We start from the raw sequence: 110,983 nt of genomic DNA on the forward strand, positions 1-110,983 counted from the left end.
TCCACATGTGAAAGCCGGATTCTCGGTAAGCTCCGCCTAACCTGCAATGCTTAAGTGAACAGCATTACGCCGTGGCGGGCCGTTCTTAGCTATTGGTCGCAGATTCGAGGCAAATCAAAGCAGGCCAATGGTTACATTCGTTACCGCGAATGATGCGGTGGCCGGATTTTTACGGCCGGCCACCTGCGACGCCGCGCCTTACGTGGCGCGACGCGCAGGCACGGACTCTGGCAGGCCTAGATCAACAGCAACGCCCCAATCGCCACACCGGTAACCAGCATGATCACGACACAGAAGCCCATGATGTCCCGGGCCTTGAGGCCGGCGATGGCGAGTGCGGGCAGGGCCCAGAAGGGCTGGATCATGTTGGTCCAGGCGTCGCCCCAGGCGAAGCCGGTGATGACGTTGCCGATATCGGCGTTGAGCGACTGCGCGGCTTCGATGAGGATCGGCCCCTGCACGGCCCACTGGCCGCCGCCGGAGGGGATAAAGATGTTGATGAAGCCGGCCGACAGGAAGCTGATGAACGGCAGGGTGTGGGCGGTGGAAATGCTCACGAAGCCGTTGGCCAGCTCGGCCGCGAGGCCGGAGGCGCTCATCATGCCCATGATCCCGGCATAGAACGGGAACTGGATGAGCACGCCGGCCACGCCGCGCACGGCTTCGTCCAGCGTTTCCAGAAAGGCCTTGGGGCTGCCGTGCAGGGCCAGGCCCAGAAAGATCAGCACGAAGATGACGATGTTGAGGTTGAGCCCGCCGCCGGTGAAGGCATAGGCGAGCACCGCGGCGAAGCCGAGTGCGGCGCTGATCCAGGCCAGCCATTTGGACTGTTCCAGGCGTTCGGCCGGGCGCGTCTGCTCGTCGTGGGCACGCTCGGCGGCCGGGGCGTCCTCGAGCTGGTCGGCCTTGACGGTAACGGGGTCCTTGATGCCGCGCATCATCAGCCCGCAGACGATCGGCATGCCAGATGATGAAGCCGGCATAGGCACTGGCGACCAGCAGGCGGTAATCCACGCCCTCGACACGGCGGGCGAGTTCACGCGCGAGAATCGCGCCCACGACCAGGCCGATGCCCCAGTTGAACCAGGTGACCACCAGCGACACGAAGCTGACCGTGACCACCGCGCGTACCGGCGTGCGGGCGACGGTGGCGATACGCGAGACCAGGCTCATGAACAGCGGCGTCTTGGCGACGGTGAAGCCGGTGACCAGCATCAGCGCCATCTGCATGGCAAAGCTGAGCAGGTTCCAGAAGCCGTCCTGCCAGAAGCCGAGCATCGCGACCGGGCCGTGGCCCTGAAAGATCATGCCCGCGGCGAACACCACCAGCGTGATGATGAGTACCAGGATCAGTGGATCGGGCAGATAGCGGTCGAATACGCGGACACAGCCGCGGGTGAGTGCACTGAACATGGTGGAATCCCCCTTCCTGAGCCGTCGGGCTCGTTATCGATAGAAAATCAGGTCTGGTGTGCTTCGTAGATGAGCGTCGCGCTGGCCAGATCTTCCAGCGCGGTGCCCACCGCCTTGAATACGGTGATTTCGTTATCGTGTTCGCGCCCGGGGCGTTCGCCGCGGCACAGGCTGGCCAGATCGGCCTGGATATCGGTTTCGGCGAGCGCGCCGCTGCGGATCGGCTCGATCAGATCGCCGCTTTCATGCAGGGCGCCGAATACGTCCACGAACACACGGGCGCGCTCGAACACCTCGTCGTCGGCTTCGCGCATGGCGGGCGAAAAGCTGCCGATGAGATCGACATGCACGCCCGGCTGCAGCCAGGCGCCGCGAATGAGCGGCGCGGTAGACAACGTGGCCCCCACCACGCAATCCGCCGCGCGGACCGCGGCTTCGAGATCGGTGACGACGTCGGCCTCGAAGCCCTGCGCGTTCAGATCGCGCACCAGGCGTTCAGCGTTGGCGGCGGTCGGGTTCCAGACACGCACGCGTTCGATCGGGCGCACGCTGGCATAGGCCTCGGCCATGAGCGAGCCGATACGCCCGGCGCCGAGCACGAGCAGTTCGCGGGCGTCCTCGCGGGCGAGATAGGACGCCCCGAGTGCAGAAGCCGCCGCGGTACGGCGTGCAGTGATCTGGTCGCCGTCGATCATGGCCAGATGCTTGCCGGTATCGGCATCGCACAGCAGATAGCTGGCATGCAGGCCCGGCATGCCGCGCTTGCCGTTGCCGGGAAACACGCTCACCACCTTGATGCCCATATAGCGTTCGGACCATGCCGGCATGAGCAGCAGCGTGCTGTCGTCGGCGTTGCCCACGCCGTGGTGATGATGGCGTTCGGGCGCTTCACAGCCGGCCACGAAGGCGTCGCGCAACGTGGGCACGAGACGATCGAAGGCCAGGCAGGCACGGGCGGTTTCGGCATCCAGGGTCAACATCACGGCGTCCAGGGCAATAAGAAGGAAAAAGAACGGATCAGGCGCGGCATCGGCCGCGCGAAAGCTTCGAGCGCGCTCATGCGTCCAGCTCGATCGCGGTTAAGGGCACCGCCTGACAGGTCAGGCAGATATCATCGTCCAGCGCGCCGGTATCCACCGCGGTGTGTACACGCCCGGCCACGAGCTTGAGCGCGCAGCTCTCGCACTGGCCCGCCCGGCAGCCGCTGGGCAGCTCGATGCCTTCGGCGTCGGCGCTGTCGAGAATCGAGGCGCTGTCCGGCGTCCAGGTGAAACTCTTACCCGAGCGCTTGAGCGTGACCGTCTGCGCGGCCAGCCCGGCGCGGTTCACCGGCGCGGGCGAGGTGAACGCTTCCGAAAAGATCTCGAAACCGAACACGCCGCGCGCGGTGAGCATATCCCGCACCTGGCTCATCATCGGCGTGGGCCCGCATAGATAGAAACGCGCCCGGCGATCGATCCAGTCTGCGGGGATGATGCGCCCATCGACATAGCCGTCGGCGTCGTAGTCGCGCCCGCGTTCGTCGCCGGGCAGCGGCTCGCTATAGATATCGACCACGTCGAGACGCGCCAGCGCGCCTTTGAGCTCTCGCAGACGCTCTGCGAACGCATGCGTCGCGCTGTTGCGGTTGGCGTAGATCAGATGAATTTCCGGCATGTCGGTCGTGTTCGTCGCCGCCAGCGTTTCCAGCAACGACAGAAACGGCGTGATACCGATACCGCCAGCGATGAGCACGATCGGCGCGTCATGGCGGGTGGGCAGCGTAAAACGCCCGGCCGGCATCCGCGCGCGCACGAAATCGCCTTCGCGCAGCGTGTCGTTGATATGCGTGGAGACCTGGCCGGCGGCCGTATCCGGCGTGGCCGCGAGGCGTTTCACGCTGATGCGATAACGCGCGGGCGTATCGAGCGCGGCATCCGAGAGCGAATAAAAACGCTCGACCTCGCTGCCATCGGCCAGCACGAAGCGCAGCGGCAGATGCTGGCCCGGGCGAAAACCCGCCAGCGGCGCGCCGTCGACAGGCTGCAGATAGACGCTGGCCACCGAATCGCCTTCGCGTTCGATCGCGGCGACCCGAAAACTACGATAACCCGGCCAGAACGCGCGGCGTGCCAACGGGCGCACATCGCAGCGCGCGCTGCGCAGCGCGATCGCCCCGCTGATCGGGTCGCGCGTATCGCCGTCCATCGCCGCATTGAGGCTAAAACTCGCGCTACCCACGATCGGCGCGCCGGGCAGGCCGAGATCGTCGCAGGCCTGCCACCAGCCGTAGTCGGCCACCACCACATCGGCGGCGAGCGTGTCGTCCACGCGGGCTTTCAGGCGGATGGGCCCGGTCTGCCCGTCGAGCGCGACCCACTGGCCGTCCACGATGCCGCGATCGGCCGCGGCTTCGGTGGATAGCGCCACCCGCGGGTCGGGCGAGCGTTTGCGCAAGGAGCTGATCTGGCGATGCTGGGAATGGCAGTAATAGCCGTCCTTGGCCGTGGTCAGGCGCAGCGGCCGGCGCGTATCGGGTGCGAGCGGCGCCCGTGCCTGCGGCACCGCCGAATAGCCGTGCGTATGCAGGCGCTCGGAATAAAATTCGACCCGGCGCGTGGGCGTGGCAAAACCCGCGGCTTCGCCCTTGGCGTTCGTTCGGGCGTATTTGCACTCGCCCGTATCGATATCGACCGCGCGCCCGCCCGGCTCGGCGCGCAGCGTGGCCACGTCGAGGCCCAGCGGCGCGAGGATATGGTTCCAGCCGGCTTCGATATCGCCGCCGAAGAAGTCGTCGGCCATGCCCAGCCGGCAGGCCAAATCCATCGCCACGTCGTAATCCGCGCGCGCTTCGCCGCGCGGCGCGACCATGCGCGGGCGCAGCTGGACATGCCCGGCCGCGCGCGCGTCGATCTCGAAACCCGGGCGCAGGCCTTCGCGCTCCCAGGGCGTGCTGATCGGCAACAGGATGTCGGCGTAGGCATTGGTCGGCGTATGAAACAGATCGCAATGCACATGAAAATTCAGCGCCTCGAGCGCGCGCTGGCCGCGTTCCACGTCCGGCTGCGAAACAAGAAAATTCCCGCCGAAACCGAACAGCGCCTTCACCGCATAGGGCTGGGCCTCGAGCACTGCGTCGTAGACATCGGCCGCGGTGACCCAGCCAGAGGCCGGCGGGCCCAGCGGGCGCTCGTCGATGCCCAGGGCCTTGGCACGCTGGGCGTCTTCGAGCAGCGTAATGTCGTTGACGCGATTGATCGGCAGCGGCCCGTAGATACGATTGCCGCCGATACGATCGAAACTGCCGGTGAGCGCATAAAGCGTGGCGATCGCGCGGTCGGTCTGGCTGGCGTTGGCGTGCTGGCCGATGCCGGTCCAGCCGTGATAGCTCACCGCCGCGCCGGCCTCGGCGATCATTTCGGCCGCGCGCAGGATATCGGCCGGCGCCAGACCCGTGGCCGCGGCCGTACGGTCCAGCGTCCAGCGTTCACAGGCGCGGCGATAGTGTGCGAACGCCGGGCGTGCCCATACCGTCTGGCCATCGGCCAGGACGATATCGTGCTCGCCGCACAGGTCGACGTCCGCGGCCTGCGTATCGGCCATGGGTTCGCGCGTATCCACGCACACCGGCTCGTCATCGGCCTGCGACCAGACCACGAAGCCGTCACCCGTGGCGTCGAGTTGTTCCGCGCGCAGAAAACGCCCGCTCGCCTCGTCCACGAGAAACGGCGCGTTGCTCCAGCGGCGTACGAAATCGTCATCGAAACGCGCGCCGGTCAACAGCAAACGAGAAAGCCCGAGCGCGAGCGCGTCGTCCGTGCCCGGTCTGATCCGTAGCCAGAGATCGGCGGCTTTGGCATGCGCCGTGGCGCGCGGGTCGACGACCAGCAGCGCGCGCCGCACCTGCTCAGTCTGGCCGTCGGCAATCCGCGAGGCCTCGGCGAGCCAGACGCTCGAGGGGTTGTGCCCCCAAAGGATATTCAGGCGCGCCTGGGCATAGTCGGCCACCGGCATGCCGCAGCCGAAGGTGAACTGGTGGGCCACGTCCTTGTGCCAGTTGCACAGCTCGGTGGCATAGATCGTGTTCGGGCTGCCATAGCGACGGATGAAGCGCTCGACCCAGTCGATGCTGTCCGACATCGGCGTGCCGCTGGGCGTGGTGACCGAAAACGCCACGCTTTCGGCGCCGTGGCGATCACGATAGCCGGCCAGCTTCTCCGCGATTTCCGCGAGCGCTTCGTCCCAGCCGATACGCTGCCAGCCCGGGTCGGCATCACCCTTGGGGCGGGTGCGTTTGAGCGGGTAGAGAATGCGTTCGCGGCTGTGGACCAGTTCCGGCGCGGCCCGGCCTTTGGCACAGGTCGCCTGGCCGGTGGGATGGTCCGGATCGGCCGTAACCGCGACCAGCCGATCGCCGTCGACGCTATTGAGCGTGCCGCAACGCGAGCGGCACAGCGTGCAAAAGCCCGGCACGTGGTGGGTCACGGCCGATATGTCCAGGAGGCGATCATGCTTGAACCCTACCGGCGCGGCTTCGAAACAATCTAATATGTATTTTCGAGGCCTTCGTATAGACAAAAGCTATAAATGAAATTCCAGCAGCTGCGCCATTTCCTGGCGGTCGTGGAAACGGGGTCATTGTCCGAGGCGGCCCAGCGCTGTCATATCTCGCAGCCCTCGATGTCGGCCTCGCTGCAGCGCCTGGAAGAGGATGTCGACAAGCAGTTGTTCATCCGCCATGCGCGCGGGCTCACGCCGACCGAAAGCGGGCGCCGCCTGCAGCAATACGCCACGCGCATTCTGCAGACGGTCGACGAAGCACGGCTGCATCTGGACGACGAACCCGCGGCCCTGGACGGCGAACTCACCGTCGGCGTGACCGAAACGATCTCGGCCTATCTGTTGCCGCGGCTTTTGCGCTGGCAGCAGACCATGCTGCCCGGCCTGGCCGTGACCTATATCGAAGACGATATCGCCGGCATGCAGCGCCGGGTGAAAAACGGCGAGCTCGATCTGGGGGTGATGGTCACCGACAACATCGCCCCCGATCACGCCTTGCGCTGCGACGTGCTGTTTTCTTCGCCGCGCCGGCTCTGGCTGAGCCCGGGCCATCCCTTGCTGCAGAAAGAGCGGATCACGCTGTCCGATGTGGCGGCCTATCCGTTCGTGCTGCTGGAAATGGACGAACACGTGAGCACCTGGTCGCGCTACTGGCGCCCCAGCCCGGTGCGCCCGAAGATCGTGTTCCAGAGCCACTCGATCGAAGCCGTGCGCAGCATGGTGGGCCGCAACGTGGGCGTGACGATCCTCTCGGACCTGGTGTTTCGCCCTTGGACGCTCGACGGCGAGCATCTGTCACGGCGCACCCTCGACGCCGACGTGCCCGGCATGGATATCGGCGTGATCCGGGTCGATGCCAGCGACAGCGCCCCGCTCCAAGCGTTCGTGGACATGCTCCACCACAACCTGCGGCGCGACGCGCTGCTCGAGCAGCAGCGCTAGGGCGTGTTGACGTCTCGTCCGAGCACCGCGTTGGAGACCGATCAGGTCAGGCAAGGCGCGAGCCGCGGGTCGTGGCGGGCCACGATCAAGGCACGCAACGCCGCATAGCGGCCATGGTCGATTTTTATGGGCTGCCCAACCCATCGCGACAAGCGCTGTTTTGCGGCAAAACAGCGCTTGTCGCGCACGCGTATGGAACCTCAACGCGACACGCCCTGGAACCCGGCATGCCTTCGACGAATTGTATGTTAGTACAGGCCTTCCCAGATCGTTGCCATGACCTGTAGTTTTCCTCGCAGGCCATCACCGTCAGCGGTAACAATATGGTCATGGCCATACTTATTAACCCGGCACCAAAACAGTTGAACTGCCAGCTATTTTCAACGCGCTCGGAAATAGAGGTCGGCGCATGCCTGTCCTTTATTTTCAAGCCCTTCGCGGCCGATGGCCGCGGCGAGCACGCTAGCGCATGTTCGCTTCATCAACCCGGCATGAAGGTATTTTCATGCCGGGTTAATAGCGCCAGCTTCAGCCGGCTATGCGAGTCGCTTATCAGTGATGACATTAAACAGCGCGGCCGGGGGCGAAATGCATGAATCAACCTGAACACATACGCGAAACCGCCGATCTGTTTCGTCATGTCAGCGCCGAGCGGGCGACGGCGTACCGCGCGGTGCTGGATGCGTTTGCCACGGCCAAGCGTCAGTTCCGGCTGCATCTGCGCCCCGACGAAGTGCGCAGCGAAGCGCACTGGCCGGACGCAAACACGCCAGCGTTGGAAGAGGTCCAGAGCTTGCTGGCCCAACTCGTGGAATGGGGCAATCTGCGGGGCCATGCCGATACCGCCCGGGTCGCAACCATCGAGGATTTCTATCGCGCGAAGTTTCTCTATCAGCTCTCGCGCGAGGGCGAGGCGGTGGAAACCGGGCTGGCGGCGTTCGCGCAGGCGTTGCAACGCCGCGCCGAACTACAAACGGTGGCCTTGGAGGATATTCAGACCCAGCTCGCCGCATTGGCCCGCCTGGCCGGCGAAGAGCCGTTCGACGACGCGCGCATTCACCAGACCCTGCGTGAGCTCGTCCATGTGTTCGAAGGCCTGGCCGATAACGCCGAGGATTTCATGGCCGGGCTGGCGCGTACGGTCGAGTTGCAGGCCGCCGATGCAGCCACCATCGTGGCCTACAAGGATCGACTGATCGATTATCTTGAGCGCTTCATCGGCGATCTGGTGGCGGCTTCCGGGCGCATTGCCGAAACCATTGCCGCGCTCGAACCGGCCGACGAGCTGCTGCGCCTGGCGGCGGCTCGTGAAGCCCGGGACGCCGCGCCCGGCGACGATCAGGCCAGCGAAGCGGCCATCGAACGCGCGCTGGCGGCCTGGCGCGAACGCTGGGCCGGCCTACACGGCTGGTTTCTACGCAGCGAATCCGGCCCGTCCCAGGCCCAGCGCCTGCGCGCACGGGCCCGCTCGGCGATCCCGCGGCTGTTGTCGGCCATCGCACGGGTCAACGAGCGCCGGACGGGGCGCAGTGACCGCACGGCTGATTACCGCGAATTGGCCCGCTGGTTTGCCGATACCGAAGACGAGGCCGATGCCCATCGCCTATGGCGCGCTGCGTTTGGCCTGGCCCCGGCGCGTCATCTGGTGCTCACGGTGGAAGAAGAGGTCGCGGCCACCACGCCCTGGGTCGCCTCGCCCGCGATCGCCATCGAGCCGACGCTGCGCGAACGCGGGCGACTGCCCAGCGCCGGCGGCGCGCCCAAGATGCGCGACCGGTCGGCCGAAAAAGCCTGGCTGGCCGAAAAGATCGCCGCCGAGGATGCGCAACTCGCCGCGGCTCGCCAGCGTCTGGCGACCGACCGGATCACGCGCCTGTCCGAAATCGGCCGGCTGGATCGGCATGCCTTCAAACTGTTTCTCAACGTGCTCGGCGAAGCGCTGGCGGCCATGCAGGAACCGGATGCGCGGATCGAACGGCTGACCTCGGACGGCAGCCTGGCTCTGACGCTGGAGCCTATCGACGAGGCGCCGATTGTGACGATCGAAACCGATGACGGCACTTTTGCCGGGCGCGATCACTGGATTCATGTGCGGGAAGTGGAATGAGCGTCTCGATGACGACTTCTGAGTCTCACATAGTGTCTGCCAAAAGGCACACAACGTGCTAGATTTTCCTGATGAAGCCCATATCATGGAGCCGAGAAAAGAACGCGCTTCTAAAAGCCGAACGAGGCGTTTCATTCGAAGACGCGATTTTTCATATCATGGCCGGCGACGTGCTCGACACGATCGATCACCCGAATCAAGCGCGTTATCCCCGCCAACAGATTCATGTGCTGGCGATCGAGGACTATGTCTATCTGGTCCCGTTCGTCGAGACGGAAGATGAGGTTTTTCTAAAAACGATCATTCCGAGCCGCAAGGCGACACGAACCTACCGAGGTGGCAGAAAATGAACCAGCTGGATCCTGAAGAAAAAGAGATTCTGGAGGCATTCGAGGGCGGCCAGACCCGGCGCGCCGAGGATGCGACGGCAACGAAGAAGCGCCATCAGGCCTACGCCGAGGCGTTATTCAAGAAGGACGCGCGAATCAATGTACGAATTGCCTCGAAAGACCTGCGCGGACTGCAGAAGAAAGCGCTGGCCGAAGGCATTCCGTATCAGACGCTGGTCGCCAGCATCCTGCATAAATACGTGGAAGGTCGCCTGCACGAGCGCGGCGATTGAAGACGCGGTGATGTCGGCAGGAAATCGAGCCGAACTGAGTACCTGATGGCCGAAGCTGCCGTCGTCGATGCCAAGACCCGCGAGATCGACGAGCAGCGTCAGCGCGCGCTGCGGGCATTGCTGGCCCGGCCTCTGATGACCGCGGACGATCGGGCGTTTTCGCTGGTGCGCGCACACGCCGATTATCTGCGGACCTGGTTCGCCCGCGAATGCGGTTGGGTGCTGCGCATCGAGCGTGGCCATGCGCGTCTGGCCAAACGCACAGCCGATGCGACTGACGCCACCCGCGGGGCGCGCGAATTCAACCGCAATCGCTATATCCTGCTGTGTCTGGCGCTGGCTGTGCTGGAACGCGAGGACGTCCAGATCACGCTGGCGCGGCTGGGCGAGCGGCTGATGGTCGAAGCGCTGGATGACCAACTCGTGGCCAGCGGCTTCGTCTTTGCGCTGGATCGCCAGAGTCAGCGCCGTGACCTGGTGGCGGTCTGCCGGTTGCTGCTGGAACTAGGAATCATCGCCCGGGTGGCCGGCGACGAGGCGGCTTATATCAACCAGTCAGGCGATGCGCTCTACGATATCCACCGGCCGATGCTGGCGGCCGTACTCGCCGGCGATCGCGGCCCGTCGGCCTTGGTGGATGCCCGCACCCTCGAAGCTCGGTTGGAAGCGCTTACCGCTGATAATCCGGCCGAAGGCGAGGACGCTCGGCGCACCGCGCTGCGCCATCGGCTGACGCGCCGGTTGCTGGATGACCCGTTGCTTTATCTCGACGATCTGGACGCCGACGAGCGCGAGTATTTCGTCAACCAGCGCGGGCCGATGGGCCGTCGGCTGGCCGAGGCCACGGGCTTGGTCGCCGAACACCGCGCCGAAGGCAGCGCCCTGGCCGATGCGCGCGGCGAGCTCACCGACGTTTCTCTGCCGCAGCAGGGCACCGACGCCCACGCGACGCTGCTGCTGGCCGAGTTTCTCGCCGAGCGTCTTCGATCCGGCCCAAACAATCATAAGGCCGGCCCGGTGCCGGAAGCCGAGATCCTGGCCTTCATGCGCGATGCCGCTCGTGAGCATCGTAAATACTGGCGCAAGGCGACCCAGGAGGCCGGCGCCGAGCGCGTGCTCGCCGCGGCCGCGCTGGATCGCCTGGAAGCGCTGCGCCTGATCCGCCGCGCCGAGCAGACGATTGAGCCGCTGCCCGCCATCTGTCGATTCCGACTCGGTGAAGCGCGCGTGACCACACAGACCGATTTATTGTCCGGCCTATGACCGATATCCAATCCGTGGCTGATGCGCCGCAGCCGACAACCGACCGCTGGCAGCCGCTGCGGCTGGGTCTGGTCGAGTTGTACCACTACGACGCCGAGGAATTCTGGTTCGAGGACGGTCATCTGCTGCTGCGCGGCAATAACGGCACCGGCAAATCCAAGGTGTTGTCGCTGACGCTGCCGTTTCTGCTGGACGCCAGCCTGTCCTCGGCGCGACTCGAGCCGGATGCCGACCCCGGCAAGCGCATGGAGTGGAACCTGCTCATGGGCGGCCGCTTCGATCGGCGTACCGGCTATGCCTGGATCGAGTTCGGCCGTCTCGGCAACGACGGCACGCCGTATTTCGTTACGCTCGGCTGCGGCCTGCGCGCCACCGCCGGCCGGTCCGGCGTGGATTCCTGGTTTTTCTGTACCGAGCAGCGCGTCGGCCACGAGCTGGCGCTGGTCACGGAACAACAGACCGTGCTCACCCGCGACCGTCTGATCGAGGCCATCGGCAGCCACAGCGTGTATGCCACGGCCCGCGATTATCGGCGCGCGGTCGACGAGCGTCTGTTCCAGCTCGGGCCGGAACGCTATCGCGCGCTCATCGATACGCTGATCCAGCTGCGCCAGCCGCAATTGTCCAAGCAGCCCAACGAGAACAATCTCTCGGCCGCGCTGTCGCAGGCGTTTCCGCCGATTCGGCGGGAAGTGCTGGAGGACGTGGCCGAGGCCATGACCCAGCTCGATGAATACCGCGACGAACTGGATGATTATTGCGCCATGGCCGCCGCGGTCGGCCAGTTCAATGCCACTTACGGCCGCTATGCACAAATCCTCGCGCGCCGACGCGCCCGCGATCTGCGCCAGGCCCAGACGGCGTTCGACAACGCCAGCGGCGAGGCCCGCCAGGCTCGAGAAGCGCTCGCCGCCGCCCAGGCCGCGCTCGAAGCCGGCCAGGAAGAGGTCGACACCACCGAGAACCGGTATGCGGAAACCGGCGGTCAGATCGAGGTCTTGAAGGACAGCCCGGAAATGCGCAGCGCCCGCGAACTGCATCGCGCGGGGAGTGCGGCCGAGGCCGCCGAGCGCCATGCCGTGGATGCCACACGCCACCACGAACAGGTACAACGCCGCCACGAAGAAGACCGGGCCGCGCTGGCCCGCCGCGAGCAGACCTGTCACGGCTCGCGCGACGCGCTGACGGCCGCTGTGGACGCCAGCGACGCCTGCGCCGACAAAACGGGTATTCTTGCCGCGCATCGACAAAGCTGGGGTGACACGCGCGACGCCGACGCGCTGGGCCAGTTGCCTGCGTCGCAGCAAGCCGAGATCGCCAGCGCGCAGAATCTCCTCGCGAGCCAGCGCGAAGGCCGGATCGCCCAGATCCGGCGCGATCTGGCCGCGGTCGATTCTGCCGGGCAGCAGCACGCCCAGGCCCAGCACGAACGCGATGCGCGATTGGCCGACAGCGAAGCCGCCGAGGGCGCCGTGAATGATGCCCGGCGTGCCCAGCAGGACGCGGGTACAAACCATATCGCCGATTGGCAGCAATTCGGCGAGCGCGTGACGACCACGCTAGGCACGGGGGCCGCGCGCGACTGGCCGGATGCCGACGATGCGCTGGCGGACTGGGTCAACAGCCTCGACGGCGAATCGCCGCTGGAACGCCATACCCAGGCTGTCGCGGAGCGTGAGCGCCAGCGTCTGGCCGAGCGCGCGAGCGAAACCAAGCAGCAGCGCGCCGCCATCCAGGCCGAGCGCGAACCGCTGCTCGAAGAGCAGGCCCGGCTGCGCGAAGGCGGCCAGCCGGCACCACCGGCGCCGGCCACCCGCGAAGCTGATCGCAGCGACCGCCCCGGCGCGCCGTTGTGGCGGCTGGTGGATTTCAAGCCGGGGATCGACGACGCCGCACGCGCCGGCGTCGAGGCCGCACTCCAGGCCTCTGGCGTGCTCGATGCCTGGGTCAGTCCGGCCGGCGAACTGCTGGCGCCGGATACCCGCGATCAGTGGCTGGTGGCGCGCGCGGCACAGCCCGACAATCTCGGCGCGCTGCTGGACGTCGTCATCGACGCCGACGACCCGGCGGCCGCCGAGGTCGATGCGCGCCACGTCGACACGATTCTGGCCGCCATCGCGGTGACTGACGAGGACGCCTCGGCCGCCGAGTTCTGGCTTGCCGGCGACGGGCGTTATCGCCTGGGCCCGACGCGCGGCGCCTGGGCCAAGCCGGCGGCCGAGTATATCGGCGGGGCCGCGCGCGAAGCCGCCCGTCGCCGGCGTCTGGCGGCCATCGAAACCGAGTTGGCCGCGCTGGCCGCGCGCGCCGAGCAAATCGCGGCCGAACTCGTGGCAATCGATCGCGAACGCGCCACGCTCAACACACTTATCGTCGAGCGTCCGAGCGCCGAGGCCCTGCGTTCGGCGCATGCCGGGCTTTCCGCCGCCGAGCGCAGCGCGGCCGGGGCGCGTGAGCGTCTGGCCGAGGCCGAAGACCGGCTGCAACGCGCTCGCAGTGCCTTTGATCGCGCTCGCGAAGCATTGCAGCTGGATGCCGACGATGCGCACTTGCCTGCCGAGCGCGAGGCGCTGGAGGCCGTGGCCGCCCATCTGGCGGAGTACAAGCTCGCGGTTCGCGATGCCGGGTCCGCGCTGCGCGAGCATGCCCGCGCGCTGACGGAGTTGCGCGAGCAGACCGAGCGCGAGCAGGCCAGCCACGCCGATCTCGAACACGCCGCCGCCCGCGCTCGCGAGGCCCGGCAGGCCGCCGAACAGGCCGCCGCACGCCATCGCGAGCTCAAGGAAACGGTGGGTGCGAGCGCCGAGGACGTGCTGGCCCGGCTGAACGCGCTGGAACGCGAGCGCCAGACGCTGGATGAGACCCTCAAGGCCGCACGTACCCGGCTCACCCAGGCCCACAAACAACTCGGTGGCGCCGAAAAGGCGGTCACCGATACTCAGAGCCAACTCGAAGCACGCCAGGGTGAGCGCGCCGATGCGGTGACGGCATTTCAGGCATTCGCCGAAACCGGCCTGTTGCGCGCGGCCGTCCCCGATCTCGAGCAGCCGGATACCGCCCACGACTGGACGATCGATCCGGCGCTGGCGGCCGCGCGCACCGCCGAGACCGCGCTGGCCGATGTCGCCGATAGCGATGCCGATTGGCAGCGGGTGCAAAACCGGATCGGGTCGGAGTTCACGGAGTTGCAGCGCGCGCTCTCGGCACGCGGTTATCACAGCTCCGGCGAGCCCACCGATCACGGTTTCGTGGTGCGGGTAACGTTCAACCAGCGCGTTGAAGCGCCGGACCGGCTGCAGGCCATGCTCGACCACGAGATTGCCGAGCGGCGTAATCTGCTGACCGCCAAGGAAAGCGAGATCATCGAAAATCATCTGCAGGCAGAAGTCGCCGCGCAGTTGCAGGGTCTGATGCGCGACGCCGATGCGCGGGTGCGCGCGATCAACGCTGAACTGGCCCAGCGCCCGACCTCGACCGGGGTCAAGTTCAAGCTGGTCTGGCAGCCGGTGGCCGACGACGACGGCGCGTTCACCAACTTGGCCGATGTGCGCGATCGGTTGCTCAACAAGATCAGCGACGCCTGGTCGGCCGAAGACCGGGCCGCGGTTGGCGCGTTCTTGCAGCAGCGCATCGCCGCCGAGCGCGAGCGCGATGACGGCGCGGCGCGCATCGATCAGCTGGCCCGCGCGCTGGATTATCGCGCCTGGCATCGTTTTCGCGTACGCCGTTGGCAGGACGGCCAGTGGAAACCGCTGTCCGGGCCGGCTTCCAGCGGTGAGCGCGCGCTGGGGCTGACCGTGCCGTTGTTCGCGGCTGCGGCCAGCCATTACGAGAGCGCCAGCGAGTATGCGCCCCGGCTGGTGCTGCTTGACGAAGCCTTCGCCGGCATCGACGACGGCGCCCGTGCCCATTGCATGGATCTGATCCGCGAGTTCGATCTGGATTTCGTGATGACCAGCGAGCGCGAGTGGGGCTGCTACGCGGCCCTGCCGGGGGTGGCGATCAGTCATCTGGTGCGTCGCGCCGATGTTGACGCCGTGTTCGTCTCGCGCTGGCGTTGGAACGGGCGAACGCGCGAGCGTGCCGAATCGCCGACGAACATCGCGTATGCCGGCGCCTGACCGGCAGCGGCTGAACCGCCTGATCGGCGGGGAGGCGCTGGCGGCACTGCGCCGCCGGCTGCGCAAGCGCTTTGCTGCCAGCCAAGCCCCGTCCGACGGCTTTACGCTGAGCAATCTGAACGCGGCCGAATCACGGGCGCTGGCCGGCTTGCTGGGCCGTACGCCGCGCCAACGTGCGTCCATGCGCCTGTCGCACACGGAACTCGACGGCGCGCTGGCGGACGCCGATCTGGCCGATGATCTGCGCGCCGCGCTCGAATGCCTGGACGGGCCGATCGCCGATACCGCTGCGGCACGTGCGCGCATATGCCGAGCCTGGGATCGGGTATGCAACCAAGCTACCGACCCGCGCTTGGCGCGGGTACTGACCGAGCCGGCTGGGCAGGGTCTGCTCAAAAGACTCGCCGGTCGCGACGTCGACGCTGCCGCGCGTCTCGTGGGCCAGACCGAGCGCGTGTTGGCGCGTCTGCCGGGCGCAGCCGTTGCGCGTGCCCGTCTGGCCGCGGATTCGCTGGGCGATGCCCATGCGCTGGATGCCGGGCGGCCGGTCGCCACGCTTGTTCGTCGGGCGCTCGCGGAAGGCGATGTGAGCCTGCGCCCGCGCGAGCTATGGGCCAGCCAGGGCGTGCTGGTCAACGAACTGGCCAAGCCGGTCGCCGTACTCAATCTGGCGGTTGACGGCGACGACCCGGGCACACGCCTCATCGCGATGGCGGCAGCAGCCGGGGAGCCGTTGCATCTATCGCTGCGGTTGCTCACCCGCCGCATGCCGGCGTGGCGGCCCGGGCAAGCTGTTTTTGTCTGCGAAAATCCGGAAGTGCTGGCGGCCGCGGCCGATGCGCTCGGCCCGAACTGCCCGCCCATGGTCAGCCTCGACGGCCAGCTCTCGGCGGCGCCGCGAACACTGCTCGACCAGCTCGCCATGGCCGGCGCACATTTTTACTACCACGGTGATTTCGATTGGCCGGGTATCCGCATCGGTAACCATGTCATCGCCCGCTATAACGGCACGCCGTGGTGCTACGCGGCACTCGACTATGTTCCCGGCGACCATGGCTCGCCGCTGGCGGGCGAACCGGTCGAAGCCCACTGGGACGCCGCGCTCGCCGCGCGTATGCAGGCCGCCGGCATGGCGGTTCATGAAGAAAGCCAGCTCGATGACTTGATTGCCGATCTTTCGCGTGCAGCATCATGAAGGACACTAAAAATTTTCCTGTTTTGATGGGGCCGGGATTGGCCAAGAGCGAGTTGCCAACGAATGTGGATCGGGACAAAAAAAACAAGATTTACCTTGCATCTGCGTCGATCTGCGTCGATCTTCGGATACAATGCCTTAAGAAAAGGGGAAAATGCTCTAGGGCGCGTGATAGCCTGCTGAACCCTAAAACTCACCGCATTCAGCGCTCATGGCATCCAGGAAAACGCTCAACGCCAACAACCTCGAAGCTTTGGGCGCACCGCGCCTCGCCGAACTGTTGCTGGAGATCATCGCGGGCGACGCCGTGGCCAAGCGGCATCTGCGGCTGGCGCTGGCCGATTCGGTCGGTCCGGCGGAACTCGCCCAGGAAGTCCGCAAGCGACTGACGACGATCGGTAAATCGCGCTCGTTCGTGGGCTGGGAGAAAAAAGGGGCGCTGATCAAGGATCTGGAAGCCCAGCTTGATGCGATCGTCGAGCGTATCGCGCCCGTCGATCCGGGGCTGGGGCTGGATCTGTTATGGCGATTCATGAGTCTGGCCCGCTCGATCTTCGAGCGCTGCGATGACAGCAGCGGCCGGATCGGCGATCTCTTTCACTATGCGCTCGGCAAGCTCGGCCCGATCGCGAAATCTGCGAACCCAGCGCCCGATAAACTGGCTGACCAGGCCTACGACGCGCTGGTCGCCAACGACTATGGCCAGTATGACGGCTTGATCGAGATTCTGGCGCCCGCGCTCGGTGAACACGGTTTGTCGCATCTGAAAGAGCGAATGATCGAGTTGTCCAACACGCGGGTGCAGCGGTCGCCTGAAGGCCAACGCGAAGTCATCGCCTACGGCATGGGCGGGCCGATCTACGCCGATGATATGGCCGAGCGCTCGCGCGTCATGACGGTACAACTTGCCTTGCAGGCCATTGCCGACGCCCAGGGCGATGTGGATGCCTTCATCGCGCAATACGATGAGACTACACGCCGCGTGCCCAAGATCGCCGCCGATATCGCCCAGCGCTTGATCGCGGCCGATCGCGCGCAAGATGCTCTGGACACGATCGAGGCTGCCGAGCATCGCCGGCGCGGGTGGCCGGATTTCGACTGGGAGGATGCGCGTATTGCGGCGCTTGAAGCCGTCGGCCGCAGTGAAGACGCTCAGGCGGCGCGTTGGTCCATCTTCGAACGTGCTTTATCCGCGTCACATCTCAAGGCTTATCTCAAGCACCTGGACGACGATCTCGACGCCGAAGAGCAAGCGCTCGACCAGGCCCGGCGTCATCCGGATGTGCTCCAGGCTTTGGCGTTTCTGAAAAACTGGCCCGATCTGGACCGGGCCGCGCGGTTCGTCATTGAGCGCGCGGACGAAATAGACGGCGATTTCTACGAAATCCTGTCGCCGGCGGCCGAAGCGTTGGCCAGCCGCAGCCCCTTGGCGGCCACGCTGCTGCTACGTGCCATGATCGACTTCACGCTCGTCAATGCCCGATCCAAGCGCTACAAGCACGCGGCCCGGCATCTCGAGGAATGCGCACGCCTGGCCTCTACGATCGACGATTACCAGGGGTTCGAGACGCATGCCGACTACGATTCGCGTATCCGCGACAAGCATCGCCGCAAGACTTCATTCTATCGGCTGATTGAGTGAATGGACCGATGCTGGACGGCGGATTATTGTCCGTGTCGAGCCTCCAGCATCAAGCGTTTGCAGCTGCATGCTCCGCCGCCGCATGTCAGGCATGAACAGCGCATCGGCGGCGTCCAACTTGTGCAGTGTGCCGAGCCGCGACGCCGGCGCCTGTTGAAGGCCTGCTGTAGCCGTCGACGACGTGTTGTCCCCTTGGGCTCGAACAGCTGTCTGAAAACGGCCGAGATCGAGACGCTGGACCCGATCGGATACCAGGCGACCGTGGCCGCCTGACGTGTGCAACGAAGTCGGCCGCCGGCAGCGTCATGCTCGGCGAGATCGTGATCGCCGCGCACACGCTGGTGCTGAACTTCAGCTCCGTGCCGTTCATCCTGCCGCTGTCTCTCGGCATGGCGCTGACCGTGCAGGCAGGCCGGGTGCTGAGCCGGAGAAGGACACGCGCATCATCATGATCGTCACGATGCTCTCCTACTGGGGGCGTCGGCTTAGGCATGGGCAACCTGCTCGGCCGGCGGCTGGTGTGGATGTCGCAGCTGCGGCGCCTGTCGGCGTCCGGGCCGTAGGCGCCCGGCGCCCCGGCACGGGCGTTTCGTGACGCATGCCGGCACGCCCGTGGGGCGCGCGTCTTCGTCCACGACAACGACGGCCGGCCGGGCCGTGATGGGCCGCACGCCTAATACGCCGAACGGCCTGTGTTCGCGCTCCAACGCACAGCCCGGCCTCGAGACCACCGCAGCAAGCCAGTGCCCCGAGCGCCCGCATACGTGCGCGGCTTACAAACTTTCACAGCTCGATCGCTAAGGTAATCCGGGCGTTCTGACGACCTTGAACGAAACACCGACCGCGCACTCGCTCGGCGGACAGTCCGACGCCACGCTGTCGCGGCTCGGATGACTGGACCGGGCCTCCACACCGGCTGTCGATATAATTTACATAACTCAGCGGAGAACAACCCGAATGCCGACATAAAAATCAATATTTCTTAGCAAATTTAATCGTTTGCCCTGAGCGGCTCGGGTCTTGCTTATACCCGTGAGTCGGCGACCTGCCGAATCAGTGGAGGATGGGCCGTGCCACGTATACCAACGACTGCACTCGGGGCATCACGTCCCTTGCAGCCACTTCAGGCGGTGTCGCCCTTCGGGCCGGTTCACCCCGTGTTCCAAGACTTCCGTTAAGTCGTGATCCCTTAAGTCGAACTGACCGCTGCCGTACACGAAAGCGCGTCGGCACGGATCGAATCACCGCGGTTCCGTCGCAGGAACCAACGCCCGCTACCCTGTAAGGATAAGCATCATGCAACACGAGAACCTCCCGCCGCGCTCGGCGACCACCTTCGCTTCCGATATTGGCGGCGCACTGTCTACAGTGGCCCGGAAGCCGTTCATGGGACGCTTTTCGGGGCCTGCCGCGGTGGTGCTGACGATTGCGGCCACGGTCGCAACTTCGCCGGCGCTAGCCGCGACGATCGACCTCTACCCCGGCGACGTCTATTCAAACGTTCCGGCAGTTTCGGGCGTCAACGGCGACGGCACGCTCGGCAATGACTCCTGGCACGTAACCACCGGGCCGGCGAACGTCGACTTCTTCTATCTAGCCGATCCGCTGGGCATCTCCAACGCCGGGATCACCATCCGCGACATCTCGAGGGTAAGCTTCGACGTGAAGCACGATGGCGGCTATTCGGACCCGACGTTCTCGATGCAGATCGAAACCGACAGCCCCTACCATCCGGACGGCTTCCAGGCCATCGACTTTTTCCACAACATCCGGGACGACACCAACGTCGATGACAGCGCCGATTTCCAGGTCGGCGAGTGGAATACCTACGAATGGACCAAGACCGGCGACGCGCCGACCGGCCTCGAAGGCACGCTGCACCAGAACGAAAGCCCGGCCGGCTCGACCAACGGCGGCAACGGCCAAAACAACCCCTGGTACACGTTCGAGGAAACCCTCTACTGGGACGAGGTGTTTCAGAATGACGGCGACCCGACCAACGACGACTACTACAGCTGGCTGGACGATCCGATCGATGGCCTGAAGATCACCGCCCTCGATGGAGATGACATGGAGTTCGAAGGCTGGCTCGACAACTTCACGTTCACCTACGACACCGGCGACGGCAGCCAGCAGGCAGTCGCCAACTTCGCCGCCTATCCCGTCGACGTGGCGGAACCGGGTCCGCTGGGCATGGCGCTGTTCGGTATCGCCCTGCTCGGCATGGGCGTCGGTGCGCGTCACTACCGGGCCTGATCGCAGCCTCTAGCAAAGCGGTTCCGGCTAGCGCTGATGTGTTAGACACGGCATAGCTGCGAGTGCACCGATAATCCGGCTTCCATTGGATGGGAGCCGGATTTTTATTGTGTGCAGCATCGCGCAACGTCAATTAAAACCATGGGGCCTGATGCGCGATGCAAGACTCGCCCCAACTCCCACAGGCGCAGCGGCGACGGCGCCTTCGAGGGCTTGGACGTCTACAGCTACTGGATCGGGCTGAGCGTGGCCGCCGCCCTGCTCGGCCAACGGCTGGTGTGGGTGTCGCAGCTTCGGCGGCTATCGGCAGCCGGGCCGTGACGAAATCGAGGCAGCAGATGCCGTGGGCCACTGCCCACCCCGCCACCGGCCCCGCAAGACATGGTCCGGCAAAGGCCTCTTGTCCACGTCGATACGGGCCAGCGCTATGGCGCGACAGTCGTTTGCGCGCCGCCGTGGTGCACGGCGGCCTCCGGAATGAGGCGAGCGCCCCGGTACGGCGCGGGGCGCCCCAGCGCGCGCCGCTGCCGGCTCGCGGCCGATGCGTTCACCAAACTCATCGTCGCTTCGGATTTTTCAGCGTTCCCATCAACACTTGCCGCCGGGGCGCGGCCGTAAGAGCGGCCGATACGGCGGCGCACGGAGGCTTCGGCGCCCGTATGGCGCAACTATTGCTAGACCCTCTGCGCCTTATTCCATCTCCTTTCTGGGGGACAATCATGGATCGATCACCTTGGTCACCGCGTGGCCGTGATTTTTCTGGCGTCGGCGGCAACGTTCGGCGGCTGACGCTCGCCGCGCTCGCGGCGCTCGCCCTGACCGCCTGCGATGACGACTCATCGGTCTCCGTCGACACTGACGACGATACGGCGAGCCCGACGTTCTCGTTGACGGAGACGACCATCCCCGAGATCCATGCGGCGCTCGAATCAGGCAGCACGAGCTGCCGCGCCCTGGTGGCGGACTATCTCGAGCGCATCGAGGTCTACGACCAGAGCACCACCGTAAACACCATGATCACGATCAACCCGGCGGCGCTCGAGCGCGCCGAGGCGATCGATGCACGGATCGCGGCCGGGGACGCGCTCGGCGAACTGTACTGCGTGCCGGTCATCGTCAAGGACCTCTACGACACCGCCGACATGCCGACCAGCGGCGGCGTGCTTGCGCTGGCCGAGTCGGTGCCGCCGGACGACGCCCACGTGGTGGCCGAACTCCGCGACGCGGACGCCATCATGCTCGGCAAGTCGAACATGGACGAATTCGCCTTTCACGCCGGCCATACCCTGAGTTCGGTCACCGGCCAGACGCGCAACGCCTATGACGTCAGCCGCACGACGGCCGGTTCCAGCGGCGGCACGGCCTCCGCCGTCGCCGCCAACTTCGGCGCGGTCGGGGTCGGCAGCGATACCGGCAATTCCATTCGCGGCCCGTCGTCGCATCTCGCGCTCGTCGGCCTGCGCAGCACCATGGGGCTGATCAGCCGCGACGGCGTCATCCCGCTGAACTTCGACCGCGACATGACGGGCGCAATGACCCGTACGGTGGGGGACACGGCGCGCATGCTCAACGTGATCGCCGGCTACGATTCGGCCGACCCCATCACCACGCTGAGCGAGGACAACATTCCGGACGACTACACCGACGCCCTGCAGGCCGACGGCCTGGAAGGGGCGCGCTTCGGCGTGTTCCGCCGGCTCATCGACGACACCGCGGACCCGGAGGTCGAAGCACTGTTCGAGCAGGCGATCGCCGACCTGCGCGCCGCCGGCGCGACAATCGTCGACCCGTTCGATGTCGACGGTTATCAGGACGCCCTGCGCGGCGCCGAAAGCTGCCGCCGCTTCCGCTACGATCTCGACAACTATCTGGCCTCGCTCGGGCCCGACGCGCCAGTGCAGTCGCTGCAGGAGATCGTAGACAGTGGCGAATTCGCCGAGGCCCACGGCGAGCAGCTGCGCGGCAATCTCGAGGTGACCGAAACGCCCGCCGAACAGGGCTGTGCGGGCGAACCCGGCAACATCCGCGACAACCCGGGCCGCCAGGCGTTTCGGGACACCATGGTCAGCGCCATGGAAGCGGCCGACCTGGACGGGCTGATCTATCCGACCTGGGACAATCCGCCGCAGCCCATCATCACCGACGACCCGGAAACCCGTGACGACCTGCCAGCCAACACCGGCGACAACAGCCAGGGCCTGGCGCCCGCCTCCGGCCAGCCGGCCATCACCGTCCCCATGGGCTTCACCGGCTCGGGACTGCCTACCGGCCTGCAGATCTTCGGCTATCCGTTCGCCGAGGCGGACCTCATCAAGTACGCCTACGCCTACGAGCAGGCGACACAACATCGCCATCCGCCCACGCTGTTCCCGGCGCTTTAGTAACAACGCAACCGGGCAGCAACCGTCGAGCCGCCATCCGCAGGGGTGGCGGCTCGATCGGCTCGGCCCGAAAAGACGGTCGAGCGTGGTATTCGGCGGGCAGAAACGCCCGCCTGGCAGGGCTCCTCCAACGCCGCCACAGCCCGCGGCGGTATCGCCGATACCATGGGCCGCGCCATCGCGGCGCGATTCACCGCGCAACCCGAGACCGATAGCCACGCGGCAACCGTGCCCACCTCGTGAAAAGATCCGGGAGACGCCATCCGGACGCGCACCAACGTGCCCGCGACACCGCCCCGGCGGACCACCCGTTTCGGCCGCCTCAGCCGGCCGCCGACCGCACCGCGCCGAAGTCCTTCGCCAGCTGGGTGCGCACCAGCGCGGCGACCAGGCGGGGGAACTCGCGCGGCTCGACCAGGCCGGCGAGATGCTCGACCTCGGTGGGCAGCCCCAGTTTCTCGGCGGCCTTGAGTGCGGCCTTGTCGGCGAAGGGATGGAACTCCGGCCATGCGGCCTGGACCTCGCGCAGGAAGATGCCGGCACCGGTCTCGCCGATGCCGTGGAACTGCTTCAGGGCCTTGCGCGCGGCGCGCAGGTCGCCGTCCGCCTCGTCGCGCAGCCGTCGCAGGTCGCCGCGGTATTCGGACAGCAGCCGGTCGTTGAGCCGCTCCAGCTGGGTGGCGGTCTTTTCATCCACGCGGGCATAGCCGGCGCGGTTGAACACCGCCGCGCGCTCGGCCCAGCTGCTGCGGCGCAGCTTGTCGGGCGTGGTCCAGTCGGCCGTGCCCAAGGCCTGCGCGCCGCGCATGGCCAGATCGGCCTGTACCGGCGCGCTCGTCAGCAGCGACAGACACAGCAGTCGGAACAACGGCGAGGGCGTGTTGCGCTGCAGCCGGACGCCGAGCTCCGCGGCGAAGGTGCGGCCGTGCCGCCGTAGCGCGGCCTGCGCGATATCCTGTTGCCGGGCCATGCGGGCTCCACGGTTGATGTTCTGCCCGCATTGTCGGGGCCGCATCCGCCACGGGCCCATCCGTAGGATTCCGGGTACGCGGGGGCCTTTTCACCACCTGCGATAGCCGGACGCCCGCGCCATGGAAGCGCCCCGCGCCGCGCGGTTTGCGGCGCCACACGCTGCCGGCCGGCTCCGCCGCATCGCTCAGCATGCGGCATATGGCAGGCCTCGAGCGGGCTCAGCGATATCCCCAAATGCGGCGGATATCGAAGCTCCGCGCCGACAACGCGAGGCGGCGGACGACGCAGCCCGCAGTGCGTCAGCGTTCGGGCCCGGACCGGGCGGGTGCGACCGCCCACGGCGGGTCGCTGCGCAGCAGCGCCGCGAGATCCTCGGCCGGCACGGGGGCGGAGAACAGATAGCCCTGGGCCTGATCGCAGCCGCGGGCGGCCAGTTCGGCGAGCTGGGCCTCGGTCTCCACGCCTTCGGCCACGACATCCAGATTCAGGCTGTGGGCCATGCGGATGGTGGCGTCCACGATCGCGGCGGTACTCGCGTCCACGGCGATATCGCGCACGAACGAGCGATCGATCTTGATGACATCGAGGGGGAAACGCCGCAGGTAACTCAGGCTCGAATAGCCCGTGCCGAAGTCGTCCAGCGCCAGGCGCACGCCCAGTGCCTTGAGCGCGGCCAGCGTACGCACCGCGCCCTCGGCATCATCCATGAGCATGCTTTCGGTCAGCTCGAGCGTGAGGCGCTGCGGCGCGACATCGGCGGCGTGGAGCATCGTCTCGACCCGGCGAACGAAGTCCGGCCGCAGGAATTCGCGCGCCGAGATGTTGACGCTGATCTGGGCCAGCCTCGGCTCCCCGGCCAGCCAGCCGCGGGTCGTCGCCAGCGCGGTCTCCAGCGCCCAGGCGCCCATGGGCACGATGCGCCCGGTCTGCTCGGCGATCGGGATGAAACGGTCGGGCGGCACCACGCCGTGGCCCGGCCGGCGCCAGCGCATGAGGGCCTCGGCGCCGACGATCCGGCCCGAGGCCAGATCCACCTGCGGCTGATAGCACAGAAAGAGCTCGTCGCGCTCGATCGCGTGGTGCAGCGCGGATTCCAGTGCCAGCCGCTCGGGGTCGCGATCGTCCGGACCCCGCCGGTACACCTCAGCCATGTTGCCGCCGCGCGCCTTGGCGCCGTGCAGCGCCGCGGAGGCCTTCTTCAGCAGCAGGCCATCGTCGGTATTGCCAGCGGCAGTATGGCGCGCACAGCCGATGCTGCAGGTCAGATGAATCTCCTGGCCTTCGACCGTGATCGCCCGCCCCAGGACCTCGGCCACCGCCGTGGCCGCGGCCGCCGCATCCACGTCGCCGTCGAGCAGTACGGCGAACTCGTCACCACCCACGCGAGCGACCCGGCCCCGGTCGCCGGCCCAGTCCATCAGACGATGCGTGGCCTCGCACAGCACCGTATCGCCCGCGCCGTGGCCCAGCGACAGGTTGATCAGGTTGAAGCGGTCCAGGTCGATCAGCAGCACGATGACGACTTGATCGGCCCCGGCTTGCTCCATCGCCTCCGCCAGGCGCGCCTGCAGCAGGTGCCGATTGGGCAGACCGGTGATCTCGTCGTGCGTGGCCAGATACTCGATACGCTGCTCGGCGACCCGGCGCTCGGTCAGATCGCTGGCCGCGGGGACCAGGTATTCAACCTCGCCGCTCGCCCCGTAGAGCGGCTCCAGCGAAAAATCGAGCAGCAGCACGCGGCCGTCGCGATCCTGCATCGCGGCCTCGAAACGCGAGCGCTTGCCGTCACGGCCATCGCGGATCGCGGCGCGCAGCTGGCGCCGCGACACCTCGGAGAACCGCCACCAGGGCGTGGTCTCGAACGGCTGGCCCAGCACGTCCTCGGGCCGCGCATCGATGGCATCGAGCGCCGCCCGGTTGACGTCGATCAACACCCCGTCGACATCCAGCAGCCCGGCGAACACCGACCGCGGCAGCCGGTCGATCACGGCCCGCAGCTGCGGCAGATCGAGCGGCTTCGACTCCTCGGCCCGCGCCGACCCGCCCTGTCCTCCGGCTCCGCTCATGACGCCTCCCGCGTATCGTCCGGGGCCCTCAGGCCCCCAGCGGCATCGGCCCGCCGCCGGTCGCGGCGCTGCCCCCAAAGCCTTCGAAACACCTTGAAGTGCCGGCCGTGCGAGCGCAACAAGCCAGCGCCATATTCAAATTATCGGCGCTTATCGGGAATTCATGAGTTACAGACGAGCGGCGACGCAGGCGGCAGGCTATGCGGATTGCCGAGTCCCTCAGAGTGCTTCAACTCTGGCCAGAACCACGCTTCAAACGGCTCACTGGGACGATTACAGATTAAGCAAACTCTAGCTGGTTTGACCTCGAAATCGGCGCCACATAAAAGAATGCACTGCGCAAGACCCGACCCCATCACCGCGAGCTGGCGCGGCGGTTAATCGTTAGCGCCGAGAAAGCCGCTTTCGGCGCGATTGCGGCCCAGATTCTTGGCCCGATACAGCGCCTTGTCAGCCGCGTCGATCGGTTCTCGTGTCGACGGCGCGCGCCGCTTGCCGCGGCTTTCGAACTGACTGTACCCGATGCTCATGGTAACGACTTCGAGTGCATCGGGGCGATAGCGGTGCTCGATCGCCAGCGCCTCTACGGCAGCGCGCAGCCGCTCGACCGCTTCCTTGATATAACCGTGGTTGGCTTGCGGCAGAAGAATGATGAACTCCTCGCCGCCATAGCGGGCCACGAGATCGAAATCGCTGCGTGTGGAATCCCGCAGCGCCGCGCCAATCGCATACAGCGTTTCATCGCCTCGCAAATGACCGTAATGGTCGTTATAGAGCTTGAAATAGTCGATATCGCATAGCACGACGCCGACCAAGGTGTCCGGTTTTTCAGACCACCGCGCGAGAAACGCCTCCACGGCTCGACGATTGGGCAACTGGGTAAGCACATCGGTCGCACTCAGTTGTGCAAGTTCCAGGTTCGAATCCGTCAGGCTTTCTTCGACGGCGTCGATCTGCTGGCGAAAAAGCACCATAAACGCCGTTATCAACGCGACCGCACCAACCGTACTGAAACCGAAAACCAGCGTGAGAATAACCTCTGGCACCGCCAACGGTGGTGTGGCATGGCCGAAGTTCTGATCGCATATCCAGAACAGTAGCGCGTTGCCCCCTGCCAGCAGGGCAAGCGCTCGAGCGCGCGCACGCTCGAACAACAGCGGCAGAATGCTGATGAGGGTGAAATAGAACAGATGGACGCCCAGGTCGCGGCCGATGTACCAGGTCACCATCGCGAGCTGCGCCATCACTACGACCACAATGAAATTACGGGCGGAATCATGACGCCGGCGATAGTTCGCCCATAGCGTCCATAGGTACCCCGCCATGATCGCCAAATTGCTGGCGAAAACCGGCGCATAGTAAGACAGCGACGTCAGGCCATAGAACAGCTGATAAGGCACGGTCGTAACCGCGCCAAACAGGCCCAGCTGATTGACGAGCATGATGCGCCTGCGCAAGGCCGGTTCCGTATTTTGCGCACCCAACCTCCAGAGTTTGGCCAACCATCTCAGCATGTCGTCCGGGCCAGGCGTCCTTTAATTGATTCGTGTTTCCGGCACGGCCGTCGGCCGCAAGCTACACGTCATAGCCCCAATCCAACACGCCGGCATGCATCCTGTGACCCAACCCATGACCGTACAGCTGATCGTGTCCTATCGGCCAGCGCGCTCACAAATTGATGACAGCATCCCATGCTGGCTCAACCGAACATGCTCACCAGAGCACGCTCTTGATCGGGGCGACCTCAGTTGGTGCCGGTCGACCGATCGCCTTTATGAGATCGAGCTCGATCAACCTGCCCCGGCTGAAGAACCAGCGTGACACAAGAAAAAATCTTTCGTCATATCCGTGGGCGGCGTACTTAATTCCGGATTCCACGAAGCAATTAGCCCAAGGCCCTTAGCCCGTGCCACGAATTCCGTACACTGTCACCGGATTCCACAACATCTCCAACCCCATGAGCATGTTGAACGAAAACTACGGCCCGCTGCCCTTCGTTGCCAGCAACGAGCTCAGCGTGTTCTCGATCCTCGATACCGGCACAGGCACGGTGAAAAGCTATGTCTTCGATCCGTCGGATCTCGACGGTGAAGTCGCGCTGTTCGACGAGTTCTCACTGGCGAACTAGCAAGGCCCCATTTTAGTCATTGGCTCGCAGCGACCTCTCGCGAGCAAGCAAAAAACAAAACAGGACGAACGGTTGGCGGCGCGGCTCGAGCATCGCGCTTGCCGCGCCGCCTGCGCCTACGCTCAGATATCCGGGCGGCGTTGGTGCCAATCCGTTGCCGCCTCGTAGGCCGCCCCCAGACGCAACACCGTGGATTCGTCGAAGGGACGACCGATCGCCTGGAAACCGATCGGCAAGCCGTTTTCGGTGAAACCGCAGGGCACGCTCATGGCCGGCAGGCCGGTGACGTTACCGGGCAGCGAGAAGCGCGTGTAGGCGGAGATGAGCGGCTCTTCGCTGCCGTCCGGCCAGGTGATGGATTCGGTGCCGGCGGTGACGGCGGTCGCAGCGACGGAGGGCGCGACGATGACGTCTACCTTGTCGTAGAGCTTGCGGAATTCCTGCTGTAGCAGATTGCGTACGCGCTGGGCACGGATATAGGTGGTGGCGGGCACGAACTCGCCGGCTTCGAGCATGACGCGCACGTCGTCGTTATAGAGATGGGCGCTGTCGCGCAGCATCTGACGGTGGTAGTCGCTGGCTTCCGGCAACAGGATCGCGAACTCGACGGCGACGATCTGTTCCGGCATGGGCAGCGCGACGTCCACCAGTTCGGCGCCGAGTGATTCCAGCTGTTCGTAGGCCTTGCGGACGGCGGCTTCCACTTCTGCGTCCAGCTGGTCGAAGAAGTAGTTGGTGGGCACGCCGACGCGCAGGCCCTTGATGCCGTCGCGCAGGCCGGCCGAGTAATCCGGTACCGGTTCGTCCACCGAGCCGGGATCGCGCGGGTCGTAACCGGCGAGTACCTGCAGGCAGGTGGCGGCGTCCTCGACGGTGCGCGTGAGCGGCCCGGCGTGGTCCAGCCCCCAGGACAGCGAGGTGATGCCCGCGCGGCTGACGCGCCCGAAGGTGGGCTTGAGGCCGACCGTGCCGCACAGGCCGGCGGGGATACGGATCGAGCCGCCGGTGTCCGAGCCCATCGCCATGAAGGCGCCGGCCGAGGCGACGGTAGCGCCGGAGCCGCCGCTGGAACCGCCGGGCGTGCGCTCGGTATCCCAGGGATTGCGCGTGGTGGGCGTGACGATGCCGTAGGCGAATTCGTGGGTATGGGTCTTGCCGAGAACGATGGCGCCGGCGGCCTTGAGCCGTTCGGCGGCGGCGCTGTCGGCATTCGGCGTCCAGTTTTCGCGCACGCGGGACGAGGCGGTGGTGGGCACGTCGGCCAGGTCGTAGAGATCCTTCAGCGCAACGGGCACGCCGTGCAGCGGGCCTTTCCATTGGCCGGCAGCGATTTCCTTTTCGGCTTGTTTAGCCGCGGCGCGGGCCTCGTCGGCCAGCACACGTACATAGGCGTTGAGTTTTGGTTCCGTGGCGTCGATACGGGCGAGGCAGGCGTCGACCGCGTCGACGGGCGAGATGTCGCCCGCCTTGATCTTCTGCCCGAGTTTGGTCGCCGACAGGGAGAGTATGTCGTTCATTTCTTTTCTCCCCAGCGGGCGTCGAAGGAATGCAGCGGCGCGGTTTCGTCGACTTCCACGTCGTAGAGCACGTCGAACTGCTGCAACAGACCGTCGAGCGCGGGCATTAGAACAGCGCGGCGCTCGGGCGAGAGATCGAGCCCCACGGACTCGCTGAGGGTGGTCAATCGGGCGTCGTCCAGAGGCGGTCGCGACATGCTTTTCTCCATCCGATGATTGTTGTTATGGCCATCGAACCTACTACGCGCGCCGGGGGCGGTAAACCGCGCCCGCAATCGTTTCGCCAGTGATACAAAACCGCGCGCCTGAAGTAAGCTGCTCGCACAAGAAAAACATGCTGGGGAGCTGGCTTTGAAACACGTCATCACCGTCTCGATGGGGCCGTCCGCGCAGGACTATTCGTTTAAAACCAAATTCCTGGGGAACGACTTCACCGTTACACGCCAGGGCGCGGACGGCGACGAGGATCGGGCCTGGGATCTGCTGCGCCGTGCGCAGGCCGACGCCGATGCGGTGGGCCTGGGGATGATTCGCGACCACTACGACGTGGGCACGCGGCGTTTCGTGCACAAGGACACGGACAAGCTGCTGAAGGTGGTGACACGGGTGCCGGCGACCACAGGCGCGGATCTGCGCCGCATGCTGCAGGTGCGCGCGGTGCGCCATGTGCAGAAGACCCTGGGCAACTATTTCAACAACGCGCTGGTGCTGTTCCTGTCGGGCACGGTGAACTACGACATCGCGGTGGAGATGTCGCAGTACACGCCCAACCTGAGTTTTGCCGACGCGGTGTTGAAGACGGGCACGCCGGCCCTGTTGACGTCGTTGTCGCAGCTGGAGCTGTTCGCGACCGGCAGCACTATGGCCAACGGCATCTGGGCGGCCCGCAAGCTGGGCGCGGCGTTGCCCAAGCTGCCGAAGGTCAAGCAGCGCTTTCTGGCCAGGGAGATGGCCAAATCGCATGTGATCGTTGGCGCGATCGAGGATATCCGCGCCTTCGCCGGCGACGGCAATCTCAAGCGCAAGACGCTGCTCAGCTCGGCCATCGACGAAGAAAGCCTGGCCTGGCTGAAGGAACAGGAAGTCAATCTCGCGATCGATATCTGCCCGCAGCCGTTCAAGGAAGTGGTCGGCATCAATGTGATCGAGGCGATGATTCTCGCCGCGACCGGGCTCGAACCGCAGGACCTTTCGGACGACGACCTGGCCGAGATCATCGACGAGCTCAAGCTCACCCCGCAGCTGCTGCACCCGACCGGGCAGTTTCGCAACGTGCGTCGCTTTGCCTTCATCATCCATCCGCTCAGCCAGGAAGCCATCCGGATGGGTTTTCCGCTGCTGCCGAAATCCACGCCCAAGCGCGTGATGGACCAGATCGAGAAGGCCGCCGCCATGGTGCCGCCCATGGTGTACTGCAAGATGACCAACATCGTCTCGCCGACCGGCTCCGAAGCGGAGGGCTGGCTGATTTCGGTGGGCGGCACGCCGAAGGAAATGCTCGCCCGCAGCCCGGAATTTACCTATCGCCGGCTGCTCGCCGCGGCGGACAAGGCACAGAAGATGGGCGCGCAGATCATCGGCCTCGGCGCGTTCACGAAAGTGGTCGGCGACGCGGGCGTGACCGTGGCCCGACGCGCGAACCTGCCGGTGACCACCGGCAACAGCTATTCGGCGTCCGGCGCGCTCTGGGCCGCGGCGGACGCGATGCGCCGCATGGGCCTGGTGGAAGCGCCGAAAGACGGCCGCGTACAGGCCAAGACCATGGTGATCGGCGCCACCGGCTCGATCGGATCGGTGAGCGCGCGCCTGCTGGCGATGGCGTTCGACGAGGTGTATCTCGCCGGCCGCGACCAGAAGAAACTCGAGGCGCTGAAGGCCTCCATCCTCAAGGAAACGCCGGACGCCAAGGTGGTCGCGGCGGCCGACTACGAGGGGCATCTGGCCGAGATGGACATGATCGTCACCTCGACCTCGGGTGCGGGCAAGAAGGTGTTGGACATTACAAAGGTGAAGCCCGGCTGCGTGATCACCGACGTGGCCCGCCCGCTCGACCTGCCGCCCGAGGAATGCGCCAAGCGCCCGGACGTGCTGGTGATCGAATCCGGCGAAATCGACCTGCCCTCCAGGGTGCAGGGCCTGCGTGACATCACCCTGCCGGAAAACATCGTCTACGCCTGTCTGGCGGAGACCATCGTGCTGGCGCTGGAAGGTCGATTCGAGGTGTTCACGGTCGGGCGCGATACCGAGTGGCGCAAGGTCAAGGAGATTTACAAACTCGGCCTCAAGCACGGCATGAAGCTGGCCTCGATCTCCGGCGTGAACGGCGTCTACACCGACGAGGACATCGCCAAGGTGGTCGAACTCGCACGCGAACGACGCAAGACCTGGCAGACCGGCTAGGCGCCGACACGCCGCTGGCCTCACCGCTCGGGCAAGGCCGCCGCTGCTCGGTGCGGGCTAGTGCCAGAGCTTGTCGCGCGAGGCTTCGGCTTTCTTTGGAGACTAAACGTGTCTGACGCTTTTTACTTCGCCAATACTTGGGAGCCTAAACTTCATCGGTCGCGCCCGATGCACGACACAAAACCCAGTGCCGCACTACCTGGCCCTTCCGTTACTCCGCGTCGTAGTCTCTAGGGAAAGACTTTCCGCGCTCGCGTTGATATTGGAAATTCGGTATGACCCAGCCGTCACCATTCCGATAAATGACAAAGATCCAGCTCAGCGGCAAATTCTCCGTTTTCTTCAGATAAACGAATCGGATCAACGAGTCGCCAACCACTTTCTTGCCCAGATACTCGTCGCCAATCTGTTCTCCGACCACAGTCTTGGCTTTTTGGCGAAAATCAATTGAAAAGTAAATCGTGTCTGACCCCTTTTACCCCGCTGGGCTATCGAACGCCGCTGGCAGTGAAAGGATCGCATCAAGCTGTGGCTTGATTTACTTGTCCGTGGGAGTCGGGCTAGCTCAGATAGACCCCGCTATTCCACTTATTCCTTCCATCCTCGTCGACCAACCATCATTGGCAGTTACTTCGCGCGAGAGACTGCGCCTTACCGAGGCATGCCAGTTGTCATGCGCAGTGACAATAATTTCTATTGCAGATATTTGATCAACATCCTGTATTTTTGGATCCACGTGTCATCCGGTGGAGTAGCGTATGTCAAATCCGTTTTGCTTTTGCAATATTCTGCCACCAGCCCTTCGATATCCGGATTCCGACTTATCCCTGCCATAGGGTCTCCTTGTATAGCTATTAACAATCTATCGTAATCATCTATATTCGAATCGGAATAAGGGTAATATTTCTCGGCTTCTCGAATCAGTGCCTGGGCATCATTTTCCATCAATAACTTTCGGCAAGATCCTGCGGTTTTCACACCGTTCTTTAGGTCGAGATATTTTTTATTCGCCTCGTCGTACCGTTCCTCCGCGCTAGCAAGATTCTCATGATATTTTTTTATAACTGAAGGATAACGAGCACACCCGACCTTGACAGCTTGTTTCTGCGCTCTCGTAAACGATGACAGCTCTTCGGCACTTATCCTAGTGAGAGTCATGCAGGAAAGCTTGATCGGTGCTACGGGATGAGCTAAGTATGCTGAAGCGATTTCGTCATTGCTAGTGAGAAGCGCTCGCAGCATTCCGCTATATTTGAGAGCCTGCCCACCTTCTATAAAGAGTAGCGCCGTTTCTGTATCCTTATTTTGTAGCGCTTCGTAGTAGCTATCGGCACTCCATTCGACACCGCGGTTAGCCAATTCCTTACGAGGGTTTTCGCTAGTTTCCTTTTTCAGCTTGGCAACTTTCCGGTCTATATTACTGAGCGTCTTGTTCATTAGGCCCAGATCCTGCTGAAAGTCTCTGGCAACAGGCGCCTTCGCTGCAATAATTCCGTAGCGTTCAAACGTTTGGGTGTGATGCTGAACCAAATACAGCACGCTCGATAGCACAAAAAGCAAGCCGAAAAGAACACTTGCAGTCTTTATCGATTCGGACCACAGCCTAGTTACGAGACTCGCGCCCGCCAACAATATCAACGCGATAGCCGAAATACCCGCCAGATATGCAGAGAACGGTGCGATTGGCTGGCAGATATCCGAGACCGTGCTTGCTGCCGCCGCGATTCCAAAAATTTTCGTTAGTCTAAAATAAAAATTTTTTTTGCTCGATTCTAACCCCATATATTTGCCTATAAATTTAAAAAATCGTATATCTATAAATCTTTCCCGCCATTACAGTTTTTTATCTCGAGCCCGGTTTGGCGATCGAGCAACGAGAAAAGGATCATGAGAAATGGCGAGAAACATTTAGCTCATTTACTTATCGGTCGCTTGTGCGCGGTGTGATCCTTTGCGATGAGCACCGCGCGCAGGACATTCGGATTACACTCAGACAGCGGCTGAGCTCGAACTGCCAAATGCCATGGTTGTGCCTGCGCGGCTGCGTAGAACCGACTCTGTGAATTTTGCTGTCTACTTACCGCTATAGCATTAGTTGTGATCTCACAGCGCTTGCTCGGCCGCCCTATCATTCGTCCTTCAATAGACGCATTTGCCGGCACCTCGATCAGGGCCTCCAGTCGGTTTTCTTCCTGGTTCACCGTCCAGTCTTCAGGGGTGATTAAACGCACGTAGCTATTACCGCCCACCCCGGCATCGCCGGCTTCGATTTGGCGCTTGAGCAGCGCGGGGTTCATTGCGAGCGCAACCGTGGCGCTGAGCAACAACGTGAGCGCAGCAGAGTATCTGGCAAGCGTAGCGGTGTGTGTCGGCACCAGCGCTATCCCCCGTTATGAAAACAGGCCACGCGCGGCGACCTGTCTAACCCCTTGCCTGGACTATGCCAGCTAGGCCCGGGCATCGGAAGCGCTGGCTTCGCGGTCGGCGCGGACCTTGAACGCTGCGCCTGCCATGACGAGCGCGGCGCCGATGATTACGAGCCAACCCCAGGACAGGCTCATGAACTGGACTGGCGAGAGGTTGGCCGGGTCGTCGTTTGTCTTCGCGCCGACGTAGATCACCAGCAGAAAACAGACGAACAGCAGATTCAGCAGGCTGGCGAGCACGGCGACAATGGGCCTTTGCCAGTAGAAGCCGGCGGCCGCCGGCGCGGTGATCGCGAGCACGATGTAGGCCTGGACCTCGTTGCTGGACATCAGGCTAAGCGATGTCTGGGGTGTCGAGAGAATGGGCATGAAGACAGCGAAGGCCATGGCGGCGCAGGCGGCCAGACCGGTGATTTGTAGTTTTGTCATGACAGGATCCTTGATTGTTTGGATGGCAACGCGAGCGATCAGGAATCAGCCGGCCAGCTCGCGAGGAGCGTGTCGTCGCTCACACGCTGGCGATCGCCGACGGCATAGGCCTTGGCAGAGGTGATGCGGCCCTTGAGTTCCTTGACCGTGTTGTTGCCATAGCCCACTTGCGTGGTGCCGGCCGACAGCACCTTGATGGTGTAGACGATGACCACGCTGCGATCGATTCGGCCGGAACGGCTGGTGCGGCTTTCGATCATGGTCTGGGCGTCTTCCCGCGCGACGGGCAGGCCGTCGATATCCACGGCGTCGGCGATGGTCAGCGCATAGCCGGCCTGCGAGGTCCAGCTGTTCGGGTTGTAGAGCCGGCGGCCGAGCGAAATGGGGTAGTAGGCGCCCTCTTCGATCGGGTCGAACGCGAACTGCTGTTTGTCGAAATCGTATTCACCGAACGAGGCGCCGGTGCGGATACGGAATACGATTTCCTCGGGCCAGGCATCGACCGCGGCCTCGACTTTGGCGGCCGCATCTTCGAGCACGCCTTGCAGCGAGAATTCGTTATTGCGGTTCTGGGTATAGCGATTCCAGAAGAACGCCTTGGCCAGTTCGGTCTTGTTCGCCGCGTAGTCGTAGTCCGACTGCTGCTTGAGCCAAGTGAGATAGAACATGGGTTCTTCGAAGGCGTAGGTGCCGTCGTCGTTGGGCGTTGGGCTGGGCACGGCGGCGGTGAGCGGTGCGCTGCACAGACACAGCAGGGCAGCGGCCATGAGATGGCGGTAGGTCATGGAAGACTCCTGAATAGAGGATCACGCGGCGCGGATTGCGACGCGGTTTGATGGGGTTCGCGGCTGCGTTTACTTGCGCTCGAGCATGAATTCAGTCGGTTGATTGGCGAATTCCTGCTGGACGCGTGCTGTGCCCGTGGCTTCCCACTTGAGTTGGTCTGACGGCTCGATGTAAGTGAACTTCATACCGCTGCCGTTCGTCTTGTTCCAGGCGACCAGGGCGCCGTTTTCGATGTGGAGGAACAGATCGTTACTTGGGTCGCCATCATTGTTGAAGTCGACCCGGAAATTGTCATTGTTGCGCTCGATGGTCACGACACTGGTGTCGTTCGGATCAACGCTCTGCCATGTGTCGACGTACACGGCGCCAGGCTCGCTGCTGCAGGCCGTGACCGCGACCAGGAGCACGGCCGAGACGCCGGCAAGCACGGGGTGAAAAAGACTGGATGGGTTCATGGTTCTGACCTCGTTGGTATGGGTGACGCCGCCCGACCGGCGAACCGGTGGAGCGGCGAGGTCAGATTGCACAAACAGCCGGGATTCAAGCTGTCGGCTGCCTTGCGCGTAGCTTTCGGTTAGCTTTCGTTATTCAGGAACAATAAGTTACGAGCGCTAACGCGCGCGGTTCGTGGCCCGAAAATCAGCCGACGACCCGCATAAAAAGGCGCTCACGCGCCGGATTGCTCATCGAGTTGCTCGCTTATCGCCTGTATTTGAGCCCGCTGCGAATCGGTCAGGACGCCGTTGTCCCAGGCGATCCGCAGCGCTTTCGCGTACGGCGCAGCGTCGGCGGCCCGATCCAGCGCGATCAGGCAGCGCGTTGCCTCGATCGCGATCGCGCTATCCACGGTGCTGTATTGCTGAGTGAGCGTCGGTAAGTTAAGCGTGCCTTCGAGCCGTGGGGCCTCGGTGTCGCAGTGGCCCCCTTCGCGCGCGGCGCGTGCGCGCGGAGCAATAAGGGCGCGGCTCCACCAGGTGCTGTAGTGGTACGGGAGTTCGCGGGTGATCGCCAGCGCGTCCTGAAACGTTGTGTAGGCCTCGTCCCAGCGTTCGAGTGCGATCAGCGCATGACCACGGCCGGCCAGCGCACCGGCGACCGCGGTGCTGCTGCCGGCGAAGACCGGCGTCATCTGTTCGAGCAGATCATCGAAGACCGCAAGCCGATCCTCTGCGGGCAGCGTTTCGGCGGCGTGGGTGAGATAGCGCAGTCTCGCCGTCAAGCGCGTGGGTGCCGGATACTTCAGTTCGGCGGTCTCCAGCTCGTCGAGAATCGATTGCGCAGTGTCGCGATTACCGGCGGCGGCTTCGACAGCGACTAATCCGGCCTTGTAGTCCGGCGTGTCCGGCGCAGCCGTCAGCGCTGCTTCGATCCGTTGCCGCGCTCGGTCGTAATCGCCTTCTGCATAGGCCCGGAGCCCGTCGGCATAAGCCACGCCGGCCCGACTCGTCGGTTCCGAATAAGACTGGTTGCCGGACACGACGCGGCTGAGCCAGTCGGCGGTAATGTTGGGCGTGCCGAACAGGTGATAACGCAGCGTGCTGAGCGCGCCGACGGGCGCTGCGGGTTCGCCAGCCGGCGCGTCATCGCCTACGGGCGGATTTATGGGCGCGGGGCCTGACGTGTTCGCCTGCGATTTCGCCCATGGCCGCGGCGCCTCGCGACTGTCGAACACGTGCATCAACCCTAGCCCGGCGCCGGCGATTGCAATCACCCCAATGATGGCAGCCGCGGTATAGCCGATCGTTCGTCCGCTCTGATCTTTTTCGGTCAGAGTGGACGATGACGCAACCAGATGCTCGTCATCGTCCAGACGTCTCACTCGTTTTAGCTGGTAAGTGCTATGTCCTTTTTCGCCGGATTCGAGGCATTCGCTATCTGCGCCCAGCGCTTTGCGAGCCTTCCTGATCGCGCCGTAAAGAGTATCGGGCGCGACGGCGCCGTTCGACCAAATCGCATGCGCCAGTTCTTCGTGCTTCGCCCAATGATCATCGCGGCTGAGTAGATAAGCCAGAACCTGCGCCGCACGGGGCGGACATTTATCGCTTGAATCTTTCGCCATAAGCGTGCGCCGCCGCGCGTCAAAAATGGCGTGGTCGCCGATTTGCCATCGGCCTTCCAGTTTCCGCCAGTCGACCGTGCAGGCTTTTGCTGTTTTGGTTTTGTCCATGTCGTCCCCCGAGTTAACCGCCGGCCTGCCCGAAGTCTTCGCCCATCGACGGCCGCGTCTATTTTTCCGCGCATAGTTCTAGCGTATTTCGCTGGTTTTGCCACGGCTCCCCGGGCGGATCCTGATGTTTTCGTTCTCGAAACCGTCGCGTTTGCGCGAACCGCCGAGACTGGTTACAACGGCTCGGCCCACCACAGCGCCCTCGTTCGTTTAACCGGATTGAACCCTGATGCGTATCCGCGTGCTTTCCGATTTACATCTGGAATTCTTTGATGATCCGGCTGCGGCCGGCATCCGTGACGATGTCGACTGCGACGTGGTGGTGTTGGCGGGTGATATCGCGCAGGGGCTGGACGGCCTGGAATGGGCGGCGGATACCTTTATGTCGCGCCAGATGATCTACGTGATGGGCAACCACGAGTATTACGACCACGATCTGCAATATCTCCTGGGTCAGGCCCGAAAGGACGCGCCGCGGCTGGGTATTCATCTGCTGGAAAACGATGAAGTCCGCCTGTGGGGCGTACGGTTTCTGGGTTGCACGCTGTGGTCCGGCTTCGACAGCCCGCGGCATTCCTGGCGGGAGGTGACCGATCATGCGCATATCGCGTTGGCCGATTTCAGCCATATCGGCAACGGCGACAAGGCGTTCACGCCGCTGGCGATGACCATGGAACACGACGCCAGCCGCGTGTGGCTTGAAACCATGCTCGATCCCGCGCTCCCATCCGTGGTGGTCACGCATTTCTCGCCGGCGCGCGTGGGTTTGAACCCGCGCTTTGATGGCGGCGACGTGCTCACGCCCTATTTCCACAACCATCTATCGGATCTCCTGGGTGCTGCGGTACCGCTTTGGATTCATGGCCATCATCACCACTCGTTCGACGAAACCGTATCCGGCCGTGACGGGCAGACTCGGATCGTGAGCAACCAGCGCGGATATGCCGACGAGACGACCGGTTTTTGCGCCGATTTCGTGGTGGAAATCGGATGACTGAACCGAACATTATCGTCTTGGGCGATACGCACGGCGACCATGCCCACGTGATTGATCTGGCGCGCACGCATCGCCCGGATGCCATGATCCATGTCGGCGATTTTGATCTGGACGTGCCATTTGCAGATGCTTTCGCGGCAGTGCTCGAGATCTGCCCGCTGTATTTCGTGGCCGGCAATCACGACTTCGACAACGCGGATTATTACGATCACCTGTTTCAGAACACCGCCGAATTGAATCTGCACGGGCGAGTGATCGATGTACACGGGCTGAAGGTTGCCGGGCTCGGCGGCAATTTCCAGTCACGAATCTGGTATCCGCCGGATATTGAGCCCCGCGTAAAGAACCGGCGCGAATTCCTTCGGATATGCGGCAAGGGAAACTGGTGGCGCGGCGGGCTGCCGCTCAAGCGCCGGGGTGCGATCTGGCCCGACGAAGTCGATAATCTGGCAACGAAACGTGCCGATCTACTGATTACCCACGAAGCGCCGGGCTGTCATCGCTACGGCTTCGAGGCGCTGACGGAACTCGCACACGGCCTGGGTGCGCAAGCGCTGTATCACGGCCACGTTCACGTACAGTACGATCACGACACGGATGATTGCGGTTTGACGGTCCACGGCATCGCGCTCGGCGCGGCGGTGGATCTCGACGGCACGATTCTGCACTGGGGGCCGCGGTCTCAACGGCCATATTGAGCGGCTCGCGAAAGTCAGTATTGGAGACTCAGGCCATCCCCCTCAAGCCGGTCGATTCCGACGAGTAACAGGGTCGAGTCTTTCATCGCGTGCAAATTCCCGGAACTGCCCCTCACTTTCGCGCTGTAACCGCGAAACGTCAGGCTCTCGAAGGGTTGACCGTGGCGGCGGGGTGCCGTTTTGATCAGTTTGTCTTATCGCGGTTGCCTGACGATTCGATCCACGACGCCGGACACGGCGACGCGTACGCACAAGAGGGCTCGCTCACAGACCGACCCGCGTCACAGCAAAAAGCCCCGGTCGGCTGACCGGGGCTTCGTTGGTGATCACGCTCGTGTCGAACGGGTCAAATCGTCAGGCAGATCTTGCCGAAGTGCTGGTTGGTTTCCTGATAGCGAAACGCGTCGGCCAGCTCTTGCAGGGGGAAGGTTTTGTCGATGAGCGGCTCGATGTTGCTGGCCTCGATGGCGCGCACCATGTCCTGCTGCTGACGGCGATTGCCTACCAGCACGCCTTGGAGCCGAATCTGCTTGGCGAGCATCGGCATGAGCGAGACCTCGCCGGCCACGCCGCTCAACACGCCGATGACGGCGATATGCCCACGGACACGAACGGCCGTCATCGACTGTGCCAGCGTATCCGGGCCGCCGACCTCGATGACGTGATCGACACCGATACCGCCGGTGATATCACGCGCGGTCTGGCCCCAGTTCTTGTCCTGCTTGTAGTTGATCAGGTGATCCGCGCCCAGTGCGCCGAGTCGCTCGAGCTTGGCGTCGCTCGACGAGGTGGCGATGACCGTGGCCCCGCAGTGCTTGGCGAACTGGAGCGCAAAGATCGAGACCCCGCCCGTGCCTTGCACGAGCACGGTTTCGCCCGGCTTTAGCGCGCCGTCTTCCATAAGCGCACGCCAGGCCGTCAGGCCCGCGGTGGTGAGCGTGGCCGCCTGGACAGGCGTGTAATTCGATGGCGCCGGAGTGAACGCCTGGGCCGAGCGGGTGACGCGTTCGCAGGCATAGCCGTCGATGCCGTCGCCCGGCACGGTGTCGAAGCCTTCGACTTCGGTTTCGCCGTCGTACCAGGTGGTAAAGAACGTGCTGACGACGTGATCGCCCACGGCAAACTCGGTGACGCCCTCGCCGATGGCTTCGACTTCGCCGGCACCGTCGGCCATGGGCACGCGGTCTTCGCTCAGCGCGCCCCACAGGCCGGTGACCACGGCATAGTCGTGGAAATTGAGGGAGTTCGCCCGAAGACGCACGGTGATTTCGCCGGGCCCAGGCGCGGCCACATCCCGCTGTTCGAGGCGGACTTTGTCGTAGCCGCTACCGGCACCGACGACGATGGTTTGATTGGACATATCCAAGCTCCTTTAAACGATTCGTTATTTCGTTAAAAAACGAAATGTATGTCGAAAAGATATCAGAGATTGGCGCGGATGTCGTCCAACAATGTGTCGATGGCAGCTTCGTTGCGGCGATAGTAGGTCCACTTGCCAATGCGCGTGGCCTGTACGAGTTCGGCGCGCTGGAGAATCGCCAGATGGGTCGATGCCGTCGACGGCGACATGCCCGCCTTGGATTGGATATGGCTCACACAGACGCCAATACCCACCGGATCGCCGTGCGCCTGGGCCGGGAAATGCTCGGCCGGCGCGCGTAACCAGGCCATGATCTGCAAGCGAGTATCGCTGGCCAGCGCCTTGAGTTGATCGACCATCATGCGTTCACGATAACGGCTTCGTCGGGCGTTGTCGCCGAAAGTTCACGCAGCCATCTTGGTGGTGCGATCCGGCAAGTTGGTCACACACCCGCTGCTCGATGCGTATTCCTGGATCACCCAACGAGCGCTCGCCGCTAGTGCCAAAGCTTGTCGCGCGAGGCCTCGGCCGCTTGGAGACGTTCCAGATAGTCGTTCCAGTTCGCTTCGTAGGCATCGCCGAGCTCGCGCAGCTCTTCCCAGGAGAAGATGCCGGTGTTGTGGCCGTCGTCGAAGTGGAGCTGGATGGCGTAGTTGCCGACCGGTTCGATCTTGTCGACGCCGACGTCGCGCTTGCCGGTGACCAGTTCCATGGGGCCGCCGTGGCCGCGGACCTCGGCGGAGGGGCTGTAGACGCGCAGGTATTCCAGCGGCAGCTCGTAGCGGGCGCCGTCGGGGTATTCGACCTCGAGCACCCGGGATTTCTGGTGCAGTGTGATGTCGGTGGGTGCGTCCATGGCGGATGTCCTGTAGGCGAAAAAAAGCCGGGCCGCGATGGTATCGCGACCCGGCCCGAGCGTACCGACCTGTCGACTACAGAATATAGCGCGACAGGTCCTCGTCGGCAGCCAGGTCCTTGAGCTTGGAATCGACGTAGGCGGCGTCGATGGTCAGCGTCTCGCCGGTGCGGTCCGGGGCGTCGTAGGAGATCTCCTCCATGAGGCGCTCCATGACCGTGTGCAGGCGGCGGGCGCCGATGTTCTCGGTGCCCTCGTTGACCTTGAACGCCATCTCGGCGATGCGGTGCACGCCGTCCTCGGTGAAGCTCAGCGTGACGCCCTCGACGTTCATCAGCTCGCTGTACTGCTCGGTGAGCGAGCAGTGCGGCTCGGTGAGGATGCGCACGAAGTCCTCGGCCTTGAGCGCGTCCAGCTCGACCCGGATCGGCAGGCGGCCCTGCAGCTCGGGGATCAGGTCCGAGGGCTTGGCCACGTGGAACGCACCCGATGCGATGAACAGGATGTGATCGGTGCGGACCATGCCGTACTTGGTGGAGATGGTGGAGCCCTCCACCAGCGGCAGCAGGTCGCGCTGCACGCCCTCGCGGGAGACGTCGCCACCCGAGCCGCCTCCGGCGTCCGAGCGCTTGCAGACCTTGTCGATCTCGTCGAGGAAGACGATGCCGGAGTTCTCGACCTGCTCGATGGCCTGGGTCTTGATCTGCTCCTCGTCGACCAGCTTGGCGGCCTCTTCGTCGACGATCTGACGATAGGCGTCCTTGATGCGGATCTTCTTGCGCTGGGTCTTGCCGCCCTGCATGTTCTGGAACATGGACTGGAGCTGGTTGGTCATCTCCTCCATGCCCGGCGGCGCCATGATCTCCATGCTCTGCTGGTTCTGCTGGAGTTCGAGCTCGATCTCCTTGTCGTCGAGCTTGCCCTCGCGCAGGCGCTTGCGGAACGCCTGGCGCGTGGCACTCGACTCGCTGGCGCGCTGGTCGGACTCGGAGGCCTCCTCCCAGTTCTTGGGCCGCGGCAGCAGCGCGTCGAGGATGCGCTCCTCGGCGGCATCCTCGGCCTTGACCCGCACCTGGGCCTTGGCGGCCTCGCGGGTCATCTTCATGCCGACCTCGACCAGATCCTTGACGATCGAGTCGACTTCCTTGCCGACGTAGCCCACTTCCGTGAACTTGGTCGCCTCGACCTTGGTGAACGGCGCGTTGGCGAGCTTGGCCAGACGGCGCGCGATCTCGGTCTTGCCGACGCCCGTGGGGCCGATCATGAGGATGTTCTTCGGCGTGATCTCGCCGCGGATGGCCTCGTCGAGCTGCATCCGCCGCCAGCGGTTGCGCAGGGCGATCGCGACCGAGCGCTTGGCATCGGCCTGGCCGATGATGTGGCGGTCGAGCTCGGCGACGATCTCGCGCGGGGTCATCTCGTGGCGCGGCAGCATGGGCGCCTCGCGGCGCTCCTCGCCGGCGGATCCGGGGGCTGTATCAGGCATGGTCCAGCACCTCGACGGTGATGTGATGGTTGGTATAGATGCAGGTGTCGGCGGCGATGTGCATCGCCTTCTCGGCGATGGTGGGCGCATCCATGTCGGTGTTCTCGGCCAGCGCCCGGCCGGCGGCCTGGGCGTAGGCGCCGCCGGAGCCGATGGCCATGCAGGCGTGTTCGGGCTCCATGACGTCGCCGTTGCCGGAGATCATGAGCGTGGCGGTCTCGTCGGCCACCAGCAGCAGCGCCTCGAGCCGGCGCAGGGCGCGGTCGGTGCGCCAGTCCTTGGCCATTTCCACGGCGGCCTTCACGAGCTGACCGCTGTGCTCGCCGAGCTTGCCCTCGAAGCGCTCGAACAGCGTGAAGGCGTCGGCCGTGCCGCCGGCAAAGCCCGCGAGGACCCTGTCGTCGTAGAGGCGGCGCACCTTGCGGGCGTTGCCCTTGAACATGGTGTCGCCCATGGAGACCTGGCCGTCGCCGGCCACGGCGACGCGGCCGTTGTGGCGCACGGCGAGGATGGTGGTGCCGTCGAATTGTCGCAAAGCGTTCACCCGCGTTGACGTCGATGGAGCCGACTTGGGGCCGCGCGCGCAGCGATTCAAGCGAGACCGCCGCCGGCGCCGTTCGGCGGCGGTTCAGCCGGCCTCGGGATCGCCCCCGCCGGGGCCCGCCTCGGGCGCGCTGTCGGCCGCGTGCCGGGCGCGCGGATGGGCGGCGTCGTAGACCCGCGCCAGATGCGCGAAGTCCAGATGCGTGTAGACCTGCGTGGTGCTGATATGGGCGTGGCCGAGCAGTTCCTGCACGGCGCGCAGATCGCCGCTGGATTCCAGCAGATGGGTGGCGAAGGAGTGGCGCAGCTTGTGCGGATGCAGGTGCACCGGCAGGCCGTGGCGACGGGCCCAGAGGTCCATGCGCCGGGCGACGCTGGAACGCGACAGCCGCGTGCCGTGGACGGAGACGAACAGCGCCGTCTCATCGGCCGCCGCCCACCGCTCGCGCACGGGCAGCCAGCGCGCCAGGGCGGCCGCCGCGCGGCGGCCCACCGGCACCGCGCGCTGGCGTGCGCCCTTGCCGAGCACGCGGGCCTCGCGCCCGGCCAGGTCCACGTCGGCCGCGTCCAGGCCCACGGCCTCGGCCAGACGAATGCCGGCGGAGTAGAACAGCTCCAGCAGGGCGTGGTCGCGGATGTCGATGTCGGTTTCGGGGGTCACATCCAGCAGCGCGGCGAGGTCGTCCACGTCCGCCGTCTCCGGCAGCCGCGCCGGACGTTTGGGCGCGCGCACGTCGACCGCGGGATTGGCCACGGCGCGGCCTTCGCGCATCTGCCAGACATAGAAGCTGCGCAGAGCCGAGAGCAGGCGGGCGAGGCTGGCCGGCTGGATGCCCTGCCGGTGCCGATGGGCGAGCAGATCGCGCACGTCGGCGTCGGTCACGCGCGTCCAGTCGGGGACGCCGCTATCGACGAAACGCCGGGCGGCCACACCCAGATCGCGGGCATAGGCGTCGCGGGTGTGGGCCGAGGCGCGGCGCTCGTGGGCCAGGTGCTCGAGAAAACCGTCGAGGCCGGCGGCCATGGCCTCGGGCAGCGCGTCGTCGGCGGGCCGGTTCATGCTCGACGTCGCGGCCGCTTCGCCGGGCCGGCCGGGCGGGTCGTGGCCCACGGCGGGCACGGCGCGCCTACGGCAGGACGTCCGGGCCGAGCAGGCGCTGCAGCGAGGCGGTGACCAGCTCGCCCATCAATTCCAGAAACAGGGTGCCCACCTCGGGGACGAAGCGCTGCGGCCGCCGGCTGGCCAGCACCAGCGCGCCGTGCACGCCGCGGCTGCCCAGCGGAATCATGGCCGCACTGGCCAGGGCCGGCACGTCGTGGCTGTCGGTGGCGAACAGGGCCTCGGACTGGTCCGCCGACAGCGGCCCGCAGATGGGCTTGCCGCGGCGGAAGACGTTGGTCAGGGCGCGGTCGGCCTCGGCGTCGCTGCCCAGGGCGTGGATCTCGCCGTCGGCGTGGGCGGTCGTGCCCTCCAGGCCGATGTAGATGTGGTCCACGTCCAGGTGCTGCTGCATGCAGTAGTCCAGCTCGCGGACCATGGTCGCGGCGTCCTCGGCCTCGACCAGCACCTTGGCGAGCCGGTTCATCTGCACCACGCGCTGCTCGTTGGCGCGCGCGGTCTCGATGAGTTCGTTGAAACGCGACTGCAGCTGCCGGTTGTGGGTCCGCAGCACGCCCACCTGGCGTTCGATCAGGGAGACCGCGTTGCCGCTGTCATGGGCGACGTGCAGCGCCTCCAGCGCGGCCGGGTAGCGGTCGAAGAAGTCCGGATGCGCCTGCAGATAGGCGGCGATCTCGGCCTCGTCGAGCTGGGGCGTGGAGGTCTGCTTCTCGGCTTCGTTCATTGCGAAACATCTCTTGCGTTGCCTGACGCCGTCTGCGCCTCGACCCCGATGATGCGGTCGCCGGCGCGCGGTCCACCCTTCATCCAGACGATACCAGCTTGCCGTCGAACACGCGCTCCGCCGGGCCGGACAGAAACACGGGCTCGCCCGGCCCGGCCCAGTCGACGCGCGCCCGCCCGCCGGGCAGATCCACGGCCACGGTCGGGTCGAGATCGCCCGCGGCGATGCCGGCGACCACCGCCGCCGCGGCGCCGCTGCCGCAGGCCAGCGTCTCGCCGGCGCCGCGCTCGAACACCCGCAGCCGCACGTGGTCGCGGGCCAGCGGCTCGAGGAAGCCCACGTTGACGCGCTCGGGAAACGCCGGATGCGATTCCAGCGCCGGGCCGATGGTGTCGACCGCCGCGGTGTCGACGTCGGCCACCCGCAGCACCGCGTGCGGGTTGCCGATGGCCAGCGCCGCGAAGGTGACCCGGCTGCCGGCGACATCGTCGAGGCTGTAGCCGGGCGCGGCGTCGAAGCCGGCCAGCGGGATGCGCGCCGGGTCGAACTCGGGCACGCCCAGGGCGACGCGGTAGTGATGGTCGCCCAGCGCCTCGATGACCATGCGGCCGTCGCGGATGTCGACCGTGATGGTGTCCCGATCGGTGAGCCCGTTCTCGCGCACGAAACGCGCAAAGCAGCGCGCGCCGTTGCCGCACTGGCCGGACTCGCTGCCGTCGGCGTTGAGGATGCGATAGCCGAAGTCCGCGTCGGCGCTGCGCGGCGGCTCGACCAGCAGGATCTGGTCGCAGCCGATGCCGAACCGGCGATCGGCGATCCGCCGGGCCCGGGCCGTGTCCAGGTCGATCGGCGTGGCGGTGGCGTCGATCACGACGAAGTCGTTGCCGAGGCCGTGCATCTTGGTGAAGGCGAGTGTCATGCAGCGCCCGCGGCTATTCGGCGGTGGCCGAGTCGTCGGCCGCGCCCGCGGTCTCGTTCTCGCCCGCGGCGTCCTCGCCGGCCGGCTCTTCGTCGGCCTCGCCAGCGTTACCGTCCGCGTCGCCGTGATTCATGTCCTCGTGGTTCATGCCCGGCTCCGCGTCCGCATCGGTGGCGACGCCCGGCGCGTTGGCGCGCACGATCGCGGCCGCGGGCAGTTCCGCATCCTGGCTGCCACAGGACAGGATCAGCTCGACCTGGTCGCCGGCGGCGTAGGGCTGGCTGGGCGAGAACAGCATGACGTGGCGCCCGCCCGGCTCGAAGGCCACGCGCTCGCCGGCGGGCACCACGACCCGCTCCATCGGCTGCATGCTGGCCTGGCCGTCGTCGTTGACCACCGTTTCGTGAACTTCGGCGCGCTCGAACTGGGTGCTGCTCACGCCGTTGACGACGACCGTGTCGTCGCCGCTGTTGTCGAGCGTGAAATAGGCGCCCATGACGTCCATGCCCGACGGCGCTTCGCGCACCCAGGGATCGCCCACCTGGAGGCCGCCGCAGCCGGGTGCTTCGGACTGGCCGCAGGCCGACAGGCCCGCCGCCAGCAGGACGGCCACGCCGAGGCCCGCGGGCCGTTGGAAACGCTGCATCATCGCCCCTCCTGTACAAATGTTATATATTAACGCAAAGCAACCGCCAGGGAGGCCTTGCCGTGCGCCGCGCGTCATCCAGCAATTTTACCGGCAAACTCGACAAGACCGCAGTCGCGCTGTCCGGACTGTGCCTGGTGCATTGCCTGGCCCTGCCGCTGTTGATCGCGGTCTTTCCGGTGCTGGGCTTCACGGTGGTCGAGCACGAGACCTTCCATCAGCTGATTCTGATCGTGGTCATCCCCACCACGGCGATCGCGCTGGGCGTGGGCTGCCGGCGTCACCGCAGCCGTCTGGTGGCCGTGCTCGGCATCCTCGGCGTGCTGGCCCTGGTGGTCGCCGCCTTCGTGGTCCACGCCATGGGCACGGAGGCGCTGGAGCGCACGGTCACCGTCGCCGGCGGGCTGGTGCTGGCCGCCGCCCACGTGCGCAACTTCGTGCTCACGCGGGCCCTGCACGATCATCGCCACCATGCGGCGCAGCCGGCCCCGCCCGGCTGATACGCCGCCCATGCCATGCTGTACGCATCATGAGTGACACGTTTGGCCAAACCGTATTCGAGGCTCCCGGCCACGATCACGACGCCTGCATTCGCGGGGCGCTGGCCCGTGCGGACGCGCTCTGCGCCGAGCGCGGGCTGCGGCTGACCGCGATCCGGCGCCGGGTGCTCGAGCTGATCTGGGACAACCACCGGCCCACCAAGGCCTACGATCTGCTGAGCGCGATCAGCGCCGAACGCGGCAATGCCGCCCCGCCGACGGTCTATCGCGCGCTGGATTTCCTGCTGGAGGCCGGGCTGGTGCACAAGATCGAGTCGCTGAACGCCTTCGTCGGCTGCGATGCGGGCCACGAGCGCGGCCACCCCAAGTTCCTCATCTGCCGGCGGTGCGAACACGTCGCCGAGATCCCCGGCCCGGCGGTCGACAGCGCGATCGCCCGCGAGGCCGAGCGCAGCGGCTTCACCGTCGATCACGAGACCATCGAGATCGGCGGCATCTGCCGGCGCTGCGCCGCCGCCGACTGACCGATCGCTGTACGAAACAGCATTCCATCGTCATCGACTAAGGTGGCATAACGACCCGACGCACCGCACCGCTAGACTCGGATCAAAGCCGGCAGCCGCCGGCGATCGCCAGAACAAAAGCGACGATCTATGGTGCGGAGCAACGAGCGAGAACCGCGTCGAGCCGGCGCGGACGCGGGCCGATGAGCGATGCCATCCTGCAGGCCCGCGGGCTGACCAAGACGTTCGCCGGCTTCACCGCCGTCGAGAACGTCGACCTCGACGTCGTCCGCGGCAGCATCCACGCGCTGATCGGGCCCAACGGCGCGGGCAAGACCACGGTGTTCAACCTGCTCACCCGCTTCATCACACCGACCGCCGGTTCCATCGTCTACGACGGCACCGACATCACCCGCGCCAAGCCGACCGCGATCGCCCGTCAGGGGATGGTCCGCTCGTTCCAGATCTCGGCGATCTTCGGGCATCTGTCGGTGCTGGACAACGTCCGCGTCGCGCTGCAGCGCCATCAGGGCAAGGCCTATCACTTCTGGCGCTCGGAGAAGATGCTGGACTCGCTGACCGACCGCGCCATGGCGCTGCTGGACGAGGTCGGCCTGGCCGAGTTCGCCGACACCCTGGGGGTGGAACTGGCCTACGGCCGCAAGCGCGCGCTCGAGATCGCCACGACGCTGGCCCTGGACCCGCGCCTGATGCTGCTCGACGAGCCGACCCAGGGCATGAGCGCCGAGGACGTGGGCAAGGTGACCGAGCTCATCCGTCAGGTCGCCGCCGACCGCACGATCCTGATGGTCGAGCACAATCTGCAGGTGGTCTCGCGCCTGGCGGACACAATCACCGTGCTCAACCGCGGCGAGATCCTGGCCGAAGGGCCCTACGAGACGGTCTCGCGCGATCCGGCTGTCATGGAGGCCTACATGGGGACGGCCGATGCCTGAACTGCTCGCCATCGAGAATCTGCACGCCTGGTACGGCGAGTCGCACATCCTCCACGGCATCGAGCTGTCGGTCGCCGAGGGCGAGGTGATCACGCTGCTGGGCCGCAACGGCGCCGGCCGCACCACCACGCTGAAGTCGATTCTGGGCATGGTGGACAAGCGCACCGGCTCCATCCGGCTCAACGGCCGCGAGGTGATCAAGGAGCCGACGCACAAGATCGCCCGCATCGGCATGCTCGGCTACTGCCCCGAGGAACGCGGCATCTTCTCGCGCCTGACGGTGGACGAGAACCTGGCGCTGCCGCCGAGGCTGGGCGACAGCGGCATGAGCCGCGACGAGATCTACGCGATGTTCCCGAACCTGGCCGAGCGCCGGCGCAGCACGGGCACCCAGCTGTCCGGCGGCGAGCAGCAGATGCTGGCCATGGCGCGGGTGCTGCGCACCGGGGCCCGTGTCCTGCTGCTCGACGAAGTCACCGAAGGACTGGCGCCGGTCATCGTGCAGACCCTGGGCCAGACCATCCGCCAGATGCGCGACCGCGGGCTGACCATCGTGCTGGTCGAGCAGAACTTCCATTTCGCCGCGCCGCTGGCCGATCGCCACTACATCATCGAACACGGCGCGGTGGCCGAAGTCGTCGCCGCGCACGAGGCCGAGGATAAACGCGAACGCATCAACGCGTTCCTCAGCGTCTGATCGGACGCTCACAACACGAACGACAACCCACCGGGGGAGACCATGAACAAGCCATTTCTGACCGCAGTGTGCACGACCGGCGCGCTGATGTTCGGCGCCGCGCAGGCGGCCGACGGGCCGTCCGACGGCAGCGTCAAGATCGGCGTGCTCACCGACATGTCCGGCGTCTACGCCGCAATCGAGGGGCCGGGTTCGGTCATCGCTGCCGAGATGGCCATCGAGGACTTCGGCGGCGAAGTCCTCGGCAAGCCGATCGAACTGACCTCGGCCGACCATCAGGAAAAGGCCGACGTGGCCTCCTCGATCGCCCGCCGCTGGATCGACCGCGATAACGTCGACATGATCGTGGGCATGGTCAACTCCGCGGTGGGGCTGGCGGTCCAGGGCCTGGCCTCGGACAAGAAGACGATCACCATGAACACGGGCGCCGGCTCGCAGGAGCTCACCGAGAGCCAGTGCTCGAAGTACGGCATCCACTACGTCTACGACACCTACGCGCTGCCGGTGGGCACCGCCACGGCGATGGTCGAGAACGGCGGCAAGAAGTGGTTCTTCATCACCGCCGACTACACCTTCGGCCACTCGCTGCAGAAGAGCACCGCCCGCGTGGTGGAGAACCTGGGCGGCGAAGTCGTCGGCGAGGTCAACGCGCCGCTGGCCACCAGCGACTTCTCGTCCTATCTGCTGCAGGCCAGCAGCTCCGGGGCCGACGTGATCGCCCTGGCCAACGCCGGCAACGACACCGTCAACTCGATCAAGCAGGCGCATGAATTCGGCATCGTCGACCGCGGCCAGAAGCTGGCGGGCATGCTCGTGTTCCTGTCCGACGTCAAGGCGCTGGGTCTGGAGACCGCCCAGGGGCTGCAGTTCACCACCGCCTTCTACTGGGACCGCACCGAGGAATCCCGTGAGTGGTCGCAGCGCTTCCTGGAGAAGCACGACGAGATGCCGACGATGGTCGACGCCGGCGTGTATTCCTCGACGCTGGCCTATCTCAAGGCGGTCGAGGCCGCGGGCACCGACGAGGCCGACGCCGTGCGCGCCGAGCTGGGCGACATGAAGATCAACGACTTCTTCGTCAAGGACGGCTCGATCGAGCCCAACGGCCTGATGCCGCACGACATGTACCTGGTGCGCGTCAAGCAGCCCAGCGAGTCCGAGGGCCCGTGGGATCTGCTCGAGGTGGTGAGCACCATCCCGGCCGATCAGGCCTATATCGCCACCGAGGACAGCGCCTGCCCGCTGCTCGACGAATAACGGCCCGCACCGGAGCGAACGCGCGATGAGTCTCAACGCGATTCTGGCCCAGACGATGCTCGGGCTGAGCCAGGGCGTGTTCTACGCCATGCTCAGCCTGGGCCTCGCGATCATTTTCGGGCTGCTCAACGTCATCAACTTCGCCCACGGCGCGCTCTACATGCTGGGCGCGTTCGTGGCACTGATCGGCTATTCGTATCTGGGACCGTGGCTGGGCCAGCCCGACTGGCACATGGGCTTCTGGACCGCCCTGGTGGTCGCGCCGCTGCTGGTCGGCGGTCTCGGCATGCTCATCGAGCGCTTCCTGCTCCGGCGGCTGTACGACTTCGACCATATCTACGGCCTGCTGCTCACCTTCGGCATCGCGCTGATCCTGCAGGGCCTGTTCGCCAACTACTTCAACATCTCCGGCACCCCGTATCCGGGCCAGCCGGAGAGCCTGTCCGGGATCGTGAACCTCGGCTTCATGTACTTTCCCAAGTACCGGCTGTTCGCGATCCTGCTCTCGATCGTGGTCTGTTTCGCGACCTGGTTCGTGATCGAGCGCACCTCGCTGGGCGCGGTACTGCGGGCCGGCGTCGAGAACCCCAAACTGGTGGAGGCCTTCGGCATCAACGTGCCCCGCATGGTCACCCTCACCTTCGGCTTCGGGGTCGCGCTGGCCGCGCTCGCCGGCGTGCTGGCCGCGCCGATCTATTCCGTCAGCCCGCTGATGGGGGCGGATCTGATCATCACCGTGTTCGCGGTCGTGGTCATCGGCGGCATGGGCTCGATTCTCGGCGCCATCGTCACCGGGCTGATGCTCGGTCTGGTACAGGGGCTGACGCAGGCGCTGTACCCGCCGGCGGCCAACACGGTGATCTTCTTCATCATGGTCGTCGTCCTGCTGATCCGTCCCGCCGGCCTGTTCGGCAAGGTCGTCTGAAATGTCCGTCATGAACCGTGTCTTCTGGATCGTGCTAATCGTGGCGGGCCTGATCGCGCCACATTTCGTCTACCCCGTGTTCGCGATGAAGCTGCTCTGCTTCGCCCTGTTCGCCTGTGCCTTCAACCTGCTGCTGGGCTATGCCGGGCTGCTGTCGTTCGGGCATGCGGCGTTTTTCGGCGGTGCGGCCTACATCACCGGCCATGCGGTCAAGGTCTGGGGCCTGAGCCCCCTGCCGGGCATCCTGGTCGGCACCCTTTTCGCGATGGTGCTGGGGGCGATCTTCGGCAGCCTGGCGATCCGCCGCCAGGGCATCTATTTCGCGATGATCACGCTGGCGCTGGCCCAGATCATCTTCTTCCTCGCCCTCAAGCTGCCGTTCACCGGCGGCGAGAACGGGCTGCAGGGCGTGCCCCGCGGCACCCTGCTGGGCGTGGTCGATCTGAGCGATCCGATCGCGATGTACTACGTCGTGTTCGCGATCTTCATGATCGGCTTTCTCATCATCTACCGCACGGTGCACTCGCCGTTCGGCCAGATTCTCACCGCCATCCGCGAGAACGAACCCCGGGCCCGGTCGCTGGGCTACGACGTCGAGCGCTTCAAGCTGATCGCGTTCACGATCTCGGCCGCGCTCGCCGGCACCGCCGGCGCGACCAAGGCGCTGGTGTTCCAGTTCGCATCGCTCACGGACGTGCACTGGCAGATGTCCGGCGAGGTCGTGCTGATGACGCTGCTCGGCGGCATGGGCACGCTGTTCGGCCCCGTCGCCGGTGCGGTGACGATCGTGACGCTGCAGAACGAGCTCGCCGGCTTCGGATCCTGGGTTCAGGTCGCCATTGGCTCGATCTTCGTGGTCTGCGTGCTGCTGTTCCGCCGCGGTTTCGTGGGCGAGCTGGCGCGCCGTCTCGGCGCGAAATCGGCCTAGGCGCCGTCGAGCGCATCAACCGTCGCCCGCGCGGATTAACAGCGGGCGGCAGGCAGTCGCCGAGCCGGCGTTGAATGGCGCAGGCATGGCGCTGCCCAGCGGTGCGTACGCGTCATGGCGGGTTGCAGCCACGCCTTGAGCTGGGCAAAGCCGTAACACCGGGCCCGCCCCGACGCGGCTCACTGAAACGCCCGCCGCCGTGCACCGCGCCGCCCGCGGGCCGGCCGTTATCCCGCGACGTCACCCCCCGCGTTCGTTCCGGCATCCGCGTCGCCGCGCGCCGCATCGGCGCGACAGCGTCCGTGCCGTATCGGGGGCGTCGATTCCTGGGCTGGAGCCGCGGGCGCCCTCGACAGGGGCGCGACGCCGCCTGTCCGCGGCATTGGAACGGGAGCGCTGCGACAGCCGCTCGGCCACGGGGCTGGCGGCGCGCCGAGCCCGCGTCGCGCCCGAAGCGGCCGAAAAAAAGAGCCGCCCCGAAACCCCGACGGGGCGGCCAATCCGCCGCACAACAACGATTCAGTGCCGGGCTTCCGGCGGGCGCCGCCCCGCCGTCGGCTCAGGCCCGGAGTTCGGGAAAATCGCTCTCCGCGTACCCGTGCTCGCCGTGGTTGCGCTCAGCGGCGTGCGCGCGCAGCTCGACCCGGCGAATCTTGCCGGAAATGGTCTTGGGCAGTTCCGCGAACTCGAGCTCACGGATGCGCTGATAGGGCGCCATCCGCTCCCGGGAGAAGGCGAACAGCGCCTTCGCCGCCTCGCTGCCGGGTTCGTGGCCGCGGCGCAGGACGATGTAGGCCTTGGGCACCGACAGCTTCATCTCGTCCGGCGCCGGCACCACCGCGGCCTCGGCCACGGATTCGTGTTCGATGAGGATGGACTCCAGCTCGAACGGGCTGATGCGGTAGTCCGAACTCTTGAACACGTCGTCCGCGCGGCCGACGTACCAGTAGTAGCCGTCGGCATCGCGACGGGCGACGTCGCCGGTGCGGTAGTAGCCGTCGTGCAGGGCCTTGGCCATGCGTTCCGGGTCGTCGCGGTATTCCTGCATCAGCCCGAGCGGCCGGGTGTGGCGGACGTCGATCGCGATCTCGCCCTCGTCGTGCTCCTGATCGAAGGGATCGAGCAGCGCGATGCGATAGCCCGGCAGGGGCCGCCCCATGGAGCCCGGCTTCATCTCCTGGCCGGGCGAGTTGCCGATCTGGGCCGTGGTCTCGGTCTGGCCGTAGCCGTCGCGGATCGACAGCCCCCAGAGCCTGCCCACGCGGTCGATGACTTCCGGATTGAGCGGCTCGCCCGCGCCGACCAGGCTTTTCAGGCTCACGTCGTAGGCGGACAGGTCCTCCTGGATGAGCAACCGCCAGACGGTGGGCGGGGCGCACAGGCTGGTCACGCCCTTGTCGGCGATCACCTGCAGGGCCTCGGGCGCGGAAAAGCGGGGTGTGCGATAGACGAACACCGTGCAGCCGGCGTCCCAGGGCGCGAACAGGTTGGACCAGGCGTGCTTGGCCCAGCCGGGCGAACTGATGTTGAAGTGGATGTCGTCCGGCTGCAGGCCGAGCCAGTACATCGTCGACAGCGAACCCACGGGGTAACTCTGGTGGGTGTGCAGCACGAGCTTGGGCTGCGACGTGGTGCCCGAGGTGAAATAGAGCAGCAGCGGATCGGTCGCGCGGGTGACGCCTTCGGGCGTGAACCCGGTGTCTTCGGCATAGGCTTGCTCGAAGGCGGCCCATTCACCGACGGGCGCGCCGACGACGATCCGCGTCAGGCCGTCGGCCACCCCCTCGAACTTGGCCACGTGGGCCTCGGCGGCCACCACGTGCGTGACCCCGCCGCGGCCGAGCCGATCGCCCAGGTCCTTCTGCGAGAGCAGCGTGGTCGCCGGAATGACCACGGCACCGAGCTTGATCGTGGCCAGCATCGTCTCCCAAAGCTCGACGACGTTGTCGAGCATCAGCAGGATCGTGTCGCCGCGGGAGACGCCCTGGGCGCGCAGGAAGTTGGCGACCTGGTTGGACCGACGCCGCATGTCCTCGAAGCTGTAGCGCTCCTCGCTGCCATCGGCGTCGACCAGCCAGAGGGCGAGCCGATCGTTGTCGGCGGCGTAGTCGTCGAACCAGTCCAGCGCCCAGTTGAACGTGTCCAGCTTCGGCCATTCGAAGATCTCGTAGGCCTCGGTATAGTCTTCCCGCCGCTCCAGCAGCTGCTGCCGGACGGCCTTGAACGCGTCGACGGATGCCATCGTGGTGTCCTCCTGCGCGGGACGGCCGCCGGGGCGGCGCCCGCGTTGTTGTTGTGTCGGCGGTGCGAAGCCGCGCTAGGTCGTGCCCTGCCCCTTGAGCAGATTCATGATGCTGGAGAAATCGGCGCCGCCGTTGCCGGCCTGGCTGTGCATGGAATACAGGTTGCGCGCCATCGAGCCGAGCGGCGTGGACACGCCGTTGGCCACGCTGGAATCCATCGCCAGCCCGAGGTCCTTGAGCATGAGATCGACCCCGAAGCCGGGCTTGTAGCCGTTCGAGGCGGGGGCGTTGTCCATCACGCCGGGATAGGGGTTGTAGACGTTGAGCGTCCAGTTGCCGCCGGAGGCGTTCTTCATGATCTCGGAGACCACGGCCGGGTCCAGGCCGTTGGCCACGGCGAGGTTGAGCGCCTCCGAGGTGCCGGTCATGAGGATGCCCAGCAGCATGTTGTTGCACATCTTGGCGACCTGGCCGGCGCCGCCGGGCCCGGCGTGGAAATGCGCCTTGCCCATGACCTCGAACAGCGGCGTGGCGCGTTCCACACCCGCCGCCTCGCCGCCCACCATGAAGGTCAGCCCGCCGGCCTTGGCGCCGTTCACGCCACCCGAGACCGGCGCGTCGAGCATCGCGATGCCGCGCTCGCCGGCGGCTCCGGCCACCCGGCGCGCGGTCTCGGCGTCGATGGTGCTGCAGTCGATGAGCAGGGTGTCGGCATCGGCCGCCGCCAGCAGATCGCCCTCGCCCAGATAGAGCGACTCCACCTGCGGCCCGGCCGGGAGCATGGTGATGACGAACTCGGCCTCGGCCGCTGCGGCCGCCGCGCTCTCGGCCACCCGCGCGCCCCGGGCCGCGGCGTCGGCGGTGGCCTGTTCGGCGAGATCGAACACGGTCAGCGTATAGCCCGCCTCGATCAGATTGGCGGCCATCGGCGCCCCCATGTTGCCCAGGCCGATGAATCCGACGGTGGCGCTCATGGCAGTCTCCTCTCGCAGTGTATTGGTGGTTCAGCCCGGCCCGTCGGCCGACAGATCGGCCAGCGGGTGCGGGCCGCCATAGTCGTCGGGCAGCCGGAAGTGTGCGTCCACGTCGGCTTCGCGAACGTCCGCCAGCCGCGCCGGCGACCAGGCCGGCTGCTTGTCCTTGTCCACGAGCAGCGCACGGATGCCCTCGGCCAGATCCGGCCGCCGGCCACAGGCCACGGCCATGGCGTAGTCGCGCTGCAGTACGGTCTCGATGGCGGCGCGCGGATCGCCGGCGAGCTGGCGATGCACCACCGCCAGCGAGGTCGGCGAGGCGCCGGCGATCGCCCGGACACCGTGCTCGAAGAAGGCGTCCTGATTGGCGGCGGCCTGCAGGCCCTGGACGAACGCGGCCGCGTCGGCGGCATCGTCGAGCCCGGCGATGGTGGCCTGGCGCTCGAACAGCGGCGATTCGCGGCGCTCGGTCGCCGCCGTGTCGCCGTCCTCGAAGCGACGCAGCAGCTGGGCAAGACGGGCGTCGTCGGCGGCGCGTTCGCCGCTCCAGCGCAGCGTCGTCAGGGCCTCGAACACCGCCTCGCGATCGTCGCCGTCGAGCCGGAAGTCGGCCATGTTCAACCACAGCGCGTCGCCGGCGCGCATGGGCGTGGTCGTCATGCCCAGGAAACGCCCGATGCCGCCCGGCATGCGGCCCAGGAACCAGCTCGCACCGACGTCCGGGAACAGGCCGATGGTGACCTCGGGCATGGCGATGCGGCTGGCTTCGGTGACCACCCGGTGGCTGGCGCCGGCCATCAGGCCGAGGCCGCCGCCCATGACGATGCCATGGCCCCAGCACAGCACCGGCTTGGGGAACCGATGCACGCTGTGATCGAGCCGATACTCCGCCGCGAAGAAACCCTCCGCGTCGGCGCTGGGCGCCCCGTCGGCCGCCCGCAGCGCGGCGTGAATGCCGATGACGTCGCCGCCGGCGCAGAAGGCCTTCTCGCCGGCACCGTGCAGCACCACCGCGGCGACATCGTCGCGGCGGGCCCATTCGGCCAGCTTGGGCTGCAGGATCGCGATCATCGCCTGCGACAGGGAGTTCAGCGCCCGCTCGGCGTTGAGACAGGCGAAGGCCACCGTGTGGCCGTCGCCGGCGGGGCGCTCTTCGATGAGCACGGGTGCGTCGGTCGTCGTCATGACGGACGCGTCCAGACCGGATCGCGCTTGTCGAAGAACGCGCTCACGCCCTCGTTCGGATCGTTTGTCTCGAACAGGGCGGCGAAGGCTTCGCTCTCGCGGGCGTGGCCGGTCTCCAGCGCGCTCAGGCGCGTGCCGTCGATCAACCGCTTGGAGGCGGCCACGGCCCGCGGGCTCTGGCGCGCCGCGCGCTCGGTCAGCGCCATGGCGGCGTCGAAGGCGCCGCCGCGGGGCACTACCTCCTCGACCAGACGGATGCGCTGGGCGGTCTCGGCGTCGACGTGCTCGCCGCAGAGAATCATGCGCTTGGCCCAGCCCTCGCCCACCAGCCAGGGCAGCCGCTGGGTGCCGCCGCCGCAGGGCAGCAGGCCGACCCGCGCCTCCGGCAGGCCGAGCTGGGCGTGCTCCTCGCAGATGCGCACGTCGCAGGCGAGCGCGAATTCCAGCCCGGCGCCCAGGCAATAGCCGTTGATGGCGGCCACGGTCAGGCCGCGGAAACGGGCCACGCGGGCCACCGCCGCGGCCAGCAGCCGTGCCAGTTCGCGCGCGCCGGCACGATCGGCGTTGCGGAACATTTCCAGGTCGTCGCCGGCCGAAAAGTATTGATCACCGGCGCCGGTGATCACGATCGCGTCGATCGCACGATCCTGCTCGATACGGGCCAGCCGGCCCTCGAGCCCGGACAGCGCGGTCACGGACAGGGTGTTGGCCGGCGGATGGTCGAGCGTGAGAATCGCGATCCGGCCGCGCGTCTCGATGGTGGGTTCGCCGTTACTCATCGAAGTCGGTCTCCGTTGTCGTCCGCCAGTACGCGGCGGGCGATGATCAGTCGCATGATTTCGTTGGTCCCCTCGAGAATCTGGTGCACGCGCACGTCGCGCACGTGCCGCTCGAGCGGGTACTCGCGAATATAGCCGTAGCCGCCGTGGATCTGCAGCGCGGTGTTGCAGACATCGAAACAGCGGTCCGTGGCCAGGCGCTTGGCCATGGCGCAGAAGGCGGTCGCCTCGGGGTGGCCTTCGTCGAGCCTGGATGCCGCCAGCCACACCATCTGGCGGGCGGCGATCAGCTCGGTGGCCATGTCGGCGAGCTTGAACTGCAGCGCCTGGAAATCCGCGAGCCGGCGGCCGAACTGTTCGCGCTCGCCCAGATAGGCCCGCGCCGCGTCGAGCGCGGCCTGGGCGGTGCCGAGCGAGCAGGCGGCGATGTTGATGCGGCCGCCGTCCAGCCCCTTCATGGCGATGGCGAACCCCTCGCCTTCGGCCCCGAGCCGGTTGGCCGCAGGCACGCGCACACCGTCGAAGGTGATCGTGCGCGTGGCCTGGCTGTTCCAGCCCATCTTGGCTTCCTTGCGGCCGTAGCCGATGCCCTCGGCGTCGGCCGGCACCGCGAACGTACTGATGCCGCCTGCCCCGGCCTCGCCGGTGCGGGCCATGACCACCAGCAGATCGGTATCGCCCGCGCCGGAGATGAAGCATTTGCTGCCGGTGAGCACGTAGTCGTCGCCGTCGCGCACCGCCTTGGTCTTCAGGGCGGCCGCGTCGGAACCGGCACCCGGTTCGGTGAGGCAGTAGGAGGCGAGTTTCGTGCCCGCGGCGAGCTCGCCGCACCATAGATCGCGCACGTCATCGCCGCCGAAGGTGGCCACCATCCAGGTGGCCATGTTGTGGATGCTGATATAGGCCGCAGTGGAGGTGCAGCCGCCGGCCAGCGCCTCGAATATGAGGGCGCTGTCGAGCCGGGCCAGCCCGAGCCCGCCCTGGTCCTCCGGCGTGTAGAGGCCGCAGAAACCGAGCTCGCCGGCCCGGGCGATGACCTCGCGAGGGAAGATCGCCTCCGCATCCCAGCGCGCCGCCTCGGGGGCGAGCGCCTCGCGGGCGAAATCCTGCGCGGCCTCCTGCAGTGCGCGCTGGGTCTCGTCCAGGTCGAAGTTCATCGTGGACCGCCGCCGACGTCCGTCATTTCATGTTGATCGTCATGTTCGGGCCGTCCGGCACGTCGGTCTCCGGCCAGCGCGAGAGCACCGTCTTGGTCTCGGTGTAGAAACGCACCGCCTGCTTGCCGTAGGCGTGCAGATCGCCGAAGAAGGAATGCTTGGACCCCGTGAACGAGAAGAACGGCGCCGGCACCGGGATCGGCACGTTGATGCCGACCTGCCCGACCTCGGTCTCGTGCTGATACTTGCGGGCCGCGGCGCCCGAGCGCGTGAAGATGGAGGTGCCGTTGCCGTAGGGGTTGGCGTTGACCAGCTCGATCGCTTCCTCGAGCGTGTCGACGTGGATCACGCACAGCGCCGGTCCGAAGATCTCCTCCTGATAGACGCGCATCCCGGTGGTGACGTTGTCGAACAGCGTCGGCCCGACCCAGTTGCCGTCGGGATAACCCTCGACCACGCAGTCGGCGCCGTCCAGACGCACGTCGGCGCCCTCGACGGCCGCGCCGCGGATGATCTCGCGCACGCGATCACGCGCCTTGCGGTTGATCAGCGGCCCGTAGGCGGCGCCGTCGTCCCCGGGCGCGCCCGGGCGGATGTCGGCCAGCGCGGCCTCGATGTCGTCGACCCAGTCGCGGGTGGCCTCGCCCACGAGCACGGCCACCGAGATCGCCATGCAGCGCTGCCCCGCCGCACCGCAGGACGAGCCCACGAGCGCGGAGACGACCTGCGCCTTGTCGGCGTCCGGCATGACGATCATGTGGTTCTTGGCGCCGGCCATCGCCTGGACGCGCTTGAGGTTGTCGGTGCCGCGGCGATAGACGTGCTCGGCCACCGGCACCGAGCCGACGAAGGACACCGCCCGGACGTCCGGATGATCGAGCAGGAAATCCACCTGGCGCTTGTCGCCGTGCAGCACCTGCAGCAGGCCCTTCGGAAAGCCGGCTTGCGCGAACAGCTCGGTGAGCATGGTGGGCGTGAGCGGGTCCTGCTCGGAGGGCTTGAGAATGAAGGCGTTGCCGCAGGCCACCGCCAGCGGATACATCCACAGCGGAATCATCGCCGGGAAGTTGAACGGGGTGATGCCGGCACAGACGCCGATCGGGTGAACGTAGCTGTGAGTGTCGATGTTGCGGGCCACGTTCTCGGTGGTCTCGCCCATCATGTGGGTGGTCATGCCGCAGCCGTGCTCGACCACCTCGATGCCGCGCCAGACGTCGCCCATGGCGTCGGCGAAGGTCTTGCCGGTCTCCTCCGAGAGCACCGCAGCGATGGCTTGCTGGTGTTCCTTGAGCAGCGCCTGGTAGCGGAACAGATAGCGCACGCGCTCGATCGTGGGCACGTCGCGCCATTCGCGGAACGCGGCCCGGGCCGACGCCACCGCCCGCGTCATCTCGTCGTCGGTGGCCACCGGCACCTGCGCGATCACGTCCTGCGTCGCGGGGTTGGTCAGCTCGATCCAGTCCGAGGTCTGGCTGTCGACGAATTCACCGTCGATGAAAAGCGGCACCGTGCCCGCGCTGCGGATACGGTCGATCTGGCTGTCACTCATGAAGACTCGCTCGTTGTTGCAATCAAAGGCCTGCCCGCCGACACGCAGGCCGGCGGGCATCGGGCGGCGGCCGCGCTACTCGGCCACGCGCGGGCAGCCGGATTCGGCCAGCGAGGCGTAGGCGCGGTCGCCGGGAATCGTGCGTTCGATGGTGGCCAGGTCCCACCGCCCCTCGGACTCGGACGGCTGCTTGGCCTTGAGCAGATACATGTCGTGCTCGAGCAGGCCGTCGTCGCGGATCGTGCCGCCCTGGGCGAAGAAGTCGTCGATCGGCTTGTTGCCCATGGCCTCGCGTACCGCATCACTCTCGTCGGTGCCCGCCGCTTCGACCGCTTTCAGATAGGCCATGGTCGCGGAATAGAGCGCGGCGTGCGGGGAGGTCGGCGTGGTGCCGCCGTTGTCGAGATAGCGCTCGGTCCACTCGCGCGAGTCCTCGTCCCGATCCCAGTACCAGCCGGTGGTGAACTGCAGCCCGGCCGTCGTGTCCAGGCCGAGGCTCTGGATGTCGGACAGCAGCACGAGCATGCCGGCCAGCTGCTGGCCGCCCGAGACGATGCCGAACTCGTTGGCCTGCTTGACCGCGTTGGTGGTGTCCTGACCGGCGTTGGCGAGCCCGATCACCTGCGCGCCCGAACTCTGGGCCTGCAGCAGATAGGACGAGAAGTCGTTGGTGTTCAACGGCGCGTTCACCGAACCGACGACGCTGCCACCCAGTTCCTCGACCACGGCCCGGGTGTTCTTTTCGAGCGAATGCCCGAAGGCATAGTCGGCGGTGATGAAGAACCACTTCTTGCCGCCGTTCTTGACGATGGCCGTGGCCGTGCCGACCGGCAGGGCATGGGTGTCGTAGCCGTAGTGGATGCCGTACTCGGTGCAGGACGCGCCGGTGAGCTCGGAGGTGGCCGAGCCGGTGTTGATGGTGATGATGCCCTTCTCGGAGGCCAGATTCTGGACCGCCAGCCCGACCGCGCTGTTGGTCAGATCCATGATGACGTCGACGCCGTCACGATCGATCCAGGCGCGCGCCGTGGCCGAGGCGACATCGGCCTTGTTCTGGTGGTCCGCCGAGACCACCTCGATCGGCTTGCCGAGGACCTCGCCGCCGAAGTCCTCCGCCGCCATCTCCACCGCGGCGACCGCGCCGTCGCCGGAGAAGCCGCTGGAATACACGCCCGACATGTCGCCGAGCACCCCGAGCTTGACCTGACCGTCGTCGTTGCCCGCGGCCTGCGCCGGCAGCCCGACCCCGACCGCCGCCGCCATGACGCACCCTGCCAGTACACGTTGCACGCTGACCATCGCGAACCTCCTCGCACCGTTGTTTTTATGTTGTTGGTTGCACAATGCAGCACGCCGTGTTCGGCGGCCCATTCAACTTTGGTGGAACAGCCGGCTCCGCGGCGTTCGGCGGACGCGTCACCGCGACAATCGACCGCCGTCGCGGCGGTGTCGCCGCCGTTCAGAAGACCTGCCACGGCGTGCCGATCACGGCCGCGCCCCGGCGGTCGAAACGGCCGAATCCACGATGGCGGAGGCCGATGCCCGGCGCCCGCACGCAGCGCCGAGCGGGCCGCGAGACAGACCCCGCCCGCGCGAAGCGAAGCCCTCTGAAACAGGCGGGCCCCGATCGCCGGCACACCGGCCCTTCGCCGCACAGGCCGCACCCGACCGACCGTTTCCGCGCCCCGCTCGCGCGTCGCAGCGCGGCGGCACCCGGCGGGCTCCGTCGAGCCGCGATGCGACCGGCGCGACCGCCCGGCCCGGCATGCCGCCGACGGCGACCGGCTCCGCCGCAGCAGCCCGCGGTGCCAAAACGCCCCGCTTCCCGGCCTGGCGCCGAACGAGCGCGGCCGCGTCGCTCTGCCCGATGACGCGTGGATGCGCGAGCGCCGCCGCCAGCCCGCCATCGCCGTGGCCGATTGCCCCGCCCCGCTCGCGTGGACCGTCCTCGAGGACGCGCGCGAGGCCGGCCTGCGGCATCCCGGACAGCACCTCCGCCGTCCGCGGGCCGGGGCGCCGTACCGACATCGCCCCGGGCGGCGCCCGCGTAACATGGACGCATCCGGTGACGGCCGCCCGCCTTCCGGCCCCACTCCGGCACGGGCACGGCGGCCGTCACCCCGTCCGACCGACACGGAGACACGGATGAGCGCATCGATCCCGGATTTCGAGCACGCCCGGCTGACCTGCGACGACCGCGGCGTCTACACGCTGACGATCGTCGATGCCGGCGCCCTGAACATTCTCGGCACGCCGGTGCTGCGCGGGCTGACCGACGCGCTGCAGTGGCTGGCCGGACGCACCGATCCGCGCGTGCTGATCCTGCGCGGCAGCGGCGAGCGCGCCTTCGTCGCCGGCGCCAACATCCACGAGATGGCCGCACTGGCGCCGGATTCCGCGCGGGCCTTCATCACCCGCGTGCGTGCGCTGTGCGATGCGGTTCGGGCGCTGCCGGTGCCCGTGATCGCCCGGGTGCCGGGCCACTGCCTCGGCGCCGGCATGGAGCTGGCCGCGGCCTGCGACATCCGGCTGGCCGCGAGCGCCGCCCGGGTCGGCATGCCCGAAGTGCGCGTCGGCCTGCCCTCGGTGGTGCACGCCGCGCTGCTGCCGGGCCTGATCGGCCAGGGCGCCAGCGACTGGCTGACGCTGACCGGCGAGACGGTCGACGCCGAGCAGGCCCGGACCTGGGGATTCTTCCAGTTCGTCGCGGAGGCGCAGGAGCTGGACGCCCTCGTCGAACAGAGCGCAGCCGCGATCGTCGCCGCCGGGGCGCGGGCGGTCGGCGCCCAGAAGCGGCTGAACCAGCACTGGGCCGATGCCGATCTCGAGACCGCGCTCGATCACAGCGTGTCGGTCTTCGGCGCGGCCTTCGAGACCGACGAGCCGGCGCGCTGCATGGCGCCGTTTCTGCGCCGGCGGGACGGGTGATCGCAACATTGCCGCGCCCTACGCTGCGCGGCCGGGTCGGCGCGCCGCTGGCCATCGCGCTGAGCTATGCGGTGTTCGCCCTGCCGGCCGCACCCGCCGCGCCGACGGCCTATATCGGCCTGCCGATCGAGCTGGCGCTGCTCGTGCTCGCGGTCCTGATCATGCCGGCGCCGCTGGCCCGGGCGACGCGCCTGGGGGCGACGCTGGCCGTGGGCCTGCTGCTGCTGTTCAAGCTGGTCGATCTCGCGACCCGGCTGGCCATCGGCCGCAGCTTCAACCCGGCGCTGGACGCCGCCCTGCCCGGTTTCGGCTGGAACGTGCTCTCGCGGGCGCTCGGCCCGGGCGTGGCCGCGCTGCTGCTGGCCGCGATCGCACTGCTGTTCCTCGGTCTTCTCTGGCTAATCGCGGCCGGGCTGCGCGGGCTGCAGGACTGGCCGCGACCACGGCGTCGGGCCGCCGCGATCGCGAGCGCCGGCCTCGCGGTCGCGGGCGCACTCCTGCTGCTGGCGCCCGCAGCCGCGCGAGCGCCGCTGGCGAGCATCGACAACAGCCGCCTGCTGCTGGCCCGGGTGACCGAGACCCAGCGCGCGCTGCGCGATCTCGCCGTCTTCCGCACGCGCCTGGCCAGGGGACCGGCAACCGCCGACGACGGCGCCGATTTCGGCCCGCTGGCGGGCAAAAACGTGCTGTTCGTGTTCGTCGAGTCCTATGGCCGCACCGTGTTCGAGCGGCCGCGCTATGCGGACACGATCGGCCCGCGGCTGGCCGCATTCGAACGCCGGCTCGCCGACGCCGGCTTCGGCGCGCGCAGCGGCTGGCTGACCTCGCCGACCGTGGGCGGCCAGAGCTGGCTCGCCCACGGCACGCTGTTCTCGGGGCTGTGGGTGGACAACCAGGCGCGCTACGAGCAGCTGGTGGCCAGCGAGCGCGTCTCGCTCAACCGTCGTTTCCGGGCGGCGGGCTGGCGAACGGTCGCGGTCATGCCCGCCATCACCCGGGCCTGGCCCGAGGGCGAGTGGTTCGGCTACGACCGCGTCTACGGCGTCGACGATCTGGGCTATGAAGGCCGGCCCTTCAACTGGGTGACCATGCCGGACCAGTACACCCTGGCCGCACTCCAGCGCCGCGAGCTCGCCCGCGGCGACGACGACCCGGTGATGGCCGAAGTCGCGCTCATCTCCAGCCACGCGCCGTGGACGCCGATTCCGCCGCTGCTGGACTGGTCGGCGGTGGGCGACGGCCAGGTGTTCGACGCCTACGCCGACGCCGGCGATCCGCCATCGGTGGTCTGGCAGGACAACGAGCGCGTGCGCGCCCAGTACCGCAAGGCCATCGACTACGCGCTGGCGACGCTGGCCTCCTTCGTCGAGACCTACGGCCACGAGGATCTGGTGCTGGTGATCCTCGGCGATCATCAGCCCGCGCCGCTGGTCACCGGCGACGCGGCGACCCGGGACGTGCCCGTGCATCTGATCGCCGCGGACGCCGACGTGCTGTCGGCGATCGACGGCTGGCAGTGGGCGCGGGGCATGCGGCCGGGCGCGACGACCCCGGTCTGGCGCATGGACGCCTTCCGCGACCGTTTCCTCGACGCCTTCGAGTCCGGCGACCGCACGGCCCGATAGACGACCGTCGGCGCCGCGGCCGCTCGCCCGGCGCCGGGCCGAACCCGTAGCTGCCGGGCCGGGCGGCGGCCGGCCCGGCGTCCGCTAGCCGCTCTCCAGGGTCACCAGCAGATCGCCCGCCGCGACGGTGACGCCGCTGGAGACGTGCAGCTCGGCGACCCGGCCGGCGTGCGGCGCCGAGATGGTGGTCTCCATCTTCATCGCCTCCAGCCCGAGCAGCGCCTCGCCGGCGGCGACCTCCTGGCCGACCTGCACGGCGGTATGCACCACCATGCCGGGCATGGGCGCGCCGACGTGATCGGGATTGGCCTTGTCCGCCTTGGGATGGGCCGCGGCGGCATCGCTGCCGGCCTTGGCGATGCGGATCGGCCGCGGCTGGCCGTTGAGCTCGAAGAACAGCCGCACGATGCCGGCCTCGTCGGCCTCGGCCTGCCCCTGCAGGCTGATGATCAGCCGCTTGCCGGTCTCGATGTCGACGTGGGTCTCCTCCTCGCCGCGCAGGCCGTAGAAGAAGACCTGGGTCGACAGGCCGCTGACGTCGCCGTAGCGCTGCCGGTGCGCGACGTAGTCGGCGAAGACCTTCGGATACATCAGATGCGAGGCCAGTTCCGCGTCCGAGAGCTCGGCGCCGAGCGCGGCTTCCGCGGCCTGCTTCTCCGCGGCCAGGTCCACGGGCTCGAGCAGTGCGCCCGGCCGGTCGGTCAGCGGCGGTTCGCCGCGCAGCACCTTGGCCTGCAGATCCTTCGGGAAGCCGTCGGCCGGAAAGCCGAGCTCGCCCTTGAACAGCGCGACGACCGAATCGGGAAAGTCGATATCGACGTTCGGGTCGGCGATCTCCGCGGCGGTGCGATCATTGGAGACCATGTGCAGGGCCATGTCGCCGACCACCTTGGAGGTCGGCGTGACCTTCACGATGTCGCCGAACAGCTGGTTCACCTCGGCATAGGCCTTCGCGATCTCGGGCCAGCGCTCGGCCAGGCCCAGCGCGCGGGCCTGCTCGCGCAGATTGGTGTACTGCCCGCCCGGCATCTCGTGGCGATAGACGTCGGCCGTGCCCGAGCGCACGTTGGCCTCGAACGGCGCGTAGACGCTGCGCACGCCCTCCCAGTAGTCGGACAGCGACTGCATGCTTGCACGGTCGAGGCCCGGATCGCGCTCGGTGTGTTCGAGCGCGGCTGCCATCGAGCCGAGATTCGGCTGCGAGGTCAGCCCGCTCATCGAATCCAGCGCGCCGTCGATGGCGTCCACGCCCGCCTCGACCGCGGCCAGCAGCGTGGAGGCCGCGATGCCGGAGGTGTCGTGGGTGTGGAAGTGGATCGGCAGACTGATCTCTTCCTTGAGCGCCCGCACGAGCTCGCGCGCCGCCTTCGGCCGGCAGATCCCGGCCATGTCCTTGATGCCCAGCACGTGGGCCCCGGCGGCCTCCAGCGCCTTCGCCTTGTCGACGTAGTACTTGAGGTTGTATTTCGGCCGGCCTTCGTCGAACAGATCGCCGGTGTAGCAGATCGCGGCCTCGCAGACGGCGCCGGCCTCGATGACCGCGTCCATGGCCACGCGCATGTTGTCGACCCCGTTGAGCGAGTCGAACACGCGGAAGATATCGATGCCGTTTTCCGCCGCCTGGGCCACGAAATAGCGCACGACGTTGTCGGGATAGTTGGTGTAGCCGACCGCGTTGGAGGCCCGCAGCAGCATCTGCAGCGGGATGTTGGGCGCGGCTTCGCGGATGCGGCGCAGCCGGTCCCAGGGGTCCTCCTTGAGAAAGCGCAGGGCGACATCGAAGGTCGCCCCGCCCCAGCATTCCAGCGACAGCAGCCCCGGCAGCAGACGCGCGTAGTGGGGCGCGACGGCGGCGATGTCGCGGGTGCGCATGCGGGTGGCCAGCAGCGACTGGTGGGCGTCGCGCATGGTGGTGTCGGTGAGCAGCACGCGTGGCTGGTCGCGCAGCCACTGGCCGAAGGCGGCCGGGCCACGCTCGAGCAGTTCGTCGCGGAGCCCGCGCGGCGGCGGCGCGGTCAGATCGCAGGCCGGCAGCGGCGCTTCGGGGAAGACGCCGCCGGGCACGCTGCGGCCTTCCATCTGCGGGTGGCCGTTGACGGTGACGTCGCCGATGTAGCGCAGCAGCCGCGTGGCCCGATCCTGGCGGGTCTTGAACTCGAACAGCTCCGGCGTGGTGTCGATGAAGCGCGTGGTGTACTCGGCCGCCGCGAACTTCGGGTGGCCGATGACGTTCTCGAGGAACTGCAGATTGGTCGACAGCCCACGAATGCGGAACTCGCGCAGCGCGCGATCCATGCGGGCGATGGTGGCGTCGACCGTGCGCGCCCAGGTCGTGACCTTGACCAGCAGCGAGTCGTAGTAGGGCGTGATCACCGCGCCGGTGTAGGCGGTGCCGCCGTCCAGACGCACGCCGAAACCGGCGGAACTGCGGTAGGCGGTCAAGCGGCCATGGTCAGGGGCGAAGCCGTTCTCGGGATCCTCCGTGGTCACGCGGCACTGGAGCGCGTGGCCGTCCATGGTGATGGCGTCCTGGCCCGGCAACGCCTCGTCGGCCCCGATGACGCCGCCCTCGGCGATGCGGATCTGCGCGCGCACGATGTCCACACCGGTGACTTCCTCGGTGACCGTGTGCTCGACCTGGATGCGCGGATTGACCTCGATGAAATAGAACGCGCCACTGTCCACGTCGAGCAGGAACTCCACCGTGCCCGCGCCGACGTAGCCCACCTCGCGGCACAGCCGCAGGGCCGCGTCGCACAGGCCCGCCCGGGTCTCGGCGTCCAGATAGGGCGCGGGCGCGCGCTCGACCACCTTCTGGTTGCGCCGCTGCACCGAGCAGTCGCGCTCGAACAGGTGCACGACGTTGCCATGGGCGTCGCCCAGGACCTGGACCTCGACGTGGCGGGCGCGCTCGATGAGCTTTTCCAGATAGACGGCGTCGTTGCCGAACGCCGAGCCCGCCTCGCTGCGCGCGGTGGCCACCTCGCCGAGCAGCGCGTCGGCGCCCTCCACCCGCCGCATGCCGCGGCCGCCGCCGCCCCAGCTGGCCTTGATCATGATCGGGAAACCGACGTCCGCCGCGGCGCGCTCGACCGCGGCGTCGTCATCCGGCAGCTCCTCCGAGGCCGGCACCACCGGCACCTGTGTGCGCTCGGCGGCATGCCGGGCCGAGACCTTGTCGCCGAAGGCCTCGAGCACCTCGGCCGGCGGCCCGATGAAGGTGATGCCGGCCTCGGCGCAGGCTCGCGCCAGCGCCGGATTCTCCGACAGAAAACCGTAGCCGGGGTGGATGGCATCCACGCCGGCGGCGCGGGCGATGTCGACGATGGTCTCGATGTCGAGATAGGCCGCGATGGGCTTTTCGCCCTCGCCGACCAGATAGCTTTCGTCCGCCTTGAAGCGGTGCAGGGCGAAGCGATCCTCCTGGGCATAGATCGCCACCGTGCGGATGCCCATCTCGTTGGCCGCGCGCATGACGCGAATGGCGATCTCGCCGCGGTTGGCGACGAGCAGCTTGTGTATCTTTTCCGGCATGAACTCCCCCGACACAACGTCGCTGCGTGCCAGCGTACGCTGCCACATGCGTTCTGTAACTGGATGCTGTTTACAGTATACGAAACGGCACGACAAGCGCCCGATCGCGCCCAAAAGAGCCCCGATGTCGCGAGGAGTAAAGACATCGGGGCAAGACGAGACATCGACACGACGCAGTTGCGCGGTCGCCGGCGGTCGAGCGGTCCCCTGACCGCCCGGCAACGCCTGAGTCCATGGCCGCCCGCCACGCGGATCGGACGCACGCGTCGCCGGTCACCAAGCAAACATCGACCCGCGCCGCGCGCCGCTCGACGCGGTACACAGCGATGGGCGCGATCGGCCGTCGGCGATCGCCCTTGGGCGCATACCGCCTGCGGTGGCGAACGCCATGCCGAGCGCCCCATGCAGACGAACGCTCAGCCGAAGGCGATACGCAGCGCCATCATCAGGCCCATGCCGAGGCCCACCGGCAGCCAGATCCGCCAGCCGGGCGACTCGACGGCCGCGCCGCCGGGCCCTTCCAGCGCCACGCATTCCAGGCCGACGTGCAGGAAGACGCCGGCGGCCAGCCCCTGACACACCGCGCCCACCGCGGCCGAGGGCGGCAGCACCCCGGCGGCCGTTGCCACCGGCACCGCCACGAGGCCCACCGCACAGGCCGGCAACGCGACGCCGGCCAGCGCCCCGCCCTGCGCGCGCAGGCGGCGGGCGATGGCGTAACCGGCCGGCAGTTTGTGCGCGACGATGACCGTGCCCAGCCACAGCCCGAGCTCGGGCATCTGCCCGTAGAGCATGCCGATGACCACGCCGGCGCCGGCCGAATGCACGGTCAGCGCGATCAGGCTGGATTCGCCCAGCGCACCCGGCCGCCAGGCGCGTTTCCGACAGGCCCGGTGCAGCGCAAGGCCGAACAGCAGGCCCAGCGCTACGCCCAGACCCGCCAGCGGCGGGTCCAGTTCGATCGCCGCCGGCAGCAGCAAAACACAGGCCGCCGCGATCATCGCGCCCCCGGCCACGCCGTCGAGGGCCTGCCATGCCGCACTCGAGCCCGTTGCTCGGTAACCAAGCGCGGCGCCGGCAGACATCGCGGCAAAGGCGGCCAGGGCGATAAGGGCGATCTTGCCGTATCCCGCCAGCGCGCCGAGCGCCACGACGCACATAAAGCTCACGCCAACCGCATGACCGGCGCCTCGACCGAGCGGGTCGGCCACGGCACCCGAACCGAAATGGCCCATGGCTAGCCTCCGAACGGCAGACGCACGGTCAGCCGGATATCACGCCCCGGCGACAGCGCATAACCCTTGTAGGTATCGAGAAACCCGCGGTAGTCCTCGTCGAGCAGGTTGTTGATCGCCAGGTCGAGATGCACGGTCTGGCCGGCGATCTGCGGTGAAAACCCGGCGCCGAGATCGACGAGATAGTAGTCGTCGGTCGAAGCCGAGCCGAACGGCGCCTCGTCGAACTGGGCGAACGGCTCGCCCGGCGCGGCGTCCTTCGACGCGTAATAGCTCAGCTTGACCGAGGCCCGCGGATCGCGCAGCCAGCCTTCGCTGGCGGGCGTGAAATCCGCGCCGAGACTGACGCTGTCGGCCGGCAGCAGCGGCAGTTCGTCGCCGTTGTCGCGGCGTTCACCGTCGACCGTCTCGCCGGTCAGCGACAGGGTGACGGCATCGCTCACATCGGCTTCGATCGACAACTCGGCGCCGATCAGCCGTGCATCGGTCTGGTCGTTCGCCAACACCGGCAGGCCGGCCATGGTTTCGCCGGTATCGCGCAGGAAGATGTAATTATCGATCGTATTACGATAGACGGTGGCCTTGGCCCGCACGGTGTCGGAGGCCCAGCGTAGTGACAGATCGGTATTCAGCGACGTTTCCTCTTCGAGGTTCGGATCGCCCACCTGGAATGCCGCGACGCCGCCGTGCTGGCCGGCTGCATACAGTTCGAACAGGCTCGGGGCACGAAAGCCGCGGCCGACGTTGGCCGCGACCGACAGCCGATCGGTGAGGCTGTAGATGCCGCCCAGCGAGCCGGTGACCACATCGTAGGACTGCTTGTCCGCATCGACCACGCTGGCCGAGGGGTTGGCCGTCTTGGACGCCTCGCCCTCGACCTTGTGATGGTCGTAGCGCAGCCCGGCCTGCAGCAGCAGATCGCCGATGCCCTTCTCCTCGAACGCGAAGATCGCAGCGTTGTCGACCGTGCCGCCCGGCGACAGCTGGGTGGTGCCGCGCGAGACCTGGTCCTTGGTCACGTATTCGATACCCACCGTGCCGCCGTCGAGTCCGAGCACCGGGCCGTGCTGGCCTTCCAGACGTGCCGTGTACTGATCGAATTCGATATCGATGGCGTTGTCGAAACCGGCCACGCGCGGCGTGCCGGCGGCGTTCGAGCGGCGACGGTTGTTCTGCCAGACCAGCTTGGGCTTCCAGGTGATGCTGCCAACCTGTTTCTCGCCGGCGAGCTCGATCTGTTCGTTGTCGATGTACTGGCCCACGCCTTCTTCGCCGGCCGCAGGCGCCAGATTGCCGGCCGGCGGCGGCAGCAGGAAGTTGTGTTCGTCGTTGAAGCGCGAATAGCGTGCGGTCCACTGGCCGCCGTCGTCGTCGCGATAGCCGAGCGCGAAGTCGCCGTTGACCTGGTCGAAGTCGGTATAGCCCAGCTTGCCGGTATAGGCCGGGGCATCCCTGAACCGTTCGGCCGGCGGCGGCGGGAAATAGGTCGGCTCGTCGGGGGTTTCGATATCGCCCGCGCTGCGGCGAATGATGCCGGCCGCATAGCCGAAGCGACCGTTGCCGCCGGTGGCCTTGATGCCGGTATCCCACTGGTCGTTGTTGGTGGAATAGCGGGTGAGCGTTTCGCCTTCGACCGGGGTATCCCAAGCGATCTCCGGCGGCAGCAGATTGATCGCGCCGCCCAGCGCGCTGGAGCCGTAGAGCACACTCGACGCGCCTCGTACGACTTCCACTCGATCGAGCAGGAAGGTGTCGGTGGTAGGCATATGGCGCACACCGAACTGCTGGTGATCCACGCCCACGCCGTTGGACAGGATCTTGATACGCTCGCCCGACAGGCCGCGGATGACCGGCTTGCCCACACTGTTGCCGGTGCTGATCGAATTCACACCGGCCAGCTCGTCGACCGCTTCGCCGAGGTTGGTCGCGCCCTGGGCTTCCATCGCATCGGAATCGACGATATCGACATCGGCGGCCTGCGACAGCGGGCTGCCGGGCAGCGGCGCGCCGGTGACCGAAATCGGGCCGAGCGCACGCGCCGTTGACGGCGCATCGAGGGCCCCGAGCGATTCCGCCGCGGAGCCATCCGCGTCCTGAGCTGCGGCATACGAATGAAATAACGTTGCAGCAACCAGGCCGGCAATGCCGACGTGGCGCCGGCGCGTAGGCGATGCCCCCATGAAATGTTCCCTTGGCGAGTGGCGGTCCTGAGACGCGATCTATATTGTTATATTATCACGTTTCAATCAAGCCTCGATCGCGGCGAACGCGCGCCACGCTCGAATAAGGGTTCGGGCAAGGTCCGGGCAGGGCCGGCAGCGCGCCCTCGTTCCCGTTCGGTGAGCGACCCGACAGTGGTCGCCGGCGCTGGAGACTAAGCGGTACGGGGTGTCGCGACTGCGTTTCCGGCATCGGGGCCGGGCCAGTTTGGCTGCCAGCGTTCTCCCCATCGGTGGCCCGAGCCGGCGACCCGCGCGAGACGAAGCGCCAGTCGGGGCGCGTCTGCGGCGACGCCATGACCTGGCGACGGCTCATGCGCCCCCGCGCCGGGTCGCCATCGCGCGGCGGAACGGGATGCAGCACGTGCCGCACGGTCACGTCACGCCAGCGGGCCGCAACGCTGATAGCCGTAGTGTGTTCGTTTGATGAGGCGCTCGGACGGCCGGGTCGGTCCGCCCATGGGCCATTCGCGAACGGGTACCCGCGGCGTTGCATGTCTTGATCGCGGCGCCGCGGTCGGCGACCGCGCCGTGCAGCAGACCGTGCAGTCTCTGACGCAGCGTTCTCGAGACGTGGTGACAGCCGCTAGGAACGCGCGCCGACCAGCCCGGCCCGGAACACCTGCCAGGCCGAATCCAGCCGGCGGCGATACTCCGCCTCGTCGTAGATGAAACGCTCGGTGTAGAGCCCGTCCATCAGGCAGTAGAAGGCATCCGTGAACGTCCGGCAGGCCAGCCCCGGCCAGACGTTCTCGCGCACGCCCTGAGCGTGCAGCGCCTCCAGCGCCGCGTCGATGCGCGCCTCGCTGCGGGCGTTGATCTCGCGGATCGCCGCCCGCAGCGGCTCCGGTGGAAACAGCAGGAAGCGTTTGTAGAAACTGCCCTGGTCCTCGGCGAAGATGAAGGCGCCGAGATCCTCGATCAGGGCGCGCAGGCGTGTCTCGACCGGGGTGTCGGCATGGCGCGCCAGGCTGGCGTCCTGGATCTCGAAAAAGCGCGCCTCGACCCGTTCCACGAGCGCGAGGAACAGCGCCTCCTTGCTGCGGATATGGTTGTACAACGACGGCTTGCGGATGCCCACGGCATCGGCGATCTGGCCGAGTGTGGTCGCCTCGTAGCCCTGGCGAGCGAACAGTCGCAGCGCCGTGTCGTGGATGCGATCGGCGGTGGGCACGCGGGTCGAGCTGGACATCTCGGCATCTTAACCCGGCCGCGGCCTTGCGGCCCTTGCAGTTGCCTGTGACGACCCTATACTAACGACCGTTAGTTCGTATTCGTTTGATCCGGAGTATGCGATGAGATCCTGGGCATGGCTGGTCGCCGCCGCGCTCACCGAGGTGGGCTGGGTCGGCGGCCTCAAGGCCGCGGACGGCGCACTCGACTGGCTGGCGACGGCGGCCTGCGTGCTCGCGAGTTTCGCGCTTGCACTGGGTGCGGCCCGCCGTCTGCCGGCCACCACCGTCTACGTGGTGTTCGTGGGTCTGGGCGCGGCCGGCACCGCCATGCTCGACGCGGCCGTTTTCGGGCACGCGCTCGGCCCTGCGGCGCTGGCCTGCCTGACCCTGCTGATCGGCGGCGTCATCGGGCTCAAGCTCACGTCCACCGGGGCCCGGCGATGAGCTGGCTGTTGCTGCTCGCCGCGGGCGGCTTCGAGATCGTGGGCGTGGCCGGCTTCGAGCGCCTGACCCGGCGCCGATACGCCACCGGCCTGGTCCTCGGCGGCCTCGGCTTCGGCCTCGGCCTGACCTGCCTGCGACTCGCGATGGCCGATATTCCCATGGCCGTGGCCTACGGTGTGTTCACGGGCATCGGCGCGCTCGGCAGCACTGTCGTCGGCATCGTCTGCTGGGGCGATTCCGCGCGCCCGGCGCGACTGGCCTGCATCGCGGCGATCGTGATCGCGGTGGCCGGCCTGAAGGCCACGGTCTGAGGCCGGGCGCAGTGCCAGGGTATGTTGACGTATCGTCCGAACGCTTTGGTTTCCGACCGCAAATCGTGTCCGGCAAGGCGCGAGCCGCCGGCTCTGGGCGTGCCGCGGCACAGGCTCGCAACGCCGCCGGGCGCCCCTGGTCGATCTTTCATGAGCGGCCCAATCCTTCGGGACGAGCGCCCGGAAAATCAACGACACGACGGCAATCCAGCGTTGTCGCACGCTGGTGCAGAGTGACTGCACGGCGCGCACTACGCCTCCTCTTGCCGCCCATGATCAAATTTTCAGGAAGCGCTTGGCGCGGATTCGTACAAAACGTCAACAGGCCCTAGAATCCGCACATCACCCGACCGCTCAGGCCGTTTCGTGGACAAGCAACTGCTCGACATCCTCGTCTGCCCCGCCACCGGCGCGGCGGTCGCACCGGCCGAAGCCGGGACGCTGTCCCGCCTGAACGCGGCGATCGAGGCCGGCCGCGCCCACTATGCCGACGGCAGCCCGGTGGATCGCCCCCTGCAGGCCGCGCTGATCACCGCCGACGGGATCACCGCCTATCGCGTGGACGACGACCTGCCGGTGATGCTGCCCGAGCGCGGCATCGACCTCTCCGACGCGGTGTGAAGCCGGGCGACACCGTCGATCTGTTCGTCGAGCAGGTCACCCACATCGACTGCGGGGTTCTGGATCCGGACACCGGCCTCGACGGCCGCACCTGGCTGGTCGACGCCCGCCTGTCGGGCACGCGCGACGCCCACGGCATGCTGTTCGACTTCGGTCCCGCCCGGCGTCTGCTCAAGCGGGCGATCGACGAACGCCTCGACCACCGGCTGCTGGTCCCGCTGCGGGCGCCGGGGCTGTCACGTCACGGCGATGACCTGCGTCTGACGACCACCCGCGGCGCCCACATCGATTACGCCGGCCCGGCCGAGGGCGTGGCGCTGCTCAACGCCGAGCGCATCGGCCCGGCGCTGCTCGCGGACTGGCTCACCGACCGCATCGCGCCGCTGCTGCCGGACAACATCGACGATCTGCAGCTGTCGCTGCGGGCCGAGGCCATCGACGGCGCCGCCTACCACTACTGCCACGGGCTGCGCAGCCACGACGGCAACTGCCAGCGCATGGGGCACGGCCATCGCTGCCGGCTGGCGATCGCGGTCGACGGCCGCGACGACCCGGCGCGGGCCCGACGCTGGGCCGAGGACTGGCAGGGGGTGTTCATCGGCGACCGCGCGGATCTCGCCCGCCGCGACGCCGACGGCCGCCACCACTTCGACTACGTCGCGCCGCAGGGACGCTTCGCGCTGACGATCGACGCCGGGCGCTGCGTGCTCCTCGACGGGCCGCCAACGGTCGAGAACATCGCCGCGCACATCGCCGACGCACTCGCCGCCGAGCTGCCCGACCGACACCTCGAGGTCCGCGCCTACGAAGGCGTCGGCAAGGGCGCGATCGTGTGCCGCGGTCCGGCGTGAACGCGCACGCCCTGCCGCGACCCCGCGGCGGGCGCTAAACTGAGCCCCGCCATACGACGAGCGCTGCCGCCATGAGCGATTATCTGATCACCAACGCCTGCCTGGTCAACGAGGGCGAACGCCGCGAGGCCGATGTGCTGATCGGCAACGGCCGCATCGAGAAGATCGCCGCCGCCATCGATGCCCCGGCCGGGGTCGAGGTCATCGACGCCGCGGGCCGGTTCCTGCTGCCCGGCATGATCGACGACCAGGTCCATTTCCGCGAGCCCGGCCTCACCGACAAGGCCGACCTGGCCAGCGAGTCGGCCGCGGCGGTGGTCGGCGGCATCACCAGCTTCATGGACATGCCCAACGTCAAGCCGCCGACCGTGGATCACGACGCGCTGGTGGCCAAGCACGCGCTGGCCGCGGGCCGCTGCAGCGCGAACTACGGCTTCCACTTCGGCGCCACCAACGACAACATCGAGCAGATCAAGGCGCTCGACACCTCGCTCGCCGCGGGCGTGAAGATCTTCATGGGGGCCTCCACCGGCCGGATGCTGGTCGATGACGACACAGCACTCGAACAGATCTTCGAACATTCGCCGCTGACCGTGCTGACCCACTGCGAGGACACGCCGATGATCGAGGCCAACGCCGCGCGGGCCCGCGATCACTACGGCGAGGACGTGCCCATGAGCCAGCATCCGGTGATCCGCTCGCGCGAGGCCTGCTACGCCTCCTCCTCGAAGGCGGTCGACCTGGCGCGCCGGCACGGCACGAATCTGCACATCCTCCACATCACCACCGCGGACGAGCTCGACCTGTTCGCGCCCGGACCGATGGCCGGCAAACAGATCACCGCCGAGGCCTGCGTGCATCATCTGTTCTTCGACGACAGCGACTACGCCCCGCGCGGCACGCTGATCAAGTGCAACCCGGCGATCAAGACCGCCGCCGATCGCGCGGCACTGTTGAAAGCCGTGGCCGAAGACCGCATCGATGTGCTGGCGACGGATCACGCCCCGCATCAGGCCGAGGAGAAGGCCAACGCCTACTTCAAGGCACCGGCGGGCCTGCCGCTGGTCCAGCATGCGCTGATCTCGCTGCTGGATCACGTCTCGGCCGGTCACTTCAGCCTGGAGCAGCTGGTCGCCAAGGCCGCGCACAACCCCGCCGAGCGTTTCGGGGTGGCCGGGCGCGGCTACCTCCGCGAAGGCTACTGGGCGGATCTGGTGCTGGTGGACATGGCCGGCCGGACCGCGGTGGACGACGAGCCCATCCACGCCAAATGCGGCTGGTCGCCGTTCGCGGGACACGTCTTCACAAGCCGTGTCACGAGCACTTTCGTATCTGGCCAACTGGCCTATCATGAAGGTAAACTTAGCCGAGGCTGTATCGGTCGCGCGCTGACGTACGATCGATGAGCCCGGCTGAATCCGAATCATTCAGCGCCGCGGCGGTCCAACGATGCGCGACCGCCCGCCACATTCGAGGTGTTGAGCCATGCAATCCAGCGATCTGCGCAAAGCCGGACTCAAAGCGACGCTGCCGCGCCTGAAAATCCTGGAAGTGCTCCAGAGCAACAAGCAGGACCACCTGTCCGCGGAGGACGTGTATCGCCTGCTCATGGAGGACGAGGAGGACATCGGCCTGGCCACCATCTATCGCGTGCTGTCGCAGTTCGAGGACGCCGGGCTCGTCATCCGCCACCACTTCGAGGACGGCCATGCCCTGTTCGAGCTCGAGCAGGGCCCGCACGATCACCTGATCTGCGTGAAGTGCGGCAAGATCGAGGAATTCTTCGACGACGAGATGCAGCAGCGCCAGCGCGACGTCGCGCAGAAATCCGGCTTCGACCTGTCCAAGCACACGCTCGTGCTCTACGGCGAATGCCAGGCGGACAACTGCGAGAATAACACCAGCAAGAAGAAGCCCTCCTGAGGCCGCCCGGCCGGCGCCGCCCGCCGGCTTGCGTTAGAATCCGTCCCGTTCAGACGAAAGCGCGGTCCGGCCGCGCTTTTTCTCGTGCCGGCGGGGCGGACCCGCGGCGGGCGCGGGCTCCATTCATCAACGCAGACGCGATGCCATGATCAAACCGCACGGTTCCGACACGCTCAATCCGCTTTTCGTGGCCGACGAGACCGCCCACGGCCAGCTGCTCCAGGAAGCGCACGAGCTGCCGTCGATCACGCTGTCCTCGGCCGCGGCCGCCAATGCCGTCATGCTCGGCGCAGGCTACTTCAACCCGCTGACGGGCTACATGAGCAAGGCCGATGCGCTGTCGGTCGGCGAACACATGCGCACCACCGACGGCCTGTTCTGGCCGGTGCCGGTGCTCAACGTCGCCGACGACATCGAACCCATCAAGGGCGCGGCCCGCATCGCCCTGCGCGACCCCAACGTCGAGGGCGAGCCGGTGATCGCGGTGCAGGACATCGAGGGCATCGACGAATTCAGCGACGCCGAGCTGGAAACCCTGACAGGCCAGATCTTTGCCACCAACGACCCGGCGCACCCCGGGGTGGCGACGTTCAACGGCCTGGGCCGCTACGTCATCCACGGCCCGATCCAGGTGCTGAACTTCAGCTACTTCGAGACCGAATTCCACGAGACCTTCCGCACCGCGGGCTCGATCCGCGAGGAATTCGCCGAACGCGGCTGGGACAAGGTCGTGGCCTTCCAGACCCGCAACCCCATGCACCGCGCCCACGAGGAGCTGTGCAAGATGGCGCTGGAGGCCACCGGCGCCGACGGCATCCTCATCCACATGCTGCTCGGCAAGCTCAAGCCCGGGGACATCCCGGCGGGCGTGCGCAACGCCGCCATCCGCAAGATGGTGGACGTCTACTTCCCGCCGAACACGGTGATGATCACCGGCTACGGCTTCGACATGCTCTATGCCGGCCCCCGCGAGGCCGTGCTGCATGCCGTGTTCCGCCAGAACGCCGGCTGCTCCTATCTCATCGTCGGCCGCGACCATGCCGGCGTGGGCGATTTCTACGGCCCCTTCGACGCCCAGACCATCTTCGAGGAACGGGTGCCGGACGACGCGCTGGAGATCGAGATCTTCGCCGCCGACCACACTGCCTTCTCCAAGAAGCTCGGCAAGGTCGTGATGATGCGCGACGTGCCCGACCACACGAAGGACGACTTCGTGCTGCTCTCCGGCACCGCGGTGCGCGAGATGCTGGGCCGCGGCGAGGCTCCGCCGGCGGAATTCTCCCGGCCCGAGGTCGCAGAGATCCTGATGGACTACTACCAGAGCAAGTAGCCCGGCGCGGGCGGCGGGTCGTCATGGCCCGCCGCTTTCATCCGCGTGGAAACCGGGGCCGCCGCGTTCGGCCGTACGCCTGCCGAGCTGGCGGCGGCTGGCGGCGGGGCGTCACGCCGTATCGTCGGCGCCGGCCGCCAGCACGCTCTCCAGATCCAGGCGGCGCATGGTGCTGATCGCCACCTCGAGGGCGCCCTCGCCGCACAGCCCGGACACCGCCGCGTCCTCGTAGCCTTCCAGCGCGGCAGCGATACAGGCCTCGCGGATACGTTCGGCAAGCGCCAGACGTTCTGAGTCGTTCATCGCGTTCCTCCTCCTTCGGCATGCACCGTGTTCCCGGGCGACCGCGGGCCGACGCCAGAACGCCGCCCCGGCGCGGCCCCGACGGATGATCCGGCGCCTGCGCCCGCCCGGCTCCATCTCGCGGTCATCCGCGGCCTGGCCCCGACCCGCGCGGATCGCATTGCCACAGGCTCCGTGATCCCGCCAGACCCACGGCGCCGTCCCTGTTCGGCGCCCGGGACGAACCACCCGACACCGCCGGGCACGATTTCGGAGGCAACCCGCAGGGCCGCTCGTGTGGTACCGGCTACCGGGATCGCCTCTGGCTCCGGCAGCACGACGGCACGACGCGCCCGGCGACCTGTGCTGCACGAGCGTCGTCTGCCGGCGCGCCATACGCGGGTCGCGCCGACAGACTCTCACGCGCCGTGGCGCGCGTTCGCGGCATGCATCCCGGCTGACTGTTCGCGTCGGGCAGGGCGCGGTATCGGGGCTCATGGCCGTGGCTGAGGTGCCATAATGCGAAACACGCCGGAAACAATACGATGAATCGTGCGACAGGGCACTAGCTGGCGATGCCGCAGTCCGGCTCGCAGACGCAGTCGCGTGCGGTCGCCCGGTCCTCGGGCTGGAGCGTGGTGTGCGTGATCGCGTACTTGTCCGCCAGCAGGCGCTGCAGGCGCGGCAGGATCGCCTGCCACTCGGACAGCCGCGCGATCTCGATGTGGGCGGCCAGCGCACGCTGGCTGGACGAGAGGCTCCAGATATGCAGGTCGTGAACGGACCGCACGCCCTCCACATCGGCGAGCTCGCGGCCGACGGCACCGGCGTCCACGCCCTTGGGCACGCCTTCCATGAGCACATGCACCACATCGCGCAGCAGCCGCACCGCCGAGACCAGGATCAGTACGCTGACCAGCAGCGAAAGCAGCGGGTCGATCGGCATCCAGCCGGTGAGGATGATGATCAGACCGGCCGCGAGCGCGGCCACCGAGCCGAGCAGGTCGCCGATGACGTGAATGAGCGCGCCGCGCACGTTCATCGTCTGCTCGCCGCGCATGAGGATCACCGCCACTCCGATATTCATGAGCAGCCCGATCGCGGCGATGATCATCACCGGCGCGCCGGCCACCGAGCGCGGCTCCGCGAAGCGCTCGATCGCGGACACGGCGATGGCGACCACCACCACGATCATCAGCACCGCGTTGATCAGCGCGCCCAGCACCTCGGCACGCTGAAGACCGAACGAATGCATCTTGGACACCGGGCGCTTGGCCATCCAGGCCGCGAGCGCGCCGATCGCCAGCGACGAGCTGTCGGTGAACATATGCCCGGCGTCGGACATCAGGGCCAGCGAATCGGCCCACCAGCCGCCCACAGCCTCGACGACGGCGAAGGACAGCGTGAGCAGCAGCGAGAACACCAGCACGCGACCGCTGCCGCCGTGATGATGATGCCCACCAAGACCACCGTGGTCGTGGTCGTGGTCGTGGTCGTGGTCGTGGTCGTGGTGGGCATGACCGTGTCCGCCGTCATGTGTGTGGTCGTGCGTATGGGCCATGGCTACTACTCCTCGTCGCTGTGCTCGACCATGTCGCGCAGCACGCGTTGCACATGCGCGTCGGCGGCGACATAGAACACCTGCTTGCCGCGGCGCTCCGCGCGCAACAGGCGTGCAGAGCGCAACAGCCGCAGGTGATGGCTTGCCAGCGACATCGAGATATCGATATCGGCCGCCAGCGTCTGCACGCTTTGCGGCTCTTCGAGGCAGGCATAGACCAGCGACAGGCGGTTGGGCTCGCCCAACAGGCGAAACATCTCGGCCAGGCGCGATGTCTGGCCGGTGCTCAGAACCTGCAGTTCAAGATAAGTGGTCGTCATGCGTACCTCGACAATTGAACAAGCATTGTATCGACCACACCGCTGTTATGGTATTGCGCCTTTCATTGCCTGCCGCCGCGCCCCGAAGCCATGCGTTCGCACTATCGGCTGCTGAGCTTCGACGGCGACATGACGCTGTGGGATTTCGAGGCGGGCATGCGCGCCTCGCTCGACGCCACGCGGCGACTGCTTATCGAGCGGCGGCCGCAGATGGCCGATACGCTCGCCGATATCCAGCCGATGATCGCCATCCGCGATCGGCTGCTCGCCGATCCAGGCGCTGCGGGCCTGTCGTTCGCCGAGATCCGCCGCCGCGCGTTCCAGACATTGCTCGCCGAATACGACGCCCCGGATGACGCGCTCGCCGCCGAGCTCTATGACGCCTATCTGCAACATCGGTTCGACACCACGCCGCTATATGCCGATACGGCCGCGCTTTTCACGAGCCTCGATCCCGCCCTGTGCCTGGCGTTGCTTTCCAACGGCAATACACACCCGAAGCATCTGGGCATTGCCGATCGCTTCGACGTGATCGCGTTCGCGGACGACACGCATCGCCCCAAGCCCGCGCCCGATCTGTTCGAATATGCCTTCGAACGGCTCGGATGCCGGGCCGACGAAACGATGCATATCGGCGATTCGCTGGAAACCGATATCGCCGGGGCCAACACCGTGGGCGCGACCTCGGTCTGGCTCAATCGCGACGGTCGGCCCAACGATACCGCGATCGTGCCCGATCACACGGTCGCCAGCCTCGCCGAACTGGACGCGCTGCGCTAGCCCACTCCGCGCTGCTCTAGCCTTTCAACGCCGCGAATTCGGAGACCGCGGCATCGAGGCGCGTGAGCGTTTCATCGCGGCCGAGCAACGCCAGCGTATCGTCGATCGAGGGCGAAACCGGGCCACCAGTCACCGCGATCCGGATCGGCTGGGCGACCTTGCCCATGCCGACCTCGTTATCGGTCGCCACCTGTTTGACCGCGGCACTTGCCGCCTCGCCGTTCCAGTCGTCGAGGGCGGCCAGGCCGTCGCGGACCTGGGCGAGCAGGTCGGGCGTCGCGGTCTTGATATGTTTCTTGACCGCCTTGGGCTCGTATTCGGTCACCGGCTGGAACACGAACAGGCTTTGCTCGGCCATCTCCCGCACGGTCTTGCAGCGGCCCTTCTGGATCGCCGCGATCTCGGTCAGACGGGCGTCGTCCACGCCGTCGATGCCCAGGCGCGCGAGATGCCAGCGCAGCTCACCGACCAGGTCTTGCGGCGCGGTCATCTTCAGATGTTCCTGGTTCACCCACAGCAGCTTGTCAGGGTCGAAGGTCGAGGCCCCGCCCTGTACGTTTTCGATATCGAAATGCGCGAGCATCTGCTCGCGGGTGAAGATTTCCTGATCGCCGTGCGCCCAGCCCAGGCGCACCAGATAGTTGAGCAGCGCTTCGGGCAGATAGCCCTCTTCGCGATAGCGCATCACGCCGACCGCGCCGTGGCGCTTGGACAGACGCTTGCCATCCGAGCCGAGAATCATTGGCACATGGGCATAAACCGGCAGATCACCGTCGTCACCCACGAGCGCTTTCAGGATATTGATCTGGCGCGGCGTGTTGTTCACATGGTCGTCGCCGCGAATGACATGGGTGATGCCCATATCCATATCATCAACAACGACACAGAAGTTGTAAGTGGGCGAGCCGTCGGCGCGGGCTATGACCAGATCGTCCAGTTCGGTGTTGCTGATGGTGATATCGCCTTTCACCAGGTCGTGGATCACCGTATGGCCGTCCAGCGGCGTGGCAAAACGGATCACCGGATCGACCCCGGCCGGCGGCTCGGGCAGCGTCTTGCCCGGCATCGGCCGCCAGGTGCCGTCGTATTTCGGCTTTTCGCCTTTCGCACGCGCGGCCTCGCGCATGGCCTCGACTTCTTCCGCGCTCGAGTAGCAGCGATACGCCTTGCCTTCGTCGATCAGCCGGTCGATGACGTCGGCATAACGATCGAAGCGCCGGGTCTGGTAATAGATCTCGCCGTCGTGTTCGAGATTCAGCCAGGCCATGGCATCGAGAATCGCCTGGACGGCTTCATCGGTGGAGCGCTCGCGGTCGGTATCCTCGATACGCAGCACGAATCGTCCATCGCCGGGGCCACCGCTGGCCCTGGCGTGCAGCCAGGAATACAGCGCGGTACGCGCACCGCCGATATGCAGATAACCGGTCGGGGACGGGGCGAAACGGGTGACGACGCTCATCGATACACCTTGGGCAACGGGGCGTGAAAGGCGCGTAGTTTAGCAACCGGCGCCCGGGGCCCGCGCCCGGGCGCCGGTTGCTCATGTCGACATTCGATCCGCCTGCGCGGTGCCCGCGAGCTGCTGCACGACGTCGCCCCGGGCGAAGCCGTCGATCAACAGATCGCGCACCGCACGCATGCGCGCCACCCGGCGCAGGTCGGGGTGGATCAAAAGCCAGAGATCGGTCGCGAGCGCCGCGATGGGCGCGCCGATACGCACCAGCGTCGGATCGGCGTCGCCCAGATAACAGGGCAATACGGCGCGTGCATCGCTGTGTCGCAGGGCGGACTGCATGGCCTGCATGGTGTCGAGGCGATAATCGCAGCGCGCGTGGGCGCCCTGGGCCTGCATCCAGGCGTTCAACGCCGGAAAACTCACGCTGTCGTCCAGGCCGATCCATTGCGAGGCTGCGTTTTCGTCCGCATCGCGCGCCCGGTAGACCGCCAGCGCCACGCGGGCCAGGCGGTAAGCGATCAGCGCCTCGGGCGGCTCGGCGATCGGCCGGATCGCCATATCCGCATCGCGACGCGATAGATTGAAAGTCTCGTTGGAGATCGCGACTTCGAGCGCGATCTGCGGATACTCGGCCCGGCAACGGCCGAGCATCGGCGCGACCAGACCCTCGAACAGCGTATCGGTGGTGGTCAGCCGCACGGTGCCCGACGGGCGCAGATCCCGGCCCACGACACGGCGCTCCACGCCGAGCACCTCCTGCTCCATGCGCGCGCCGGCGGCGGCCATATCCTCGCCGGCGGGCGTGGGCGTATAGCCGCCACGTGCGCGTTCGAACAGCCGTACGCCAATGCGTTTTTCCAATGATTCGAGGCGCCGAAAAATCGTCGCGTGACTTACGTCCAGTGCGCGCGCCGCGCCCGCAAGCGAACCGCTGCGCACGATGGCCAGCGTCAACCGCAGCTCCTCCCAGCCCAGGCTATCTTGCATTTCTGCAAACCCATTTTTCATTCATCGGCAATTCCACTGCACGGATGATAAGCCCATCGTTGCAGTCCCACTTCAACCGACAATGAACCGCCATGCATGCCCTGATCGTTCACAGCCACCCCGAGCCGCGCTCGTTCAACGCCGCCCTCACCGCGACGGCAAGGCAGACGCTCGCCGACAACGGCGCCCGCGTGACTGTATCCGACCTGTACGCCGAAGGCTTCGACCCGCTCGAAAGCCCGCGTCACTACGGCCCGCGCGCCGATCCGGACTACTTCTCGGCGCTGACCGAACAACGCTATGCCGGCACCAGTCACAGCCGCCCCGCCGACGTGCAGCGCGAGATCGACCGGCTCGAAGCAGCCGATCTGGTCATCCTGCAATTCCCGCTCTGGTGGCATGCCCAGCCCGCGATCCTCAAGGGCTGGTTCGACCGCGTGTTCGTCTACGGCGAGCTCTACACCGGGCGCAAGCGCTACGACGAAGGCCACTTCCGCGGCATACGCGCCCTGCTGTCGGTGACCACCGGCGGCCCGACCGAGACGTTCTCGCGCTACGGCCGCGGCGGGCCGATCGAGCGCCTGCTCTGGCCCATCCACTACTCGTTGCATTACATGGGCTTCGACGTGCTGCCGCCCTTCGTCACCCACGGCGTTCAGGGCGGCGGGATCGCCTATGCACAACGCGACGCCTTCGAACGGCATCTCGAAGAGCGCAAGAACGCGTGGGCCGAGCGGCTGAACACGCTCGACGGGACCACACCGATCCCGTTTACCGGCTGGCGGGACTGGGATGACGACGGCGTGCTGCGGGCGGATCATCCGCTGCGTTGGGGGCCGTGACTAGCAGCCGAGGCGACGCCGTATTCAGGCGTATACGCACAGAACTAACGTGTTGCCGGCCCACACGCAGTACGTATAATCGTACGGACAGTCCGTACATCTAAATTCGAGAATGGATTCAATCAGCGTCAACCGCTTTCGCGACAATCTCAAGTCGCTGGTCGATCGCGTGACGACCGAACACAACCCACTCAAGGTCACACGGCGCGGCGGCGAAAGCTTCGTGGTCATCAGTGCCGAAGACTGGGAGCGCGAGCAGGAAAGTCTCTACGTGCTCCAGAACAGCGACCTCATGCGTCAGATTGGCGAATCGCTTGAGACGCATACGCAAGGCAAGGGCTATACGCCCAGCGCGGACGAGATGCGTGAGATCACTGGTCTTTGAAGGCCGCACTTGGCTCGCCTATGAAACGATGCGCGCCGAGGACAAGCGCCTGCATCGCAGGCTGTGCCGTATTCTCAAGGAACTGATCCGAACCGACGATCCCACGACCGGTACGGGCAAACCGGAGGCGCTCAAACACAACTTGAGCGGCCTTTGGTCACGGCGGCTGTCGCAGAAAGATCGCCTGATCTATCGCTTCGATGATGAAGCGATCTATATCCTTGCGATCGGCGGCCATTACGACCGTATCGACGGATGATCGATGACGCTGACGAATACCCCGCCGCAGGGGAAACCGCCCCGGCTAACCGGGGCGGCAGCGCTACGATCCGACCTGCCCCCGCGACAGGTCTTTTCAGATCAGGCGGCCCTGTCGCGCAGCTCGCGGGCGGCGTCGACCATGTGCCGCAGCGCGGGCTCGACCTCGGCCCAGCCGCGGGTCTTGAGGCCGCAGTCGGGGTTCACCCACACCCGCTCGGCGGGCAGCACCTTGGTGGCCTTTTTAAGCAGGTCGATCATCTCCTGCTTTTCCGGCACGCGCGGGCTGTGGATGTCGTAGACGCCCGGGCCGATTTCGTTCGGGTACTGGAAGGCCACGAACGCATCCAGCAGCTCCATCTGCGAGCGCGAGGTTTCGATGGAAATGCAGTCGGCATCCATGTCGGCGATCGCCTCGATGATGTCGTTGAACTCCGAGTAGCACATATGGGTATGGATCTGGGTGTCGTCGGCCACGCCGCAGGACGCAATCCGGAACGATTCCACCGCCCATTTCAGGTAGGCATCCCAGTCCGCGCGGCGTAGCGGCAGGCCTTCGCGGAACGCGGCCTCGTCGATCTGGATCGCGGCCAGCCCGGCGGCTTCCAGATCCACCACCTCGTCGCGGATCGCGAGTGCGACCTGCTTGACGGTCTCGGACCGTGGCTGGTCGTCGCGCACGAACGCCCACTGCACCATCGTCACCGGGCCGGTGAGCATGCCCTTCATGGGTTTATCCGTTAGCGACTGGGCATATTTCGACCATTTCACGGTCATCGGCTCGGGCCGCGACACGTCGCCGAAGATGATCGGCGGCTTCACGTAACGCGAGCCGTAGCTCTGCACCCAGCCGAACTTGGTAAACGCATAGCCGGCCAGCTGCTCGCCGAAGTACTCGACCATGTCGTTACGCTCGAATTCGCCGTGTACGAGCATGTCGAAGCCCATGTCTTCCTGCATTTTCACGGCTTCGGCGATCTTGGCTTCCAGGAAGGCGTCGTACTCGGCATCCGACATGCGCCCCTTCTTGTGGGCGGCGCGGGCCTTGCGCACTTCCTGGGTCTGAGGAAACGAGCCGATGGTGGTCGTGGGATAGGCCGGCAGGTTCATCTTGGCGTGCTGTTTCTTCGCGCGTTCGGCGTAGGGCGAGCCGCGCTGGCGGTCCTTGTCGGCGACCGCGGCGGCGCGGCGCTTGACCGCGGCGTCGTGGATGCGCGCGGAGTCCGCACGATCGGCCATCGCCTGCTTGTTGTCCGCCAGCATGGTCTTGTCGAGCTTGCTGTCGGCGGCGTTGGCCAGGAACACGATCTCGTCGAGTTTTTCTTCGGCGAAGGCGAGCCAGTTCTTGAACTCGTCGTCGAGCTTGGTTTCGCTGCGCAGGGTGACCGGCGAATGCAGCAACGAACAGCTCGGGCCCACGATCAGACGCCCCGCGCCAATCTCGCCCTTGATGGTCTCGATCGTGGCGAGCGCGCGTTCCAGATCGGTCTTCCAGATATTGCGACCATCGATGATGCCGACGGACAGATATTTCTCGTCGTCCAGCCGCGCAGCGACGACTTCGGCCTCCTTGATACCGCGCACCGCGTCGATATGCAGTGCTTCGACCGGCAGCGACGTGAACAGCTCCATGTTGTCGGCAAGCTCGCCGAAGTAGTTCGCCACCATGATCTTGATGCCGTCGACCTGCGCGAGCCGCGCATAAGCCTTCTCGATGACCGCGCGCTGGGCGTCGTTCAGGTCCAGCGAAAAGATCGGCTCGTCGATCTGCAGCCATTCGGCGCCGTCCGCGGCCAGTTTCTCGGCGATCTGGACATAGACCTCGATGAGCGAATCGGCCAGATCGAACTTGTCCAGATTCGAGCCGTCGGTGACCTTGCCGAGTGTCAGATAAGTGGCCGGGCCAACCATCACCGGCTTGGTGACGATGCCCTGTGCCTTGGCCTCGGCAAACTCGTCGAAGATCTTCGAGCCGACGAGCTCAAACGTCGTGTTCTTGGTGAACTCGGGGACGATGTAGTGGTAGTTGGTATCGAACCACTTGGTCATCTCGCAGGCGATCGCGCCCTGAGTGCCGCGCGCCATGTCGAAGGCGACGTCGATATTCATGTCGCGGCCGTTCCAGCCGAAACGCTCGGGCACGTTGCCGATCAGACACGACAGGCCCAGGACCTGATCGTAGAAGGAGAAATCGTTGGACGGGATCAGATCGATGCCGGCCGCCTGCTGCTTGGCCCAGTTGGCGCGGCGCAGTTCCGCGCCCGCGGCCTCGAGCCCGGCGTAATCGAGATCGCCCTTCCAGTAGGCCTCGGTCGCCTTCTTGAGTTCGCGGCGTTCGCCGATACGGGGGAAGCCCAGGTTGTGGGATACGGTCATAAGACCCTCTGCAGCGTGGCGTATCGAGCGCGCCGCGGCCACGAGTGGATCCGAGAGCGCTCAGCAATGGAGGCGGACAGCGTAGACTGCGTCATGCATGAATAAAAATGCTTTATAATACTAGTTCAATTATATTCGCTCATATTTTGCCCGGCCATGATCGAACGCATGCACCTCAACATCCTGCGCCAGATCGAACGCGAAGGTTCGATCACGGCCGCGGCCCGCCGACTGCATCTGACGCAGTCGGCGCTCAGCCACGCGATCAAGAAACTGGAGAATCAGTCCGGCACGCGGATCTGGATGCGGGAGGGACGCCGCGTGCGTCTCACCGCCGCCGGCGAATACCTGCTGGCGGAAGCCGGCCGCCTGGTGCCGCAGTTCGAGCGCCTGGACGCCACGCTCGCCGAGTACGCGGCCGGCAAGCAGGGCGCACTGCGCGTCGGGATGGAATGCCACCCCTGCTATCAGTGGCTCCTGAAGGTCGTCGAGCCGTATCTGAGAGACTGGCCGGGCGTCGATATCGACGTTTTCCAACAGTTCCGGTTCGGCGGCATGGACGCCCTGTCCAATCACGACATCGACATCCTCGTCACACCGGATCCGGTGGACACGGCCGGCGTGCTGTTCGAACCGGTCTTCGACTACGAGCAGGTGCTGGCGGTGGCCCGCGATCATCCACTGGCGCGGCGCGAATTCATCGATGCGGCCGATCTCACCGACCAGGTGCTGTTCGCCTATCCGGTGAACCCGGCGCGGCTGGACATCTACACCTATCTGCTCACGCCCGGTGGCAGCGGGCCGCGCGAGCACAAGACGGTCGAATCCACTGACATCATGCTGCAGCTGGTCGCGGCCGGACGCGGCGTGGCCGCACTGCCGAAGTGGCTGATCGACGAATACGCGAACCGGCTGTCGATCGCCACGGTGCCTCTCGGGCGGCACGGCATCCCCAAGCAGATCCATCTGGGCGTGCGTGCGGCGGACCGCAGCAACCAGCATGTGGACGCATTTCTGGAACTGGCCCGCGAGACCGCGTAGGGCCGGCTAACGCTTCATGCGAGCCCGCACCAAGCTCTTTCTGAAATTGACTATGCGGGCAAGAGGCCGGGCGTCCTGCGCGCCGCGCAGTCATTCTGCGCCAGCGTGCGACAACGCTGCATTGGCGCCACAGCGCTCGGCTCGCCGGGTTGGGCCGCAGATGAACGATCGACCATGGGCGCGCTGCGGCGTTGCGGCTTTGCCGGCCTCGACGATCGTGGCGCGCCACGATCAGCGACTCGCGCCGTGCCGCACACGATGTGCGGTCGCCGACGCGGCGTCCGCACGACGCGTCTGTGCGGGGACACGGGGTTTGAGAGCTGAGGGATAGGCGAGATATACCGATAACTACCGATATTTTGGGTGCGGATAATTTGGCGTTGGCTGGTATTGGATTTGCCGTGAGCCGCACCAATGCGCATGGCGCGGGCGGCGTTATCGCGTAGGGCGTCAACGCAGCGGGATGGGGCCCAGAATACCGACAGAGCGCTCAAGCACGCCGTATGACAGGCATTTGCGGCGAACCGTCGGCACTGCGCCATCAACCCATCGAGCTGCGCCTGCTGCCGGTGCAGGACGCTCCAGAGGCAATAACCCGCGTAGCTCGCCTGTTCGACGTGGCGCATTGCAGGCCCAGGGCTGCCGGCGTCGCTTTCACGCTGTGCCGGCCGCGCATCTTGGTTTGCGACTCGCGCATTGATAGCGGATTTTCGCCAATTGAATTGAGAATGACCGGCGCGCCTTTCCGCCGCGTTTAACAGATCTTCAATTCGGCTCGAATTGGCCCGCACCTCATCGATGATGTCCCGGCCCCACGCCGGCGGCTCATCGTCATCCGCTGAATCCTGATCGGCCATCTCGTTCGATGGGGCGCTGTCGCCGCCGATCACGATCGTCACGGCACTGCCGGCCTTTATATCGCCGATGCTGACGTCGCCGATCGTGCGGTCGGTTTGCGCCGGTGGCGGGCCCGCCGCCGCGTCAGCGCTGGAAATAAGCGCCTCAATCGTCTCCTTGCGTTGTGTCCGTCCCTTCACTGATCCCCTCGACTATGGCCGTGACGAGCTTGAGCACCCGGGCCCGGTCCTCGGCGGTGGGCTGCTCCTCCTCGATCAAGTACTGATAGATCTGCGCGGCGATACGGGCTTCGTGGGCCGGCTGCCAGCGCCGCCGGGTGCGATCCTGGCGGGCGCGTAGCGCGGCGAGCACGTCGGCCAGAATGTCGGCATCAATGACGGTATCGACTTGCGTGGCCGGTGCTTGACCCGTGGCGTAGCTGGTGTCCGCGTCGCGAGCGCCGGTGCCGGTCGCCAGCCATTCAAGGTTGATCCGCGCCTCAGAGCACAGGCGTGCCATCGGGAGAAAGCGAGGCTCATTGTCTTCCCTGATATAGCGAGCGAGCTGGTCTGGCGTAATGCCGGCGGCGGCCGCAGCTTTTTTTCTAGTTCCTATCCGCTCGCTGGCTGCGGAAATTCTAGTTCCGATTCCGGTTAGCTGAATCGGAACCGCGTTCTTTTTCTCTGAATCCGGTTCCGATTCTCTGTTTTTATTTTTCATAACAACGCCTTATAAAAATATAGAACATCTGCAGCGGGAATCGAGAATCGGAACTAGAAAAAGTGCTTGCACAGCTAGAATATGTGCCGTAGCTTTGTACCCATGACGAAGCGAACTACCTCAAAAAAACCAGCCCGCGGGGACTGGCATCCGGCCGACATCAAGGCGGCGCTCGAGAAGGCGGGCTGGAGCCTGCGTCGCCTGTCCGTGCATCACGGGCTCGGGGCGCAATCGCTGCAGAAATGCCTGCACCAGCCGTGGCCTCGCGCCGAGCGCCTGGTGGCCGCCGCCATTGGTCGTCAGCCGCGCCAGGTCTGGCCCAGCCGCTACCACGCCGACGGCACCCCAAAGCGCGGCCGCTCGCCGAAATATACCAATTGTGGTGCGCCGTCGCCGGCGGATGCGCAGGAAAGTGCGGCATGAGGCACTCAGTTGTGTGTGTACGCCCTCAATATCGCGCGGCTTTGGGCGGCCGGATAGATGCAGCCGCGCCCCGGCGTTTTGCGCCGGCCTTTCAGAGGAGCCTCCAATGACCGCCAAGCGTTGGAAGAAACGGCAGCCGAACTCCATGCAGGAAGCCCTTCGGCTCTGCCTGGACTACGCCGCCCACAAGCACAATCGCTCCGTGCAGCGAGTGGCCGACCTCAACGGCATCTCGGAATGGGTGATCTACAAGTGGATGAGCGACGGCTCGATCCCGTCGCGTCGCATCCCGCCGTTCGAGATGGCCTGCGACTGCCACTACGTGACCGCCTTTCTGGCGCACAGCGCCCACAAGCTGCTCGTCGACATCCCCCGCGGGAGCGCGACCTCCCGGGATGACCTGCTCGACCTGCAGAACCAGCTCAACGACGCCGTGCAGCAGCTGCGCGGCTTCACCGAGGCGCCCACCGAAGACGCCTCCAACGCCACCATCCGCGCGCTGACCGAAGCCATGACCGCGCTGGCCGGACACCGGGCGAACGTGCAGAAGGCCGTCGCCCAGGAGCTGGCGCTGTTCGACGGGGGTGACGCATGAGCCAGCTCAACGATATCGCCCACGAGACGGCCCACCGAATCGTCGAACAAGCCGGCGGGCCGACCGCGTCCTTCGATGCGATGAGCGCCGCGTTCAAGCAACTCATCGTCGATGGCCACCTTCCGATCGGTTGGCCACCCGGGGGTCGAGCGTTCCACGTCGCGCATGCGGCGATGTGGTCCGAAGTTATTCGGCTACAACTGGCCGCACTCGAACCGAACGAAGCGTCGCGGCGCGCGATGGCGCTTAGCGCGCATTTGGATTATCTCCATCGCGGCACGCTGAGCGGAGATCGCTGATGGCTTTCTCGGCTCTCAAGCGCGTCATGTCATTGCCCGACTGGGCCTCATGCGACAGCGACTCGATGAGCGCTTCGGTCGATACGTCGCCTGTGGCCGCGATCAGCCGGACGGCGTGCTCGCCAATGGCACGCGTCGCTTGTTGCTCGGTCATGCCGCGTATCTCTTTTTCTACGCTCTCAAGCGCTTTGCGGTCTTTCTCTTTCACTGGTGGCACTCCCTTCGTGCTCGGTCTGGTTGGCACCGCCGACTATAGCGAAGGCGGGTGCCGCCCCCCATCGACCGGGGCGTGCTCATGAGCGATGTGACCATCCGGCAGATCGCCGATGCGCTCGGTCGCGATCGCAGTGCAATTAGCAGGCGCGCTAAGAAAGAGGGCTGGCCATACATAGAAGAAAAGGCCCGCGGCGGCGCGCGGCGTGAATACGTGTTCGCGCAATTGCCGCCGAGTATCCAGAAAGCATTGCATGGGGACGTCGTGGCGTCTCTGGTAGCCGAATCCGATGCGCTAGTCGCGGATTTGGTTCAGGTACGCCAGCGCATTGCAGCCCTCGATGCGGAAATCGCAGCGATGCTAAAGCTGAGAGGGGGCGATCAATGATTGGCGAGCAGCAGTGGTTTTCTGCGGCCGATCTGGCGGGGCTGCCCGGTATGCCTGGCAGTACACGCGGCGTGAACAAAGCAGCCGCTCGGGAAGGCTGGTCCAGCCGTAAGCGCCGCAAAGGCAAAGGTTACGAATATGCCTTTGACGACCTGCCGGCCGAAACGCAGGCCGCAATTCTGAAACACTCTTGCGCTGCGTCGCCCCAGGGTGCCGCGCTCCCAGCCGATACTGCCCACGACGCACCCGCCGCCGCGGCGTTCACCTACGACCGGGACGAGCTCTGGGCGCAGTACGAACGCAAGGCCAAGGGCCCGAAGGGCAAGGCGCAGCAACGCCTGGCACTGCTCGACCAGGTCATGCGCCTGGTCGACGCCGGCCAGCCCATCAAGGACGCGTTCCGCAACGTCGGCCAGGCCAACGGCACGAGCTGGCGCACGATCAGCGGCTGGTATTACGGCACCAACGGCAAGCCCGGCGCACGTGACTTCGAGCGCGCCGACTGGCTGGCCGCACTCGTGCCCGGCTACGTCGGCCGCACCGTGACGGCCGAGTGCAGCCCCGGCGCCTGGGAATACTTCAAGGCCGACTACCTGCGTCTGGCCCAGCCGGCGGCCACGGCCTGCTACGAGCGCCTGCAGCGGATCGCGCCGCAGAAGGGCTGGACCGTGCCGTCGCTCAAGACACTGGAGCGGCGCATCGAGCGCGAGATCGCGCCGGGCGCGCTCATCCTGGCACGGCAGGGTCGCGAGGCGCTGGCGCAGAGCTACCCGGCCCAGCAGCGCGACCGTTCGGTCTTCCACGCGCTCGAAGCCGTCAACGCCGACGGCCACAAGTTCGACGTATTCGTGCGCTGGCCGGACGGCGACGTGACGCGCCCCATGATGGTCGCCTGGCAATGCCTTTACAGCGGCAAGCTGCTGGGCTGGCGCATCGACCGGAGCGAGAACGCCGACAGCTATCGGTTGTCGTTCGGCGACGTCGTCGAGAGATACGGCATCCCCGAGCATGCCTACCTCGACAACGGCCGCGGCATCGCCTCGAAGATGCTCACCGGCGGCGCGCCGACGCGCTATCGCTTCAAGATCAAGGACGAAGACCCGGTCGGCATCCTGCCGCAGATGGGCACAACGCCGCACTGGACCACGCCGTATCACGGCCAGGCCAAGCCCATCGAGCGCGCCTTCCGGGATCTGTGCGAGTACGTCGCCAAACACCCTGCACTGGAGGGCGCCTACACCGGCAACAGCCCGATGGCCAAGCCGGAGAACTACGGTTCGCGGGCCGTCGATTTGGCCGACTTCCTCGCTGTGCTGGACACCGAAATCAAGGCCCACAACGCCCGCGAAGGCCGGCGGTCCACGGTCTGCGCCGGCCGCAGCTTCGACGAGACTTTCGCCGAGTCGTACGCCCGGTCCGAGATCCGCCGCGCCACCGCCGGCCAACGCCGACTCTGGCTGCTCGCGGCCGAAGGCGTGCGCGCCTCGCGCCAGACCGGCGCGATCACCCTCATGGACAACACCTACTGGTCGGACTGCCTGGCGCGGCACAAGGGCGACAAGCTCATTGTCCGGTTCGACCCGGACCATCTGCACGAAGCGGTCTACGCCTACACGCTCGACGGCCGGTTCATCGGCGCCATCGAGTGCGCCCAGGCCGCCGGCTTCAACGACACCCGCGCCGCGCGCGAACACGCCCGCCTGCGCAAGCAGTTCGTCAACGCCAACCGCACCGCGCTCGAGCGTGAAAAGCAGCTGTCGGCAGCGGACGCGGCGCGGCAGTTGCCGACTGAAACCGACGACGCCGATCCGCCCGAGCGGCGCGTGGTGCGCGGCACGTTCAAACAGACCCGGCAGGTGGTCAACGGCGCGCCGCTGACCGAGCCCTCCGACGAGACCGAGGAAAGCCAGGCGGAGACCCGCTTCGGCTGGCACGACGTGATGGACCGCGGTCTCGACCACCTGCGCAGCACCCACCTGGGCGGGCCCACCCACGACGACACCGAGACCTAGCCATGACGGATTACTGGCGAATCATGACCCAGACCCTGCGCGAGGGCGCGGACTTGCTCGACGAAATGCTCGAGGAAAAAGCCCCGCTGCTGGAGCGCAACGCCCATTCGTTCGAAGAGCGTCTGGACCAGGAATTCTGGCGCGGCCGCTGCCACCAGGCCCGCGATGTGATGAACGGCCTGGACCGGCTGCTCGGTGCCGTCGGCGAATCGCGCGAGCCGCGCGGCCCGAGCAGTTCGCAGGACCGGCCGCACCTGTCGGTGGTGGTCGACAACACCCAGCGCGACCACGCCACGAAATAGCCCCCACCGAGCAGCCACTCGGCAGGGGCCCATGACGCGGGCGGATGCCCGCACCACAACGACGAAAAGGAAGCATAGCAAATGAGTGAATCCAACGTAGTGTCCCTTAACCCCAGCGAGCAGGCCGACCTGATGGCGGCCGTCCGCGACGAGATGGAGGCCGGCAGCCTGAGTCAGGCCGCCGTCGCCCGCGAGACCGGCCTGTCCGCATCGGCGCTCAACCAGCGTTTGAAGGGCGTGTATCGCGGCGATAACGCGGCCGTGGACGCCAAGCTGTCCCGCTGGCTCGACGCCCGCCGGGAGCGCCGCAGCGCCGACGCCCAGATGCCCGAGGCGCCGGCCTGGGTGCAGACGCCCAGCGCCCGCCGCATCCGCTCCGCGCTGTCCTACGCCCAGATCGCCGGCGACATCGCCGTGATCTACGGCGGCGCCGGTGTGGGCAAGACGTCCACCGCCCACGAATACCAGCGCCAGGCCCCCAACGTCTGGATCGTGACCATGACCCCGGCCACGGCCGTTGTCGGCGCCGCGCTCGAGCGCATCGCCCTGGCCATCGGCCTGCGCCCGTCCGGCCGCGCCTCGCGCATCGAGGGCGAGATCATCGAGCGCCTCCAGGGTACGCAGGGGCTGCTCATCATCGACGAGGCCCAGCACCTCGCGCCACGTGCCCTTGAGGCCATCCGGTCGCTGCAGGACGCCACCGGCGTCGGCGTCGCGATCCTCGGAAACCAGGTCGTCTACACCCAGCTCACCGGCGGCAATCGCTCGATCGGATTCGCGCAGCTGTTCTCGCGCATCGGCAAGCGCGTGTCGCTCAATCGGCCGACCCAGGCCGACGTCGACGCCCTGGCCACGGCCTGGGGCGTGACCGCCACCGACGCGGTCCGGCTGCTGCGCGATATCGCCAAGAAGCCGGGCGCGTTGCGGGCCGTCACCAAGACCATGCGGCTCGCCTCCATGTTCGCCGCCGGCGCCGATGCCGATGCCGATCAGCCCACGCTCGAGCACATCCGCTCGGCCTACCGCGACCTCGGGGGCGACTAGTCATGGCACGCATCACCCGAATCCAGGATCACCAGAGCCAATGGACGCGCCTGCGGGCCGTGTTCGCACCGCGGCCGAACGACGTCCAGTGCCCCGTGCTGGGCGCCATCACGCCGGTCCAGTGCCAGTACCACCGCAATCGTCCGTTCGTCCCGACGAACGAGTCGCGCGCCCAGCTCGCCCGCACATGCCCCGCGTGCCCGAACAACCCGGAGGCCTCGTAATGCCCGCCACCCGAGACACCACCTGCGACCTGATCGAGCGGCCGGCGGCCCCGCGCCCGCGGCGCAGCCCGCTGCAATCGCTGCCGCACGGCGTGGCCCTGATGGAACAGCTGGCCACCGCGCGTATCGCCGTCGATGCGCTCACCGGCATGGGCTGCCTGATCCGCGCCATCCAGATCACCCCGGACGGCGCCACCATCGCGCTGCACCGCGCCCCGCCGGCCGGCGTGCTCGAACGCCACGGCGCGCTGGACTACGGCCGGCACGACGCCACCGCCGGCGAGGCCGTGCGCGGCCTGTGCTGGCGCGGCGTGTTCGTCGAATGGCCGGTACCGGCGAGCGAGGTGCCGGCATGACTGCCCCCGACGTCCGCCAACGCATCTTCGATGCGATCCGGCTCGAGGTGCGCGACGTGCTACACGACGCGCCGCGGCCGCTGTCGCCCACCCAGATCGCCGCGCACTGCGAATCCGCGGCCGACGTCAGCGACGTGCGGCCCGTGCTGGCGGCGATGGTCGCCGCCAACGAAGCGCGCGCAACGGCAAACGGAGACGGCCACGCCTACAGCGCCCGCACGGTCGCGCCGCAATCGCCGGCCCCCGCGCCCACCGGGCGCCCGCCGACCGACATCGGCCAGGCCGTCATCAACGGCATCGCCGACCACAACGCCTGGCTCACCATCGAGGAGCTCGAACGTCGCCTGGATCTCTTTCGCGAGCAGATCCGCAACGTTGTGCGGAACTCGAAGCGTCTCGTCGGCCGGCCGCGCGCCGGCGCGGCCAATGGCGCTCACGAGTACGGCCTAGCCGAGTGGGCGGCCGAGGCGCCGGCGACCGACGCACCGGCCGCCGATGCCGAGGCCGCCCCGGCGGCGCCGGCTGCGGAAAAGAAGCCCTCGACCGAACCCAACGGCCGCGCGGCCCGCGTGATAGCGGCCATCACCGAGGCCGGTGACTTCATCGGCCTCGACGAGCTCGATGCCGCACTCCCCGAGGACGCACGCCAGAAGATCAGCGAAAGCACGTGTGACCTCGTGACGCGCGGCCGGCTGTTGCGGCGCTACAACGCGGCCGCGAACCGGAGAATCTACGGCCTGCCGGACTGGCCGGAGGTGGCGGATCTTGCTGTCGCCACGGCCGACGACGCCGAACGCGACGCCCCGGCGGCGCCGATCGAGCCGGGCGAGGCCCGCCTGGGCCACCGTTTCGGGCTCTGGAGCGACGGCACGCTCGCCATCGAGACCGCCGCCGGCGAGCTCGACCTCCCGCCGGCCGTCACGCACGACCTGATCGCCTACCTCATCCGTGAGCGCGCCCAGGTCATCCATCTGTTCGACACCGAACTGGAGACCCGCGATGCCTGAACATCTGATCACCCGCGACCGCGTGCTCGAGGCGCTCGCCGGCCACATCGGCGCCGAGCGCGCCGCGCACGCCGAGGATCTCGTAATCGAGATCACCGAATCGGCCGACGGCATCGATGCCGGCACGCGCCGGCTGCGGCGTGTCGTCGAAGAGCTGCGCAACGACGGCCACCACGTCTGCGGCCTGCCGGCGCACGGCTACTACATGGCCGCCGACGAGTCGGATCTGAACGCGACCTGCCAGTACCTCTACAGCCGGTCGATGACCACGCTGCGCCAGGTCGCCGCGATGAAGCGCGTCTCGCTGCCGGACCTGCGCGGCCAGCTGCGGTTGCCGTCATGAGGCTGCTCATCGCCGCCATCACGCTCACGATGTTCGCGCTCGGCGCGGGCGCGGCCATACAGACGATCGCCTGGGCCACCGGCCACGGTACGCCGACCCAGCACATCCACATCGTCAACACCCGCAGCGGGTGCCGGCTGTGACCGGCGCGACCTACCACCTGCGCCGCCGCCACGACGGCCGCGAGGCCGGCACAGTGCGTGTCCGCGCCGACAGCCCGCGCGCCGCGTTCGAGCGCGTGCGCCGCGAACGGCCGGCCTACGCCCGCGACCAGCTGATCCTGTGCGGAGTGGAGGCGGCGCGATGAAAGCCTGCTGCCCGACCTGCGGCCAGATCGGCGACCTGATGCAGTTCGTGGCCGAGGGCGACGCCCGCAAGACGATGGCGCTCGCGCTCAAGTGGCCCGCGCCGCTCGCCGACGCGCTCGTGCGCTACCTGCAGCTGTTCCAGCCGCCACAGCGCGCGCTCGCATGGAGCCGCGCGCACCGGCTCATGGCCGAGCTGCACGCCGACATCGAGCGCGGCGCCATCGAACGCCACGGCCGCACCTGGGCCGCGCCCCAGCCGGTCTGGCAGACCGCGTTGCAGACCGTTGTCGCCCGGCGCGACGAGCTCACGCTGCCGCTCAAGGACCACGCCTACCTCTACGAAATCATCTGCCGCGGCGCGAACAAGGCCGAGGCAGAGACCGAGGACGCACGCGAAAAGCAACGCCGCAACCGCGGCGCCCGTGCGGCCGCGGAGCGACGCGAAGCCGATCAGCACGGCGCGCCGGTACCGGCCAAGCCGCCCGGCGGCTCGCTCAAGAACGCGCTCGCCGAGGCGCGAGCGGCCACGCAATCACCCACGACCGAGGGCAGCGACTCATGACCGACATCACAGAAAGCCGAATCAGCCTCGTGCCGCGCAGCCGCGCGAATCGGCTGATCGCCGAGCTGATTAAAGACGCCGAAGCGTCGGGCAATCCGGAGCGCTACTGGACGGACATCCTCGCGCTGGTCGGCAGCTCGATGGCCGCGCATGTCTCGCACGACGCTGCGATTCGCGCTCAGGCCGGCGTAATCGAGGTCGCGCGCATCCATCGCGACCAGCTTCAAGCCACGAACCACTGAACGGAGCACCAAGATGTCCGCACAGACGACCGTCCCCGACGGCTACATGCAGAACGCCGCGGGTCATCTGGTCCCCGAAGACCAGGTCCGCGATCACGACAAGCTGCGCGACAGCGTGGCCACCGACCTCGCCACCCAGGCCATCGCACTGCACGAGCAGCTGCGCCAGTACAAGTGGCAGGCGCTCAGCGACCTGGCCGACCTGGTCTCGACGGCCGCCACCGAGTACGACGTCAAGATCGGCGGCGACAAGGGCAACCTGTCGATCACCACCTTCGACGGCGCGTACAAGATCCAGCGCGCCGTCGCCGAGCGCATCGAGTTCACCGAAGAGATCCACGCCGCCAAGGCCATCTTCGACGACTGCATCAAGCGCTGGTCCGAGGGCGCCAACGCCAACCTGCGCGTGCTGGTCGACCGGGCCTTCCGGACCGACAAGCAAGGCCAGCTCAAGACCACGGCCATCCTCGAGCTGCTGCGCATCGAGATCGAGGACGCCGACTGGCAGCGCGGCGTCGAGGCGCTCAAGGACAGCATTCAAGTGTCCGGTACCGTGACGTATATCCGCGTTTACAAGCGGGTTAGAGGCGACCGCTACGAGCCGGTCCCGCTCGATCTGGCGGCGGTTTAGCCATGAGCGACCCCATCGAACGCAGTCATTTCTGGGTCTTCGACGACGAGCAGCTCGAGGCCGCGCTCGCCGAGCACTGGCCGAACCAGCCCGAGGCCCACGAGCCGCAGAACCTGCCGGACATCGTCCGCGGGTTCCTGCACTCCGCGGCCTGCCAGCGGCGCGACATGCGTCGCGGCGGCGACTGAGCAGAACCGGCCCGGGCGGTCTGAACCCGGGGCTCGTCCAGCCGGCGGTGATGGGCTCATGAAACAACACCGGCAGCCGGGGCGCAGTGACTCCTTCGCTGCGTGACTCGGCCGTCTGGCCCACGAAACGGGCCACCCATTTGAACCACGGCGACACGACATGATTGATACCCACGACGAAACCAAGCCCACGCGCGTCTGGTGCTGCGGCGAATGCGGCGAGCCGCATCGATGGCAAGACGCTGCTGTCGAGTGCTGCACCAATCCGCCCTACGAGGCCTGGGCCTGCGGCCGCTGCGGCGAGCCGCATACCGAGCACGACAACGCGCGCCTGTGTTGCGTCGACGAACGCGGCGAGCCGCTGCCGCCGAGCGCGGCCGAGCTCGAGGCCCGGGGCCAGCAGCGATTACCTCTGCCGGCCTAAGCGAAACGGTCCCCGAGCACGGCTCGGGCGGCCGTCTGCCGGGCGTGGTGGCCCGGTACTGATGAGCAGCCAAACGCGAGCCCGATATGAGCACACAGCCTACAGCCGAACAGTGGAAAGCCCTCGAAGAAGGACTCTACGGCCCGTTCGGCCGCGCCGAGCTCGAATGCGACGGCTACACGCTGAGTCTGTGTAAGTTACAGGTCGCAGAGAACCGGCTTGCGATCCAGGTTTTCGTCGACGGTCTATATCGCAGCGAATGGCACCACACGGACTGCGAGCAGCGGCGCCGGTTCTTTTGCCCGGAGCAGCATGCGGTCTACACCGGCCAATATCGCAAGGCGCTGGCCCGGATGAGCAAGCGCGCCCGCAAAGACGCGGGCATCGATATCGACGAGAAGTGGACCTCCTACGCAGCCACGTGGCCCCGGTTCGCACCGCTACGTCAGCACCTCAAGCGCGAGAACGCATCGATCGCGATCGCGAGCGTCAATGGCGCCGCCGCGGCGGCCGCGGTGGCGTTTCGGGCGGAATACGTGCGGTGCCGGCAGACCGGCGAACGGTTCGACCCGACGTGCATGGATGGGTGGAACGCGCGATGAGCACTCGCGACAACATCATCTCGCTGTCCGAGGTTCGCTGGAAATACCACGGCTGCCAGCACAAGCGCCTGCGTGTCGACGAGCAGCTCGCGACCGTCGAATGCCGGGACTGCGGCGAGAAGCTTAATCCGGTCCACGTGATCGCGCGCATGGCGAAAGAGGAATCGCTATGGCGGCGCCGGCTCGACGCGTTGCGCGCGGTGCGCCAGAAGCTCGAAAAACGCCAGCGCTGCAAGTGCGACCACTGCGGCCGAATGACGAGGATCCACGTCCGATGAGCACCCGCAACGCCACGCTCGCCAAGATCCATATCGCCAAGAAAGACCTGGCGTTGGACGACGCGGTCTACCGCGAGATCCTCTGGACGGTCGCGCGCGTTCGCTCGGCGAAGGATCTGGACGCCCACGGCCGCGATGCCGTGCTGTCGCATTTCAGGTCGCGCGGCTGGAAGCCGAAGGTCGCGAAGCGGGCGGGCAAGGTGCCGCACAACCGCGATCGCGAGCCGATGCTTCGCAAGATCGAGGCATTGCTGACCGATCAGGGCCTGCCGTGGTCCTACGCCGACGCGATTGCGCAGCAGATGTTTTCCGTCGAACGCCTCGCGTGGTTGCGCGATGAACAGCAGCTTCGAGCCGTGATCGCAGCACTGGACAAGCGCCGCCGCCGTATCCCGGACCGCGGCCCCGAGCCGCCCGCCGCATGAACACACCGATCGACACCGACTATCTGCCGACCGTCGCCCGCGAGATCGCGGCGGTCATCGGCATGGCGGCGACCTGCGACCTGATCGCCGCGCGCGGCGGGACGCGGCTGTACGTGCCGGCGCAGCTCACGCCCGAGCACGCGCTGAACCGCGAGATCGGCGCCGAGGCCGCCGCCAAGCTCGTCGAGATTTACGGCGGTGATACCCTCGACATGCCGCGCGCCCACGCTGCGACGCGCGCCGCGTTGCACCGCACGATCGTGGCCCGCTATATTGACGGCGCCTCGGCCGCCCAGCTGGCCCGCGACTACGGCGTCACGGAGCGCTGGGTCTACGCGCTCGCCGCCCGCCGGCGCGAGGCCCTCGCCAGCCGCCAGGATTCGCTGTTCTAGCACGGCCCCGCTGAACCCCTTCAGCTAATCCCGCCCCGGGCTCGGCGCCGACACTGGCGCCCATGCAGCAGACCAGTCTCACCGTCATCGCCAAGCGCCTCGGGCGCGAATACGACATCCCCGCGGCCATCGTGCTCGGCGTGATTCAGGTCGAATCCGCAGGCAACGAATGGGCGACGCGCTTCGAGCGGCACTATCGCTGGTGCTGGGATGTCCGCGCCGGCAAGCCGTTCACGGCCTCCGCCGCGGCCGCACGCCGGACCGACGCGCCCGACGGTTTCCACGGCACGAACGATGCCCACGGCGGCTATTACAGCTCCGCGGACACCGAGTGGAACCAGCAGAAGACGAGCTGGGGCCCGATGCAGATCATGGGCGCGGTCGCCCGCGAGCACGGCTACGACGGCCCGCTGCCACGGCTGTGCGATCCACTGATCGGCATCGACTACGGCTGCCGCCATCTCGCCCGCCTGCGGGATCGATTCATCGATCGCCACGGCTGGGCCGGCGTGCTGGACGCCTACAACGACGGCACCGCCCGCATCGAGCGCCCCCACGACTACCCGCACAAGGTCGCCGCGACCAGTCCAGGCGCCGAGGCCGAGATATTCCCAAAAGCCCGGGGCGCGTCGTGATGCACGGCGCGCCCTGGCTGACGCGGCTCTGGTCTGTATTCGAGCGCCCGAGCGGTGGCCGCCATGACTGAGCTCATCGCATGGCTCGTCGCGTGGCTTGTCGCGCTCGGCGCGCCGTCGCTGCTGATCATCTGTGCCCGGCCGGGCGACGACCGCGCCGCGCTGGTGGGGCTGGCGCTGTGGTGCTACGGCGTCGTGGCGCTGGCCGCCGGGGCCGTGCTGCGGCTGGCCTGGTGGGCCGTCACATGACCGCCCTGGGGCTGATCGTCCGGCTGCCGCGCATTGCCCATGCGGCCCTGATCGCGTTGTGCACGCTTTTCCATGCCGCCGTGAGCGGCCCTTGAACGGAGCTCACTATGAATGCAGACCTCATCAACCAGCTTGCGCCCTACGTCGTCCTGGCCGTGGGCCTCGCGCGTCTGGCCAATCAGATGCTCGCCCGTGTCGCCGGCGTGACCTCGACCACGCGCGACGACGAGATCAGCTCGATGCTCGGTATCTGGATCCGGCGGGTCCAGGGCGTGCTCGACACCATCGGCCTGATGTCCGACGCGCCCGCGAAGGCGGCCGAGAAGAAGAAGCAGCGCGGCTGACGTGGGCTGGCGCGCGGTCGTCGAACTACTCAACCGGGCCGGGCGTTGGATCGACGCCTGGCTGCGCCGTCGGCGGGCGTCGACACGCCAGGCCGAGCGCGATCGTCTCGAGGCTGATCCTGGCGACTGGTATCGCGATCACTTCGGCGGCGTGCACGACGACGCCGAGCCGCAGTCCGGCACCGACGGCACCGACGCTGACGATCGACGCGAATCCGAATAGCGCCGGCGGGATCTGTCTCGACCGCGCAGACGCAATCGCGCTCGGCGCCTACATCCAGGCCCTGGAGAACCGCACCGCGCCATGAGTGATATCGCCGACGACGCACAGCCCGAGTCCGATCAGTTGCTCGACTACGGCCTGGCCGCGCACCGGCGCCGCCAGATCGCCGAATCGGCGCTGCCGATCAACTGGCGCGGCCTGTGCCACGACTGCGACGAGTACATCGCGCCGGATCGTCTGGAGGCCAACCCGCGGGTCTTTCGGTGCTTTGGCTGCCAGACCGCGCTCGAGGCGCGGGAGCGGCGGGCATGAGCTGGGACTACGAGGGCATCCGCACGGTGATCAGCGCGCTGTCGCTGCTCGGCGCCGTGGCCGCGGCGGTCTACAGCTGGTGGACCGCACGCAACAAGACGACGCGGCAGGCGATCTCGAAACTCGGCGAGCGGATCGACGGCGTCGAGCGCCGCACGACGGCGGTGGAACACCAGCTGAAGTACGTGCCCGGCACCGCCGAGATCAAGGAGCTGCACGGTGAGCTGAGCGACCTGCGCGGCGACATGCGCGAGATCAGCGGCGCGCTGGGCGGACTCAAGCGCGCGGTCGATCTGATGAATCAGCACTTGCTGAGCCACGAGAAAAACAGCTAGCGAGGCGCCCATGCCCCCTCTGACCTATTCGCAGCGCTGGACCGAGGACCGCCGCCTGGTGATCCTGCGCGTGCTGCGCGACGCCCCGGACTACACCGCCAACAGCAGCATCCTGCGCGGCCTGCTCGAAGAGATCGGCCACCGCGCCAGCCGCGACGTGATCGCCGGCGATGTGGACTGGTTGGCCGAACAGGGGCTTGTGACGGTCGCCGACCTCGCCGTCCCCGGCCTGCGCATGATCACCCTGACCCAGCGCGGTGACGACGTCGCCGGCGGCGCCACCGTGCTGTCGGGCGTCGCCCGCCCCAGCCCGAGCGCATGACCCGATGGGGCGTCGATCCTCGATCAAGAGCCTGCCGGAGCCGGTGCGCGCGGCCATCGACGCGGAGATCCGCGCCGATCGGCTGACGCTGGACGAGATCCTGGATTCGGTCGCCGATACGTTCGGCGACCAGTATGGCGACGAGGCCGTGCCGTCGCGCGCCGCGCTCGGCCGGTACCGGAAATCCGAGCGCGAGCGCATGCAGGACGTCATCCAGGCCGAGGACACGGCCCGCGTCTGGGCCTCCGAGCTGGGCAACACACCGCAATCGCAGATGGGCAAAGTGCTCCAGCAACTGCTGACCACGCTCGCGTGGAAGAGCACCCAGAAAGCGCTGGACGCGGACGACGTACCGACCGACGAGATCGCGAAGCTGGCGCGCGCCTACCGCGCCGTCGAGGAAGCCGGCCAGATCAGCGACAAGCGCGAGCGCGAGCTGCGCGAGCAGACGCTCGCCGAAGCCGAGGAGCGTGTCGAGGCCTTGAGCGACGGGGCGCGCCAACCCGATACCGAGACGCTCAAGCTCGTGCGCGCCGCCATCCGTGGCGAGGCCTAGCCGGTGGGTATCGTTCGCCTTCATACACGCCAGGCGGCCTACGTTGACGATCGCGCCCGCTTCAAGGCCGCGATGTTCTCGCGTCAGACCGGCAAGACGTTTGGCTCCACGCTCGAGGTCGTCGATGACTGCCTGGACGCCGAGTCCCAAGGCCGCAGCGAGCGCTGGGTGATCCTCTCGCGCGGCGAACGCCAGGCGCGCGAGGCCATCAACGAAGGCGTGCGGGTGCATCTGGACAATTACCAGACCGCGTTCGAGGCGCTCGAGTACGATTGGCAGGCCCAGCATCGGGCGCTCGAAGTCGTGCTGCCGGGCGGCTCGCGGATCACCGCGCTGCCGGCCAACCCGGACACCGCTCGCGGCTTTTCAGCCAACGTGCTGCTCGACGAGTTCGCCTTTCATCAGGACAGCCGTGCGATCTGGCAGGCGCTGTTTCCGGTCGTGTCCAAACCGGGGCTCAAGCTGCGCGTGATCAGTACGCCCAACGGCAAGGGCAACAAGTTCTATGAGCTGATGACGATGGGCGATGAGCAGGCCCTGCGCGAGCGTGGCCACATCGAGGCCGAGGGCTGGAGCCTGCACTGCTGCGATATCTACCAGGCCGTCGAAGGCGGGCTGGATCGCGACCCGGTCGAGCTCAAGAAAGCGATCGGCGACCCGGAAGCCTGGGCCCAGGAGTTCGAACTCCAGTGGCTCGACAGCGCCCACGCCTGGCTACCGTTCGATCTGATCGACGCGGCTGAACACGCCGATGCCGGCGATCCGGCCGGCTATGCCGGGGGCATCGCCTACGTCGGCATCGATATCGCCGCCCGCAAGGATCTATTCGTGATCACCGTGGTCGAGCCGCGCGGCGATGTCGCCTGGGTGCGCGAGATCATCGAGCGCCGCGGCGCGACGTTCGCCGAGCAGGGCGCACTGCTGGACGACGTCATGCGTCGCTATACCGTGGGCCGCGTCTGCATCGACCAGACCGGCATGGGCGAAAAGCCCGTGGAAGACGCGAAGCGTCGATACGGCGAGTACCGCGTCGAGGGCGTGATGTTCACGGGGGCCAGCAAGCAGCTGCTCGCCACGACCGCCCGCGAGCAATTCGAGGACCGGCGCGTGCGCATCCCGGCCGGGCATCCGGAGCTGCGCGCGGACCTGCACAGCCTCAAGCGCATTCAGCTGCCCGGCGGCAATATCCGCTTCGACGCCGATCGCGATGCCGGCAGCCATGCCGACCGCACGTGGTCGCTGTTCCTCGCGCTGCATGCCGCGGATAACAGCGACTATCAGCCCTATGCCTACCAGCCGGTGCGAGCCGATCGAGACCTCGAGAACGGTCGGCCGATCGCGACGACCGGCGGCTTTGGTACCCAACGAGGCGCCTGGTAATGGCCGAATCCCCCATCCTGCAACGCGACGGCCGGCCGTTCGAGACCACCGAGCTGACCGAGGAGCTGGCCGCCCCGACGCTCACCGGCGTCCGCAGCGTCTGGACGCAGGGCGTGGCGGCCGGCATGACGCCGGCGCGGCTGGCTTCGATCCTACAGGCCGCGGCCGACGGCAACGCGCACGACTACCTGACGCTGGCCGAGGAGATGGAAGAGCGCGACCCGCACTACGCGGCCGTGCTCGGCACCCGCAAGCGCGCCGTCTCCGGCCTGCCGGTGCACGTGGAGGCGGCCAGCGATGACGGGCCCGGCGTGAAGCTGGCGGATGCCGTGCGCGAACTGGTGCGCCGGCCGGCGTTCGGCTATCTCGTCGATGATCAGCTCGACGCCCTGGGCAAGGGCTATTCGGTCAGCGAGATCCTATGGGACCGCTCGGGCGCCACCTGGGAGCCGATGGCGTACAAGCACCGCGACCCGCGCTTTTTCGAGTTCACGGACGCCAGCGGCCTGGAGAAGCTGGGCCTACTGGACGACAGCCAGCCCGGCCAGCCCTTGCCGATGCCCGGCTACAAGTTCGTCACGCACGTGCCGCGCCTCAAGAGCGGCATCCCGCTGCGCGGCGGGCTGGCGCGGCTGGTGGCCTTCGGCTGGATCTGCAAGGCCTACACGATGAAGGACTGGATCGCCTTCGCGGAGGTCTACGGCATGCCCCTGCGCCTGGGCCGCTACGGCCCGGGGGCGAGCGAGCGCGACGTGTCCATTCTGCGGCAGGCGGTGGCCAACATCGGCTCGGACGCGGCCGCGGTGCTGCCACGCTCGATGGAGATCGAGTTCCAGGACGTGGCCAGCGGCGGCGGCAGCGGCAACACGGATCTGTTCGAGCGGCTGGCCGACTGGGTGGACCGGCAGACGTCCAAGGGCGTGCTGGGCCAGACCATGACCACCGACGCGCAGTCGGCCGGCCTGGGCAGCAACCAGGCCGGCGTGCACAACGAAGTCCGCGGCGACATCCTGGCCGCCGATGCCAAGCAGCTGAGCGACACGCTCAACCGCGACCTGGTGCGGCCGTACATCGACCTGAACTTCGGCCCGCAGCCGGCGTATCCGCGCATCGAGCTGCAGGTGATCGAGCCGGAGGACATCGAAGGGCTGACCAAGGCGCTCGAGCGGCTGGTCCCGCTCGGGCTGCGCGTGGGCGGCTCGACCATGCGCGACAAGCTGGGCCTGCCGGATCCGGATGACGACGAGGAGGTGCTGACCCCGCCGCAGGGCGCGCCGAGCGGCCCGCCGCCGGCATTGAACCGCCGTTCAACGCGCGATCGAAGCGGCCTCGAAACGGCGTTGAACCGGACCGACGCGCCCGCCCCGGCGGATGCCATCGACGACCTGACCGAGGCGCTCGCCGGCGACGACGAGTGGGAAGAACAGCTGGAACCCCTGATCGACCCGATCGAGCAGCTGGCGGCCGAGGTGGATTCGCCGGAGGCGTTTCGCGCCCGGCTACCGGAGCTGCTGGAGCGGATGGACGCCGGCGAACTCCTCGAAAAGCTCGCCAATGCGACGTTTCGGGCGAGAGGATTGGGTGACGCGAACGACGGCGATAACTGATGGCTGAAACCCGCAACCCCGGCCCAGTCCCCCAGGACGCGCTCGACTACTGGCGCGGCAAGGACGTGCGCCCGGGCTTTTCCCATGAGGACGTCTGGGGCGACGAGCACGCGCACGCGTTCACCGTGGCCAAGATGACCAAGCTGGATCTGCTCGAGGACACGCGGGCCAGCCTCGAGGACGCCCTGGCCGAGGGCAAGACGTTCCGGCAGTGGTCCAACGAGATCCGGCCGCGGATGCAGGCCAAGGGCTGGTGGGGCGTCAAGGAGCAGATCGACCCGGCGACCGGGCTGCCCGAACGCGTGCAGCTGGGCAGCCCGCGCCGCTTGAAGACCATCTACCGCGCGAACATGCGCAGCGCCCGCGCCGCCGGCCAGTGGCAGCGGATCCAGCGGACGAAGGAGAGCCGCCCGTACCTGGTCTATCTGCTCGGGCCCAGCGAAGAACACCGCGCCGAACACGTCGATCTGCAGGGCCTGACGCTGCCGGTGGACGATCCGACCTGGGGCGAGATCTACCCGCCCAACGGGTACGGTTGTTTTTCCACGGATACGCTGGTGCGCTGCAACGCGCAGCTCGGGCTAAAAACCTGGTACGCGGGTGAAATGGTGGAGCTGCACTCGGCTCGTGGGAACCACTTCACCGCGACCGCTAACCATCCCGTACTCACCGCGCGGGGCTGGGTCGCCGCCGGCGACCTCCGCGAAGGCGATCAGTTGATCGATGCAGGTGTTGGTGTGGATGCCGGCATCGTCGGGGTCGTAGACGACGAACAGACGCCAGCCCGCGCCGACGATCTCTTCGATGCGCTCGCGCGCGAGCGACTTCGCGTCGTTCCAATGGCGGCGCACGATTTCTACGGCGACACGGTCGGCCGGCAGCCCGAAATCCAGGTTGCGAGTGCCGATGGCGATCTGATGGATCGCGTCGACGCCTCGGCGGATGAACGCATCCGCGAAGTGACTTTCGGTCGCGGTCTGCATCGCGGTGTTGAAGCCGCCAACATTGCCCTGGGCTCGTCGCAGGCTACGTCGGTCGTCGGTAATACCGCGCAAACGCAGCATGCGGCCGACGCCCGGCTTGGACATGCCCAGACGGCGGGCAATCTCGGCCTGGCTGGTCAGGCCGGCGCGGTAGAGGGAGATGACACGACGTTCGGTCGCATCGTTCGTGGCATCTGCCGCCTGCCACGCCGCGCCCAGCAGCTGCTCGGTCTCGCCCCGCGCCTTGACACCGACCCAACGCTGCGCCGCTGCCGTGCTTCGGCCGCGCCGCTCAATGCCGTGCCGGTCGAGGATGCGACCCAACGCGCCCCGGCTGACGCCCAGCTCTTTGGCCAGCTGCTGCAGCGGAATACCGGACTGGTAGCGACGGACGAAGTCCGCCTCGTTCGCAAGTTCGAGTGGTCGGGTCATGTGTACGACTTTGCTACGGATACCGGCTTGATCGTAGCCGGCGGCATTGTGGTAAGCAACTGCAAGTGCTACGTCAACCAGATCGACCAGGCGACGCGCGATCGCTACGTCGAGGACGGCGTGCCTGACGCCACGGCTGCCCAGGAGATCGACCCCGAGAGCGGCCTGCCGACCGGCCGGCGCGTCACGCGTCAGGTGCCGGCGAAGACCGAGCGCCCCGAGCTCAAGCGCCGGCGCTACAAGAGCAAGCGCACCGGGCGCGAGCAGTACGCGCCCGAGGGCGTGCATCCCGCCTGGGCCAACAACTCCGGCCAGGCGCGGGTGCGCACCCTGCGCGAAGCCCTCGCGGGCAAGATCGAAACAGCCGACCAGCAGCTGGCCCGCGAGTCCGTCAAGCGCGTGGTCGATAGCCCGGCGCTGACGCAGTTTCTGGACGAGGCGGACGCACACAAGGCGGTGCTGGCCCGCACGGCCGACGATATCGACGAGGCCGCGCGCCGGCGCATCATCGACGGCATCGGCGACCTGCCGGTGGCCTACGCCGACCGCGAGCTGGCCGAGCATGTCGGCAGCCAGACGCAGCTGGTGCGGATGTCGGCCGAGACGGCGGGCAAGCAGCTCGTGACGCATGCGGATCTGGTCAGCGGCGACTACCGGAATCTGGACGCACTGCTGGCCACCGGCGAGGTGTTGCGCGAAAGCGCGCGCGAGGTCGTGGTGTTCGGCGAGATCGAAGGCGAACTGTATCGCGCGGTGCTCAAACGGGCCGGCACGGACAATCGCGAGCTGTTCTTGAGCACCTTCCATCGCGCGAAGGCCAAGCAACATGGAAAGGCCCGCGAGGCGATGAAGCGCCTGCGGGCCTCGCGATGAGCGTGCACGTGGCCGGGACTGGAAACCCCCGGCGATCCGCCTTAATCCGCGCTCTTGCGAAACGCGAACGGCTGCGGTGTCCAGATTCTCCGCATGACGCGTGCAGAATTAGAATAACGCACGGCCCGGCTGCTCGCATCCGCCGTGTCGCCGGAGCGCCTGTGCGCCGCTGTGAGGAATCAAAAGGCCGCGCCCTCATGTTGGGTCGGCGCGGCCGCAATGTCTCGTTAGAAACGTTTATCGAACATTTTAACGGCGTACCAGCGGGCTACGCGTCCACGAAAAATGCTTCGGGGTTCGTGAATCCGATCATGGCCAGCCCGAAGTAGGCGCGCAGCTTGTCCTCTTCACTGAGCCCTTGCCCGCGTTTGACACGAGAGACGAGGCCCGACGAATGGAAGATGCCGTTGTCCCAGGCGCGATCGGAAAAGCCGAACGCCTCCATGAACTCGAGATCGAGGGTGGACCGGGAAAGCGGCGCGGTCGAGGCCCGTGGGTTCGTGGGCGTCCAGCTGGCGTTGTCAGCCCAGACGTCGCGGCGCGGCACTAACGGCAGATCGAACTGATGCGCGTAGGCCACTTCGAAGAACCGTTTGCGCTCGAACGCGAACCACTCGCGGGGCGCGCCCAGCACGCCGCGCAGGCAGTCGGCGTCATCCATATCCAGCCACTTGCCGAACAGTGGTTTGGTGCCCTTCCCGCTGTAGAGCACCAGTCGGGCCGTATTGATCAGCGCGAACACTTCGTCGTCGCTTTTGTCCGATACGTCGATGGCGATAGGTGCGTCGCTCATGGCTTAGCCTCGGTTGGATGCGTGGCGGGCTTGGCTGGCCTGGCGATCGTCGAGCCGATCGCAGTTGCGCGCCGCCTCGTCGAGGGCGAGATCGGTCAGTGCGGCGTAGGCATCGCGGACTTCGCGGGCGCGATCGATGGAATCGCGGATATTGAGGGTGTCGGATTTAGGCATGACTGCCTCCAGTTGGTTTTACTAGAACGCAAGGTGGCCGGGACGCTAGTAACCGCAACTGGACGGCCCTGGGTATTCCCCGCATATCGCGG

At 66.9% G+C, this 110,983-nt stretch carries 115 protein-coding genes, 1 other RNA gene and 1 pseudogene; 71 read left to right on the forward strand and 46 right to left on the reverse strand.

What is annotated here, in order from left to right; translation table 11 throughout:
- Nucleotides 1-236 precede the first annotated feature (236 nt).
- The 4 genes and pseudogenes from SAHL_RS18525 to SAHL_RS10245 form a co-directional block, all read right to left on the reverse strand.
- The gene (locus tag SAHL_RS18525; RefSeq protein WP_245968483.1) at nt 237-938 is read right to left on the reverse strand and encodes a TIGR00366 family protein; all 702 of its coding nucleotides are present in this window, start codon (nt 936-938) and stop codon (nt 237-239) included.
- Nucleotides 939-1,017: 79 nt separating this feature from the next.
- A pseudogene (locus SAHL_RS18530) lies at nt 1,018-1,413 on the reverse strand (TIGR00366 family protein); the annotation flags it as partial.
- A gap of 47 nt (nt 1,414-1,460) precedes the next feature.
- Nucleotides 1,461-2,393: a bifunctional Delta(1)-pyrroline-2-carboxylate/Delta(1)-piperideine-2-carboxylate reductase gene (gene lhpI, locus SAHL_RS10240; protein ID WP_123591320.1), complete on the reverse strand. Its 933-nt coding sequence runs from the start codon at nt 2,391-2,393 to the stop codon at nt 1,461-1,463.
- A gap of 76 nt (nt 2,394-2,469) precedes the next feature.
- Nucleotides 2,470-5,877, reverse strand: a complete 3,408-nt coding sequence (locus SAHL_RS10245) for a molybdopterin-dependent oxidoreductase (RefSeq protein WP_123591321.1) — start codon at nt 5,875-5,877, stop codon at nt 2,470-2,472.
- Between the two features lie 102 nt (nt 5,878-5,979).
- Between SAHL_RS10245 and SAHL_RS10250 the strand changes: the two genes are divergently transcribed.
- The 12 genes from SAHL_RS10250 to SAHL_RS10300 all read left to right on the forward strand — a co-directional run bounded on the left by SAHL_RS10250 (nt 5,980) and on the right by SAHL_RS10300 (nt 22,481).
- Entirely contained in the window at nt 5,980-6,894 is a 915-nt protein-coding gene (locus SAHL_RS10250; protein ID WP_123591322.1) for a LysR family transcriptional regulator, read from the forward strand.
- A 329-nt stretch (nt 6,895-7,223) separates the two neighbouring features.
- On the forward strand, nt 7,224-7,490 hold the full coding sequence (locus tag SAHL_RS17525) for a hypothetical protein (RefSeq protein ID WP_148045536.1): 267 nt from the start codon (nt 7,224-7,226) through the stop codon (nt 7,488-7,490).
- Entirely contained in the window at nt 7,487-9,001 is a 1,515-nt protein-coding gene (locus SAHL_RS10255) for a TIGR02677 family protein (protein ID WP_123591323.1), read from the forward strand. Before SAHL_RS17525 ends, SAHL_RS10255 begins: the two co-directional genes overlap by 4 nt.
- 71 nt (nt 9,002-9,072) lie before the next feature.
- Nucleotides 9,073-9,351 carry a BrnT family toxin gene (locus SAHL_RS10260; RefSeq protein WP_123591324.1) on the forward strand — a complete coding sequence of 93 codons (279 nt, stop codon included), beginning with the start codon at nt 9,073-9,075 and terminating at the stop codon, nt 9,349-9,351.
- Nucleotides 9,348-9,623 carry an antitoxin gene (locus tag SAHL_RS10265; protein WP_123591325.1) on the forward strand — a complete coding sequence of 92 codons (276 nt, stop codon included), beginning with the start codon at nt 9,348-9,350 and terminating at the stop codon, nt 9,621-9,623. The genes SAHL_RS10260 and SAHL_RS10265 overlap by 4 nt, the downstream gene beginning before the upstream one ends.
- A 45-nt stretch (nt 9,624-9,668) precedes the next feature.
- Entirely contained in the window at nt 9,669-10,886 is a 1,218-nt protein-coding gene (locus tag SAHL_RS10270) for a TIGR02678 family protein (protein ID WP_123591326.1), read from the forward strand.
- Complete coding sequence (locus SAHL_RS10275) at nt 10,883-15,007, forward strand: TIGR02680 family protein (RefSeq protein ID WP_123591327.1); 4,125 nt, start codon at nt 10,883-10,885, stop codon at nt 15,005-15,007. Before SAHL_RS10270 ends, SAHL_RS10275 begins: the two co-directional genes overlap by 4 nt.
- Complete coding sequence (locus SAHL_RS10280) at nt 14,994-16,202, forward strand: TIGR02679 family protein (RefSeq protein ID WP_123591328.1); 1,209 nt, start codon at nt 14,994-14,996, stop codon at nt 16,200-16,202. The genes SAHL_RS10275 and SAHL_RS10280 overlap by 14 nt, the downstream gene beginning before the upstream one ends.
- A gap of 211 nt (nt 16,203-16,413) precedes the next feature.
- Nucleotides 16,414-17,844 carry a DUF6880 family protein gene (locus SAHL_RS10285; protein ID WP_123591329.1) on the forward strand — a complete coding sequence of 477 codons (1,431 nt, stop codon included), beginning with the start codon at nt 16,414-16,416 and terminating at the stop codon, nt 17,842-17,844.
- Nucleotides 17,845-18,149: 305 nt separating this feature from the next.
- A complete protein-coding gene (locus SAHL_RS17835; protein WP_184947614.1) occupies nt 18,150-18,296 on the forward strand; it encodes a hypothetical protein in 147 nt (48 codons plus the stop codon).
- 844 nt (nt 18,297-19,140) lie between these two features.
- Nucleotides 19,141-20,100: a hypothetical protein gene (locus SAHL_RS10290; RefSeq protein WP_148045537.1), complete on the forward strand. Its 960-nt coding sequence runs from the start codon at nt 19,141-19,143 to the stop codon at nt 20,098-20,100.
- 719 nt (nt 20,101-20,819) lie between these two features.
- Complete coding sequence (locus tag SAHL_RS10300) at nt 20,820-22,481, forward strand: amidase (protein ID WP_123591332.1); 1,662 nt, start codon at nt 20,820-20,822, stop codon at nt 22,479-22,481.
- A 322-nt stretch (nt 22,482-22,803) separates the two neighbouring features.
- Here the strand turns inward: SAHL_RS10300 and SAHL_RS10305 are convergent, their stop codons facing one another.
- The 3 genes from SAHL_RS10305 to SAHL_RS10315 form a co-directional block, all read right to left on the reverse strand.
- The gene (locus tag SAHL_RS10305) at nt 22,804-23,451 is read right to left on the reverse strand and encodes a hypothetical protein (protein ID WP_123591333.1); all 648 of its coding nucleotides are present in this window, start codon (nt 23,449-23,451) and stop codon (nt 22,804-22,806) included.
- 301 nt (nt 23,452-23,752) lie between these two features.
- Nucleotides 23,753-25,519, reverse strand: a complete 1,767-nt coding sequence (locus SAHL_RS10310; protein WP_123591334.1) for a putative bifunctional diguanylate cyclase/phosphodiesterase — start codon at nt 25,517-25,519, stop codon at nt 23,753-23,755.
- Between the two features lie 377 nt (nt 25,520-25,896).
- Entirely contained in the window at nt 25,897-27,021 is a 1,125-nt protein-coding gene (locus SAHL_RS10315; protein ID WP_184947616.1) for a GGDEF domain-containing protein, read from the reverse strand.
- Between the two features lie 455 nt (nt 27,022-27,476).
- On the opposite strand from SAHL_RS10315, the gene SAHL_RS10320 reads away from it, so the two are divergent.
- Complete coding sequence (locus SAHL_RS10320) at nt 27,477-27,647, forward strand: hypothetical protein (RefSeq protein WP_221177922.1); 171 nt, start codon at nt 27,477-27,479, stop codon at nt 27,645-27,647.
- A 122-nt stretch (nt 27,648-27,769) separates the two neighbouring features.
- Here the strand turns inward: SAHL_RS10320 and SAHL_RS10325 are convergent, their stop codons facing one another.
- Together SAHL_RS10325 and SAHL_RS10330 are read right to left on the reverse strand one after the other, a co-directional pair.
- The gene (locus SAHL_RS10325) at nt 27,770-29,164 is read right to left on the reverse strand and encodes an amidase (protein ID WP_123591336.1); all 1,395 of its coding nucleotides are present in this window, start codon (nt 29,162-29,164) and stop codon (nt 27,770-27,772) included.
- A complete protein-coding gene (locus SAHL_RS10330) occupies nt 29,161-29,361 on the reverse strand; it encodes a hypothetical protein (RefSeq protein ID WP_148045539.1) in 201 nt (66 codons plus the stop codon). The genes SAHL_RS10325 and SAHL_RS10330 overlap by 4 nt, the downstream gene beginning before the upstream one ends.
- Nucleotides 29,362-29,515: 154 nt before the next feature.
- Between SAHL_RS10330 and SAHL_RS10335 the strand changes: the two genes are divergently transcribed.
- Complete coding sequence (locus SAHL_RS10335) at nt 29,516-31,564, forward strand: saccharopine dehydrogenase NADP-binding domain-containing protein (RefSeq protein WP_123591338.1); 2,049 nt, start codon at nt 29,516-29,518, stop codon at nt 31,562-31,564.
- Nucleotides 31,565-32,257: 693 nt separating this feature from the next.
- On the opposite strand, the gene SAHL_RS17530 is transcribed toward SAHL_RS10335, so the two are convergent.
- From SAHL_RS17530 to SAHL_RS10360, 6 genes are all read right to left on the reverse strand, one after another.
- Nucleotides 32,258-33,346, reverse strand: coding sequence for a hypothetical protein (locus SAHL_RS17530; protein ID WP_148045540.1), 1,089 nt, complete (start codon nt 33,344-33,346; stop codon nt 32,258-32,260).
- Nucleotides 33,347-33,477: 131 nt separating this feature from the next.
- Complete coding sequence (locus SAHL_RS17535; RefSeq protein ID WP_148045541.1) at nt 33,478-33,939, reverse strand: hypothetical protein; 462 nt, start codon at nt 33,937-33,939, stop codon at nt 33,478-33,480.
- Nucleotides 33,940-34,011: 72 nt separating this feature from the next.
- Entirely contained in the window at nt 34,012-34,419 is a 408-nt protein-coding gene (locus SAHL_RS10345; protein ID WP_123591340.1) for a hypothetical protein, read from the reverse strand.
- A gap of 38 nt (nt 34,420-34,457) precedes the next feature.
- Nucleotides 34,458-35,204, reverse strand: coding sequence for a DUF4852 domain-containing protein (locus SAHL_RS10350; protein ID WP_123591341.1), 747 nt, complete (start codon nt 35,202-35,204; stop codon nt 34,458-34,460).
- A gap of 69 nt (nt 35,205-35,273) precedes the next feature.
- A complete protein-coding gene (locus tag SAHL_RS10355; protein WP_148045542.1) occupies nt 35,274-35,660 on the reverse strand; it encodes a hypothetical protein in 387 nt (128 codons plus the stop codon).
- Between the two features lie 212 nt (nt 35,661-35,872).
- Nucleotides 35,873-37,372 carry a winged helix-turn-helix domain-containing protein gene (locus SAHL_RS10360; protein ID WP_123591343.1) on the reverse strand — a complete coding sequence of 500 codons (1,500 nt, stop codon included), beginning with the start codon at nt 37,370-37,372 and terminating at the stop codon, nt 35,873-35,875.
- A gap of 229 nt (nt 37,373-37,601) precedes the next feature.
- Between SAHL_RS10360 and SAHL_RS10365 the strand changes: the two genes are divergently transcribed.
- The gene (locus tag SAHL_RS10365) at nt 37,602-38,366 is read left to right on the forward strand and encodes a metallophosphoesterase (RefSeq protein WP_123591344.1); all 765 of its coding nucleotides are present in this window, start codon (nt 37,602-37,604) and stop codon (nt 38,364-38,366) included.
- On the forward strand, nt 38,363-39,067 hold the full coding sequence (locus SAHL_RS10370) for a metallophosphoesterase family protein (protein WP_123591345.1): 705 nt from the start codon (nt 38,363-38,365) through the stop codon (nt 39,065-39,067). The genes SAHL_RS10365 and SAHL_RS10370 overlap by 4 nt, the downstream gene beginning before the upstream one ends.
- A gap of 346 nt (nt 39,068-39,413) precedes the next feature.
- Here the strand turns inward: SAHL_RS10370 and SAHL_RS10375 are convergent, their stop codons facing one another.
- The 9 genes from SAHL_RS10375 to SAHL_RS10415 all read right to left on the reverse strand — a co-directional run bounded on the left by SAHL_RS10375 (nt 39,414) and on the right by SAHL_RS10415 (nt 46,721).
- Entirely contained in the window at nt 39,414-40,427 is a 1,014-nt protein-coding gene (locus SAHL_RS10375; protein WP_006913865.1) for a zinc-dependent alcohol dehydrogenase family protein, read from the reverse strand.
- Between the two features lie 62 nt (nt 40,428-40,489).
- A complete protein-coding gene (locus tag SAHL_RS10380) occupies nt 40,490-40,789 on the reverse strand; it encodes an ArsR/SmtB family transcription factor (RefSeq protein ID WP_021031400.1) in 300 nt (99 codons plus the stop codon).
- 134 nt (nt 40,790-40,923) lie between these two features.
- Complete coding sequence (locus SAHL_RS10385; RefSeq protein ID WP_123591346.1) at nt 40,924-41,283, reverse strand: gamma-butyrobetaine hydroxylase family protein; 360 nt, start codon at nt 41,281-41,283, stop codon at nt 40,924-40,926.
- 76 nt (nt 41,284-41,359) lie between these two features.
- Nucleotides 41,360-42,700 carry an ATP-dependent protease ATPase subunit HslU gene (hslU, locus tag SAHL_RS10390; RefSeq protein ID WP_184947630.1) on the reverse strand — a complete coding sequence of 447 codons (1,341 nt, stop codon included), beginning with the start codon at nt 42,698-42,700 and terminating at the stop codon, nt 41,360-41,362.
- A gap of 61 nt (nt 42,701-42,761) precedes the next feature.
- Nucleotides 42,762-43,304 (reverse strand): ATP-dependent protease subunit HslV, encoded by a 543-nt coding sequence (gene hslV / locus SAHL_RS10395; RefSeq protein ID WP_123591348.1) that lies wholly within the window; start codon nt 43,302-43,304, stop codon nt 42,762-42,764.
- Nucleotides 43,305-43,397: 93 nt separating this feature from the next.
- Complete coding sequence (gene xerC / locus SAHL_RS10400) at nt 43,398-44,372, reverse strand: tyrosine recombinase XerC (protein WP_123591349.1); 975 nt, start codon at nt 44,370-44,372, stop codon at nt 43,398-43,400.
- Nucleotides 44,373-44,439: 67 nt separating this feature from the next.
- Nucleotides 44,440-45,156 carry a DUF484 family protein gene (locus SAHL_RS10405; protein ID WP_123591350.1) on the reverse strand — a complete coding sequence of 239 codons (717 nt, stop codon included), beginning with the start codon at nt 45,154-45,156 and terminating at the stop codon, nt 44,440-44,442.
- Nucleotides 45,157-45,235: 79 nt separating this feature from the next.
- Nucleotides 45,236-46,075, reverse strand: a complete 840-nt coding sequence (gene dapF / locus SAHL_RS10410) for a diaminopimelate epimerase (protein ID WP_123591351.1) — start codon at nt 46,073-46,075, stop codon at nt 45,236-45,238.
- 13 nt (nt 46,076-46,088) lie between these two features.
- Entirely contained in the window at nt 46,089-46,721 is a 633-nt protein-coding gene (locus tag SAHL_RS10415; protein WP_123591432.1) for a copper chaperone PCu(A)C, read from the reverse strand.
- 62 nt (nt 46,722-46,783) lie between these two features.
- Here SAHL_RS10415 and SAHL_RS10420 point away from each other — a divergent pair, with 62 nt between their 5' ends.
- From SAHL_RS10420 to SAHL_RS10450, 7 genes are all read left to right on the forward strand, one after another.
- Entirely contained in the window at nt 46,784-47,221 is a 438-nt protein-coding gene (locus tag SAHL_RS10420; protein WP_123591352.1) for a MerC domain-containing protein, read from the forward strand.
- Between the two features lie 29 nt (nt 47,222-47,250).
- On the forward strand, nt 47,251-47,745 hold the full coding sequence (locus SAHL_RS10425) for a Fur family transcriptional regulator (RefSeq protein WP_123591353.1): 495 nt from the start codon (nt 47,251-47,253) through the stop codon (nt 47,743-47,745).
- A gap of 182 nt (nt 47,746-47,927) precedes the next feature.
- Nucleotides 47,928-48,680 (forward strand): ABC transporter ATP-binding protein, encoded by a 753-nt coding sequence (locus SAHL_RS10430; RefSeq protein ID WP_123591354.1) that lies wholly within the window; start codon nt 47,928-47,930, stop codon nt 48,678-48,680.
- Nucleotides 48,673-49,377: an ABC transporter ATP-binding protein gene (locus SAHL_RS10435; RefSeq protein ID WP_123591355.1), complete on the forward strand. Its 705-nt coding sequence runs from the start codon at nt 48,673-48,675 to the stop codon at nt 49,375-49,377. The genes SAHL_RS10430 and SAHL_RS10435 overlap by 8 nt, the downstream gene beginning before the upstream one ends.
- Before the next feature lie 42 nt (nt 49,378-49,419).
- Nucleotides 49,420-50,634, forward strand: a complete 1,215-nt coding sequence (locus tag SAHL_RS10440; protein WP_123591356.1) for an ABC transporter substrate-binding protein — start codon at nt 49,420-49,422, stop codon at nt 50,632-50,634.
- 25 nt (nt 50,635-50,659) lie between these two features.
- The gene (locus tag SAHL_RS10445; RefSeq protein WP_123591357.1) at nt 50,660-51,559 is read left to right on the forward strand and encodes a branched-chain amino acid ABC transporter permease; all 900 of its coding nucleotides are present in this window, start codon (nt 50,660-50,662) and stop codon (nt 51,557-51,559) included.
- A 10-nt stretch (nt 51,560-51,569) separates the two neighbouring features.
- Nucleotides 51,570-52,487 carry a branched-chain amino acid ABC transporter permease gene (locus tag SAHL_RS10450; protein WP_123591433.1) on the forward strand — a complete coding sequence of 306 codons (918 nt, stop codon included), beginning with the start codon at nt 51,570-51,572 and terminating at the stop codon, nt 52,485-52,487.
- 559 nt (nt 52,488-53,046) lie between these two features.
- Here SAHL_RS10450 and SAHL_RS10455 read toward each other — a convergent pair.
- The 7 genes from SAHL_RS10455 to SAHL_RS10485 all read right to left on the reverse strand — a co-directional run bounded on the left by SAHL_RS10455 (nt 53,047) and on the right by SAHL_RS10485 (nt 61,673).
- A complete protein-coding gene (locus tag SAHL_RS10455) occupies nt 53,047-54,729 on the reverse strand; it encodes an AMP-binding protein (RefSeq protein ID WP_123591358.1) in 1,683 nt (560 codons plus the stop codon).
- 75 nt (nt 54,730-54,804) lie between these two features.
- Entirely contained in the window at nt 54,805-55,704 is a 900-nt protein-coding gene (gene mmsB / locus SAHL_RS10460) for a 3-hydroxyisobutyrate dehydrogenase (RefSeq protein WP_123591359.1), read from the reverse strand.
- Nucleotides 55,705-55,734: 30 nt separating this feature from the next.
- Complete coding sequence (locus tag SAHL_RS10465; RefSeq protein ID WP_123591360.1) at nt 55,735-56,889, reverse strand: enoyl-CoA hydratase/isomerase family protein; 1,155 nt, start codon at nt 56,887-56,889, stop codon at nt 55,735-55,737.
- Complete coding sequence (locus SAHL_RS10470; protein ID WP_123591361.1) at nt 56,886-57,668, reverse strand: enoyl-CoA hydratase; 783 nt, start codon at nt 57,666-57,668, stop codon at nt 56,886-56,888. Before SAHL_RS10470 ends, SAHL_RS10465 begins: the two co-directional genes overlap by 4 nt.
- Nucleotides 57,665-58,825 (reverse strand): acyl-CoA dehydrogenase family protein, encoded by a 1,161-nt coding sequence (locus SAHL_RS10475; protein ID WP_123591362.1) that lies wholly within the window; start codon nt 58,823-58,825, stop codon nt 57,665-57,667. The genes SAHL_RS10470 and SAHL_RS10475 overlap by 4 nt, the downstream gene beginning before the upstream one ends.
- Nucleotides 58,826-58,847: 22 nt before the next feature.
- Nucleotides 58,848-60,374: a CoA-acylating methylmalonate-semialdehyde dehydrogenase gene (locus SAHL_RS10480; RefSeq protein ID WP_123591434.1), complete on the reverse strand. Its 1,527-nt coding sequence runs from the start codon at nt 60,372-60,374 to the stop codon at nt 58,848-58,850.
- A gap of 75 nt (nt 60,375-60,449) precedes the next feature.
- Nucleotides 60,450-61,673: an ABC transporter substrate-binding protein gene (locus SAHL_RS10485; RefSeq protein ID WP_123591363.1), complete on the reverse strand. Its 1,224-nt coding sequence runs from the start codon at nt 61,671-61,673 to the stop codon at nt 60,450-60,452.
- Nucleotides 61,674-62,519: 846 nt separating this feature from the next.
- Here SAHL_RS10485 and SAHL_RS10495 point away from each other — a divergent pair.
- Together SAHL_RS10495 and SAHL_RS10500 are read left to right on the forward strand one after the other, a co-directional pair.
- A complete protein-coding gene (locus SAHL_RS10495) occupies nt 62,520-63,302 on the forward strand; it encodes an enoyl-CoA hydratase (protein WP_123591365.1) in 783 nt (260 codons plus the stop codon).
- Nucleotides 63,299-64,927 carry a sulfatase-like hydrolase/transferase gene (locus SAHL_RS10500; protein WP_148045543.1) on the forward strand — a complete coding sequence of 543 codons (1,629 nt, stop codon included), beginning with the start codon at nt 63,299-63,301 and terminating at the stop codon, nt 64,925-64,927. Before SAHL_RS10495 ends, SAHL_RS10500 begins: the two co-directional genes overlap by 4 nt.
- Nucleotides 64,928-65,011: 84 nt before the next feature.
- Here the strand turns inward: SAHL_RS10500 and SAHL_RS10505 are convergent, their stop codons facing one another.
- The 4 genes from SAHL_RS10505 to SAHL_RS10520 form a co-directional block, all read right to left on the reverse strand.
- Nucleotides 65,012-68,461: a pyruvate carboxylase gene (locus SAHL_RS10505; RefSeq protein ID WP_123591435.1), complete on the reverse strand. Its 3,450-nt coding sequence runs from the start codon at nt 68,459-68,461 to the stop codon at nt 65,012-65,014.
- A 416-nt stretch (nt 68,462-68,877) separates the two neighbouring features.
- Nucleotides 68,878-69,696 (reverse strand): ZIP family metal transporter, encoded by an 819-nt coding sequence (locus tag SAHL_RS10510; protein ID WP_123591367.1) that lies wholly within the window; start codon nt 69,694-69,696, stop codon nt 68,878-68,880.
- Nucleotides 69,697-69,698: 2 nt separating this feature from the next.
- A complete protein-coding gene (locus tag SAHL_RS10515; protein WP_123591368.1) occupies nt 69,699-71,876 on the reverse strand; it encodes a TonB-dependent receptor in 2,178 nt (725 codons plus the stop codon).
- 625 nt (nt 71,877-72,501) lie between these two features.
- Entirely contained in the window at nt 72,502-73,107 is a 606-nt protein-coding gene (locus tag SAHL_RS10520) for a TetR/AcrR family transcriptional regulator (protein ID WP_123591369.1), read from the reverse strand.
- A 103-nt stretch (nt 73,108-73,210) separates the two neighbouring features.
- On the opposite strand from SAHL_RS10520, the gene SAHL_RS10525 reads away from it, so the two are divergent.
- The 7 genes from SAHL_RS10525 (at nt 73,211) to sat (ending at nt 78,570) form a co-directional block, all read left to right on the forward strand.
- The gene (locus SAHL_RS10525) at nt 73,211-73,534 is read left to right on the forward strand and encodes a DMT family transporter (RefSeq protein ID WP_123591370.1); all 324 of its coding nucleotides are present in this window, start codon (nt 73,211-73,213) and stop codon (nt 73,532-73,534) included.
- A complete protein-coding gene (locus tag SAHL_RS10530) occupies nt 73,531-73,845 on the forward strand; it encodes a DMT family transporter (RefSeq protein WP_123591371.1) in 315 nt (104 codons plus the stop codon). Before SAHL_RS10525 ends, SAHL_RS10530 begins: the two co-directional genes overlap by 4 nt.
- A gap of 366 nt (nt 73,846-74,211) precedes the next feature.
- Nucleotides 74,212-74,466 (forward strand): Trm112 family protein, encoded by a 255-nt coding sequence (locus SAHL_RS10535; protein WP_123591372.1) that lies wholly within the window; start codon nt 74,212-74,214, stop codon nt 74,464-74,466.
- A complete protein-coding gene (locus tag SAHL_RS10540) occupies nt 74,463-75,317 on the forward strand; it encodes a 6-carboxytetrahydropterin synthase (RefSeq protein ID WP_123591373.1) in 855 nt (284 codons plus the stop codon). The genes SAHL_RS10535 and SAHL_RS10540 overlap by 4 nt, the downstream gene beginning before the upstream one ends.
- A 71-nt stretch (nt 75,318-75,388) precedes the next feature.
- Entirely contained in the window at nt 75,389-76,723 is a 1,335-nt protein-coding gene (locus SAHL_RS10545; protein WP_123591374.1) for a dihydroorotase, read from the forward strand.
- Nucleotides 76,724-76,802: 79 nt separating this feature from the next.
- Entirely contained in the window at nt 76,803-77,240 is a 438-nt protein-coding gene (gene fur, locus SAHL_RS10550; RefSeq protein WP_123591375.1) for a ferric iron uptake transcriptional regulator, read from the forward strand.
- A 145-nt stretch (nt 77,241-77,385) separates the two neighbouring features.
- The gene (gene sat / locus SAHL_RS10555) at nt 77,386-78,570 is read left to right on the forward strand and encodes a sulfate adenylyltransferase (protein ID WP_123591376.1); all 1,185 of its coding nucleotides are present in this window, start codon (nt 77,386-77,388) and stop codon (nt 78,568-78,570) included.
- Nucleotides 78,571-78,681: 111 nt separating this feature from the next.
- On the opposite strand, the gene SAHL_RS10560 is transcribed toward sat, so the two are convergent.
- From SAHL_RS10560 to SAHL_RS10570, 3 genes are all read right to left on the reverse strand, one after another.
- Nucleotides 78,682-78,873, reverse strand: a complete 192-nt coding sequence (locus SAHL_RS10560) for an acetyltransferase (RefSeq protein ID WP_123591377.1) — start codon at nt 78,871-78,873, stop codon at nt 78,682-78,684.
- A 544-nt stretch (nt 78,874-79,417) separates the two neighbouring features.
- Nucleotides 79,418-80,413, reverse strand: a complete 996-nt coding sequence (locus SAHL_RS10565) for a cation diffusion facilitator family transporter (protein ID WP_123591378.1) — start codon at nt 80,411-80,413, stop codon at nt 79,418-79,420.
- Nucleotides 80,414-80,418: 5 nt separating this feature from the next.
- Entirely contained in the window at nt 80,419-80,733 is a 315-nt protein-coding gene (locus tag SAHL_RS10570) for an ArsR/SmtB family transcription factor (RefSeq protein ID WP_123591379.1), read from the reverse strand.
- A gap of 90 nt (nt 80,734-80,823) precedes the next feature.
- On the opposite strand from SAHL_RS10570, the gene SAHL_RS10575 reads away from it, so the two are divergent.
- A complete protein-coding gene (locus SAHL_RS10575; protein ID WP_123591380.1) occupies nt 80,824-81,513 on the forward strand; it encodes an HAD family hydrolase in 690 nt (229 codons plus the stop codon).
- Between the two features lie 16 nt (nt 81,514-81,529).
- Here the strand turns inward: SAHL_RS10575 and gltX are convergent, their stop codons facing one another.
- Together gltX and SAHL_RS10585 are read right to left on the reverse strand one after the other, a co-directional pair.
- A complete protein-coding gene (gene gltX / locus SAHL_RS10580) occupies nt 81,530-82,972 on the reverse strand; it encodes a glutamate--tRNA ligase (protein WP_123591381.1) in 1,443 nt (480 codons plus the stop codon).
- 81 nt (nt 82,973-83,053) lie between these two features.
- The gene (locus tag SAHL_RS10585) at nt 83,054-83,956 is read right to left on the reverse strand and encodes a LysR family transcriptional regulator (RefSeq protein WP_123591382.1); all 903 of its coding nucleotides are present in this window, start codon (nt 83,954-83,956) and stop codon (nt 83,054-83,056) included.
- Between the two features lie 92 nt (nt 83,957-84,048).
- Between SAHL_RS10585 and SAHL_RS10590 the strand changes: the two genes are divergently transcribed.
- The 3 genes from SAHL_RS10590 (at nt 84,049) to SAHL_RS10600 (ending at nt 85,442) form a co-directional block, all read left to right on the forward strand.
- Nucleotides 84,049-84,798, forward strand: coding sequence for an NAD(P)H-dependent oxidoreductase (locus tag SAHL_RS10590; protein ID WP_123591383.1), 750 nt, complete (start codon nt 84,049-84,051; stop codon nt 84,796-84,798).
- A gap of 112 nt (nt 84,799-84,910) precedes the next feature.
- Nucleotides 84,911-85,183 (forward strand): type II toxin-antitoxin system Phd/YefM family antitoxin, encoded by a 273-nt coding sequence (locus SAHL_RS10595; RefSeq protein WP_123591384.1) that lies wholly within the window; start codon nt 84,911-84,913, stop codon nt 85,181-85,183.
- Complete coding sequence (locus tag SAHL_RS10600) at nt 85,164-85,442, forward strand: Txe/YoeB family addiction module toxin (RefSeq protein ID WP_123591385.1); 279 nt, start codon at nt 85,164-85,166, stop codon at nt 85,440-85,442. The genes SAHL_RS10595 and SAHL_RS10600 overlap by 20 nt, the downstream gene beginning before the upstream one ends.
- A gap of 101 nt (nt 85,443-85,543) precedes the next feature.
- Here SAHL_RS10600 and metE read toward each other — a convergent pair whose 3' ends face one another.
- Nucleotides 85,544-87,817 carry a 5-methyltetrahydropteroyltriglutamate--homocysteine S-methyltransferase gene (gene metE / locus SAHL_RS10605; RefSeq protein WP_123591386.1) on the reverse strand — a complete coding sequence of 758 codons (2,274 nt, stop codon included), beginning with the start codon at nt 87,815-87,817 and terminating at the stop codon, nt 85,544-85,546.
- Nucleotides 87,818-87,973: 156 nt separating this feature from the next.
- Here metE and SAHL_RS10610 point away from each other — a divergent pair, with 156 nt between their 5' ends.
- Nucleotides 87,974-88,858, forward strand: a complete 885-nt coding sequence (locus SAHL_RS10610; RefSeq protein ID WP_123591387.1) for a LysR family transcriptional regulator — start codon at nt 87,974-87,976, stop codon at nt 88,856-88,858.
- A 50-nt stretch (nt 88,859-88,908) separates the two neighbouring features.
- On the opposite strand, the gene SAHL_RS17540 is transcribed toward SAHL_RS10610, so the two are convergent.
- On the reverse strand, nt 88,909-89,895 hold the full coding sequence (locus tag SAHL_RS17540) for a hypothetical protein (RefSeq protein WP_148045544.1): 987 nt from the start codon (nt 89,893-89,895) through the stop codon (nt 88,909-88,911).
- Nucleotides 89,861-90,415, reverse strand: a complete 555-nt coding sequence (locus tag SAHL_RS17545; protein WP_148045545.1) for a hypothetical protein — start codon at nt 90,413-90,415, stop codon at nt 89,861-89,863. Before SAHL_RS17545 ends, SAHL_RS17540 begins: the two co-directional genes overlap by 35 nt.
- A 102-nt stretch (nt 90,416-90,517) precedes the next feature.
- On the opposite strand from SAHL_RS17545, the gene SAHL_RS10620 reads away from it, so the two are divergent.
- The 3 genes from SAHL_RS10620 (at nt 90,518) to SAHL_RS10630 (ending at nt 91,732) form a co-directional block, all read left to right on the forward strand.
- Nucleotides 90,518-90,838: a helix-turn-helix domain-containing protein gene (locus SAHL_RS10620; protein ID WP_123591389.1), complete on the forward strand. Its 321-nt coding sequence runs from the start codon at nt 90,518-90,520 to the stop codon at nt 90,836-90,838.
- A gap of 106 nt (nt 90,839-90,944) precedes the next feature.
- Nucleotides 90,945-91,433, forward strand: coding sequence for a hypothetical protein (locus SAHL_RS10625; RefSeq protein WP_123591390.1), 489 nt, complete (start codon nt 90,945-90,947; stop codon nt 91,431-91,433).
- Nucleotides 91,430-91,732, forward strand: a complete 303-nt coding sequence (locus tag SAHL_RS10630; protein WP_123591391.1) for a hypothetical protein — start codon at nt 91,430-91,432, stop codon at nt 91,730-91,732. The genes SAHL_RS10625 and SAHL_RS10630 overlap by 4 nt, the downstream gene beginning before the upstream one ends.
- Here the strand turns inward: SAHL_RS10630 and SAHL_RS17550 are convergent.
- Entirely contained in the window at nt 91,680-91,940 is a 261-nt protein-coding gene (locus SAHL_RS17550) for a hypothetical protein (protein WP_148045546.1), read from the reverse strand. The genes SAHL_RS10630 and SAHL_RS17550 overlap by 53 nt on opposite strands.
- An 87-nt stretch (nt 91,941-92,027) precedes the next feature.
- Between SAHL_RS17550 and SAHL_RS10635 the strand changes: the two genes are divergently transcribed.
- From SAHL_RS10635 to SAHL_RS10775, 31 genes are all read left to right on the forward strand, one after another.
- Entirely contained in the window at nt 92,028-92,333 is a 306-nt protein-coding gene (locus SAHL_RS10635) for a hypothetical protein (RefSeq protein WP_123591392.1), read from the forward strand.
- Entirely contained in the window at nt 92,330-94,345 is a 2,016-nt protein-coding gene (locus tag SAHL_RS10640) for a transposase domain-containing protein (RefSeq protein WP_123591393.1), read from the forward strand. The genes SAHL_RS10635 and SAHL_RS10640 overlap by 4 nt, the downstream gene beginning before the upstream one ends.
- A 2-nt stretch (nt 94,346-94,347) precedes the next feature.
- A complete protein-coding gene (locus SAHL_RS10645; protein ID WP_123591394.1) occupies nt 94,348-94,647 on the forward strand; it encodes a hypothetical protein in 300 nt (99 codons plus the stop codon).
- A gap of 81 nt (nt 94,648-94,728) precedes the next feature.
- The gene (locus SAHL_RS10650; RefSeq protein WP_123591395.1) at nt 94,729-95,691 is read left to right on the forward strand and encodes an AAA family ATPase; all 963 of its coding nucleotides are present in this window, start codon (nt 94,729-94,731) and stop codon (nt 95,689-95,691) included.
- 2 nt (nt 95,692-95,693) lie between these two features.
- Entirely contained in the window at nt 95,694-95,915 is a 222-nt protein-coding gene (locus SAHL_RS10655; RefSeq protein ID WP_123591396.1) for a hypothetical protein, read from the forward strand.
- A complete protein-coding gene (locus SAHL_RS10660; RefSeq protein WP_123591397.1) occupies nt 95,915-96,271 on the forward strand; it encodes a hypothetical protein in 357 nt (118 codons plus the stop codon). Before SAHL_RS10655 ends, SAHL_RS10660 begins: the two co-directional genes overlap by 1 nt.
- On the forward strand, nt 96,268-97,278 hold the full coding sequence (locus SAHL_RS17840) for a hypothetical protein (protein ID WP_184947618.1): 1,011 nt from the start codon (nt 96,268-96,270) through the stop codon (nt 97,276-97,278). Before SAHL_RS10660 ends, SAHL_RS17840 begins: the two co-directional genes overlap by 4 nt.
- A complete protein-coding gene (locus SAHL_RS10670) occupies nt 97,271-97,621 on the forward strand; it encodes a hypothetical protein (RefSeq protein ID WP_123591399.1) in 351 nt (116 codons plus the stop codon). Before SAHL_RS17840 ends, SAHL_RS10670 begins: the two co-directional genes overlap by 8 nt.
- The gene (locus tag SAHL_RS17845; RefSeq protein ID WP_184947620.1) at nt 97,618-97,764 is read left to right on the forward strand and encodes a hypothetical protein; all 147 of its coding nucleotides are present in this window, start codon (nt 97,618-97,620) and stop codon (nt 97,762-97,764) included. Before SAHL_RS10670 ends, SAHL_RS17845 begins: the two co-directional genes overlap by 4 nt.
- On the forward strand, nt 97,761-97,928 hold the full coding sequence (locus SAHL_RS17850) for a hypothetical protein (RefSeq protein ID WP_184947622.1): 168 nt from the start codon (nt 97,761-97,763) through the stop codon (nt 97,926-97,928). Before SAHL_RS17845 ends, SAHL_RS17850 begins: the two co-directional genes overlap by 4 nt.
- The gene (locus SAHL_RS10675; protein WP_123591400.1) at nt 97,925-98,491 is read left to right on the forward strand and encodes a hypothetical protein; all 567 of its coding nucleotides are present in this window, start codon (nt 97,925-97,927) and stop codon (nt 98,489-98,491) included. Before SAHL_RS17850 ends, SAHL_RS10675 begins: the two co-directional genes overlap by 4 nt.
- Entirely contained in the window at nt 98,488-98,733 is a 246-nt protein-coding gene (locus SAHL_RS10680) for a hypothetical protein (protein WP_123591401.1), read from the forward strand. Before SAHL_RS10675 ends, SAHL_RS10680 begins: the two co-directional genes overlap by 4 nt.
- A 13-nt stretch (nt 98,734-98,746) precedes the next feature.
- Nucleotides 98,747-99,364 (forward strand): DUF3164 family protein, encoded by a 618-nt coding sequence (locus SAHL_RS10685; RefSeq protein ID WP_123591402.1) that lies wholly within the window; start codon nt 98,747-98,749, stop codon nt 99,362-99,364.
- A gap of 2 nt (nt 99,365-99,366) precedes the next feature.
- Nucleotides 99,367-99,552: a hypothetical protein gene (locus SAHL_RS10690; RefSeq protein WP_123591403.1), complete on the forward strand. Its 186-nt coding sequence runs from the start codon at nt 99,367-99,369 to the stop codon at nt 99,550-99,552.
- Between the two features lie 160 nt (nt 99,553-99,712).
- On the forward strand, nt 99,713-99,976 hold the full coding sequence (locus SAHL_RS10695) for a hypothetical protein (RefSeq protein WP_123591404.1): 264 nt from the start codon (nt 99,713-99,715) through the stop codon (nt 99,974-99,976).
- Nucleotides 99,975-100,051: hammerhead ribozyme type II (locus SAHL_RS10700), an RNA gene on the forward strand. The genes SAHL_RS10695 and SAHL_RS10700 overlap by 2 nt, the downstream gene beginning before the upstream one ends.
- An 11-nt stretch (nt 100,052-100,062) precedes the next feature.
- Complete coding sequence (locus tag SAHL_RS10705) at nt 100,063-100,578, forward strand: hypothetical protein (protein WP_123591405.1); 516 nt, start codon at nt 100,063-100,065, stop codon at nt 100,576-100,578.
- Nucleotides 100,575-100,856, forward strand: a complete 282-nt coding sequence (locus SAHL_RS10710; RefSeq protein WP_148045548.1) for a hypothetical protein — start codon at nt 100,575-100,577, stop codon at nt 100,854-100,856. The genes SAHL_RS10705 and SAHL_RS10710 overlap by 4 nt, the downstream gene beginning before the upstream one ends.
- Nucleotides 100,853-101,281, forward strand: coding sequence for a gp16 family protein (locus SAHL_RS10715; protein ID WP_123591407.1), 429 nt, complete (start codon nt 100,853-100,855; stop codon nt 101,279-101,281). Before SAHL_RS10710 ends, SAHL_RS10715 begins: the two co-directional genes overlap by 4 nt.
- Nucleotides 101,278-101,673: a Mor transcription activator family protein gene (locus tag SAHL_RS10720; protein WP_123591408.1), complete on the forward strand. Its 396-nt coding sequence runs from the start codon at nt 101,278-101,280 to the stop codon at nt 101,671-101,673. Before SAHL_RS10715 ends, SAHL_RS10720 begins: the two co-directional genes overlap by 4 nt.
- A 62-nt stretch (nt 101,674-101,735) precedes the next feature.
- Nucleotides 101,736-102,308 (forward strand): transglycosylase SLT domain-containing protein, encoded by a 573-nt coding sequence (locus SAHL_RS10725; RefSeq protein ID WP_123591409.1) that lies wholly within the window; start codon nt 101,736-101,738, stop codon nt 102,306-102,308.
- Nucleotides 102,309-102,371: 63 nt separating this feature from the next.
- The gene (locus SAHL_RS10730) at nt 102,372-102,557 is read left to right on the forward strand and encodes a hypothetical protein (RefSeq protein WP_123591410.1); all 186 of its coding nucleotides are present in this window, start codon (nt 102,372-102,374) and stop codon (nt 102,555-102,557) included.
- A 107-nt stretch (nt 102,558-102,664) separates the two neighbouring features.
- Entirely contained in the window at nt 102,665-102,901 is a 237-nt protein-coding gene (locus SAHL_RS10735; protein ID WP_123591411.1) for a hypothetical protein, read from the forward strand.
- Nucleotide 102,902: 1 nt separating this feature from the next.
- Nucleotides 102,903-103,124, forward strand: coding sequence for a hypothetical protein (locus SAHL_RS10740; RefSeq protein ID WP_123591412.1), 222 nt, complete (start codon nt 102,903-102,905; stop codon nt 103,122-103,124).
- Nucleotides 103,125-103,205: 81 nt separating this feature from the next.
- On the forward strand, nt 103,206-103,436 hold the full coding sequence (locus tag SAHL_RS10745) for a TraR/DksA C4-type zinc finger protein (protein ID WP_123591413.1): 231 nt from the start codon (nt 103,206-103,208) through the stop codon (nt 103,434-103,436).
- A complete protein-coding gene (locus SAHL_RS10750; RefSeq protein WP_123591414.1) occupies nt 103,433-103,771 on the forward strand; it encodes a DUF2730 family protein in 339 nt (112 codons plus the stop codon). Before SAHL_RS10745 ends, SAHL_RS10750 begins: the two co-directional genes overlap by 4 nt.
- 10 nt (nt 103,772-103,781) lie before the next feature.
- Nucleotides 103,782-104,093: a VpaChn25_0724 family phage protein gene (locus SAHL_RS10755; protein ID WP_123591415.1), complete on the forward strand. Its 312-nt coding sequence runs from the start codon at nt 103,782-103,784 to the stop codon at nt 104,091-104,093.
- Nucleotides 104,094-104,097: 4 nt separating this feature from the next.
- Entirely contained in the window at nt 104,098-104,649 is a 552-nt protein-coding gene (locus SAHL_RS10760) for a phage protein Gp27 family protein (RefSeq protein WP_123591416.1), read from the forward strand.
- A gap of 3 nt (nt 104,650-104,652) precedes the next feature.
- Nucleotides 104,653-106,029, forward strand: a complete 1,377-nt coding sequence (locus tag SAHL_RS10765; protein WP_221177924.1) for a terminase large subunit domain-containing protein — start codon at nt 104,653-104,655, stop codon at nt 106,027-106,029.
- Nucleotides 106,029-107,636 carry a DUF935 domain-containing protein gene (locus SAHL_RS10770; RefSeq protein ID WP_123591417.1) on the forward strand — a complete coding sequence of 536 codons (1,608 nt, stop codon included), beginning with the start codon at nt 106,029-106,031 and terminating at the stop codon, nt 107,634-107,636. Before SAHL_RS10765 ends, SAHL_RS10770 begins: the two co-directional genes overlap by 1 nt.
- Nucleotides 107,636-109,924 (forward strand): phage head morphogenesis protein, encoded by a 2,289-nt coding sequence (locus SAHL_RS10775; protein WP_123591418.1) that lies wholly within the window; start codon nt 107,636-107,638, stop codon nt 109,922-109,924. Before SAHL_RS10770 ends, SAHL_RS10775 begins: the two co-directional genes overlap by 1 nt.
- 268 nt (nt 109,925-110,192) lie before the next feature.
- On the opposite strand, the gene SAHL_RS10780 is transcribed toward SAHL_RS10775, so the two are convergent.
- Together SAHL_RS10780 and SAHL_RS17855 are read right to left on the reverse strand one after the other, a co-directional pair.
- Complete coding sequence (locus SAHL_RS10780; RefSeq protein ID WP_123591419.1) at nt 110,193-110,717, reverse strand: hypothetical protein; 525 nt, start codon at nt 110,715-110,717, stop codon at nt 110,193-110,195.
- A 3-nt stretch (nt 110,718-110,720) separates the two neighbouring features.
- The gene (locus SAHL_RS17855; protein WP_184947624.1) at nt 110,721-110,891 is read right to left on the reverse strand and encodes a hypothetical protein; all 171 of its coding nucleotides are present in this window, start codon (nt 110,889-110,891) and stop codon (nt 110,721-110,723) included.
- Nucleotides 110,892-110,983 lie beyond the last annotated feature (92 nt).

Source organism: Salinisphaera orenii subsp. halophila YIM 95161, assembly GCF_003732545.1.
Classification (GTDB): domain Bacteria; phylum Pseudomonadota; class Gammaproteobacteria; order Nevskiales; family Salinisphaeraceae; genus Salinisphaera; species Salinisphaera orenii_A.

Excerpts from the sequence above, each read along its gene's own strand:
- SAHL_RS18525 (WP_245968483.1), bottom strand. The coding sequence starts at position 938 with ATGCGCGGCATCAAGGACCCCGTTACCGTCAAGGCCGACCAGCTCGAG.
- lhpI (WP_123591320.1), bottom strand. The coding sequence starts at position 2,393 with ATGTTGACCCTGGATGCCGAAACCGCCCGTGCCTGCCTGGCCTTCGAT.
- SAHL_RS10250 (WP_123591322.1), top strand. The coding sequence starts at position 5,980 with ATGAAATTCCAGCAGCTGCGCCATTTCCTGGCGGTCGTGGAAACGGGG.
- SAHL_RS17525 (WP_148045536.1), top strand. The coding sequence starts at position 7,224 with ATGGCCATACTTATTAACCCGGCACCAAAACAGTTGAACTGCCAGCTA.
- SAHL_RS10255 (WP_123591323.1), top strand. The coding sequence starts at position 7,487 with ATGAATCAACCTGAACACATACGCGAAACCGCCGATCTGTTTCGTCAT.
- SAHL_RS10260 (WP_123591324.1), top strand. The coding sequence starts at position 9,073 with ATGAAGCCCATATCATGGAGCCGAGAAAAGAACGCGCTTCTAAAAGCC.
- SAHL_RS10265 (WP_123591325.1), top strand. The coding sequence starts at position 9,348 with ATGAACCAGCTGGATCCTGAAGAAAAAGAGATTCTGGAGGCATTCGAG.
- SAHL_RS10270 (WP_123591326.1), top strand. The coding sequence starts at position 9,669 with ATGGCCGAAGCTGCCGTCGTCGATGCCAAGACCCGCGAGATCGACGAG.
- SAHL_RS10275 (WP_123591327.1), top strand. The coding sequence starts at position 10,883 with ATGACCGATATCCAATCCGTGGCTGATGCGCCGCAGCCGACAACCGAC.
- SAHL_RS10280 (WP_123591328.1), top strand. The coding sequence starts at position 14,994 with ATGCCGGCGCCTGACCGGCAGCGGCTGAACCGCCTGATCGGCGGGGAG.
- SAHL_RS10285 (WP_123591329.1), top strand. The coding sequence starts at position 16,414 with ATGGCATCCAGGAAAACGCTCAACGCCAACAACCTCGAAGCTTTGGGC.
- SAHL_RS17835 (WP_184947614.1), top strand. The coding sequence starts at position 18,150 with ATGCTCGGCGAGATCGTGATCGCCGCGCACACGCTGGTGCTGAACTTC.
- SAHL_RS10290 (WP_148045537.1), top strand. The coding sequence starts at position 19,141 with ATGCAACACGAGAACCTCCCGCCGCGCTCGGCGACCACCTTCGCTTCC.
- SAHL_RS10300 (WP_123591332.1), top strand. The coding sequence starts at position 20,820 with ATGGATCGATCACCTTGGTCACCGCGTGGCCGTGATTTTTCTGGCGTC.
- SAHL_RS10305 (WP_123591333.1), bottom strand. The coding sequence starts at position 23,451 with ATGGCCCGGCAACAGGATATCGCGCAGGCCGCGCTACGGCGGCACGGC.
- SAHL_RS10310 (WP_123591334.1), bottom strand. The coding sequence starts at position 25,519 with ATGAGCGGAGCCGGAGGACAGGGCGGGTCGGCGCGGGCCGAGGAGTCG.
- SAHL_RS10320 (WP_221177922.1), top strand. The coding sequence starts at position 27,477 with ATGAGCATGTTGAACGAAAACTACGGCCCGCTGCCCTTCGTTGCCAGC.
- SAHL_RS10325 (WP_123591336.1), bottom strand. The coding sequence starts at position 29,164 with ATGAACGACATACTCTCCCTGTCGGCGACCAAACTCGGGCAGAAGATC.
- SAHL_RS10330 (WP_148045539.1), bottom strand. The coding sequence starts at position 29,361 with ATGTCGCGACCGCCTCTGGACGACGCCCGATTGACCACCCTCAGCGAG.
- SAHL_RS17530 (WP_148045540.1), bottom strand. The coding sequence starts at position 33,346 with ATGGGGTTAGAATCGAGCAAAAAAAATTTTTATTTTAGACTAACGAAA.
- SAHL_RS10345 (WP_123591340.1), bottom strand. The coding sequence starts at position 34,419 with ATGACAAAACTACAAATCACCGGTCTGGCCGCCTGCGCCGCCATGGCC.
- SAHL_RS10350 (WP_123591341.1), bottom strand. The coding sequence starts at position 35,204 with ATGACCTACCGCCATCTCATGGCCGCTGCCCTGCTGTGTCTGTGCAGC.
- SAHL_RS10355 (WP_148045542.1), bottom strand. The coding sequence starts at position 35,660 with ATGAACCCATCCAGTCTTTTTCACCCCGTGCTTGCCGGCGTCTCGGCC.
- SAHL_RS10360 (WP_123591343.1), bottom strand. The coding sequence starts at position 37,372 with ATGGACAAAACCAAAACAGCAAAAGCCTGCACGGTCGACTGGCGGAAA.
- SAHL_RS10365 (WP_123591344.1), top strand. The coding sequence starts at position 37,602 with ATGCGTATCCGCGTGCTTTCCGATTTACATCTGGAATTCTTTGATGAT.
- SAHL_RS10370 (WP_123591345.1), top strand. The coding sequence starts at position 38,363 with ATGACTGAACCGAACATTATCGTCTTGGGCGATACGCACGGCGACCAT.
- SAHL_RS10375 (WP_006913865.1), bottom strand. The coding sequence starts at position 40,427 with ATGTCCAATCAAACCATCGTCGTCGGTGCCGGTAGCGGCTACGACAAA.
- SAHL_RS10380 (WP_021031400.1), bottom strand. The coding sequence starts at position 40,789 with ATGATGGTCGATCAACTCAAGGCGCTGGCCAGCGATACTCGCTTGCAG.
- SAHL_RS10385 (WP_123591346.1), bottom strand. The coding sequence starts at position 41,283 with ATGGACGCACCCACCGACATCACACTGCACCAGAAATCCCGGGTGCTC.
- hslU (WP_184947630.1), bottom strand. The coding sequence starts at position 42,700 with ATGACCCCGCGCGAGATCGTCGCCGAGCTCGACCGCCACATCATCGGC.
- xerC (WP_123591349.1), bottom strand. The coding sequence starts at position 44,372 with ATGAACCGGCCCGCCGACGACGCGCTGCCCGAGGCCATGGCCGCCGGC.
- SAHL_RS10405 (WP_123591350.1), bottom strand. The coding sequence starts at position 45,156 with ATGAACGAAGCCGAGAAGCAGACCTCCACGCCCCAGCTCGACGAGGCC.
- dapF (WP_123591351.1), bottom strand. The coding sequence starts at position 46,075 with ATGACACTCGCCTTCACCAAGATGCACGGCCTCGGCAACGACTTCGTC.
- SAHL_RS10415 (WP_123591432.1), bottom strand. The coding sequence starts at position 46,721 with ATGCAGCGTTTCCAACGGCCCGCGGGCCTCGGCGTGGCCGTCCTGCTG.
- SAHL_RS10425 (WP_123591353.1), top strand. The coding sequence starts at position 47,251 with ATGAGTGACACGTTTGGCCAAACCGTATTCGAGGCTCCCGGCCACGAT.
- SAHL_RS10430 (WP_123591354.1), top strand. The coding sequence starts at position 47,928 with ATGAGCGATGCCATCCTGCAGGCCCGCGGGCTGACCAAGACGTTCGCC.
- SAHL_RS10435 (WP_123591355.1), top strand. The coding sequence starts at position 48,673 with ATGCCTGAACTGCTCGCCATCGAGAATCTGCACGCCTGGTACGGCGAG.
- SAHL_RS10440 (WP_123591356.1), top strand. The coding sequence starts at position 49,420 with ATGAACAAGCCATTTCTGACCGCAGTGTGCACGACCGGCGCGCTGATG.
- SAHL_RS10445 (WP_123591357.1), top strand. The coding sequence starts at position 50,660 with ATGAGTCTCAACGCGATTCTGGCCCAGACGATGCTCGGGCTGAGCCAG.
- SAHL_RS10450 (WP_123591433.1), top strand. The coding sequence starts at position 51,570 with ATGAACCGTGTCTTCTGGATCGTGCTAATCGTGGCGGGCCTGATCGCG.
- SAHL_RS10455 (WP_123591358.1), bottom strand. The coding sequence starts at position 54,729 with ATGGCATCCGTCGACGCGTTCAAGGCCGTCCGGCAGCAGCTGCTGGAG.
- mmsB (WP_123591359.1), bottom strand. The coding sequence starts at position 55,704 with ATGAGCGCCACCGTCGGATTCATCGGCCTGGGCAACATGGGGGCGCCG.
- SAHL_RS10465 (WP_123591360.1), bottom strand. The coding sequence starts at position 56,889 with ATGACGACGACCGACGCACCCGTGCTCATCGAAGAGCGCCCCGCCGGC.
- SAHL_RS10470 (WP_123591361.1), bottom strand. The coding sequence starts at position 57,668 with ATGAGTAACGGCGAACCCACCATCGAGACGCGCGGCCGGATCGCGATT.
- SAHL_RS10475 (WP_123591362.1), bottom strand. The coding sequence starts at position 58,825 with ATGAACTTCGACCTGGACGAGACCCAGCGCGCACTGCAGGAGGCCGCG.
- SAHL_RS10480 (WP_123591434.1), bottom strand. The coding sequence starts at position 60,374 with ATGAGTGACAGCCAGATCGACCGTATCCGCAGCGCGGGCACGGTGCCG.
- SAHL_RS10485 (WP_123591363.1), bottom strand. The coding sequence starts at position 61,673 with ATGGTCAGCGTGCAACGTGTACTGGCAGGGTGCGTCATGGCGGCGGCG.
- SAHL_RS10495 (WP_123591365.1), top strand. The coding sequence starts at position 62,520 with ATGAGCGCATCGATCCCGGATTTCGAGCACGCCCGGCTGACCTGCGAC.
- SAHL_RS10505 (WP_123591435.1), bottom strand. The coding sequence starts at position 68,461 with ATGCCGGAAAAGATACACAAGCTGCTCGTCGCCAACCGCGGCGAGATC.
- SAHL_RS10510 (WP_123591367.1), bottom strand. The coding sequence starts at position 69,696 with ATGGGCCATTTCGGTTCGGGTGCCGTGGCCGACCCGCTCGGTCGAGGC.
- SAHL_RS10515 (WP_123591368.1), bottom strand. The coding sequence starts at position 71,876 with ATGGGGGCATCGCCTACGCGCCGGCGCCACGTCGGCATTGCCGGCCTG.
- SAHL_RS10520 (WP_123591369.1), bottom strand. The coding sequence starts at position 73,107 with ATGTCCAGCTCGACCCGCGTGCCCACCGCCGATCGCATCCACGACACG.
- SAHL_RS10525 (WP_123591370.1), top strand. The coding sequence starts at position 73,211 with ATGAGATCCTGGGCATGGCTGGTCGCCGCCGCGCTCACCGAGGTGGGC.
- SAHL_RS10530 (WP_123591371.1), top strand. The coding sequence starts at position 73,531 with ATGAGCTGGCTGTTGCTGCTCGCCGCGGGCGGCTTCGAGATCGTGGGC.
- SAHL_RS10545 (WP_123591374.1), top strand. The coding sequence starts at position 75,389 with ATGAGCGATTATCTGATCACCAACGCCTGCCTGGTCAACGAGGGCGAA.
- fur (WP_123591375.1), top strand. The coding sequence starts at position 76,803 with ATGCAATCCAGCGATCTGCGCAAAGCCGGACTCAAAGCGACGCTGCCG.
- sat (WP_123591376.1), top strand. The coding sequence starts at position 77,386 with ATGATCAAACCGCACGGTTCCGACACGCTCAATCCGCTTTTCGTGGCC.
- SAHL_RS10560 (WP_123591377.1), bottom strand. The coding sequence starts at position 78,873 with ATGAACGACTCAGAACGTCTGGCGCTTGCCGAACGTATCCGCGAGGCC.
- SAHL_RS10565 (WP_123591378.1), bottom strand. The coding sequence starts at position 80,413 with ATGGCCCATACGCACGACCACACACATGACGGCGGACACGGTCATGCC.
- SAHL_RS10570 (WP_123591379.1), bottom strand. The coding sequence starts at position 80,733 with ATGACGACCACTTATCTTGAACTGCAGGTTCTGAGCACCGGCCAGACA.
- SAHL_RS10575 (WP_123591380.1), top strand. The coding sequence starts at position 80,824 with ATGCGTTCGCACTATCGGCTGCTGAGCTTCGACGGCGACATGACGCTG.
- gltX (WP_123591381.1), bottom strand. The coding sequence starts at position 82,972 with ATGAGCGTCGTCACCCGTTTCGCCCCGTCCCCGACCGGTTATCTGCAT.
- SAHL_RS10585 (WP_123591382.1), bottom strand. The coding sequence starts at position 83,956 with ATGCAAGATAGCCTGGGCTGGGAGGAGCTGCGGTTGACGCTGGCCATC.
- SAHL_RS10590 (WP_123591383.1), top strand. The coding sequence starts at position 84,049 with ATGCATGCCCTGATCGTTCACAGCCACCCCGAGCCGCGCTCGTTCAAC.
- SAHL_RS10595 (WP_123591384.1), top strand. The coding sequence starts at position 84,911 with ATGGATTCAATCAGCGTCAACCGCTTTCGCGACAATCTCAAGTCGCTG.
- metE (WP_123591386.1), bottom strand. The coding sequence starts at position 87,817 with ATGACCGTATCCCACAACCTGGGCTTCCCCCGTATCGGCGAACGCCGC.
- SAHL_RS10610 (WP_123591387.1), top strand. The coding sequence starts at position 87,974 with ATGATCGAACGCATGCACCTCAACATCCTGCGCCAGATCGAACGCGAA.
- SAHL_RS17545 (WP_148045545.1), bottom strand. The coding sequence starts at position 90,415 with ATGAAAAATAAAAACAGAGAATCGGAACCGGATTCAGAGAAAAAGAAC.
- SAHL_RS10620 (WP_123591389.1), top strand. The coding sequence starts at position 90,518 with ATGACGAAGCGAACTACCTCAAAAAAACCAGCCCGCGGGGACTGGCAT.
- SAHL_RS10625 (WP_123591390.1), top strand. The coding sequence starts at position 90,945 with ATGACCGCCAAGCGTTGGAAGAAACGGCAGCCGAACTCCATGCAGGAA.
- SAHL_RS10630 (WP_123591391.1), top strand. The coding sequence starts at position 91,430 with ATGAGCCAGCTCAACGATATCGCCCACGAGACGGCCCACCGAATCGTC.
- SAHL_RS10635 (WP_123591392.1), top strand. The coding sequence starts at position 92,028 with ATGAGCGATGTGACCATCCGGCAGATCGCCGATGCGCTCGGTCGCGAT.
- SAHL_RS10640 (WP_123591393.1), top strand. The coding sequence starts at position 92,330 with ATGATTGGCGAGCAGCAGTGGTTTTCTGCGGCCGATCTGGCGGGGCTG.
- SAHL_RS10645 (WP_123591394.1), top strand. The coding sequence starts at position 94,348 with ATGACGGATTACTGGCGAATCATGACCCAGACCCTGCGCGAGGGCGCG.
- SAHL_RS10650 (WP_123591395.1), top strand. The coding sequence starts at position 94,729 with ATGAGTGAATCCAACGTAGTGTCCCTTAACCCCAGCGAGCAGGCCGAC.
- SAHL_RS10655 (WP_123591396.1), top strand. The coding sequence starts at position 95,694 with ATGGCACGCATCACCCGAATCCAGGATCACCAGAGCCAATGGACGCGC.
- SAHL_RS10660 (WP_123591397.1), top strand. The coding sequence starts at position 95,915 with ATGCCCGCCACCCGAGACACCACCTGCGACCTGATCGAGCGGCCGGCG.
- SAHL_RS17840 (WP_184947618.1), top strand. The coding sequence starts at position 96,268 with ATGACTGCCCCCGACGTCCGCCAACGCATCTTCGATGCGATCCGGCTC.
- SAHL_RS10670 (WP_123591399.1), top strand. The coding sequence starts at position 97,271 with ATGCCTGAACATCTGATCACCCGCGACCGCGTGCTCGAGGCGCTCGCC.
- SAHL_RS17845 (WP_184947620.1), top strand. The coding sequence starts at position 97,618 with ATGAGGCTGCTCATCGCCGCCATCACGCTCACGATGTTCGCGCTCGGC.
- SAHL_RS10675 (WP_123591400.1), top strand. The coding sequence starts at position 97,925 with ATGAAAGCCTGCTGCCCGACCTGCGGCCAGATCGGCGACCTGATGCAG.
- SAHL_RS10680 (WP_123591401.1), top strand. The coding sequence starts at position 98,488 with ATGACCGACATCACAGAAAGCCGAATCAGCCTCGTGCCGCGCAGCCGC.
- SAHL_RS10685 (WP_123591402.1), top strand. The coding sequence starts at position 98,747 with ATGTCCGCACAGACGACCGTCCCCGACGGCTACATGCAGAACGCCGCG.
- SAHL_RS10690 (WP_123591403.1), top strand. The coding sequence starts at position 99,367 with ATGAGCGACCCCATCGAACGCAGTCATTTCTGGGTCTTCGACGACGAG.
- SAHL_RS10695 (WP_123591404.1), top strand. The coding sequence starts at position 99,713 with ATGATTGATACCCACGACGAAACCAAGCCCACGCGCGTCTGGTGCTGC.
- SAHL_RS10705 (WP_123591405.1), top strand. The coding sequence starts at position 100,063 with ATGAGCACACAGCCTACAGCCGAACAGTGGAAAGCCCTCGAAGAAGGA.
- SAHL_RS10710 (WP_148045548.1), top strand. The coding sequence starts at position 100,575 with ATGAGCACTCGCGACAACATCATCTCGCTGTCCGAGGTTCGCTGGAAA.
- SAHL_RS10715 (WP_123591407.1), top strand. The coding sequence starts at position 100,853 with ATGAGCACCCGCAACGCCACGCTCGCCAAGATCCATATCGCCAAGAAA.
- SAHL_RS10720 (WP_123591408.1), top strand. The coding sequence starts at position 101,278 with ATGAACACACCGATCGACACCGACTATCTGCCGACCGTCGCCCGCGAG.
- SAHL_RS10725 (WP_123591409.1), top strand. The coding sequence starts at position 101,736 with ATGCAGCAGACCAGTCTCACCGTCATCGCCAAGCGCCTCGGGCGCGAA.
- SAHL_RS10730 (WP_123591410.1), top strand. The coding sequence starts at position 102,372 with ATGACTGAGCTCATCGCATGGCTCGTCGCGTGGCTTGTCGCGCTCGGC.
- SAHL_RS10735 (WP_123591411.1), top strand. The coding sequence starts at position 102,665 with ATGAATGCAGACCTCATCAACCAGCTTGCGCCCTACGTCGTCCTGGCC.
- SAHL_RS10745 (WP_123591413.1), top strand. The coding sequence starts at position 103,206 with ATGAGTGATATCGCCGACGACGCACAGCCCGAGTCCGATCAGTTGCTC.
- SAHL_RS10750 (WP_123591414.1), top strand. The coding sequence starts at position 103,433 with ATGAGCTGGGACTACGAGGGCATCCGCACGGTGATCAGCGCGCTGTCG.
- SAHL_RS10755 (WP_123591415.1), top strand. The coding sequence starts at position 103,782 with ATGCCCCCTCTGACCTATTCGCAGCGCTGGACCGAGGACCGCCGCCTG.
- SAHL_RS10760 (WP_123591416.1), top strand. The coding sequence starts at position 104,098 with ATGGGGCGTCGATCCTCGATCAAGAGCCTGCCGGAGCCGGTGCGCGCG.
- SAHL_RS10770 (WP_123591417.1), top strand. The coding sequence starts at position 106,029 with ATGGCCGAATCCCCCATCCTGCAACGCGACGGCCGGCCGTTCGAGACC.
- SAHL_RS10775 (WP_123591418.1), top strand. The coding sequence starts at position 107,636 with ATGGCTGAAACCCGCAACCCCGGCCCAGTCCCCCAGGACGCGCTCGAC.
- SAHL_RS10780 (WP_123591419.1), bottom strand. The coding sequence starts at position 110,717 with ATGAGCGACGCACCTATCGCCATCGACGTATCGGACAAAAGCGACGAC.
- SAHL_RS17855 (WP_184947624.1), bottom strand. The coding sequence starts at position 110,891 with ATGCCTAAATCCGACACCCTCAATATCCGCGATTCCATCGATCGCGCC.